Here is a 115,343-nt window from a genome sequence, read left to right on the forward strand (position 1 = left end):
GATTACTCCAAACTTGATTGAGACAAAAAGAAAACGCACAGTTCGGCCAGACGGCTTTACTGTGCGTAATCGTTATCAGTAGTCCTATTAGCAGGTCTGACCAATTAGGCTGACAAAACCTTGCGGCCCTTTTGGCGGCGACGAGCTAAGACCTTACGTCCGTTGCTAGTGCTCATACGCTTACGGAATCCGTGAACACGTTCGCGGTGACGCTTCTTTGGTTGGTATGTACGCTTCATAGTGAATGCACCCCCATTTCTTCTTTTTATTTTAGTAACGTGAAGCTAACTAAAATAGCCTACTCCACAATTCACGTTTAATCATACCATGCGAAAAAATCAATAGCAAGTAATTATCTGGTTTTTAAATCCGGTTTTTATAATTGATTTACACATAAGAAAGAAAACAATATATATACATTCATATATTAGCACACAAAGCGGATAATTAGGTCATTTCCGGAATACATCACAATATAGATAAAAAATAAAATAATTTAAGTAACTGAAAGTTATCCAAAATCTAACGCTCTGTTATGTGGATAAAAACACACGACCTAACAAAGCGTTAGGTGAGTTGTACACACTATCCACAGTTTATCCACAGTTTCCACAGAGTGGGAAAACTTATTTCTTACCCCCCTGTGAATATGTGGATAACTCTTCCAACCCTTTCTGTATCAGGGCTTAGTTATCCACAAGACCCTCTGGATAATCAAAAATTCATAGAGTTATCCACAGTTATCCACAGATACCCCTAATTTTTTACACACACCCCTGTGGAATACTGGATAAAGTTATCCACAGTCTGTGGATATATCAGCGTGTTATCCACAGGTTCGCATATAGTTTGATATTCCCTTTGTTTGCCTGTGGAAAACTCATATCACGCCTGTTAAAATAGTCATTGTGATTATGAGTCCATTGGGAAAATCCCGTGAAAAAAAACAACTCATCAAATATCTATAAAAGGAGGTCGTACACATGGATCCTGCTGAACTTTGGGCTGCCATTAAAGAACAACTGCGTGAAAGCATGTCTGGAGACTTCGGATATCAACAATACGTTGAACGTCTAGAAGTAATCGACATCATGCCAAACGAGTATTCTGCCCAAACACTTCATCTTTCAACAGACCAAGAAAAGGTTGCCGAAGAGTGGAGTAACCCGGAAGGCCACTACTACCGTACGTTCATTCAAGCGGCTATGACTGCAACCGCTCAACTATATGCACAACCCATCTTCATTTCACCAAGTGTTTTGTTGAAAGCACCCTCAGTCGAACCAATTGCTGAACCAATCTCAGATGCACAACCTATCGTATCTGAAGGACCATCAAACTTTATTTCAACGACCTTAGATCCTGATTTCCGTTTTGACACTTTCGTTTCTTCTGTAGAAAACAAAGAAGCGTACTCAGTTGCTCAAGCCGTTGCTGAAAATCCAGGTACACAATGGAATCCATTGCTTATTTATGGTGGAGTTGGACTTGGAAAGACCCATTTGATGCAATCTATTGGAAATGAAGTACTTCGTAAGAATCCAAATGCGAAGGTTAAGTTCATTACGACCGAAGATTTCATTAATGATTTCACTGATGCATTGCGCAAAAGTAAATTAGATGAATTCAAGCACGAATACCGTACGACTAACCTATTAATGGTCGACGACGTGCAATTCTTAGCCGGTAAAGATAAGATCCAAGAAGAATTCTTTAACACTTTCAACGCCATTACACGTGAAAACAACCAAATCGTCTTGACTTCAGATAAGTTGCCTAAAGAAATCCCTGGTTTGGAAATGCGTCTTGTGACTCGTTTCGGGCAAGGATATTCTGCCAACATTACAAAGCCTGACCTACCAACACGTGTAGCGATTCTGCGTAACAAGTCTGAGCAAGAAGGTCTAAACATTCCTAACGATATTATTGATGAAATTGCTGCTGCAGTTGATACAAACGTGCGTGACCTAGAGTCTGTGTTTAATCAAGTGGCTGCTAAGATTCAATTCAGTCCACAACCTGTAACAGTTGATGCAACGCGAAACATCCTTGAACAAATGAGTTTTAAGCGTCAAAAAGTTGTGACTGTTCCGATTATTCAAACGACTGTTGCTAACTACTTCAATTTGACCGTTGATGACTTGACTGGAAGTCGTCGTAACAAGCAAATTGTTACACCACGTCAAATCGCTATGTACCTAGCTCGTGAACTAACTCAAGATTCATTACCACAAATTGGTCGTGCTTTTGGTGGACGTGATCACACAACAGTCATGCATTCAACTGAAAAGATTGAAGGTTCAATAGGAGAAGATGTATTTCTAGAACAACAAGTTCAAGAAATTCGCGAACGCTTAAGCGATAACAGTTAATAGCCTGTGGATAAGTCCAGAAGTTATCTACAAGTTTTCCACAAGGTTATCCACATGAGAAAACCGTTGATACTACTGGTCTCACAGTGGTTTTCCACAGTTTCCACACCCCCTATTACTATTACTATCTTTTTATTACTTAATAAGACTTAATTAATGGGCGACAAACAACACAAAAATGTTGAAGGAGAAATTATGCAATTTACAATTAATCGTGCTGAATTTATTAAGGCGATGAACAACGTTAGTCGAGCTATTTCTTCACGTACTTCAATGCCAATCCTTACAGGGGTTAAGGTTGAAGTTGAAGAAAGTGGTTTGATCCTAACGGGTTCAGATACAGATATCTCAATCGAAATTAAAATCCCAGTAACTGATGACAAAGCTAACCTAGTAAACCTAGAAGCAGGATCATTGGTTTTGCCAGCAACATTCTTTGCGAACATCGTAAAGCGTTTGCCAGGTGAAACATTCACACTTACAAACACAGATGGTCTTCAAGCTAAGATTACGTCTGAAAGTGCAGAATTCGATATTAATGGGCAAGATGCAAATGCATACCCACGTTTGCCAGAAGTAGAAGTACAAAATCAATTGGTCTTGCCAGCTGAAACTTTGACAGAAGTTATCGGACAAACTGTTATTGCGGTATCAAAGCAATTGAGCCAACCAATTTTGACAGGGGTACATTTCATCATTGCTGGTGGAAACCTAACTGCTGTTGCGACTGACCGTCACCGTCTGGCACAACGTACAGTTTCTTTTGGTAGCTCAGATGTTAATGCGGATATCATTATTCCAGGACCATCTTTGGTACAACTACAAGCAATGCTTGATTCTGTTGAATCAGTGGAAGTACGTGTTTCAGAAAACCAAGTTGTTTTCCAACTTGGAGATGACACAATGTTCTACTCACGTTTGCTTGAAGGTAATTACCCAGATGCATCTCGTTTGATTCCAACTGAAAAGCGTACAACTTTGACAATCAACTCACGTGATTTGCTACAAACAATTGAACGTGCAGCTTTGTTGAGTCACGAAGGTCGCTCAAACGTGATCCAATTCTCAGTTAGTGATGACCGTTCTTCAATTTCATCAAACTCACCTGAAGTTGGACGTGTTGAAGAAGAAATTTTCGCCGCTGCGACTGCAGGGGATGAACTAACAATTTCATTCAACCCTGACTACATGCGTGAAGCATTGAAGTCATTTGGGGATGAAGAAATCCAAATCGGATTCAAGACACCATTGGATCCATTTACATTGGTACCAACGAACAACGAAACTAATTTCATTCAATTAATTACGCCTGTTCGTACTTACTAATCTGAAAAGTACAATAAAACGCCGAAAACGACTATTTGAACCATTTAAAGTCATTTTCGGCGTTTTTGTATATTTTAGTATTAAATTTGACTGAGTAGGCTAATATGGCGAATTCGTTTGTGAAAGCCGTAGAAAAAGCGTATAATCATCTTATATATCTAGACATAATTATGACGTAATTACTGACTGAAAAGAGGGCCCAAATTTTGGCACAAGAAGTTCATATCCAAACACCTTACATCACCCTAGGACAATTGCTTAAGCAAGCAAGTGTTATCCAAACTGGTGGACAAGCAAAGTGGTACTTACAAGAAAACGAAGTTTTGGTTAATCAAGAACCTGATGCACGTCGTGGACGTAAGCTATACCCAGGTGACATTGTTGCAATTCCAGATGGTGAACGTTTCGTCATCAATGGGATGGGTGCAGAATAACAATGGAGTTGTTAGCATTAGCACTTCATAATTTTCGCAACTATCAAGATTTGTCGACAACGTTTTCGCCGGGAGTCAATGTGTTCTTGGGACCAAACGCGCAGGGAAAGACAAATTTGTTAGAAGCGATTTATGCGCTAGCGCTAACCCGCTCACATCGAACGACAACTGACAAAGAGTTGATTGGTTGGTCTGGGGATGCAGCTCGAATTAATGGAACTGTTGAACGACGCACCGGTAATGTACCGCTAGAACTGAATTTTACGAATAAGGGTAAGAAGGCAAAGGTGAATCATCTTGATCAACCTAAATTAGCCAATTACATTGGTAATTTGAATGTCATTTTATTTGCACCCGAAGATTTAGAGCTAGTTAAAGGGGCTCCGGCTGTTCGTCGACAATTCATTGATCGTGAATTTAGCCAAATGAGTCCAAAGTATTTATACGTTGCGAACCAATACAAGGCAATCTTGAAACAACGCAATCAGTATTTGAAGCAATTACAATCTGAGAAGCAATCGGATTTACTATATTTGGATGTGTTAACAGAACAATTGGTCAATCAGGCGAGTGAATTAGTTGCCCGTCGTTTGAAATTATTGACGGCATTGAATGCTGCAGCGGCACCAATTCAATCAGACATTACACAGGGCAAAGAACAGTTAGACATTAAATATGTTTCTCAACTGTCACCTGATGAACTAACTGATGAGCAGACAATTAAAACTGCAATGCTTGAACGTTTTGAGAAAATTCGCAAACGTGAATTATTTGAAGGGGTGACTAAACTTGGTCCCCATCGTGATGATTTACAATTCATGGTCAATGATCATGATGTTGCGGTCTTTGGTTCCCAAGGCCAACAACGAACAACGGCCTTAGCCGTTAAGTTGGCTGAAATCGATTTGATGTTCCAAGAAACAGGCGAATATCCAATTCTTTTGTTGGATGATGTCTTATCAGAACTAGATACTGATCGACAAACGCACTTGTTGACCACAATTCAAAACAAAGTGCAGACATTTATTACGACGCCATCACTCAGTGATGTCGCAAAACAATTAATTAAGACACCAAAAATATTCAATGTACGTAATGGTGCATTGGTTGAACAAACTGATGTTTAATTTAGGGATAAGAGAGGGTATGAAGAATGGCTGAAGAAGATACACAGATGCATACAAATGCTTCCGAGTACGATGCGAATCAGATTCAAGTTCTTGAAGGACTTGAAGCGGTCCGTAAGCGTCCTGGAATGTATATCGGAACAACAACAAGTCAAGGACTACACCACTTGGTATGGGAAATCGTCGATAACGGAATTGACGAAGCTTTGGCTGGTTTTGCTGATCACATTACAGTGACAGTTGAAGCAGATAACTCAATTACAGTAACCGACAACGGTCGTGGAATTCCAACTGACGTCCAACAACAAACTGGTAAGCCAGCGCTTGAAACAGTCTTTACTGTTTTGCACGCCGGTGGAAAGTTTGGTGGTGGCGGTTATAAAGTTTCTGGGGGACTTCACGGAGTTGGGGCCTCTGTTGTTAACGCCTTGTCAACAACTTTGGACGTAACAGTTATTCGTGATCAAAAGGCGCACTCAATGGTCTTTGAACAAGGTCGTGTTACACAAGACATGGTTGTGACAGACGCACCAGAATCTGATTTCGAACGTGGAACAATTGTTCACTTCGTACCCGATCCAGATATCTTCCAAGAAACAACTGTTTTCGATATCAAGACACTAACTTCACGTGTGCGTGAATTGGCTTTCTTGAACAAGGGACTACGTATTTCAATTACTGACAACCGTCCAGAAGAATCTGTTACAGAATCTTTCTACTACGAAGGTGGAATTAAGGAATACGTTAAGTACTTGGACGACAACAAGGATGTTTTGTTTGAAGATCCTATCTACGTTGAAGGAATCGAAAAGGGAATCTCAGTTGAAGTATCTTTGCAATACACTGACGATTACCACACAAACATGTTGTCATTTACAAACAACATTCACACTTATGAAGGTGGAACTCACGAAACTGGATTCCGTTCTGCGTTGACTCGTGTGATTAATGACTATGCTCGTCGTACGGGGCAATTGAAGGATAGTGATGAAGCACTATCTGGTGAAGATGTGCGTGAAGGTTTGACAGCCATTGTGTCTGTTAAGCATCCAGATCCTCAATTCGAAGGACAAACAAAGACAAAGCTTGGAAATTCAGATGCACGTACAGCCGTTGACCGTATGTTCTCTGAAACTTTCAACCGCTTCATGATGGAAAACCCAACAGTTGCTAAGCAAATTGTTGAAAAAGGAATCGTCGCAAGCCGTGCCCGTAAGGCTGCCAAGCGTGCGCGTGAAGCAACACGTAAGAAGAGTGGATTAGAAATTTCTAACCTACCTGGTAAGTTGGCCGACAACACATCAAAGAATCCTGAAATTTCAGAATTGTTTATTGTCGAGGGAGACTCAGCCGGTGGATCAGCGAAGCAAGGACGTGAACGTCTAACGCAAGCGATCTTGCCAATTCGTGGAAAGATTTTGAACGTTGAAAAGGCTAGCCTAGAAAAGATTCTTGGTAACGAAGAAATTCGTTCATTGTTTACAGCGATGGGAACAGGATTCGGGGCTGAATTTGACGTTGAAAAGGCAAAGTACCACAAGTTGATTATCATGACCGACGCCGATGTCGACGGAGCGCACATTCGTACGCTTTTGATGACATTGATTTACCGTTACATGCGTCCATTGATTGATAAGGGTTACGTATACATTGCGCAACCACCGCTATACCAAGTGCGCCAAGGCAAGTTTGTACAATACTTGGATTCAGATGATGAATTGAACGAATTGTTGCCAACATTGCCAGCGACACCAAAGCCAGTTATCCAACGTTATAAGGGACTTGGTGAAATGGACGCGGAACAACTATGGGAAACAACTATGGACCCAGAAGCACGTCACTTGTTGCGTGTGCAATTGGATGATGCCGTTGAAGCTGATCGCGTCTTTACGATGTTGATGGGAGACAAGGTTGAACCACGTCGTGAATTTATCGAAGAAAATGCGGAATACGCAGAACTTGATATCTAATTATTCGATAACTTGGGATTAAAGATAAGCAGAGAGGGAGCAAAATGACTGAAAACGAACAAAATATCAGTCGCACAGTTGACGCCAGTATCGGCGAACAAATGAAGTCATCATTTTTGGACTATGCGATGTCAGTTATTGTGGCACGTGCGTTGCCCGATGTCCGTGATGGAATGAAGCCAGTTCACCGTCGTATCATGTACGGTATGAATGAATTGGGTGTTACTCCGGACAAGCCATACAAGAAGTCTGCCCGTATCGTTGGGGACGTAATGGGTAAGTATCACCCCCACGGTGATTCAGCGATTTACGAATCAATGGTTCGTATGGCGCAAGACTTTAGTTACCGTTATATGCTTGTTGATGGACACGGTAACTTCGGTTCTATCGACGGTGACTCAGCCGCCGCTATGCGTTATACCGAAGCTCGTTTGAGCAAGATCGCGACAGAAATGTTGCGTGACATTAACAAGAACACAGTTAACTTTGTTGATAACTATGATGGAACTGACCGTGAACCAGCTGTCTTACCAGCCCGTTTCCCTAACTTGCTAGTTAACGGAGCCAGTGGTATTGCCGTTGGTATGGCAACTAACATTCCACCGCACAACTTGGGTGAAGTAATTTCAGCCATTCATTTGTTGATGGAAAACCCTGATGTTACAACAGCTGAATTGATGGAAGCCGTTCCTGGACCTGATTTCCCAACTGGTGGAATCGTGATGGGAAAGTCTGGAATTCGTAAGGCTTACGAATCTGGTAAGGGAACTGTTACAGTTCGCTCAAAGGTTGAAATTGAAACTGAAAAGTCAGGTAAGGAACGAATCATCGTGACTGAGTTGCCATACATGGTTAACAAGGCTCGCTTGATTGAACGTATTGCTGAATTAGCTCGTGATAAGCGAATCGAAGGAATTACATCAATCAACGATGAATCTGACCGTGAAGGATACCGAATTGCGATTGATATTCGTCGTGACGTATCTGCATCTGTTGTCTTGAACAACTTGTACAAGAACACATTGATGCAAACTAACTTCAGCTTCAACATGTTGGCTGTTCAAGATGGACGTCCAAAGTTGTTGAGCTTGAAGGACATGTTGAAGGCTTACTTGAAGCACCAACAAGAAGTTATTCGTCGTCGTACTGAATTCGAATTGAAGAAGGCTGAAGCTCGTGCGCACATCCTTGAAGGATTGCGTATTGCTTTGGATCACATTGATGCCATCATCAAGATTATCCGTTCTTCAAATACTGCTGAAATTGCGAAGACACAATTGATTAACGACTACGCCTTGTCAGATAAGCAAGCGCAAGCCATTTTGGACATGCGTTTGGTTCGTTTGACAGGGTTGGAACGTGACAAGATTGAAAATGAATACCAAGAATTGATGGCACAAATTGCTGAATTCAAGGACATCTTGGCAAAGCCTGAACGTATCGACGCAATCATCTACACTGAACTTCTTGAAATTCAAGAAAAGCACGGGGATGACCGTCGTACTGAACTACAAATCGGTGACGTGACATCAATCGAAGATGAAGACTTGATTGAAGAAGAAGACGTTATTGTTTCATTGACGCGTGGCGGATACATCAAGCGTATGGCACAAAGCGAATTCCGTGCACAAAACCGTGGAGGTCGTGGAGTTCAAGGAATGGGTGTTAATGATGATGACTTCATTGACCAAATTGCTGGAACATCAACACACGATACTTTGTTGTTCTTTACGAATGCAGGTAAGGTCTACAAGTTGAAGGGATACGAAATTCCTGAATACGGACGTACTGCGAAGGGAATTCCAGTTATTAACTTGCTAGGTATTGAATCTGGTGAAACGATTCAAACAATGATTAGTGTTAATGATGATCCTGAAAACAGTGAAGACTACTTGTTCTTTACAACTCGTGATGGTGTTGTAAAGCGTACAGCCATTAGCGAATTTGGAAACATCCGTGCACACGGACTACGTGCCATTACTTTGCGTGAAGGTGATGAACTTATCAAGGTTATGAAGACTGTCGATAGTGATAACATCTTGATTGCAACACAAGGTGGATACGCCGTGTCATTTAAGATGGACACAATTCGTTCAATGGGACGTACTGCAGCTGGTGTTCGTGGAATCAATTTGCGTGAAGGTGATATGGTTATTGGTGCAGAAGTCCTTGTCGACGATGCCCATGTATTGGTTATCACAGAAAATGGTTACGGTAAGAAGACTGCCGTTAGCGAATACCCAATCAAGGGACGTGGTGGTAAGGGAATCAAGACAGCCCAAATCACTGAAAAGAATGGACCATTGGCCGGTGTTGCTGTTGTTAAGGGAGACGAAGACGTTGTCCTAACAACTAACATGGGTGTGATGATCCGATTCAACGTTTCAACTGTTTCTGAAACTGGTCGTGCAACACAAGGTGTACGTTTGATTCGTTTGGACAATGACGCAACTGTTGCGACATTTACAACGGTTGATCCAGAACCGGAAGTAGAGGCCGAAGAAGTGACAGAAGTAGCTGTTTCTGATGACAACATGACTGAACAAGTTGAAGTACTTGTTGATCGTGCAATGAGTGAAGAAACTGATACAACTGAAGCATAAAAAAGAAACAGCTCAGTGAAAACTGAGCTGTTTTTTCTATGTCTTTAAATTATTCTGGAAATAAAAATGGGCGAACCTAGGGTAAATTTAATCTCATTGACGTATAATAATAGTCACTGTGAGAAAAAACAATTTTTGAAAGAATGAATAGGGTGCTAATATGAAACACTATAGTCGGTTTGACTGGCTGAAAACACGCATCGGATTCGTATTGTTGTTAGTAGCGCTAACCTGGGCTAAGACACAAATGGCAAACATTTTGGATTTCAAACTGTTTGCAGATGCAACGCCTGTGCAATACATAACCTTGCTGTTGAATCCAATTCCCTTCGCGCTATTGTTGATTGGAATTAGTTTATATTTTAAATCGGCCAAACTGTTTTATCCGATTGCATTATTGATGTATATCTCTAACTTGGTCTTGCTCCAAGTCAATATGATTTACTATCGTGAATTCTCAGACTTCATGTCATTTAATGTCATGATGGGATATGACAAAGTTAATCAAGGACTAGGTGCTTCAGGATTTGCCTTGAGTAATACACATGATATTTTCTTATGGTTGGATCTAATTATCCTATTAGGTTTGGTTATTTTCCGAAAGTATCGATTTAATGCTCCAGCTGTTTCTAAGTTGGCCAGTTTCGCGGTCACAACTTTTGCAATTTTCATCGGAATGATTACGTTGATGTTGGGGGAAGCTGAACGTCCACAATTAATTACACGTCAATTTGATAGTAAGTTGATGGTGAAGTACCTAGGTGTTGATGGATACACTATTTTTGATATCGCTCGAGTACGTAATGTTTCAGAACTAAAGAAGACTGCGAAAAAGAGTGATATTGATAAGATTCGTGAATACATGGAAAGCCAATATGCGCCAGCTAATACAAAGTATGCTGGAGTTGCGGAAGGAAAGAACGTCTTTGTGATTCACTTGGAGTCATTCCAACAATTCTCATTGAATCTGGACGTTAATGGACAAGCGGTAACGCCATTCCTAAATAGCATTTATAATTCAAAGGATACAATCGCATTTGATAATTTCTTTAACCAAGTTGGGCAAGGAAAGACATCAGACGCGGAAAACTTGTTGGAAACATCAACTTTTGGTTTGCCGCAAGGGTCTTTGTTTGCGAACCAAGGTAGTGATCAAACATTCCAAGCGATGCCAGCTATTTTGCGTCAAGAAGGGGATTACTCATCTGCAGTATTCCACGGAAACACTGCTGGCTTCTGGAACCGAAACAATGTGTACAAGAACATGGGGTATCAATATTTCTTTGATGCGAGTTACTTTGACACCACTGGTGATAAGGCTGCTGGATATGGACTGAAGGACAAGTTGTTGTTCTATGATTCAGTACCATACCTAGAACGCATGCAACAACCGTTCTACAGTAAGTTCATTACTGTGACAAACCACTTCCCATACACGAGTGATGACGAAGACAAGGATAAGACTTTCCAAACAACCAATAGTGGTTCAAAGATTGTCGACGGTTACTTTGAAACAAACCGTTACTTGGATCAATCAATTGCGGAATTCTATGCATACTTGAAGAAGTCTGGTTTGTACGAAAACTCAATCGTTGTGATGTATGGAGATCACTATGGTATCTCTAATTCAGAAAGCAAGCATCTTGCTGAACTCTTAGGTAAAGATCCAGCTAAGTGGAGCGCATACGATGCCATGCAATTACAACGTGTGCCGTTCATTATTAACATGCCAGGTTACGGTAAGGGATACATTGATCACACCCTTGGTGGTGAAGTCGATGTTGCGCCAACCTTGTTGCACTTGTTAGGGATTAAAGATACTGAAAAGTACATGCAAATGGGGCACGACCTACTAAGTAAGAAGAAATTTGGTGTTGTGGCAATGCGTGATGGTAGTTTCATCACACCAAAGTACACTTATATCAATGAACGCACATATGTAACGGCGACCGGGGAAGAAATTGTTAACCCAACGCCAAGCATTAAGGCTGAAATTGATGCCGCCCAAGAAAAAGCACGTAAGCAATTGAGTGTGTCAGATGAAATTAATCAAAAAGATTTATTACGTTTCTACACACCAGAAGGATTTGAGCCAGTTAAAGCACAAGACTATAACTATTCAAATGGACTTGCCAAGCTAAAACGTTTGGAAAAAGAAAAGGGCAAGGACTCAAAGAGTTTGTTCTCTGAGAAGAAGAATACCTTCACACAAAAGTTGTATGAAACAGATGCACCACAAAAGGACGAACCTCGTTCTGATACAACCCGTTTGAAGCAAACGAATCCTGATGCCGGAGAATCATCTGAGCCAGGTTTTGATATGCCAAACCCATAGCGAAATTAAGCCAGTCGTCAATCTAAGGATTGTCGACTGGTTTTTTTTATAAAATGGTATGATAGATAGACAATGAAAAGGTAATGCAAGGAAGGAACCGATACGATGAGTCAATGGCAAGGTTTTTATAAATTATCGTGGGCAGATAGAGTAAAGTTAACTGCTGCGAATAAAGAATTAGATGACCAACAAGTCGCATTGATTGAAGCAAACTACGATGCAGTTGGATCACAATTAGTTGAGAACTATCTATATAACTTTGGTGTACCAACTGGTCTGCTATTAGATCTACCGGTTAATGGCCAATTAGTTGTGGTGCCAATGACGACTGAAGAGCCTAGTGTGATTGCAGCTGCCAATAACGGAGCTAAGATGATGCGGGCTGGGGACGGTGTTCATACTAAAATGACACAACGCTTAGTTCGTGGCCAAGTCATTTTGACCGACGTAACTGATTTTCAAGCATTGGGTCAATGGATTGCTGAAGAAGAGACTAACCTAATTGATCAAATTAATGCTACGCGCCCATCAATGGTTAAACGAGGTGGTGGGTTAAAGAAACTAGAAGTGCAAGTATTAGATGATTCTACTGCTGAAGTTACTTTATTCGTAGACACACAAGCAGCAATGGGAGCGAATGTTGTTAATTCTCTATCTGAAGCTGTAAGTCGTCTACTGCGCGCACAGGGATACAATGTCTTGATGGGCATTCTATCTAACTATGCAACCGAAAGCATCGTCGAAGCTGAGGTACGTATTCCAGTGGATGCGTTGAAAGCAAAAGATGGAACGGCTGGTGATGTTGTTGCGCAAAAGATTGCCCAAGCGAGTTATATAGAAGAACTAACACCATATCGTGCGGTTACTTCTAATAAAGGTATTATGAATGGGGTAGAAGCAGTTGCGCTTGCTAGTGGGAATGACACTCGAGCAATTAATGCAGCATTACATGCATATGCCAGTCGCAATGGACAATATCGTGGATTGGTTAATTGGACGGTTGAAGGGGATGCATTAGTTGGACGTACTGAAATGCCAATCTTAATTGGTGTTGTTGGGGGATCAATTGGCATTGTGCCAGCCGTTAAACTAAACCATGTATTGATGGGGATGCCAGATGTTGAACAACTATCAAACATTTTGGCTGCAACTGCATTAGCACAAAACCTTGCTGCTTTACGTGCTTTAGTATCAACCGGGATTCAAGCAGGACACATGGCCTTGCAAGGGAAGTCGCTTGCCTTGCAAGTAGGTGCATCACCAGAAGAAGTGCCACAATTAGCTGCGGCATTAGAAGCAGGTGGGAAATTTGATGAATTAACTGCCCGTACTTTGTTATCAGCATTGCGCGAACAGTAAAAAACATATTAAGATAGAGTAATACTGTATATTTACGTAAAGGAAGAAACAAACATGATTTTTTCAGAAGATACACAACGTTTGTTGGAACAAGCAAACGCGATTTACCCAGGATCAATTATTCTACGTGCATCAGGTGAAAAGACTGGTGTGATTAATAACGAACAAGTGCAAACAGAAATGCTTGGATCTCGTATGATGTTGGAAGTTACTGACATGACTTCACCTGATTTTGTGGCAACACATGAATTGTTGCACATGGTTCTTTCATTGAATGGTTTCCCACAAGTATTCTTCCAATTGGAAACAGAAGAGGAAGAATTGACGGAACAAATGATTGTTATGGGAACATACCTATATCAACCAGCCGCCAACATCATTGTTTACCGTGAACAAGCCAATCATGGACTAATGACTGAAGAAGTTGTTGCTGCATACGCAAAGGGCGTTCTTGGACAATTGACTAAGGAAGATGGTTCACGCTCAGAATCAGCTTTGCGTTTCCTAACATTGTTAGATGCCAAGATCTTCATGGCATCTACTGATATGGATACAACAAAGTACACAGATAGCTTTAACGATCTATTCCCAGAAGCGTGGACAGCTGCAGAAACTTTGTTTGCAAAGATGGATATCACAAAGGTTCAAGATCCAGCTTCAGTTCACCATGCGATTATGGATGTCTTCACTGGGTTCGATGAACAGATGAAGGCATGGGACTTACCAGAACTAAATGCACAAGAATTCTGCACAGTGACACCTGTCTTGTCAGAACGTCAAATGCGTTTGAAGGTAAATCAAGTCTTCGAAATTAAGCATGTACCATATGTAAACCGTACAACTAAGTCAGCAGCTTTCGTTGGAATGGGAAAGAAGGACCACCAAAACAGTTTTGTTTTGGCAGTTCCTGTTGATGCATCGCCAGAATTTTTCAAAGAAACCTACAATTTGACGGTTCAAGAGTTGTTTGATCAACTTCAACAACCATTTACTTTGCGAGATTAAGCTTTAAAACAATAGAATAAATACCCCTCGGATATATAACTTACATAGTTTATCGCTGAGGGGTATTTTTATTTAAAAAACATGGCAAAAAGCGTTGACAGTACGCACTCTAGTCTGTAATATAGTAGAAGTTGTCAGGGGCAAACAGATAAGCCAACCCTTAGGGGCGCAAGTCATTTGCTTAATCGCTTCTCAAAAAAGTTTTAAAAAACTTTTGAAAAAGCGTTGACATCCATATCGTTTCGCGATATGATAATTAAGTTGTCTCAGGGAGATGCAAATCACCTAAACGAAACAACGAAGTAGATCATTGAAAACTGAATATCGTTTCGATGTAACAAATGTGTAGGTCGACCAACTATTAGTTGGTCCAAACATTTGCGAAGTCAATTCGCTAGTAAATTCGTTTAACATCGTAAGTCTTGAATATACCGTGTTGTGATGATGGCATTGAGGCCACACCTGTTCCCATACCGAACACAGAAGTTAAGCTCAATAGCGCCAAAAGTAGTTGGGGGATCGCCCCCTGCGAGGATAGGACGTCGCAATGCATTATTCCGAATTAGCTCAGTTGGTAGAGCACACGACTGTTAATCGTGTTGTCGTCGGTTCGAGCCCGACATTCGGAGTCTGATTTGCCGACTTAGCTCAGTTGGTAGAGCAACGGTATCGTAAACCGTAGGTCGAGGGTTCGAATCCCCCAGTCGGCATTATGATGAAAGGTAAGCCTTGTACCTTGTATGAGGTTTTTCTTTTGTGGTAATGCCGCCGGCCATGAAAATTAAATGTGTTTGGACGTTTAGCTCAGCTGGGAGAGCACCTGCCTTACAAGCAGGGGGTCACAGGTTCGATCCCTGTAACGTCCATCGGTTACATCAGTAACCAGGCAATAACATATTGCCGACTTAGCTCAGTTGGTAGAGCATCGCTCTTGTAAAGCGAGGGTCGAAGGTTCGAGTCCTTTAGTCGGCATCATGTAAAATGGTCTTAGTAGTTCATCTACTAAGGCTATTTTTTTGTTTTAAAAAGGAAGAAAGGATGTTGTGAATACGTTTGCGAAAGGCTATTGACAATCACGCCATCATTCGGTAATATAATATCTCGTAAGACATATCGTGTTGTGACGATGGCATTGAGGCCACACCTGTTTCCATACCGAACACAGAAGTTAAGCTCAATAGCGCCAAAAGTAGTTGGGGGATCGCCCCCTGCGAGGATAGGACGTCGCAATGCATTATTCCGAATTAGCTCAGTTGGTAGAGCACACGACTGTTAATCGTGTTGTCGTCGGTTCGAGCCCGACATTCGGAGTCTGAAAAGCACCCACTGTTCTCAGTGAGGTGTTTTTATTTTACTTTCAAAGGAAGTGGCGCATGGTTAAGCAAGGGAAGTTCGCAAGTTCAACACGATCAGTACATGGGAAAACACAACGTTATAAAGCGGTTTCTGGTGCGGCTAAAATCACGCGCGATGATGCACCAGAATTTATGATGGTACGTTATCATTTAACACGTGGTAAAAAACAATCAGATCTTGTAGAAAAAACCATGCTACGGCTTCTAGATGCGTTTGTGCCTATGTTACTTACAAATGATGGAGACATCGATAACACGCTAACAGAGCACATGAAATTAGCCTCTATTCAAGTACCTTGGCAATACTATAAAGTCGTCACAGATGAATGGACGCCATTTATGAAATGGGTTAAAAAAGAGTTCTTGGCGATGCCATTAATAGAACAAGTATTATTAAAAAACGTGGACGTAGACGTACATGCGCTTGTGGGACATCAATTGGCCATTAATTGGTGGTTAATGCAAAGTGGTGGTAATGCACAACGTTTAGCGACGGTTACACCTGACAAAATTACGAGCTTGGCAACAACTTTCTTACCAAATGGACAGATTGATTGGACTGTTGTGGCAACAATCTATTCAACGGTGCAATACACACCAGATACAGCGTTTGATGAGGAAACTGTGACGTGGTTGAACGGCTTGAACGAATTGCATTAAAATTAGGAACGTTTTTAAAAATAAAATGTAAAAAGGGTAGCGCATAAGCGCTACCCTTTTCTTTATTATGTCTTGATTTTGATGAAGGTGTTTAGGTAAGGCTTATTCACGAGTACTGTCAATTGCAGTACGCATTTCGTCCACGATACCTTGTGTATCTTTTTCTAACTTCACCCCTACTAATGTAAATAAACTATCTACAATTGTAATTTGAGCAACAAGAGAAGACATTGATTCACTACGCATGTTAACTTCTTCAGCGGAACTGGCCAAAACTAGATCGGCGAGATTAGCCAAAATTGAATTAGGAAAAGCAGTAATCGCAATCACCTTTACGTCATTGGCTTTTAGTTGGCGTGTAATCTTCAAAGTATCTTTATTACGCCCCGAGTGCGAAATAACAATTGCCACATCACCTTTACGCATACGAACAGATTGCATCAACTGCACGTCGTAATCTGGGTGTTGTTCGACATCTAAGGGTGTACGTAATAGCTTGTGGTAACCGTTTAGTGCGACAATTGAAGAACCACCAATTCCAAATAAACCAACACGACGGGCTGAAATAAGCCAATCAGCGGCTGTATGCCATGCTTGTGGGTCAATCATCTCATAAGTAGAGTCAACAGCATTCTTAGCCCCATTAAACACTTTATGAACGATTTGTTCGGTATTATCTTGCGGAGCGATTTCACCGAAGAAAGTATTTGATGGTTGGCTAGGGACAGCCAGACTTAATGAAAATTCACGGTATGAGCTAAAGCCAATTCGCTTAACAAAACGAGAAACGGTGGCCGTAGATACATCGGCACCATTGGCTAGGCCCTGAACAGTTAACGATTTTTTGTCGGTATTTTCATTTAGAATATAATCAGCGATTTTTTGATCTGCTTTCCCAAGTTGTGCGTGTAATGATTTGATACGCGCGTATGCAGATTGTGCCATACTGACACCTCTTTTCCAATAAAATGTAAAAACTTGCGTCCTTTATGTAAATATTTTACAACATTTCTCTTGCAAAGTGAAAAACTTTTGCACTATAATGTAGGGGTAGATAAATAATAAAAAAGAAAATAGAGGTATTCATAATGAAGTTCGCAATGATCGGTCTTGGAAAGATGGGATTGAACCTAGTTAAGAACGCTGTTGATAACGGCAACGAAGTTGTTGTATTCGACTTGAACAAGGATTTTGTTGCTGAAGCAGCTGCATACTCAGACGCAGTTACTCCATCAGAATCAATCGACGACATGTTGGCAAAGTTGCCATCACCAAAGATCGCTTGGGTAATGGTTCCTGCTGGGGTTCCAACTAACTCAACTATCGATACTTTGATCGAAAAGATGGAAGCCGGAGACATGATCATCGACGGTGGAAACTCAAACTACAAGGACAACTTGGAACAAAACAAGCGCACTACTGCTGCTGGAATCAAGTTCTTCGACGCTGGTACTTCAGGAGGAATGTCTGGAGCACGTAACGGTGGAAACTTCATGATCGGTGGAGATGACGAAGAAGCTTGGAAGGTTCTAGAACCTTTGTTCAAGGGAATCGCTTTGGAAGATGGTTACCTATACACAGGACGTTTGGGATCAGGTCACTACTTGAAGATGGTCCACAACGGAATCGAATACGGAATGATGCAAGCCATCGCCGAAGGATTCGAAATCTTGGAAGCTTCACAATTCGACTACGACTACGAAGCCGTAGCTAAGTTGTGGAACCACGGATCAGTTGTTCGTTCATGGTTGATGGAATTGGCTGAAGAACAATTCGCCAAGGACCCTAAGCTATCAGCTATCTCAGGACGTATGCACTCATCTGGTGAAGGTAAGTGGACTGTTGAAGAATCATTGGACTTGGATGTACCAGCTCCAGTTATCGCATTGTCATTGATGATGCGTTACCGTTCATTGCAAGAAGACACTTTCACTGGTAAGGTTGTCTCAGCTTTGCGTAACGGATTCGGTGGACACGCCATGGACGCTGCTAAGTAAGCAACGTTTTAAAATGAATCAAATTAAACACCTAATGGTTTCGGCCGTTAGGTGTTTTTTATGCTTGTAAAAGATTAGGCGCGTCATTTCAGAGCGAGGGATGTTGTATAATGGAAAGATATAATAAGAAAAATTACTGAGTTTCTGAAATGGACCAATAATTAAAAACGGGGAAGTATAATGACGGATACATTAGTTGTAAATGTAAAAATGAATAATGTCACAGCTAAGTGGCAAGACAAAGAAGTGGCAGTAGAATTACCTGCTAACTTTACGGCTGAACAATTGATGACAAGTGTAAGTGAAGTCATTGTAGATGCATTGGCTGGACAAACACCAGCAGCCATTGAAGTCGTAAATGAAATTGATGGTCTAGTCGTTTTGAACGAAGCATCTGAGAGTGTAACACCAGTTATGTTTGCCGATGACAATGATGCCCACTTTATTGAAGCATTGACAATGAACGGCATTGGTGGTCAATTGGAACGTAAGAATGGGCATGCATTAACAACTGGAACACCGGTTATTCAAGTGTTGCGTTTGAAGAATAACATGGCAGATGTTTACGCGCATGCGGCAATGTACCGTACAGTAACGGCATACTTGCGTTCAATGCTAACAGGACAAAATATTGTGACTGTTGAAGAAGCGAAGCTAACTGGACTATTCGATCAAGAAATAAATAAGTGGGATACGCAAGGTTTGGCATTAACAGATTTAACTGTTATTCAATTACCTGAAATTGGTAATGTAGTTGCGCACGATTTAACAAATAATGTGTTGGTAGAAAAAATGTCAACATTACCTAGCGTAAAAGTGCGCTAGACTAGGCATTCATGTGCTATAATGGCTTTGTTATCGGAGATGCAGTTAACTAGGGAGTGATGACCCGGAGTTGCCAGAAACGGAAGGTTCGATGCCTTGCTGTCCGGTAATGGTGATATTTGGAGGTGAAGGACCAAATATCATCGGAGAAAAGTTTATATTGAGAAGTGATGAGCTCAATATAAGGGGATTTGTTGGTTGTGTGGTAACAACCAACAAGGATTATGGTGAAATTTCAGTAAATCTTGGTGGGTTTACTGAGAGCGAAGATCTGCACTCGTTGAGCGAGACAGATCTTTTTTTATTGTATTTTTTTAAATTTATTATGTACTTACTAAAAGTAAAGGGTTATACTTAAGTAACTTACTTTTAGTAATTAATAAATTTAAAACAACGTACATAAGGAGAATTATCATGAAGGTAGCAATTATTGGTGCAACAGGAATGACAGGTAAGGCCGTATTCGCAGAAGCGAAGGCACAAGGATTTGACGTGACGGGTGTTGTCCGTAACGAAGCAAAGGGACACGAAGTTCTAGGTGCAGATGCACAATTGCTTGTTCGCGATGCTTTCGAACTAACAACTGAAGATTTGACACAATTTGATGTTGTTGTGGATGCATTTGCCAACCACCAAGACACTTACTTGAACTTGGATGCTTTGACACACTTGATTCACTTGCTACGTAACCAAGAAACACGTTTGATGGTTGTCTTGGGTGCTGGTCCATTGTTGGATGAATCTGGTGAATACCACTACGAATTCTTGAAGACTTTGCCAGGAGCCGAAGCTTGGGTTTCAGAACCTAAGTACGGAGTAACAGAACTACAAGTTCTATTGAGCACAGAAAACGTTAACTGGACTGCTATTTCAGCACAAAGTGAATTCGTCGAAGGACCTGCTGGTGAATACAAGCTTGGTAAGGATCACTTGATGATGGCTGAAGACGGTAAGTCACACGTTACATCAGGTAACTTGGCTAAGGCCTTGGTTGCTGAAATTGCTGAACCACAATTCAAGCAAGCCCGCTTCACTGTATCAGATATCTAATCTAGCGAGTCATATAAGAACATGGTATACTAACAACATGTATTGATGACTCGAGTAGGGAAATTGGTGGACAGATAGAGACGTAGTGGTTGGCTGTAAACTACGCAAATCCAATGACCGAAGTACACCATCACAAAAAGTACACGCGACTCGGCGTTATGAGGTTAAGTGGCCAACATGTTGGCAATTTAGGTGGTACCGCGTTTATAACAAGCGTCCTAATCGATTACTCGATTTGGGGCGCTTTTTTATTATCGAAAAGCAGAGGAGACAATCATGGCAGAAAATATTCTACAAGAATTAGCATGGCGTGGCGCAATTAACCAACAAACTGATGAACAAGGTTTGTTGGAACAAATGGAAAAGGAACAAATTGGGGTTTACGTTGGGATTGACCCAACTGGATCATCAATGCACATTGGGCACTTGATTCCATTCATGATGCTTAAGCGATTCCAAAAGGCTGGACAACGCCCAGTTATCGTTGTTGGTGGTGCAACTGGTTCAATCGGTGACCCATCAGGTAAGAAGTCAGAACGTGCCATGATTACTGAAGAAGACGTTTTGTACAACGTTGAAAAGATTCGTGCACAAATGGAAAAGTTGTTTGGAGCGGATGGATTTACAATCGTAAACAACCGTGACTGGCTAGGAAACTTGTCATTAATTGACTTCTTGCGTGATTACGGTAAGTTGTTCTCAATCAACACAATGTTGGCTAAGGATGTTGTGGCATCACGTTTGGAAACAGGAATTTCATTTACTGAATTCACTTACCAAATCTTACAATCAATTGACTTCCACGAATTGTGGACACGTGAAAACGTACGTCTACAATTGGGAGGATCTGACCAATGGGGAAACATCACTGGTGGAATTGATTTGATTCACAAGCTAGAAGGATCAGATGCACCAGCCTTTGGATTGACTGTACCATTGTTGTTGAAGTCTGACGGAACTAAGTTCGGTAAGTCAGAAGGTGGCGCAATCTGGCTAGACCCAGAAAAGACAACACCATACGAATTCTACCAATTCTGGTTGAACACAGCCGATGCTGACGTTGAAAAGATGTTGAAGTTCTTTACTTTCTTGTCACAAGACGAAATTGCTGCTTTGATGGCTGAAATGGCAGAAAATGCTGCTGGTCGTGCAGCGCAACGTCGTTTGGCGGAAGAAGTAACAGCTTTTGTTCACGGTGAAGAAGCTGTGAAGACAGCTGAATTGATGACAAACGTTTTGTTTGGTAAGGCAGATGTTGCTAGTTTGTCACGTGACGAAGTCGCTGCATTGGCTGATAATGTGCCTAGCTTTGAAATCGCTGCAGAAGCAATCAATGTTGTTGACTTGGTTGTGGCTGCGGGGATGGAAGCCTCAAAGACACGTGCCCGTGAAGCAGTTACTAACGGTGCTATCCGTGTGAACGGGGAACAAATCATGGACATTGAAGCTATTATTGATCCATCTGCTAACTACGAAGGAGACTTCGTGATTGTTAAGCGTGGTAAGAAGAAGTGGGCAGTTGCACGCGTTAAGTAATTAACGGCTTAGCTGCTTATTAATAATTGAATAACCATGTTAATTATTTTTTGTAAATGGATATAGCTTTCGAATAAGAACTTTGCTATACTTGAAAAAAATTAATAACGCCTGTGAGTATAATAGTTGGAGAATGGCCAACGAGTATCTACCTCTGTCCCTAGACGGAGACTACTCCCTTAAACAAAAAACACCCATTCTTTTTGCATTGGGTGTTTTTTTGTTCTCTTAATTAGCTAGCAATCAGGTGCATTCAACAGGAGGATAAACAACACATGGAAACGACACAGCCAAACCCAATCAAATCCGCGATTCTAGGACTACAACACGTCCTAGCGATGTATTCCGGAGGTATTTTAGTTCCGTTATTGATTGGAACAGCTTTACAATTTAACGCGCAACAAATGACTGTGTTAATTTCTGCGGACATCTTTATGACTGGAATTGGGACACTTCTACAATTGAAGCGTACAGCATTTACAGGGATTGGATTGCCCGTTGTGTTGGGGTCAGCCATTCAATCGGTAACGCCCCTGATTAACATTGGAAGTACATTAGGAATTGGTGCGATGTACGGAGCAGCAATGGGAGCCGGAATCTTCATCATGTTGATTTCAAGCTTGTTTGCCAAGCTACGTAATTACTTCCCACCAGTTGTTACTGGTTCTTTGATTACGGTTATTGGATTTTCATTGATTCCAATTGCTATCATGAACCTAGGTGGCGGGGATGTTAATTCAGCCGACTTTGGTAGTTTATCTAACTTACTAGTGGGGTTTGTAACGATGGTAATTATCGTTGGGCTAACACTATTTGCTAAGAACTTTACTAAGGCGATTGCTGTTTTGCTAGGAATTATTGGTGGAACGATTTTTGCTTCATTCATGGGGGATGTTTCATTAGCTTCTGTTGGACAAGCAGCATGGTTCCAAGTGCCAACACCATTCGTCTTTGGGACACCTACATTCCATTGGTCAGCCATCGTAACAATGAGTGTCGTAGCACTTACTTCATTGATTGAATCAACTGGTGTGTACTTCGCCTTGTCTGATCTAACAGGACAAAAAGTAACTGAAAAAGATTTAACACGTGGATACCGTTCTGAAGGGTTGGCCGTTACCATTTCAGCTATTTTCGGGGCTTTCCCATACTCAACGTTCTCTCAAAACGTTGGGGTTGTACGTTTGTCAGGTTTGAAATCTAAGCGTCCAATTTACTACGCTGCGGGAATTTTGTTGCTAATTGGTTTGCTACCAAAGATTGGTGCCCTAGCAACAATCATCCCAAGTTCAGTTTTGGGTGGCGCAATGTTCATCTTATTTGGTACGATTGGTATTCAAGGGATTACAATTTTGAGTAAAGTTGATTTTTCAAGTGATCGTAATTTGATTATTGCGTCAGTCGCAATTAGTGCTGGAATTGGTGTGGCAATGTACCCACAAATTTTCCAACAGTTACCAGATATGGTACGCTTAATTATCCAAAATGCTGTGGTTGTTACATCAATCCTAGCGGTATTCTTGAATATTGTTTTGCCAAATCGTGAAAAGGAGCTTGTATAATGCAACTATTAGAAGAAAAAATTCGTCAAGATGGACGTGTCATTGGAACCGAGGTTTTGAAGGTTGATAACTTCTTGAACCACCAAGTTGATCCAGCACTTATGGCAGCAATGGGACGCGAATTTGCCCAATTATTCGCTGATAAGGGAATTACTAAGGTGATGACAGTAGAGTCTTCTGGAATTGCACCAGCGGTCTTTACTGCCCTAGAACTTGATGTGCCAATGGTATTTGCTCGTAAGAAGAAGTCACTAACATTGACAGATGACAACTATACAGCAGATGTTTACTCATTTACTAAGCAAGAAACCAACCACATTATCGTGGATAAGCGCTTCATTTCATCAAATGATAAGGTGCTTTTGATTGATGATTTCTTGGCTAATGGACAAGCTGTACAAGGGATGATGGAAATTCTAGATGCCGCTGAAGCGGAACTTGTTGGTGTTGGAATTGTTATCGAAAAGACATTCCAAAAGGGTCGCGAATTGTTGGATGAAAAGAATGTTCACGTTGAATCTTTGGCACGTATTGCTGCGTTCGAAGATGGACAAGTTATCTTTGCAGACTAATTAGTTATGCGAATTAACTTGAAATAATAGACAGAAAAACCACTTATGGCAGATAAAATCTACCGTAAGTGGTTTTCTTTTGTTTGAGGCGATATTTTGCAACTAAATATAAGTCGGTTAAATTAGTATGTTTGTGCATATAATTAGATATGGAAAAATATAAAGTTGGTGATTTAGTGGCCTTGCCTAATCGTATTAAACATTTAGGTATTGCGAAAGTAATTATGTGGATTGGAAAGCAAGGGGGACGTATCATGATGAAGTTTAAAGTCGGTAGTCAAGTAGAATTGCCTGAAGAAAAATATCCCAACGTACAAGGGATTGTAATCTTTTTAGACGAAAAGAATGATAAGTATCTTGTTCGTTTTAACGGCACACAACAATTGTATTTTACAGAAAATGAATTACGTTCATGGGATCAATAACCGTATGAGATAGTGTGGTGCATTGAAACAAAAAAATACCCGCTCAGTCATTTATAATGACTAAGCGGGTATTTATGTGAAGGTGGTGACGGGAGTCGAACCCGCGATCACGGTTTTGCAGACCACTGCCTTACCACTTGGCTACACCACCACAACAAGAGTCTATTATATAAGAAAATGGCGATATATGCAATGGATTTAGCATGATCAGACTTTTAGCACAGAATAATTTTTTTAAACTTTATCCGTAAAAAGGCTTGCAATGTCTGAATATGCTAGGTATAATAATTTTTGTTGTTAAATATGAATTTAGCAAAAAACATGTATGGACGTTTAGCTCAGCTGGGAGAGCACCTGCCTTACAAGCAGGGGGTCACAGGTTCGATCCCTGTAACGTCCACTTTGGTCGCATGGTCTAGGTGGTTAGGACGCCTGCCTGTCACGCAGGAGATCACGGGTTCGAGTCCCGTTGTGACCGTAGTAATACATGGCGCGATAGCTCAGTTGGTAGAGCATACGATTGAAGCTCGTAGTGTCGACGGTTCGATTCCGCCTCGCGCCATTTGCAATCTAACGATTGCCTTTAGGGGTATAGTTTAACGGTAGAACGACGGTCTCCAAAACCGTTGGTGTGGGTTCGATTCCCTCTACCCCTGCTTGTATTATTATGGCGGTTGTGGTGAAGTTGGTTAACACACTGGTTTGTGGTTCCAGCATGCGCGGGTTCGAGTCCCGTCAATCGCCCTTTGAAACATTGTTTCATCATTGATTATTATTGGTATTTGCCGTTGTGGCGGAACTGGTAGACGCGCTGGACTCAAAATCCAGTTCCCGCAAGGGAGTGTGGGTTCGATTCCCACCGACGGCATTCCTAGATTGAAAAATCTGGATCGCACGTACCAAATAATCAAATTGCCGTTGTGGCGGAACTGGTAGACGCGCTGGACTCAAAATCCAGTTCCCGCAAGGGAGTGTGGGTTCGATTCCCACCGACGGCATTCCGTAAACACCTAGTTGATATTCTCAACTAGGTGTTTTTTTATGTTTTAAAATAGATCCGCCGTTATAATTTGTGTTTTGAAGGTAATATCAGTATCAAACATGTTGGTGTACAATGTAGTGGTATAAGTTACTTTAAAAATCTGGGAGGGATATTTATGACAACGGCAGGACATGAAACAGAGTTGTTTGCGCTATTGGCCAATCAATTAACATCAGCGCTGAAAAGTATGGACGCTTCGGCGATCATTGAACGAGAGAAATATGTTTTTGAGCCAGGACATGAACGAGTACGTATCGATTTGTTTACGTATGCTGCTGGTAAAACTCATATTTATGCAGGAAAGAAAGATACCGCAACACTAAAAGATGTGTATCGGTTGATGATGTATTGGGATGGATTGATCCGTGATGAGGGAAATGTGGATGTTGGGTATTTAGTTGCGGCAAGACATCCAGAAGTGGTTAAAGAATTAATTGACCAAAAAAATGCATTAAGAGATGAACATAATAATCCGATTTACAATTTTGAACTAAAAACTTGGCAAGAATTAGGTATCCCATATCCGGGATAAAAAAAAGCAATCATCTATGATGATTGCTTTTTCTATTGATTAACGTGAACGGAACTTAGACAAGATCCAGTCGATCAAGCTAAGAACTAGGTAGATTAATCCACCTAGCAGGATTCCATCACTGATTGAGTGTGTCAATGGCATTCCTAGAACAATCAAGAAGGCTGAAGCAGCAATCTTGAAGTTGCTCCAATCGATGTCCTTCAAGTGCCCAAGCATCAATACCCCAACAACGATCAATGCACTAGCAGTGATGTGTGGTGTGATAACTGATAGCAATGGTGAGAAGAACAATGAAAGTCCGAATAGACCAGCTACAACAACTGAAGTCAATCCAGTACGTCCACCAGCGGATACACCGGCCGTTGATTCAACGAAGGCAGTTGCTGGAGAAGTACCAAAGATTGATGATGATAGGTTACCCAATGAGCTAGCAAACAATGACTTGTTTGTATCGCGGTCTGACTTCATGGCTCCTTGAACCCCTAGGATAGTTCCTGTTGTGTCAAAGAATGGTACCAAGAAGAAAGTAATCACGATTGGCAAGATGTGCCAGTTCATGACGTCAGGCAAGTGTGTAATCGCTTGTCCGAACGTAGGGGCCATGCTAGGGACAGATGATACCAATGTTTCAGGTTGGTGGATAAGACCTGTTAGAAGTCCAATAAGCGCTGTAACAAGCATTCCAATGAAGATGGCGCCTGGTACACGGTAGTAGAATAGCGCAAAGCTAATCAAGATACCAGTGATTGTCAAAAGTGACAATGGTGCTGTTAGATCACCAAGAGTCGTGAATGTCGCAGGATCTGCAACAATCAAGCCACTTCCAGTCAATCCGATAGTTGCGATCAATAGTCCGATACCGGCGCTAATCGCAGCCTTTAGGTCTGCAGGGAAGATGTTGATGATCCAGTCACGAACGGGTGTCAAAACAACGATCGTGTATAGGATACCAGCTAGTAACATGGCACTCAAAGCTTCTTGCCAGCTGTATCCTTGTTGGATAACAACTGAGAAGACGAATGCTGAGTTAATTCCCATACCTGTAGAAATCGCGATTGGCATGTTGGCAATCAAAGCCATCATTAATGTACCAAAGATCGTTACTAAGGCAGTTGCTGTAAAGACAGCCCCTTTATCCATACCTGCTTGAGACAACATTTCAGGTTGTACAAACAAAATATAAGACATAGAAATAAATGTTGTGAAACCAGCTGTGATTTCCTTACGGACTGATGTTCCGTGTTGTGCTAATTTAAAAAACTGCATATAAACTCCTAATCTATGTGTAACAGTGTAAGTTATAAAATTACCACTGTTTGGCTGTTGAGACAAGTTATCAATGAAGTAGAACAGGTGAGTTTGTTAATGATGGAAACAATTAAAGCCCTAACTGGTTTAGTTTGGTGCATGCTATACTAAACATACAAAAGATTTAGCTCGTAAAGAGCTCGGAGGACACAACGATATGCAGTTTGCGAAAAGAGTAGTTTTGGTAATTATTGGGTTGAGTTTGTTAGCGTTGGGGGCTGCTTTGTTGAGTGCCTCAGGTGTTGGAGTTGATCCGTACACAGCGATGAACTTTGGGATTGGACAAGTAACAGGCATTGGGCTAGGAAACGCCCAATTATTGGTTAATGTTATTTTGATTATCTTTGTGCTGTTCAATCGTCGCAGTGTAATTGGACTGGGAACGCTAATTAACATTGTGTTTGTTGGCTATGCGGTGCAATTCTTTAGTGGATTCTTGAACAATGGTCCGATTAATTTACAAGCAAACTACTTCATGATGGCCGTAGGATTAGTTGTCGGTGTGTTGCTATACGCTTTGGGAATTACGATGTACGTCGATGCTGGTTTGGGACAATCACCATATGAAGCGGTTGCGCCAATTGTTTCTGATATGCTAGATAAGTCATATACATCAGTTCGTACCGTACAAGATGTCTTGGTGTTATTGCTTGCGATGGTCTGTGCAGGGTTTACGTTCGTTGGAATAGGAACAATCTTGTGTGCCTTTGGGACGGGAATTTTGATTACATTTTGGCGCAAAGTGTTGCCAAGTATCTAAAAAATGAAGCAACGAAAAAGACCGCCTGATGGTGGCCTTTTTTTATGGATTGAAAAATATTAAAAAAGTTACGAAATGCTAAAAAACACTAACGAATACATGCTAGTTCCATGGTTTTTTAAAGTTTCTTCCCATATAATGGAATGAAAGAGTAGTTTATATTAGGGAGATATAGATATATGAGAAAACGCCGTCGAAAACTTATTAATGCGACTTGGTTTCGCACACTAGTCATTCTAATGGCACTAGAATTAATTGCCATTGCAATTAACTTCTTTTATGCACCGATTAATGTTGCTGCGGGAGGTGCCACTGGTGTGTCAATCTTGTTGAATGCCGCATTTGGCGTGGATCGTGCGTTGACGGTGTTAGTAATTAACGTATCAATGATTGTTTTAGCCGCTTTTTTCTTAGAAAAGCGAGTTGTTAAAAATATTGCCTTTGGTAGTTTGGCTTTACCAGTATTGTTGAAATATACGCCAAGCTTTCAATTGGTCGAAGATAGCTTGATGGCTGTGATTATTGGGGGAGCAGTATTTGCTACTGGAGTGGCAATTTTGTATCGTCTAGATGCTTCAGCAGGTGGTACAACGGTGCCGCCGATGATATTGAAGAAATACTTCAATATCAACACAGCGTATTCGTTGCTAACGATTGATATGATTATTACTTTGTTTAACTTGTTTGTTGCTGGAACAAATGCGTTCTTCTTGGCTGGTTTCTCGTTGGTAATTACGTCAATGGTTATGCGCCGAATCGAAACAGGGTTGAATTTGAAACAACAAGTAACAATCATGAGTAACGAATATGGTCATGAAATTCGAGAAGCTTTGTTAAATGAAGAACAAAGTTTAACGATTTTTGATGTTCGTGGTGGATATACAGATAATAATCGCGAAATGTTGATGGTCTTAGTTGATAGTCAAGATTATGGACATTTAATCCGTATTATTCGTGACATAGATGAAGAAGCGTTTGTTGTCACAACGAATGTGACCGAAGCGCAAGGTGGCACAATGCGACTAGGTGCATAAGACAGAAAATAATGGTGGTACGGAAATGTTTAAGTCAAAACAATATTGTCAGAGTTGTGGATTTATTTTAACCCGAGAAAATGCAGGGACTAATGCAGATTTATCACATAGTCATCTATATTGTCAGGTGTGTTTTCAACGTGGGCGTTATACGCAACCGTACATTACGTATCGCGATATGGTAAAGAAGTGTTATAGCAGATTGAATGTGAAAGATATGCCCTGGTGGAAACGCTATGGATATCTTGTAGGATATCCAATGTTTTTACGTACATTAGCAAGATGGCGTAGTAGAGTAGTATCTTAATACATTAAAATACAATGAGAATTTTGGACCGTCATCAGAAATGATGACGGTTTTGTGTATTTTATGCATGGAAAGTATGCACAAAAAATTAGCAAAGCAGTAGTTTCGGAATATCTTAAAGTGGACTTAAGTAATATGAAAAGTGTTTGAATTCCATTTTTTTATAAAAAAATAAACAAATAAACATACTTGTGTATATAAAATATGTGTTGGTATTCGTGTTAAAACGTTACAATATGCGATTTTTTTGCAAAAATGATTAAAAATAAACGCTAAAAGTTGTTGATTTATATAATCATAGACGGTATTATAATAAATGTTGAAAGGGCAGCCTTTCGACATCCCATATAGTAACATACACTACTCATATTATCGCAGTCTTCCCAACTGCGAACCTACTCCGATTCCCTGTCTTTCCCAGGCAGTGGAGTTAAGATCGATAGGCTTTCCCAGCCTGTCTTGATCCGAAAAAACCCTGGACTCCCAACCAGGTTTTTTTTGTTGCCTTTTTTACATAGATATAGGAAGAATGGGCCTGAAAATGTAAATACTTAACCCTGTTACTTATTTAAGGTTAGTTTTATGTTGTTTTATTTTTTGTTTAAGTTGTGGGCGTTATTATTATTTATGTCGAAAGGGTAACCGATCGACAACCCAAGCAAAAACATATACTCATAATTGTCATCTGATGAAGATGACAGCTCCTATTCCTAAATTGGAAATTCGAAAGAATCTCCGCTAATAGCACCTATATATATGCCCCTAACATATATGTAGGTCCGAAACGACCACGAAACCTCATTCGTGGTCGTTTTTCTTTTAACAAAAAGAGAAAAAATAGATTTGGAGAATAAAATAAATAGTGTTAATATAATCACCTGTAATAAAACACATAGATTTATGGAGATATTATGAAAGATAAAGCAGTACATATGGAAAAGTGGATCGTGGCGGTATTGGCATTGTTACTTGTAGGGGGTGCATGCCTATGTATTACTCGTCACTACACTCACTATAGTTTTGGGCAACAATCGTCAGCGAATGACAAAGCACAACACAGTGTTGTTTATTAGCTTTAAGCCTTGATTCTACGGGTTAAACCAGTTAGAATAATGACTTAAAGAAAAAATCGAATAATCAGACAAACCTATCAAGAGTTCAGGGAGGGAGTAGACCCGATGATCTGGCGCCAGCTTACCCCTATTAGGGCGATGTGGTAATTTCTAACAGATAGGCACATATCGAACCCCGACATGTTGCCTAGTATCAGGTATGTCGGGGTTATTTATTTCCCAGAGGAGAGATATATTATGATTGAAAAGCGTTTATTTACTTCAGAATCAGTTTCAGAAGGACACCCAGATAAGGTTTCAGACCAAATCTCAGATGCCATCTTGGACGCCGTGTTGGCACAAGACCCACAAGCACGTACAGCGATTGAAACATCAGTGACAACTGGTTACGTTAACGTCTTTGGAGAAATCTCAACAAGTGCCTACGTAAACATCAACCAAATCGTACGTGACACTTTGACACGTATTGGTTACGATGATCCAGATGCTGGTTTCTTGGCAGACGACGTTCACGTTGGAATTACAATTGATGAACAATCACCTGACATCGCACAAGGAGTTGATTCAGCCATTGAACAACGTGAAGATGGTGGTAAGGATCCGCTTGATGAAATTGGAGCCGGTGACCAAGGGTTGATGTTTGGTTACGCTACTAACGAAACTGAAGAATTCTTGCCAGTTTCTGTTGTATTGTCACACGAATTGGTTAAGAAGCAAGCTGAACTACGTCGTTCAGGTGCTTTGAACTACCTATTGCCAGACGCAAAGGCACAAGTAACGGTTGAATTGGACGATAACGACCAACCAACACGTATTGACGCAGTTGTTCTTTCAACACAACACCGCGAAAACGTTACATTAGAACAATTGCGTGCAGATGTTCGTGAACAAATCATCGACCCAATCTTGCCTGCAGAACTTGTAGATGACGAAACACGTTACTACATCAACCCAACTGGTCGTTTCGTTATCGGTGGACCAAAGGGTGACTCAGGAATGACTGGTCGTAAGATCATCGTTGACACCTACGGTGGATACGCACGTCACGGTGGTGGTGCCTTCTCAGGTAAGGACGCAACTAAGGTTGACCGTTCAGCTGCCTACGCAGCACGTTACATCGCTAAGAACATCGTTGCCGCTGAATTGGCGGATAAGGTTGAATTGCAAGTTGCCTACGCTATCGGTGTGGCTGCGCCTGTTTCAATCAACGTGAACACATTCGGCACTGGTAAGGTTTCAGATGCTGAATTGGTGACTGCAGTACGTGAATTGTTTGAACTACGTCCTGCTGGAATCATCGCTGACCTTGACCTACGTCAACCACGTTACCAAGCAACTGCTGCATACGGACACTTCGGTCGTCCTGAACTAGACTTGCCATGGGAACGCCTAGACAAGGTTGAAGACCTAAAGGCATACTTTAACAAGTAATCAATGAAGAGCACTCATAGAAATATGGGTGCTTTTTTATTTGCATTGAAATATTTAAACGCTACAATAAATATGTAAATATATTTAGGGAGTGTGAGATATATGAAGAAGTGGGAAGAGTTAACAAGTGATGAATTGAATCTATTGGAAGTGCTGTATTGGGTAGCAATGTTTCCGGAAACAGCTGACAAAATGCCTGAAGACAAGGAAAAACCTGATGGGAAAGCTATTTGTGTTAATGCGTTATATCGTAATATAGAATTTAAGAAACGGATGAAGGAAGTCAATACACACATTTGGGAAGAAGTTGGGGAAGGCTTTGAACCTAAGTGGCCGTATGAGGCTGATCGTATGAAGTGGGATAATGAAACTAAGATTAATCCATTAAGGTCTATTTTGAATCATTTAAGTGCAGATGGTTTCTTAGAGGTGAATGAACGTATGGGTGATGCTGATATTGTTAGTAAGATCTCAATTACTGATGATGACACCCCTTATAATTTCAAAGCATTGGCTCCAGAAGGCCAATCACTTGTGTTTATTCAAATTTGTCGCGCTGGATTAGTTGTAGCAGAACAATGGATTGCACATCGAAAAAAATTGGCAGCTCAACAAGAAGAAATTGCAGCACAAAAGGCAGAAACTGAAGCATCAAAGCGTCTAGAACGTATCATTGGTGTTATGGGGGGATTAGCAATTGTTGTAGCAATGCTTGAGTGGAATTGGACAGAAGCGAATCTGACTATGACGGTTGCTCGTTCTATTATGATTGTGATGTTAGTGGGACTGGCAGTATGGCAATGGGACGCAATTCGTGCATTGTTTGGGCTTGATAAGAGTAAGAGATCAGTCAAAGCGGAATAATGATTGTGTGATAAAAAGATAATTTTATAAACAGAATTTGGACGATATTATTCGATGACGTAGTACACATTCGGCAACCATGTTATTAAAAGGCGTTTTGTGGCATAATTGATAAATAACTAATCGAGATTGAGATGGCGAAATATGAGACCTAAAGTAAATATCCCTGTAAAGATGGGAGAGCACCATACTGGTGTTGTACAAGAAGTACAATATAATGGACAAGCCATTGTGATGGTCGATGAATATCCAATTCACCTAGACAATGCTTATCCAAATGAAACTGTGACCTTTGAAATTACACAAGTTAATCGTAAGTTTGCGCGTGCGGTTTTGGTAGAAGTCGTGGAAGCGTCTGAAGATCGTGTTGATTCAGGTCGCGATGATCTATTGATGACTGGAATTGCACCATACCTTAACTTGTCATATCCTGCGCAACTAAAGTTGAAGCAAGAACAAGTGACTAAGATTTTTGAACGCGCAAATGTACCAGCGACCGTTGCGCCAACAATTGGGATGGAAGATCCAACTCATTACCGTAATAAGACTGTGGTGCCTATGCAATATAAAGATGGTCACCTAGAAACAGGATTTATTAAGCGTGGAACACCAGACGAAATTGTGCCGTTGGAAGATTACTTCGTGAATGATCCAGTGATTGATGAAGTGATTGGATTAGTGCGTGATGTTTTGGATAAGCATCAAGTATCAATCTACTCTGATTTAACAGAACAAGGTGAAATGCGTTATATCATGGTTCGTCGTGGATACTACACCCACGAAACAATGGTTGTGTTGGTTACGCAAACGGCAACGTTAAAAGATGAAGCCGAAATTGCCGAAGAAATTGCGGCCGTGGTACCAGGAATTAAGAGTATTGTCTTGAACCATAACCCACGTTCATTGCATTTGATGACATCAGGTGACAATCGTACCCTTTGGGGTGCCGACGCGATTCATGATGAATTGCTAGGAATTGATTTTGAAATTGGACCAAACTCTTTCTACCAAGTTAATCCACAAACAACTGAAGTATTGTATGCCTTGGCTGCCGAAAAAGCTGAACTAACAGAAAATGACACCATCATTGATGCTTATTCAGGAATTGGAACGATCGGGCTTTCTGTAGCGGACCAAGTGAAGGAAGTTATTGGTGTTGAATGGGTGGCGCGTGCCGTAGAAGATGCGGAAAAGAACGTTGCCAATAACCAGATAACAAATGCGCGTTTTGTGACGGGGGATGCGCCTGCACAAATGAAGGCGTGGCATGCAGAAGGTGTTCGACCTGAAGTTGTTTTCGTAGACCCAACTCGTCCAGGATTAACTCCTGAATTGATGGATGCGGTTGTTGATATGCGTCCAACACGTTTTGTGTATATCTCATGTAACCCAGAAACAATGGCGCGAGATGCACGTTACATGCTAGATAAGGGATTTGAACTACATGGTGATATTCAACCACTTGATCAATTCCCGCAAACAGCTCACGTTGAAGCCGTGGCAGTATTCGTTCCTGGAGAAGAAACTAATGAAGATTAAAAAGAGTACAGCGTATATGTTGGTATTGTTGTTTTTGTTTGTTGTTGCATTGCAAAACATTCAGAACAACAACCCTTGGATTGCCGTTCCAGTAATGGTTGCGATTATGGTGATTGTTATTGTTTGGTCTATTGAACGTTTTAAAATGACACACCGTAAATAAGCGAAATAAATAGATAACTTATATGGGTTATCTGTTTTTTTATGCTTAAAATCCGTCAAGATAATTAAGTCGTAAAAAAGCTAGTCAGACATTGTGTCTAACTAGCTTTTTAATTTATTTACGTTGTAGCAACAATGCAGATTCACCAATTAGCAAATCAGTAAATTGTTCTACTTCGTAAGTATTAGTTGGTAATTTCTTGGCGTATTCAGAAATATCAGCGATACTCTCTACTTGATCAGCCAATAATAAGATAATGCCGTTTTCCTTTAGGTTCAACAACAACATTTTTACAGTCGTTAGTAGCGCTGTTTGATCGTCTTCGGCAGTGATTTGGAAAACTGCTGCACCGATTGGTGTTGTTGGGTCTAGGTAGTTGGGAATATCTGTGTAAGGCTTGCTAATCAAGTCAACACGTTCGTGTAACCCACTTAGGAAAAGAGATGTGGCAACGTCGTCAATGTCAGCCTTAGTTTCAGAAAATGATAGTACTTTTCCGGCTTCGCCGACACGACTAGCTAAAAAGCGAGTGATATCACCGTGTTTAATTGTGGCATCGATGGTTAAATCACCGATTTGAATCGCTTCATCGAGCGTGATTTGAGCTAATTTTTGAACAGAACGCATGTCGTTTCCTCCGGATAAGATATTGGTCTTAGTGTACCACAAAACTAGTACATACATTAATTGCGGAACATTGAAAGCAACGCTGATTTTTGGTAAAGTTAAGTAATTAAAGCGAGGTTAGTGAAAATGGCATATCAACATCAAAAAATTGAAAAAAAGTGGCAACACTATTGGGACGAGAACCAAACGTTCAAGACTTCTAGCGCCCACGATAAAGAAAAGTACTTTGCAATGGATATGTTCCCATTCCCATCAGGGCAAGGGCTACACGTTGGACATCCAGAAGGATACACAGCGACTGATATTGTGTCACGTATGAAGCGTATGCAAGGATTCAACGTTTTGCACCCAATGGGATTTGATGCCTTTGGTTTGCCAACTGAAGAATACGCGATTAAGACAGGTACAGATCCAAAGACAGTTACACGTGAAAACGTGAAGAACTTCCGTCGTCAAATGAAGGCCCTAGGGTTGTCATACGACTGGTCACGTGAAGTGAATACAACTGATCCACATTACTATAAGTGGACACAATGGATCTTCGAACAATTGTACAAGATGGACTTGGCATACGAAGATGAAATCATGGTTAACTGGGCCCCTGACTACAATGGTGGAACAGTTGTGGCCAATGAAGAAATCATCGATGGTAAGACTGAACGTGGTGGCTTCCCAGTTTACCGTGTTCCAATGCGCCAATGGGCATTGAAGATTACGGCTTACGCAGATCGTTTGATTGATGATTTGGATGGCCTAGACTGGCCAGACGCCATCAAGGAACAACAACGTAACTGGATCGGACGTTCAATCGGAGCAGCCGTTAACTTTAACGTTGTTGGCAACGATGCAAAGGTTGAAGTCTTTACAACTCGTGCAGACACATTGCACGGCGCAACTTACCTAGTGTTGTCACCAGAACATGATTTGGTAGAACAAATCGTTACTGATGACCAAAAGGAAGCAGTTGCAGCATTCAAGGAAACTTTGGCAACAAAGTCTGACTTGGAACGTACTGACTTGAACAAGGATAAGTCTGGTGTCTTCACTGGTGCTTACGCCGTTAATCCTGTTAACGGTGAAGAACTACCAATTTGGGTAGGGGACTATGTGTTGGCTTCATACGGAACGGGTGCTGTTATGGCTGTTCCGGCACATGACCAACGTGACTTTGAATTCGCAACTAAGTACGGATTGCCAATGGTACAAGTTATCGAAGGTGGCGACATTACAGAAGCTGCTTACACTGGTGACGGTGTACACATCAACTCAGGTGACTGGGATGGTATGGATAAGGCAACTGCTATTGATGCCGCAATCACTTGGTTGACTGAAAACGGCGCTGGTGAAAAGCGTGTGAACTACCGTTTGCGTGACTGGATCTTCTCTCGTCAACGTTACTGGGGTGAACCAATTCCAGTTATTCATTGGGAAGATGGTGAAACAACACTAGTTCCTGAAGACGAATTGCCACTACGATTGCCAGAAATTGATAACATCATGCCATCAGGTACTGGTGAATCTCCATTGGTTAACGTAGACGAATGGGTTAATGTCGTGGATGAAAATGGACGTAAGGGAAAGCGTGAAACGAACACAATGCCACAATGGGCTGGTTCATCATGGTACTACCTACGTTACATGGATCCACACAATCAAGATGAATTGGTTTCTAAGGAAGCTATTGACTACTGGCAATCAGTAGACTTGTACATTGGTGGTGCAGAACACGCCGTACTACACTTGTTGTACGCTCGTTTCTGGCACAAGGTATTGTACGACCTAGGAGTTGTACCTACTAAGGAACCATTCCAATCATTGGCTAACCAAGGTATGATTCTTGGAGAAAACCACGAAAAGATGTCTAAGTCTAAGGGTAATGTTGTTAACCCTGATGATGTCGTTGAAGAATATGGTGCCGACACACTTCGTATGTACGAAATGTTCATGGGACCTTTGGACCAATCAATTGCTTGGTCTGAAGAAGGTTTGGCTGGATCTCGTCGTTGGTTGGACCGTGTATGGCGCTTGTTTATCGATGAAGAAGACAAGCTACGTGACCGTGTAACAACTGCGGATGACGAAAAGCTAAAGAAGGTCTACAACGAAACTGTTAAGAAGGTAACAGACGATTACGAAAACCTACGTTTCAACACGGCGATCTCACAAATGATGATCTTCGTAAACGAAGCTTACAAGGTTGATATGATTCCTGTTGCTTACATGGAAGGCTTCTTGCAATTGCTAAACCCAATTGCACCGCATTTGGCAGAAGAACTATGGTCATACCTTCACCCTGAAGAAACAATGACTTACAGTGCTTGGCCAACATACGATGAAGCGGCATTGGTTGAATCAGAAATCAAGTTGGTTGTGCAAGTGAACGGTAAGGTTCGTGCCAACATCATGATTCCTGCGGACGCTGATCGTGAACAAATGCAAGCATTGGCTCTTGCGGATGAAACAATCCAAAAGTGGTTGGATGGCGCAGAACCTAAGAAGGTGATCGCTGTTCCTGGAAAGCTTGTAAATATTGTTGTGTAAATAAAACAAATGAAGACACCTTAGGGTGTCTTTTTTGTATATCAAATAAAATACCAAAAGATATTTTTTAAATTGACGTGTTTTCATTTATAAAAATTACGGGTGAATAGTGATTTTTTTAAGGTGAAATCAGGTATAATTACTAATTGAGTGACTGGTTTCAGTCACGATTATGGCGTTATAGTTCAACGGGATAGAACAAGAGCCTCCTAAGCTTTAGATCACAGTTCGAGTCTGTGTAACGTCATCAGAATTGGGAGAGGATAATAACCGATGATTGATGAGAATGACCACAAAGTGTCTGCTGAAGACACAGAAACCAAACAACTAAATACTTTGCCGGTTCGACCAGTTGAACAAAAAGAAATTGATGTTCATGAAGTATCAGACCCATTTGCCAAGGATGCGCCAAACCCAGAAGATTTGATTTTTACAGATCCTGAAGGTCCAACTTATGTGGCTGGTAATCAATTCGTTGACCAAGCCCCACGTTTGGGAGCAACAACCCTAATTGACTTGTCACAAGTGCAACAAGAATTAGACAATCTTGATTCAGATGGGGATGAGGAAGAAATCTCAGACTTTGATGAAGCCAACGCCGCTTCACGTATGTTGCGTGGGTCAATGTGGATGACCATTGGAAGTCTAGCGTCACGATTCCTTGGAGCGATTTATATCATTCCTTGGGTAGCGATGATTGGTAACGTCTACTTTAACCAAGCAAATTCATTGTACGCGCAAGGTTACCAAATCTATGGTGTGGCTTTGATGGTTGCAACGGCTGGGTTACCAAACGTTGTTGCCCGTCTTGTGGCGGAATACAGTGCCAAGAAAGAATTTGGGACTGTTAAACAGGTCCTAAAGCAATCTTTGTTGCTTGGTGGAGCAATGGGAGCGGCAGCTGCCTTGTTCCTATATCTATTCGCAGGACTATTAGCTCAAGGTGATCCAAACGTTGTGTTGGTTATCCGTTCGCTAACCGCAGCAGTCCTAGTGATTCCAATCCTAGCCATGCTACGTGGATTCCTACAAGGATATGAGATGATGGCGCCATCTGCTATTTCACAGTTTGTGGAACAAGTGGTCCGTGTTATCTACATGTTAGGAATGACTTATTGGATTATGGTTGCGACGAATGGTAGTTGGGTAGATGCAACTGTGCAATCAACCTTTGCGGCCTTCTGGGGAGCGTTAGCTGGTATTGCGGTACTTATCTTCAGTATGATTCGTCGTCGTGACTTCTTTAACCGACAAGCAGAACAATCAATTCAAGTAGAAGATGTTGATACTCGTCAATTAATGATTCGTATGGCTCGCCAATCTGTCCCAGTTATCTTGGGTGGATCAGCAATTGCCTTGGTACAATTGATTGACCAATACACATTCTTCAATATCATGAAGACCTTTACTTCATTTGGTGCAACAGCAGTACAAGATATGTATGCGCAATTTGCTTTTAATTCTAACAAGTTGGTGATGCTAACGATTTCACTAGCCGTTGGACTAGCTGAAACAGCCTTGCCATTGTTGGCGCGTGCTCGTGAAACGCGTGATTTCGATATCATTAGTGATCGTATTACGTACGCTATGAAGCTTTTGAGCTTTGTGATGGTACCGGCAGCGTTGGGGATGGCAGTTATCGCCCAACCATTGTACCTATTGTTCTACAACACAAATGACGTCCACAATGGAACACTAGTGTTGCAATACGCAAGTATCACATCAATCGTGCTAGGATTGTACATGGTTGTTTTGGCTATGTACCAAGGACTTGGTCGTTTACGTGAAACAGTGCAATTGTTGGGTGTTATTATCGTTGCTAAGCTGATTCTACAAGTACCACTAACATTGGCGTTTGCTGGAATGGGACCATTGATGTCTACAGCAATTGCATTCTCAGCGGGAATCTTCCTAGCACTACGTCGCTTGAGCCGTGACTACGGTATTGATTGGGATCCATTCAATAAGTCATTGGTTATCATCTTGATGTGGAGCTTAATCATGTTCTCAGTGACTCTACCATTTAGCATGATGCTAAGTAGCGTTCTTGGAACAGGTAAGTTGGTTCAATTGTTTATTATCTTGATTGTTGGTGGACTTGGTGGGGCAATTTATGGAATTGCTGCACTAAAGACACCATTAGCTGTTGATGTTCTTGGACCTCGAGCTGAAAAGCTAGCCAAGAAGTTGCCGTTTTAAATAAAATAAAGAAAAAGTTATCCACAAAAAACTGTGGATAACTTGTGGAAAACCATAGATTTATGTGGATAACTCGACATAACACGTGGAAAACTACGCTGATTGCCTAAATATAGCGATTTGATTTGACCTTAAGTTAAATAATAGCTATAATAATATGGTTATCGATAACACTAGATGGAGGAATTTAACTATGGCTATGAAGTCACCATATAACTCATGGGCAAGCCGCCGTCCAGTTGGAAACGACACTAAGAAGAAGCAACGTGTTGCTGAAGTTGTCAACATCCAACAATGGGCTAAGGGTACTGCCGAGTTGAAGTCAAAGTAATTTGATTTTTAAATCGTGATAAAAAGACCAACGTAGATATACGTTGGTCTTTTTTTGTCGTCTTTTTTAGTTAATCTTATTCAACAAGTTATTGAATGTCTCAGTATCTAAAGCAGTTGTGAGAAAACGACTCATCGGTGTAATGTCATGACGCGCATTAAATTTCAGAGGACGAGTCTCCACAATTACGACTGTTTGTTGATTTTCAGTTAGAAATAACTGACCAGGGGCACTGAATTTACCTTTCGTATGTTTCCCGATACGCCAACTATGTACGGAAATGGGCTCTTTGGGAGCGAAACCACCATTATTTGTGGGCGTTAAAACAATCCCAATGAGTTCCAAGGTTGGATACTTACTAGCCATAATCAAACCACCTTTCTATTGTTATTCATTATAGCAAAAAGTGATTATACTATTTGTTTTTCACCAAAAGAACGCAGTGAATAGGTACGATATTTATTTTTCAAAACAAGCGATATTTCGGTTAAACACGAACTATACGAAAAACAAAACGTACAATCATTCAGCTATATGAAAAAAAGTGGTAAAAAAAGCCCTTTTTTAATTTTAATGTTTGCGTTATGCAAGAAAGGTGTGCTATTCTAGGTGACGTTGAATGTTGCTGTAATCAAATGTGAAACGTTTTACAGTAATACACGTTATCAATGTTCAGAATGAACACATTAAGGGGTTGGAGTTATGTCAGAAGGTGTCAAACTAAAGCGTTCAATGGGTCTGTGGTCAGGATTATCTTTGGTCATCGGAACTGTTATTGGATCAGGTGTATTTTTTAAGCAAGCGAGTGTTCTTGAACAAGCAGGAAGCACAACTGCTGGATTAGCAGCATGGATCGTCGGAGGTATCATTACTTTGGCGGCTGGATTGACTATTTCAGAAGTTGCTGCTCGTTTGCCAAAGACTGGTGGATTGTACAGCTACATCGAATCACTATATGGTTCAGCAGCTGGATTCTTAACTGGTTGGATGCAAGTTATCGTGTATGCACCGGCTGTTATTGCTTCAATTGGTGGATATGCTGCCTTCCTGACAGCGAACTTCTTGGGATTGCCTACAGAAGCAGCTCGTTGGATCACGATTTCATACATCATGTTGGTGGTGTTGATTAACGTTTTGGAAAACCGCGTTACGGCTGCTTTCCAAGTAATCACGACATCAATTAAGATGATTCCGATTGTGCTATTGATTGGATACGGATTGTTCTTTGGACAAGTTGATGCGTTGGGTCAAACTGTGACACAACTAACATCTACAGCTAAGGGTGGATTCGGAATGGCCGTTTTGGCAACTTTGTTTGCTTATGATGGTTGGATCTTGCTATCTAACTTGGCAGGAGAACTAAAGAACCCACGTCGTGACATGCCGCGTTCAATCGTTTACGGTGTGTCAATCATCGTATTGGCTTACGTTGGTGTTACTTACGCTGTTTACCGTGCGTTGCCAGCAGAACAAATCATTGCTTTGCAAAACAACTCAACATTCGTAATGGCTACACAAGCTTTTGGTGAATTTGGTGGACGTGCTTTGAGTATCACAATCATCATCTCAATGTGGGGAACATTGAATGGTAAGATGATTGCTTTCCCTCGTATGGCATACGCAATGTCAAAGGACGGATTGTTCCCTAAGTACTTGTCACGTTTGAACGCGAAGACACAAGAACCAATTGCGGCAATTCTTTCAGTTGCGGCAATAGCTATGTCAATTGCCTTGTTCACTAACTCAGCTGACCGTCTATCTGACATTGCTATCTTCACTATCTGGATTTTCTACACAGCGGCATTCTTTGGAATCTTTATTCTACGTCGTCAAAGCAAGAAGAACCCAGATACACAAGAAGCCCCATTGTTTAAGACACCTTTGTACCCAATCACACCATTGGTTGCGATTGGTGGAGCGATGTTCGTATTGATCTCAACCCTTCAATCCGACTTCCAAAGCGTTATGATTTCAATGGTTATGGTTGGACTTGGTTTGCCAGTCTACCACTACTACCGTAAGAAGAATAACGTACAATAATTTATAATTAAAAAAGACCTCAAAAATTATTTTGAGGTCTTTTTTCTAAGTTAGAGATAAAGCACATAAGCGGTCATTGAGCCGAAAGAGTAATCAAAAAAGTAAGGATATTTAGAAATGAATGTATTGAAAAAGATTTTTGGCGTTGTTATGCCATTGGTAGTTGGCTGCGGAATTGCGTTGCTACTTAACGCATTTGTATTAACGATTGTGACGGTAGATGGGGAATCAATGGAACCCAATCTTCATGATCGAGATAAAGTTGTAGCCCTGAAGTTCAAAGATGTTACGCGCAATGCCGTCATTCTATTTGAAGCAAACGGTGTTGATCCAAAAGCTCAAGGGCAGAAACAAAAGCTGTATGTAAAACGTGTAATCGGGGTGCCAGGTGATGAGATTACTTACACTAACGAAGGTGACTTGTTTGTAAATGGTGTGAAAGATCCACAAAACTATTTAACTGAACCACAAAAAATTAATGGCACACTAGATATGTTGCAAGGAGACCTAGCCAGCCAAGGATTTACGTTAGCGAGTTTGTCACAACAACAAAATTGGCTAGCACCAACAACGGTTAATAAAGTGCCCGCAGATTCATATTTTGTGATGGGAGATAACCGCGCGATTTCAAATGATAGTCGTGCTTGGGGATTCGTACCCAAGGATAAGATCAAAGGCGTTGTATACGCACCCTTCTGGATTGAAAATGATGGGCTAATCAATTAGATGGAGCAATTTTGACATGTATTTTTTACTGTGCTATGCTAGCAAGCATGTCAAAGAAGGAGAGCACTTTTTATGTTTAAAATGACTGCCACACAGAAGGATATTGTAATGCGCCGAGAGGCACTTGCAAAATAATCAGATCAAAATGCAATTGGCCTCTCATAAGTTTGCATAGACTTTTGGAGGAATAATAAATTGACTACATCTACTTTAAAAAATATTGGATTTACAGCAGAAAATCAGGTTGATCTTGATGCGAAACAGATTATTGGGCGTGTTTCATCACAGGCACAGAACTTGTACCGAGTTTTGACAGAAAATGGTGAAACGTATGCCAAAGTCTCTGGGAAATTTGCATATCAGGTGACACAACTAAGTGAATATCCGGCCGTAGGCGACTTCGTCGTGTTAGATGCAATGACTGATAACACTGACCAAGCCGTTATTCATAAAGTTCTGCCACGTAAAAGTCGCTTAGCACGTGAAAGTGCCGGGGATTCGTCAGAAGAACAATTGATTGCGACGAATATTGATAAGATTTTCATCTGTATGTCTTTGAATGAAGACTATAATTTACGACGATTAGAACGCTATCTAGCAATTGCTTGGAACAGTGGTTCAATGCCGTATATCATCTTAACCAAGACCGACCTGTGTGCCGACTTAGATGATAAGTTAGCTGAAATAGCAGAAGTTGCGATTGGTGTTTCCGTTATTTGTACAACCAATGCAGCTGAAAATGGCTATGCAGAGATTGAAAAACATCTTGAATCAGGTAAAACGTCAGTCTTTGTTGGATCATCCGGTGTTGGGAAGTCGACATTAATCAATCATTTTAAGACTGGTGGTGAAATTACCACAGATCGATTACGCAATGATGATAAAGGCCGACATACAACAACTCAACGTGACTTGTATGTCTTACCACATTATCGCGGTATGGTTATTGATACACCGGGGATGCGTGAACTTGGTATTGGTGCAGCAGATATCTCTCAGGTATTCGAAGATATTGATGACTTGGCTAACATGTGTAAATTTAATGATTGTACCCACACGTCTGAGCCTAAATGTGCCGTAAAAAAGGCGATTAAAAATGGAACGTTATCAGAGAAACGATTAGATAGTTATCAAAAGCTACAATTAGAATCTGAATACGATGGCATGAATGCCAAAATGATTGAACAAACCAAGCTTAATCGCATGCTAGGTGGGAAGAAGTCTGTTCAGAAAATGTTGAAGGAACATAAATACTAAATGATTAGTGTGTGATGTTTCGAAAAACAGAAAAGCCGTAAACACAGTTTTAATACTATGTTTACGGCTTTTTTATTTACTTAATTTTGGATATACCTGTAGTGATTACGCTCAATTGGGCTTACGTTTTTAGTATGAAAGCAAGTTATCTAATAACATGCGATATTCATCCGAAACAAACATTGCATAGTACAGTAACGCATCTACATCATCATCAGTGATGGAGAAGTCGAATAATTCTTTCACGTCCCCATAAACATTATCCATGAATGTATCTGAATCGACGTCTTTTTGTTTTTCAAGATATGCTAGGAAGGCTGCCTGACTGTTTTCAACTTCTTCAGGCTCGACCAGAACTTTAATGAATTCAGTTAAATCATCCTCCGCAAACAATAACAGTTCTGAAAACGGCTCTGAATATTCTTCGTTCATTGATGCAATCATTAAGATACGTTTCGTTTGTTCATGTGTGATTTCAGGACTAACTATTGATAGAAAATCGCCATAGACATGAGGGACACGGATGGGGTCCTTGGCGGCAATTTTCTCAGCAAGGTAATCCGTAATCGTGTTGAGTGCTTGTTCAATGTCCTTGGTGGGTAAGAACGTGGCTAGTTCTTCTTCTAATGTTGGAGGTGCCATTTGCGTTTCAATTAGAGGTTCGATTAATGTTGCGTATTCATCCGAAATGAACGTAGCGAGATATAACATCACATCAATTTGATCGGATGAAATGGCATCGTTAAATAGTGTTGGTGTGAAGGCATAGATTTCAGATAGGAGCGAGTCAGTATCTAAATCTCTGTGTGTTTCGATGAAGGTTAAGAACTGGTCTTGAATATCTGCGGCATCATCATTAGGTGCGATGTCTGTTAAAAAGTCGCGTAAATCATCAGGCGATGTTAGATTTAGCAAACGAGCAAAAATATCATCGTAGCCATCTTCGACTAAAACCGATAGAATGTGTTGGCTATCAACTTCGTTTAAAGGCATGGCTAGAATTTCTGAAAATTTTTCTTGGATGTGCGTAAAGCGTAAGGCTGTGTCAGTCTCATTCAGGTAATCAAGGTGTCCCTTTAACTTGGTAATGGCATCTGGAATGTTTTCAACGGGGATGAATTCTGCCAGTGTTTGGGTAAGTGATTGACTCATATTAAAGACCTCTATTCATTAAAATGTGAACTTCTATACTCATTATACTGAATATGACGGGTTTATGATGCACTTGGTACTTTACATTGAAAGCAACTTTAGTATTGAAACAAAAGGGCATCATTTTTTGTACGTCAATCCAATTAATTTTATGACTAAAGTATGCGGTGAATACCCAAGGAAACTTTCGTATTTTGTTATACTAGTAAGTGGAATAATTGATACGGAAAACAGCTACATAATTATATGGGATAGAGTGTCATGAGTTGTCTTAAGAAAGGGCTAGGGTGGCAAAATGTTAAATTTGAAGTTCGGCACAGCTAGTGCTGATCATGAATATGCCTTGTTAGAGGACATGAAACAGTTACTGGAAGCTGATCCAGAAGCGCAATTATTTTATATTGTGCCTAACCACATCAAGTTTGAAAGTGAAATTAATGTCTTAACACGACTATCCAAAATGATGGGGCATGAAGGCCGTGCAATTGCAGTACCACGAGTACAAGTATTTTCATTGAGCCGTCTGGCCTGGTATTACATGCAAGATGATGCGTTGTATCAAAATGCGAATGTCTCAAAAGACGGTTTAGCTATGTTAGTGCAACGACTTTTACGTGACGCTAAAGATGAATTGGCACTGTATGGCAACATGTTGTCGAAGCCAGGATTTATCAGTCAATTTACAGACCAATTATTAGAAATTAAACAAGCCAACTTATCTTGGGATGAAGTGACCGCATTAAGTGAAGATGATCAGACACCTGAAACTTTGCAACGTAAGATGCATGATTTGAGCTTAATTGGGGAACGCTTAGAAGATTATCTACAAAAACAAGGACGCTATTTGAATTCAGACCTACTTCAAGCACTGAAGTTATTTTTGCGTACCGATAAAGTCGATCTATCAAAGCATCATTTCTTTATTAACCGTTATTCACAAATGACCAATGGAGAAGCCGGGGTCGTTGAGTCGTTGATTACGGAAGCAGCTAACGTTACTTTAGCTTTGCCATCAGATGCAGGATCAGCAAGCTTACGTGAAGCGCAAACAGATGAAAATGACTTGTTCTTTAAACCGAAGGTATTAGGGCGTCGCTTCCAATATGTGGCGCAAGATGCAGGGATTGAAACCAATGTTGTTGGGATTGATGCGCAACGTCAAATGAGTACAACTATGCATAGTGTAGAAGACTTCTGGATTCACTATGAACAAACAGGAGTACCGACTGAAGCTGGTATTGTGCAAAATGATGAACTACTGGTGTGGCAATCAAATACGGCCTACCAAGAAATTGAACAAATGGCGCGTCAAATTCGTCAAGAAGTCGCCACTGGCGACGCACGTTATCGTGACTATCTATTGATGGCTCGTGATTTGAACCCATACACGAACATGATTCCTGCGATTTTTAAGCGTATGGGTATTCCATACTTTATGGATGCGGATAAGCAAATGAACACGCATCCATTGGTTGCGTTTATTAAGCAACTATTGGGCTTGGAACGTCTAACGACACGGACAATCATGCAATTGTTGAAGAATGAATTGTTAGTACCAAGTGAGATTGAAATTACAGAATATCGTGAAGCATTAGCAATTACTGAAAACTATGTGTTAGCTAAGAACATTCAAGGATGGCAATGGACATCAGATGACGCATGGCAATATGACTGGAAAGCAGCCTCGGTTGATAATGAATCAGCTCAAGCAAAATTATCTTTCCGTAATCACCAATTGGCTTTGATTCATGAGCAAGTGAGCCAAGTCATCGTACCGTTCTTAGAAACAATGAAGAATGCGCAAAACACAGAGATGATGGTGCGTCACCTGTACCGTTTCTTAACCGAAAATGGGGTGAGTGATCGATTGTTAGGCTGGCGTGATGAAGCGATTGAACAAGGAGACTTGTTCCGTGGACAACAACCAGAACAAGTTTGGCAAACGTTGATGAACCTATTAGATGACTTTGTGGATATCTTTGGAAATGAAAAGATGTCGATCTCTGACTTACGTGAAACGTTAGTCGCCGGATTTGATAGTGCTACTTATACAGGTATTCCAGCTACGATGGACCAAGTGCGTATTACTGAAAGTGGAATCGTGCAAGGACAAAACTATAAGACAGCCATTATCTTTGGCGCCACTGCGCAACAATTGCCCGCAACAACACGCACGAAGGCAATTTTGAATGATGGTGATCGTGAAACATTACTACCGCTATTACCAGAATCCGCAAAATTACGTGATACCGCAGATAAACAGATGGCTGAAGAATCACTTTTGATGTATAACGCGATGATGAGTACAACTAATCGTCTAATTTGGTCATATCCAACTAGTGATGGTGATAGTGGATTAAGTGCTTCTAGCTACATAGTGCGTCTGCAAGCACACTATAAGAACCTTGCAGTAAAGGCATTTGCGGCCTTACCAGATCCAACGAGTGATGATGTGGCCCAATTCGTGGGCTCACCCGCAACAACATTGGCGCATGTGATTCGTATGGCACAAATGGCGCAATTGAATAAATTACCAGTAAGTGCGGCCTGGCAAAGTGTGCAACAACAAGTCTCTCAACTAGAACCGAAGATGACAATGAATTTGATGAAGAGTCTGTCATACCATAACCAGGTTTCAGCGCTATCTATGAATTTGGTGGACGCCATCTTTGGTCGTGATTTAAAGTTATCAGTCTCACGTCTACAAACGTATGCACGCAACCCATATGAATTCTTCTTATCATATGGACTGAAGCTGAAAGAACGCCAAGTCTTGCAACTGACACCCGCGGATAAGGGAACTTTCATTCACGCAGGTTTTGAGCACTTCTTTATGACATTGATTCAGCAGAATCAGGTGTTAGGCGAATTATCAGACGCTGAAATTAAAACGCGTGTTGCAGACTCAATGCATACAATCTTGAATGGGGATGATGCATCGCTAGAAATCTTTAAGAGTTCTGCGCAAATGACTTATTTGACGGAACAAATGATTAATCAAGTGGCGAATACGATTTTGAAGATGAAGCGTGGTCAACCAACAAACCATCGTGTACAAACAATTGGTGTTGAAACAACCTTTGGTTTGGGTGAAGATGGATTACCACCCGTTAAGTACACACTAGATAATGGTAATTTGACGCTACGTGGAAAGATTGACCGTATGGATATTATGAAGTCGGGTGATCAAGAATTCGTGACCGTGGTGGACTACAAATCAAGTGCACGTGACTTTAAGTTGAACAAGGTTATCGCAGGGCTTGAATTACAATTGATGACGTACTGGGCGGCACTGTCGCAAAATAGTGAGACACCAGTTGGTGGGGCACTATATTGGAATGCACAAGCACCTTGGATTAAAGCGACTGATTTATCAACGACTGACAATTGGGCTGAATTGGTGACTGCTAGTGAATCAGTTCAAACCACCAATGCCAAGTATGCTGGAGTATTAACGAAGGATGACGCCTATCTTGAAACGCTAGAACCACAAGAAGGGCAACCTAGTCTATATGGTTTCTCACGCACCAAAACGGGTGCCATTAGTAAGACTGGAAACAATACCTATGATGAAGATGAATTAGATATTTTGACGACGTTCAATGATTATCAAATTCGTCGTATTGGAAATGAAATTCTGACGGGAAACTTCGCCTTAACACCGTTTAAAGAAGGTAATGAATCAACCGGACTAACGAATAGTCCATACAAGCCAGTTATGATGTTTGATGCGGCGATTGGAAATCAATATAACGATATTAGTGCATTCCCAACGAAACGCGCTGATGCATTGCAATTCATGCAAGAAGAGATGGAGGAAGAAGAATGAATTTTACACCGACTCAATCAGCAGCGATTGAAACCAAAGGGAAGAATATTCTAGTTTCAGCCTCAGCCGGGTCTGGAAAGACGCGTGTTCTTGTTGAACGTGTGTTGCAACGCTTGTTAGCAGGCGAAAACATCAATGAATTCTTGATTGTTACCTTTACGGAAGCTGCTGCAGCCGAAATGAAGGAACGTTTGGAAAAGGAAATTCGTACAGCATTACAAGATGCACAAGACGACCAACGGCAACATTTATTGAAGCAATTGCGTTTGTTGAATGTTGCCAATATCTCAACGTTGCACGCGTTTGCTTTACGTTTGATTGAACAATATCACTACACCATTGATTTGGATCCACAATTCCGTTTGTTAGATGATGCAGAACGTACTTTGTTGATGCACAATGTGTATCAAAATTTGTTAGATGATGCGTATGAAAATGACGACGATGGTTCATTCAAAGCGTTGGTAACGCAATTTAAGTCTGCCAGCCAAGATGATGGGCCATTACGAAATGCCGTGTTTACGTTGTTTAACTTTGCGATGGCACGACCAGATACGTCTGAATGGTTAGGTGCGTTAGCAGACGCTTACCAACACGATAAGCCGTTTACCCAAACTGATTTCTACCAAACAGAAGTATTGCCACTCTTGAAGCAAGAGTTAACTGGATTAGCGACTGAAGCAGAACGGGCATTACGCCAAGCGCCAGATACTGGTGAAAGTGAAGCGGCGTTAAACCGTAAAGCTAACTTTGAAAATGATGCAGACTTCTTTGTAAGTGCCAATCAAATGCTGGCTAACCCAGATTTGTCATGGGATGACTTACGTCGCTTTATTCTCAATTCAGAACAACCAACTAAATGGGGTGCTGCCCGTCATGCGAAGGCTAAGGCAAGTCGTTTTGATAAGAAGGATCCTGTTGAGGTTGAGCTGCAAAATGAATGGAATGCGGTTAAAGTCGGCCGTGATTATCGTCTTGATCAACTAAGTAAATTACGTGCTAAGTACTTTGTGCTGGACGAGGCAGGACAAAAGGTCGCCTTGGCAGGGGCAGAAAAGACGCTGCGCGCCTTAGTCGACTTTACAGAAACTTTCCGTGCAGCCTTCTTGGATGAGAAATTGGCTCAAAAGACGGTTGATTTCAATGATTTGGAGCATTTTGCGCTCCAAATCGTGCAACAAGAAGCAGTGGCCACTGAATTACAAGGTCGTTATCGCGAAGTGATGGTCGATGAATACCAAGACACTAACCAACTGCAAGAAGCAATTCTAGGGCGCATTGCTGGGGATGATAATACTTTCCAAGTGGGAGACATTAAGCAATCAATCTATAAATTCCGACAAGCTGATCCATCATTATTTGGAAGTAAATTACATGACTATCCAATTGATGAACAAAGTGATGTCATTACATTGCAAGAAAACTTTCGTTCACATCCAAATGTGACGAAGTTTATTAATTATATTTTTGCGCAAGTAATGAGCGAGAACTTAGGGGATGTGGAGTACACAGGTAGCGCGGAATTGGTCGCTGGGGCAGATTACTATCCAGAGGAAGTAAGCAAGCATGCAGAATTATTGGTTTACTTAAGTGATGAAGGTGAAGGCGAAAATAAGTACTCAAGTACAATTGGTCAAATACGTCTAATGGCTTCTAAAATCAAGGAATTGATGACTGATCCAGCTACGCTAATCTTTGATCGTGAAGAAAAAGAATTACGTCGCCCAACTTATTCAGATATCACCATCTTGGTACCAACGAAGTTGCAAAACTTAGATGTCATTGATGTCTTCAATAAGCTAGATATTCCATTGGCCGTTGATGGGACCGAGAACTTCTTCCAAACAACAGAAATTTCAGTCATGTTGAGTTTATTGCGTGTGATTGATAATCCACATCAAGATATTCCGTTGGCAGCGGTATTGCGTTCACCAATGTACGACTTGAATGAAAATGATTTAGCCTTGATTCGTCTCCAAGACCGTCAAGGTGATTTCTATCAAGCGTTGGTTAAGTTCCACGAAAGTGAGATTGCTGATTTAGCGCAAGCGGATATGCCGGAAAAGGATATGGCGAATGCGAAAGCAACAGTTGCTCGCTTTATGGCGCACTTAGCCGAATTTAAAGTTTTGGCAACGCAAAATCAATTAGTTGATTTAGTTTGGCGTATATTTGATACAACTGGTTGGTTAGACTACATGGGTGGGTTGTCATCGGGGCCACAACGCCAAGCAAACTTGCATGCATTATATGAACGTGCAGCTAGCTTCCAACAATCTAACTTTGTTGGTTTGTATCAATTCGTCAGCTATATTACAGAGTTGCAAGAAAAAGAACGTGATCTAGGTGTCGCAGATGCGAATGTCACTGATAACAGTATTCGATTGATGACAATTCATCGTTCTAAGGGATTGGAATTCCCAATCGTCTTCTTGTTGAACAGTACACGTGATATGGTTTCAACGAATGAAGTTAAGGGTGATGTTTTAGTTGATGCATACGCTGGAGCAGGTGTGAATTATATTGATACTGAACATCAATTGGAATTACCAACGATTCAACGTGAAGTCGTTAAGACCGCGCGTCAAAAAGGCGCCTTTGCCGAACAATTACGTGTTCTGTATGTTGCCTTAACCCGTGCTGAACAAGAAGTGTTCTTGGTTGGTTCATATGACACGGCGAAACAAATGTTAGATAAATGGCAGTTAAGCCAACATGGTCAAGATTGGATGTTACCAGAATGGGTTCGTCTACAAGGAAAGTCATACATGGACTTAGCGGGTATGGCATTGCTTCGTCATCCAGACGTTGAGGCGCGAACACAAGTAACTGATGGCGAAGTGGACTTATTAGACATTAAGCCGCTAACTCCGAAGGGTGAGTTGGTAAAATCAGATGATGAGTCAGCCGAAAAATTCGAAGCCAACAAGATGCAATTCAAGATTGAAGCCAAGACTTTCCTTGAACTACAAGAAGTTGAAAAGGAACAATACGCACCAACGTTACAGGCAGAAGCAACGACTGAGTCGCCAGTAATGACGAGTGTAGATGTGACGAATTGGCGTCCGATTTTGGACTATGATTATAAGTTTGATTCTGCGACCCATGCAACGGCATATCAATCTGTGTCTGAAATTAAGCGTTTGTTCGAAGATCCTGATTTATCAGAAGGACGTGTTCTAGCTGATAAACGTTTGGATCCAGAAGAGCAAACAGGTTTGCGATTTGTGGATGCTGAACTCTCAAAGCCAAAGTTTATGCAAGAAGTTACGATACAACCAAGCGCGGCGGCAATTGGAACGGCAACTCACTTAGTCTTACAACGCTTGGATTTGTCACAAGGTGTACCGAATGAAGCCAGTGTCCAACGTCTGTTGGATAGTCTTGTCGCAACGGGATTGTTAGAAAAAGCCATTGCGCAAGAAGTGCGAGTTACGGATGTCGTGAAGTTCTTTACTGATTCTGAACTAGGGAAAATGATGCTTGCAAATCAAGCAACGTTACAACGTGAAGTGCCATTTTCACTTTTGCTAGATGGAAATATGTTATACAAGAATTTTGATGGCGATGATCGTGTATTAGTCCACGGAATTATTGACGGATACTTTAAGGTCGGTGACGAAGTTTGGATGTTTGACTACAAAACTGATCGCATTAATGGGCAAGAAGAAGGCGCTTTGTTGAAGAAACGTTATGCTGGCCAATTAAATATCTATGCTCAAGCATTGATTGCGATGGGGATGCCACAGCCAAAGGTGTTTATCTACGCATTGTCTGCCGGACAAGCAATTGAATTAGATTAACGAGAAAAATATTTATGAAGAAACAGCTCTATATAAGGAGCTGTTTTTTTTATTGTGTTAAATTGTGAGTTTTTTCACTTGAATGCGTTTATTATATTTGTTATGATTTAATTGTGAAAAAGTTAACAAGTTAATTGGAGGAGAAAATCATGAAGGCAGCTGTAGTACGACAAACGTTAGATGGATATGTTGATGTAATCGATAATTGGCAACCACGTCAATTGGCGTTTGGGGAAGCGTTAATTGATATGGAATATTGTGGACTTTGTCATACAGATTTGCATGTTGCCAATGGTGATTTTGGAAATCCAAACGAATTTAATCCACGCGAATTTAATCGAGTTGTCGGGCATGAAGGTGTTGGGATTGTTTCTAAGCTTGGAGAAGGAGCGTCTGACTACTTGAAGTTAGGTGATCGTGTCTCAGTTGCTTGGTTCTATGATGCTTGTGGAAACTGTGAATTCTGTAATACAGGAAATGAAACATTCTGTCGTAAAGTTCGCAACTCTGGTTACTCAATTGATGGTGGAATGGCACAACAGGCAGTTGTTAATGCGAAGTATGCAGTGAAGGTGCCAGATGGTTTGGATCCAATGGAAGCCTCTTCAATCACTTGTGCTGGTGTGACAATGTATAAGGCTTTGAAGGTTGGAGAAACGAAGCCAGGACAATGGGTCTCAGTTGTTGGAGCAGGTGGCTTGGGGAACCTTGCGGTGCAATATGCACACAATGTATTTGGTGCACGAGTTGTTGCAGTTGATGGTAATCCAGAGAAGTTAGAAGCAGCGCACCAAAATGGGGCCGAAATTTTGATTAACCGTAAGACAGAAGATGTACCAGCGGTGATTCAAGCTAAAACGGGTGGTGTTCACAATGCCCAAGTGACTGCCGTTAATGCGCAAGCGTTTAATCAAGCGGTAGAATCACTACGCCCAATGGGGAAGTTAGTTGCGGTTGCTTTGCCACAAGGTGACATGGATCTAAATATCGTTAAAACAGTATTGGATGGTATCTCAGTAACCGGTTCACTTGTTGGAACGCGTACTGATTTAGCCGAAGCATTCGAATTTGGTGCACAAAAGAAGGTTAAGCCAATTGTGCAACGTGCCGATATTCGTGATATCAATGATGTCATTGATGAAATGCATAATAACAACATTACAGGCCGTATGGTCTTTGATTTTACTAGTCTATAAACATGAGAAAGGCGCAATAGTATTAACTATTGCGCCTTTTGTGATTATTCAGTTTCAATCCAATATTGATGCTTTTGTGAGTAAAAGAAAATGCCTGGAAACCTAAGTTTCCAGGCATTCTTAATTTTGTTTTGACCTTAGATTATCCTTCGAAGATCCAAGATGCGTTATCCTTAGCCAACAATTCGTCAGCTGCGGCAGGTCCCATTGAACCTGAAACGTAGTTAGGGAAGTCTGCACGTGAGTTATCCCAAGCGTTTTGTACGGCGTCAACGAACTTCCATGCAACGGCAACACCGTTCCAGTCAGCGAAGTTTGATCCGTTTCCGTCCATTGCATCGTGAATCATACGTTCGTATGGTTCAGGAGTAATGGCCTTGTCTTCAGCAGATACTTGCCATTCTAGCTTAACTGGACGTAGTTCGAAGTTTTCAGAAACCTTCTTGGCGTTCATTGTGAATTCAACCTTACCAACTGGGTCGATAAGAATTGAAAGCACTGGGTTTACCAAGTTGTCACCAGCCATTCCGAAGATGTTGGCATCCTTCTTGAAGACAACGTCAACACGAGTTTGCTTAGCAGCAAGACGCTTTCCTGAACGGATGAAGAAAGGCACACCTTCCCAACGATCCATATCGAATTGCAACTTACCTGCAACGTATGTGTTGTTTTGTGAATCAGCAGGAACATCTGGTTCATCCAAGTAGCGACGTTGGCTACCATCAGCAGATTCACCATATTGTCCACGGACGAAGTTTTCAGCAACTTCTTCAGCTGAGTAAATCTTCAATGAATCGAATGCCGCGTTCTTAGCAGCACGGATTTCCTTGTCAGTGAAGTTTTCAGGCTTTTCCATGGCCAACCAACCAATGATTTGCATAGTGTGGTTTTGGATCATGTCGCGCAAAGCACCAGAAGTATCGTAGTAACCGGCACGTTCTTCAACACCCAACACTTCTGAAAGTGTTACTTGGATGTTGTCGATGTAATCCTTGTTCCAGGCGTTATCGATTAGGTTGTTACCAAAACGGATAGGTGCGATGTTTTGGACCATTTCCTTACCAAGGTAGTGGTCGATACGGTAGATTTGATCATCATCAAAGGCAGCTTCCAATTCAGCTTGTAGTTCTTCAGCTGTATCGTAAGAAACACCGAATGGCTTTTCAATCATCAAACGGTTAAATTCACCGTTTTCAGTCAATAGACCTTCTGACTTCAAGTACTTAGCAATAGTACCGAAGAAACGAGGGGCAACTGACATGTAGAAAATACGGTTACCCTTCAAGCTGTACTTGGCATCCAATTCATTGTTCAAGTCCAACATAGGCTTGTATGATGCTGGATCAGTGATGTCTTGGTTGACGTAGTAGAAGTGTGAGATAAATGCTTCAGCATTATCTTGATCTTCTACGAAACTAGCGATTGATTCACGAACCATTTGGCGGAATTCGTCGTTCGTTAGGTCTTGACGTGCAGCACCAACTACTGCGAAATGCTCTTGAAGGAAGCCCTTCTTGTAGAGGTTGTAGACTGAAGTGTAAAGCTTACGCTTTGCAAGGTCTCCAGTTCCACCGAAAAATGTCAATAATGTTGTGATTTCTTCAGGCACGATAACGACTCCTTTTTAGCAAAAAAATTAATGTTTCCCATAACCAACTCGTCCCATACTAAATGGGGCATTTACATAGCCTATTATAAACTTTTTTTGATGTAAACGCTATCTTAATCTTGTTGGCTTGCAGTGATAATTCAGTGTGAATGAGTGACTAGTCTTCTTGTGTAAATGCCTGCGTACTTTGGATGGCGGCATGCCAGCCGTTTAATAAATGTGTACGCTTTTCTTCAGGCATATTTGCAGTGAATTGACGTCCTTTTTCCAGGTAATGAGTCATATCTGCAATATCTGACCAAAAACCAATTGTACGGCCGGCCAAAAAGGCTGCACCTAAGGCTGTTGCATCTTCATCCATGGCACGATCGATACGGATGTCAGCAATATCAGATTGGAATTGCATCAAGTATGGATTACGGGATACAGAACCGTCTGTTAGTAAAGCTTTCGGCTGGATGTTGGCTTCTAGGCACATGGTGTTTAAGATGTCTGCAGTACTGTAGGCGATTGATTGTAGTGTTGCTTTAATGAAGTCATTCTTGGTAGTACCTAATGTTAGGCCAAGGGCAGACCCTTGTGCATGAGGATTCCAATAAGGTGCACCCAAACCATTAAATGCGGGCACGACATATACTTCATCTTGATTTATTGATTTTTCTGCTGCACGCCAAGCATCAACCTGATTGTCGATCAAGCCCAATTGGTCATTTAACCATTGCACTGCAGTTCCTGCAGAGAAAATAGAACCTTCGAGTGCGTGGACGGGATGATCGTTGACATGATATGCAATGGTAGATACTAGACCATGTTTAGAATGGATGATTTCATCACCGGTATTCATCATCAAAAAGGCCCCGGCTCCATAAGTAGCTTTCACATCACCGGCACTTAGTCCTAGTTGACCAACAAGCGATGCATTTTGGTCTCCGATTAAGCTAGCAATCGGTACTTTTGTACCAAAGAATTGAACAGGGCTAGTTTCCCCAACAATTTCGCTACTTTGATGAATTTCAGGTAATAGGCTACGAGGGATGTTAAATAATTCCAAGAGTTCATCATCCCAAGTGAGCGTCTCTAAATTCATCAACATGGTACGAGAGGCGTTGGTTGTGTCTGTAACATGTACAGTTCCACCTGTTAGTTGCCAAGTTAGCCAAGTGTCAACAGTACCAAATGCTAATTCACCAGCTTCCGCAGCTTCCTGTGCGCCATCAACATGATCTAAAATCCAACGAATTTTCGTTGCCGAGAAGTATGGACTTAATGGTAATCCGGTGCGTGTTTGAATTAATTCACTCAAACCAGCTTTAATATATTTTTTAGTGATGTCTTTTGTTTGGACAGAAGCCCAAGAAATGGCATTGTAAATAGGCTGACCGGTTTGCCGGTTCCAAATCAATGTTGTTTCACGTTGGCTCGCGATTCCAATCGCTTTAATTTCAGTTGCGCGTACGCCTGAATCGATTAGCGCATCTGCGATAGTGGTTTGAACAGATCCCCAAATTTCTAGAGGGTTTTGTTCTTGCCATCCAGCGTGGGGGACGATGGGTGTTAATGACGTAGATGATGTCGCAACACGACGCGCATTGTGATTAAAGAGAGCGGCACGTGTACCAGTAGTCCCTTGATCGATAGTTAAAATTAATTCTGGGCGTTCAATAGCCATAAATACACCTCCATCCCAAATAGCAGTTTACTTTTTTAAGTAATAAGAATAATTATACCAAATGAAAGGGTTTTCACATAATGTTAATTAACCTTTGCGCGTTTTAATTATTTAAGAATACTAAAATGAATTATTTTGGGTGTATTTTTCGTGTTTTGCTTATAATTTACGTCATATATTGAACGAATGTGCTATAATTAGACCACTTATTAGAAAAATAACCGAACGTTCGAGGAATTGTATTATGAAAACTAGTCGTAGTGGTCGTCTGATTGATATGACCTATTACCTATTAGAACGACCTCGCACACTTGTATCGTTGTCATACTTTGCTGACCGATATGATAGTGCTAAGTCATCTATCTCTGAAGATTTAACAATCTTGAAGAAAACATTTGAAGAACGAGGAATTGGTCTGCTAGAAACCATTTCTGGTGCAGCTGGTGGAGCGCGCTTCACACCATACATGCTACGCGAAGAAGCAGATGAATTTATCCTATCAATGACAAATGCCATTGATGACGATACGCGTGTTCTACCTGGTGGTTATGTTTATCTGTCAGACTTGTTGGGTGATCCACGTATGCTAAATCACATTGGGCGCTTGATTGCGACACAATACCTACGTGAACCAATTGATGCCGTGATGACTGCCGCAACTAAGGGTGTGCCAGTCGCGCAAGCGGTAGCTAATGAGCTGAATGTACCTTTTGTTATCGTGCGTGATGACACTAAGGTAACAGAAGGACCAACGATGTCAGTGAACTATGTAACTGGACAATCACAACGTCTTGAAAAGTTGGAATTATCTCGTCGTTCATTGCCAATGGGATCTCGCGTCTTGATTGTGGATGACTTTATGAAGGCTGGTGGAACTATTCGTGGAATGGCCTCACTAGTTAAGGAATTCGAAGGTCAAGTAGTGGGAACTGCTGTTGTGGCTGAAGGATACGCAGAAAGTCGTGTCATTGATAAGTACACATCATTAGTGCGCGTTGATGCGAACCAAGAAAATGGCGGTGTTACAGTTGCACCTGGGAACTATGCAACTGAAATCTATATTGGCAACGAACCTATGGGGTTGCACAATATTTAATAATGCTTAGGTATTAGGATTAGGAGAGGGAGAGAATATTATTATGGAACGTTATGTGATTGTTTTGGCTGCAGGTAAGGGAACTCGTATGAAGTCTGACCTACCTAAGGTATTGCACGAAGTTGGTGGTAAGCCAATGGTTGAATTGGTTTTGGAAACAAGTGAACGTGCTGGGGTATCCGATATCGTTACAGTTGTTGGACATGGCGCAGAACGTGTTGAAGAAGTGATTGGTGATCGTAGTGCGATTGCTTTGCAAGCAGAACAATTGGGAACTGGTCACGCTATCTTGATGGCAGAACCACAATTGGGTGACAAGCAAGGGATGACTTTGATTGCCTCTGGAGACGCGCCGTTGTTTACTTTGGAAACATTCGAAGCGTTGTTCGCTAGTCATGCTGCGTCTGGTAATGCCGTAACAGTTTTGACTGCTGAGGCCCCAAACCCTACTGGGTACGGACGTATTATTCGTGATGAAGACGGAAATGTTTTGCGTATCGTTGAACAAAAGGATGCTAATGCAGCTGAACAAGCTGTACACGAAGTAAACACGGGTGTTTACGTGTTTGATAATGAATTGTTGTTCTCAAGTTTGCATGAAGTGACAAACGACAATGCGCAAGGTGAATACTATTTGCCGGATACTTTAGAAATTTTGCGTAAGCAAGGACACACTGTTGGTGCGTTCCAAATGGATGACTTTGACGAATCAATGGGTGTAAATGACCGTGTTGCTTTGGCACAAGCTAACCGTGTGCTACGCAAGCGTATCAACACAATGCACATGCGTAATGGTGTCACTTTGATTGATCCTGAAAACACATACATCGAAGGAGATGTGGTGATTGGGCGCGACACGATTATCGAACCTAATGTTATCTTGCAAGGAAAGACAGTTATTGGGGACAATGTTATCTTGACTGCGGGAACAAAGATTGTTGATTCTACTATTGAATCAGAAGCACGTATTGACTCATCATACATTGAATCATCAATTGTGAAGTCACGTGCTACTGTTGGTCCGTATGCCCACTTGCGTCCAAAGGCTGTTATTGAAAATGAAGCCCATGTTGGAAACTTCGTTGAAGTGAAGAATGCGACACTAGGTGTTGCCGCAAAGGCCGGTCATTTGACGTACATTGGTGATGCAACGGTTGGTCAAGACGTTAACATTGGAGCTGGAACAATTTTTGTTAACTATGATGGTTTGAACAAGGCACATGCGACGATTGGAGATCGCGCCTTTATTGGGTCAAACACAAAGATTGTTGCACCAGTTGTCATTGGAGATGAAGCTGTGACGGCAGCTGGATCAACAATCACAGATGATGTGCCTGCGCATGCAATGGGAATTGCACGTACACGTCAAACAACAAAGGAAGATTATTGGAAGCGTACACCTTTGTTTGAAAAATTTGGTCAAACTGAACAATAATTGCAAAATGTTCAAGCGTTTAATTACGCTTGGACGTTTTTTGTTTCAAGTTAGAAAATCAATTGAAGAAAAGGGTAAAAGGGGTTAAAATAAAAAGTGACAAAGAACGTATATACACATAATTAATGGAGGCAGATATGGCGACCTATGGCGACGCTCATTTGAAAATTTTTTCATTAGGCAGTAATCGGCCGTTAGCTGAGAAGATTGCGGAATCAGTTGGCGTGGAGTTATCTGAAATTAACTTGGCTCGTTTTAGTGATAACGAAATTCAAGTTAATATCGATGAATCCGTACGAGGGGACAATGTTTACATCATTCAACCCACATCAGCCCCTGTTAACGACAATTTGATGGAATTGATGATTACCATCGACGCTTTGCGCCGTGCAAGTGCAAAGTCAATTAACGTGGTAATGCCTTACTACGGATATGCACGTCAAGACCGTAAGGCACGTTCACGTGAACCAATCACAGCCAAGCTTGTAGCTAACATGCTACAAATGGCTGGAGCAACACGTGTGCTTGCTCTTGATCTACACGCTGCACAAATTCAAGGATTCTTTGATATTCCTGTAGACCACATGCTAGCATCACCATTGTTGGCTGACTACTTGGTGACATCAGGAATCGCTGATAACAACACTGTTGTTGTTTCACCTGACCACGGTGGTGTAACGCGTGCGCGTGCACTGGCTGAATTGATTGGTTCTGAAGAGCCAATCGCAATCATTGACAAGCGTCGTCCTAAGGCGAATGTTGCTAAGATTATGAACATCATTGGTGATGTTAAGGGCAAGCGTGCCATCATGATCGATGACATGATTGACACTGGTGGAACAATTTCACAAGGTGCACAAAAGTTGATTGATGAAGGTGCTTCAGAAGTTTACGTTGTAGCAACACACGCCATCTTCTCAGGTAATGCACCTAAGATTCTTGAAGAATCAGCATTTGAAAAGGTTATCGTAACTGATTCAATCTTCCTGCCAAAGGAACGTCACTTTGGTAAGTTGGTACAAGTAAGTACTGCAGGTTTGATTGGTGAAGCGATTAAGCGTATCAACGAAAACCGTGCGGTATCACCATTATTCAAGACGCGTTTCCATGATGAAAATGCAGATTTGATGGGTGACAAGTAATAGTCTTTGAAAACCTGGAATTAGGCGACTGATTTCAGGTTTTTTTGTACCGAATTTTGAACAAAAATAAGGAGTATACATATATGTTTAAAGATACTGACTTTAATGTCTTTGATGATCCAACGCTAGATGGTCGTATGGATGGGATTCGTAATGTCATTGATCCAACCTTTGAAGAATTTGCTGAAAAAGCATTGCCGATTTTAGCTATAGATGGTCAAGACTGGTATGCACATGTTGCTAAGCATGCTATGCGCAAAACAAATCCCGTCGATAATACCTGGGTAGCGTTTGCGCCCAATAAGCGCGGATACAAGATGATGCCGCACTTTGAAATGGGGATGTGGGCGGATCATGTGTATCTATATCTAGCCGTTGAAGAAAATATGAAGCCTAAGCAAACCGAAGAAATCGTTCCTAAATTGCGCAATGTTGCTGGCTTAGTAGAAAAGTTGCCGAGTGAATTCTTGATTAGCCAACAACATATGATTAATGCAAATGTGCCGTTGAATCAATACGAAGCAACGGTAGATCGTTTTGCGAAAGTTAAGTCAGCCGAAGTTTTGGTGGGTGTTCGTATGAATCGTGGTGATTCACGTTTTGGTACTGAGCAAATGGAAAAAGACCTATTAAAGGCATTGGAAGCGCTGTTGCCAATTTACGAAGCTTTAAAGTAGGAAAACCCGTCGCTCATTTCCTAAATACAACTTGCTTATTAGACAAATAATGTGTAAACTAAACTTCTGTGAGTATCGGTGAATTGTCACTGTGCTCCTTGCTGGCTCAGACGAGTCAGCCATAGACCAAAAGGAGGATTACTATAATGGCATACGAATTAACGTACATCATTCGCCCTGACATGGACGCAGACGCTAAGAAGGCGTTGGTTGAGCGTTTTGACAAGATTTTGGCGGATAACGGAGCAACTGTGGCTGAGTCTAAGGACTGGTCATCACGTCGCTTTGCATACGAAATTGATGGTTACCGTGAGGGAACTTACCACATCGTCAACTTCACTGCTGAAGACTCAGCAGCTCTTAACGAATTTGATCGTTTGGCAAAGATCTCAGAAGACATCTTGCGTCACATGATCGTTAAGCGCGACCTTGCTGAAGCTTAATTTTAATTAAGCAATTAATGCTTTTGAACAAATAAAGAAAGGAACCTTTCCGATGATTAATCGTGTTGTATTGGTTGGACGTTTGACACGTGATGTTGAACTACGTTATACAACTTCAGGTGCAGCAGTTGGTACATTCTCATTGGCGGTTAACCGTCAATTCACGAATGCCAATGGTGAACGTGAAGCAGATTTTATTAACTGTGTTATCTGGCGTAAGTCAGCAGAAAACTTTGCGAACTTTACTTCAAAGGGGTCACAAGTTGCTGTTGAAGGACGACTACAAACACGTAATTACGAGAACCAACAAGGACAACGTGTCTACGTGACTGAAGTTGTTGTTGATAACTTCTCATTGTTGGAGAGTCGTGCTGAAAGCGAGCAACGCCGTGCTTCTACTGGAAACACAGCGCCTGCTGGTAATCAAAACAATAATTTTGGTGGTCAACAAAACGCTAACGCACAATCTAACCCATTCGGTGCACCTGCATCAAATGGTGGGAATGTGTTTAATGCGTCAAGTTCATCAAATGATCCTTTCGGTGGTGGTCAAGAAATTGATATTTCTGACGACGACCTACCGTTCTAAGCGAACTTGTCTAACGACAATAGTCTATATATAGGAGGAATCAATCATGGCACAACAACAACGTCGTAGCGGTGGACCTCGCCGTCGCCGTAAGGTTGACTTTATTGCAGCCAACCACATCGAATACGTGGACTACAAGAACACTGAATTGTTGGAACGTTTCATTTCTGACAATGGTAAGATCTTGCCACGCCGTGTAACTGGTACATCAGCTAAGAACCAACGTAAGGTGACTGCTGCTGTTAAGCGCGCACGTATTATGGGTCTTTTGCCTTTCGTTGCAGAAAACTAACATAAATTAAAACACCAATCCTTCGGGGTTGGTGTTTTTTTGTGCCTAAAAGGCTATGTGTTGCTGTTTGAGGCGTTTTATAGAGAAAGTACAGGTATATTAAAATGGTTTGAATGCCGCTGTAACAGCGTTCTGTGAGATAGTTGTGTAGTGTTGAGGTTAGGGTGATAAGGCGCTATGTGCAGTGGCTTCTTCGGATGTTGGTTGGTGGGTGTAAGGAATATCTACTATAGTAAGTGGCGGAGATAATGATTTTATATTTGATAAAATTAAAAGGTGTGGCGCGTGAGTTAAAGGGTGTGGATTACAATTGAAAGAAAGGGAAGTGGAAAAGTGTTTTAAAACACAAAAAAACCACCAACCGAAGTTGATGGTTTAAAGAGTGGACAAGCTGGGGCTCGAACCCAGGACCCACGGATTAAGAGTCCGTTGCTCTACCAGCTGAGCTACTTGTCCAAAACGTTTTGTTGTTTTAACAACATATATTAATATATCACCTTCAAAGCCTGTTGTAAAGCTTTTTATCAAGGTTTTTAAAAAATAATTTTTGAAGTGAATCGCGATTATTTTTTAATGGACAAGCTGGGGCTCGAACCCAGGACCCACGGATTAAGAGTCCGTTGCTCTACCAGCTGAGCTACTTGTCCAAAACGTCTTGTTGTTTTAACAACAGATATTAATATACAATCTTTTTGGCACGTTGACAACCCTTTTTTCAAAAAAAGTTTGAAATTTGTTAAATTGGCTCAAAACGGGGCTTAATGATATAATTATCAACAAATACACCGACCGTGTGGGAGGATTTAAACATGACAAAAATTTTAGTGGTTGATGATGAGAAACCAATCTCAGATATTATTAAATTCAATTTGAGTAAAGAAGGCTATGACGTTGTAGTAGCTATGGACGGGAAAGAAGCGTTGGAAGTTTTTGAAGCTGAAACGCCAGATCTGATTTTGTTGGATCAAATGTTGCCTGAAATTGAAGGGACAGAAGTGTTACGTCAGATTCGTACAACTTCTCAAGTGCCTATCATTATGGTTACAGCTAAGGATTCTGAAATTGATAAGGTTTTGGGATTGGAAATGGGAGCAGACGATTACGTAACAAAGCCATTTTCAAACCGTGAACTTTTGGCACGTGTGAAAGCGAACTTGCGTCGTCAAGCTCCTGCAGTTGCAGCGACGGATGACGTAGAAGCAGGTGATATTAAGATTGGATCACTAATTATTCATCCGGATGCCTACATGGTTGCTAAGGATGGGGAAGACATCGAATTGACTCATCGTGAATTTGAATTGTTACACCATTTGGCTAAGCACATTGGGCAAGTGATGACACGTGATGATTTACTACAAACGGTTTGGGGCTTTGATTACTTTGGTGATGTACGTACAGTGGACGTTACAGTGCGTCGTATTCGTGAAAAAATTGAAGAAGCACCAAGTCATCCACAAATTTTGATGACTCGACGTGGAGTTGGATACTACTTGAAGGTAGCTGAAGACGCCTAATCGTGCGAAGTATAACGAGCGCTTTGCAATCAGGCAAGCGCTCGTTTTTAGATACAGGGGTTGATATATGAAGCGGAAATGGAAAGGTTTTAATTGGCATCGGATTTTTTCATCCATTTATGTCAAAATTGCGGTAGTTTTCACGTTAACGCTCTTGGTAACGTTAGAAGTTATTGGGACTTTTTTTGTTAAGCAATTAGAAAATCAAAATTTGGAACAATTGCGTACGCAAATTGCTTTGAAACCCTATGTAACAGATTCTTTAACAGAAGACTTGTCGGAAGAAAATTATGAAGCGATGCAACGTATGTTGACGTCTATTAATAATCCGGCGATTACGGAAATTTTAGTTGTGGATGAACATGGTATTATTCGGGCGACTAATAATGTGAATAGTCAAGATCGTGTTGGAAAGAAATCTACGCAGGCAGATGTTAAAGCAGCCTTGTCTGGAACTGATTACCGACGTACGCCGATTGAATTACGTGGGGACGAACGTTTCCAATTGACGATTCGCCCCTTGATTCATGCGGCAAATGGACAAAATAAAACGGTTGGTGTGGTGGTTGTTCGTGCCAATTTAAAGAACGTCTACGATAATTTGAATAATATTTCGATGATTTTCCTTTCAGCCTCTGTTTTGGCGATTGTGTTAGGTTTTGTGATGGCGATTATTATTTCTCGTAGTTTGGCACGGCCGATTACTGAAATTAATGATCGAACGATTCGGATTGCTAAAGGAGATTATTCTGGAACAATCGAAGTTCGTACAAATGACGAAATTGGTCAATTAGCGCAAAATGTTAATACGTTGGCTTCTCGTATCGAAGAAACAACGAATTCAATTGATTTTGAACGTCGTCGTTTGGATTCTGTTTTGGAATACATGACGGATGGTGTTTTGGCAACTGATCGCCGTGGAAACATCAATATGATTAACTCAATGGCTGCGCGTATGTTGGGGATTGAAGACGGAAGCGATGCAATTGGAAAGTCAATTCTGAAGTTGTTGGGTATTCAAGATGAATACACCCTACGTGATTTACTAGATCAGCAACAGGAGTTGATGTTAGACCTCAGTGACACGTCTCAGACGCTGTATTTGAAGGCTTATTTCAGTTTGATTCAACGTTCTTCTGGATTTATTTCAGGGCTTGTAATCGTGTTACATGACGTTACAGAGCAATATAAGATTGAAAATGAACGACGCCAATTCGTGTCTAACGTATCACATGAATTACGTACGCCATTAACATCAGTTAAGTCCTACGTTGATGCGCTGCAAGAAGGGGCAATTGAAGATAAAGAATTGTCTCGCAATTTCTTGAGCGTAGTTGAAGATGAAACAGCACGTATGATCCGTATGATTAATGATTTGCTTGAATTATCACGTATGGATTCATCAACGTTGAAAATTGATCAAGAGTACGTCAATATCGGGGAATTGTTTAACTATATCTTAGACCGTTTTGACATGATTATTGCGAATGATGAACAACCAGAAAAACGTTACTCAATTGCACGAGACATCTCTGCGGTACCAATTTGGGTTGAATTAGATCCATCTAAATTCACGCAGGTGGTTGATAATGTGATGAATAATGCGATTAAGTATTCGCCAGATGGTGGTGTCATTACTGCTGAAATGGTGGATCATGGCAATCGTGTTGTTTTGGGGATTAACGACCAAGGGCTAGGAATTCCAGCTGCGGACTTGAAGCATGTCTTTGATCGTTTCTTCCGTGTTGATAAGGCGCGTTCTCGTGCACAAGGTGGAAGTGGTTTGGGATTAGCGATTTCCAAGGAAATTATTGAGCGTTTTGGTGGTCGTATTTGGGTCGAATCTGTGGAAGGAAAAGGCTCAACTTTCTATATTTCATTGCCTTATGAAGCATATGATTTAGGTGAGGATGATTGGGATGAATAGGCGTAAATGGCGTGGTTTATTAAAACAATATCTATTAATTGTGCTGTTGGCTTTGTTGGTCATGATTAGTCTGATGTTGTCGTTTGGTATTTGGGGCACGATGGGGGAACGTTCAGTTTATCTAACCTCATCAGACACTAATGAATCAGAGAAACGCTTGGTATCTGAAAAAGACGTCGAAGCGGTGTATGATTTTGATGCAGTGGTGGTGAACCAAGATAAGAAACACAAGCGCATCATGAATTCTCGTGGAATTAATCGTGAAATTCTATCGGCGTTAGGCGATTGGCAAGTAGAAAATGTTAGCGCTGAAAAAATGAAAAATAACGAGTATCTTAAGTTGCTAAACGAAAATGATACTGTTTTGTTGGGTTACCCGGATCAAGTTATTGGTAGTTTGGTAGAAGCTCGTTTAAACATTAGTGTTGGATTGACAGATGATGATCGTATTGACTGGATTCAATTGCCTATGAATGGAAAAGGTGAAATACGATTCTTTGATGACCGTACACAAGATGTCTATCGAGCCAAAGTTGATCAATCTGGGACGGCTTTAGCAGACATGCAGTGGCCATCTGATCAGACTGAGGTGGAGTTTGAGTGGCGTAAAGAGCGTGTGCGCATTAATTATTTGAAGAATGTTAAATTGAAGACGAAAAGTTATTTATTAGATGAAGCCGAGAAGTCTAATGTTGTTTCTGCTGCTTTCAAATCAACGGAGGGAACACCGTTTATCGTTGAAAACGATAATGGCGACATTGAATATACTGATGGTGATACGCGTCGCTTGGTTTTGGATTCTAATTCAGGGAATGTTTCGTTGACAGAATATGATAATACCCATATTCCTAAGTTAATGAGTAACAATATGTCCCATGCATATGAAACGCTGGTTGCGATTAAACAGGTACCAGAAAATATGTATTATTTTGAAGAATTAGACGAGGGAATGAAGCTCTCATACCGTCTATACGTCAATGGATTCCCGATGTTTAAGTCACAAAATTTTGATTTTGGGACAGCGTCCGTTGCTTATGAACCAAATCGTCAAACAATTGAATACTCGTTGTACAGCTTGCAAGTACCATTGCCTGATAAGGATGAAAAAACAATTTCCTTAGGCAATACGAAGTCAGTTATGAAAGCCTTGCGTAATGCAGGAGTTGACACGGCGGAAGTTCAAGGGACTAGTTTAGGATACCGCTGGTTAGAATACGACCAGGAACGATATATTACTTTGCAACCTGGTTGGTTTGTCCAAATCAATAATGAATGGCTGCCGTTATCAGCGTACACGGGTGGTATGTAAACGAAAGACAAGAGAGGTGGGAAACAGATGAATATTCGAAAAATGTTGTGGACCTTTTTCTACTTGTTTTTAGTTGTGGATGGTATTTTACTTTACCAATGGTTTAGCGTGAGTGATATGTCAGCTGACCCAGCATCGGCAAAAAATATTCAACAAGAAATTCGGATGGATGGTATCAAATTTGGGTCATTGGATGCACATGTTCCTTCTGGAGCCTATTATTCTGGGAATGACGGTGGACGTTATTTGGCAAAACAACGCAAGCGTATTTCAAATGATTGGCAGGTCAGTGTAAAAGGACAAAAATTACGTGCAGTACCTAAGAAGCCAGTTGATTTAGGAACGAGTCGTGCTACCGCGCGTAAAAAACTTGAATCAATTTTGGCGGATGATAAGCAAATAATTGCGGGGAATGAATATGTTTTTGATCCTGAATTGAGTCAAAGCGATGACGACTCAGGATTGCACGTGATTGTTTTTGCACAAAAATTAGATCACGAAACGTTTGTTTCGACGCGTGGTCAAATTCAATTTACTTTTGACGATTACTATAATTTGAAAAGTTATACGCAAACCTATGTGACCAATGTGCAGCGACTGAGTGATGTCCCAGCAGTTCTATCACAACGTAGTGCGTTTTTGAATGCTTATCAATTTAACGAGATTGCAAATAATTCTGTTTTGAATTGGAGTAAATTGGGGTATGCGACGTTAATTGACGTTCGGGGTGAAACAATTTATATTCCTATTTGGGTGTTTTCATTAACAAATGCGGCAGGAGAAACAAATCAGGTACAGATTAATGCATTGAATGGTTCTTTGATGAAAGATTGATTGAGAGAAGAGGGTGGACATAGTGAGTGATTTTAAAGCCTCAATGTTGGCATCAAGTAGCACAGGAAATGTCACGTATATTGAGACACCTGGTAGAAAAGTGCTGCTAGATGCTGGTTTATCTGGTAAAAAAATTGAAGGCTTAATGCAAGAAGTGGATCGTTCATTGAAGGATGTTGATTCTATTTTTGTGAGTCATGAACATTCTGATCATATTGCAGGGGTTGGTGTGCTATCACGAAAATATGGCATGGATATTTATGCGAACGAAAAAACTTGGGCAGCAATGGCACCTAAGATTGGTAAAATTGCACCAGAGCACATCAAGTTCTTTGAGCCAGGGCAAGTGTTAGACTTAGGTGATTTGGATGTGGAAAGTTATTCTGTCTCGCATGATGCTGCGGACCCACAATTTTATGCTTTTCATCACGAAAATAAAACATTTGCGGCGTTGACGGATACGGGTTATGCGAATGATCAAATGTTATCAGCGTTACAGAATGCGGATGCGTTGTTGTTCGAGGCAAACCATGATTATGAGATGTTACGCATGGGTGGTTATGCGTGGTCATTGAAGCAACGTATCTTAAGTGATAAGGGGCATTTGTCGAATGAAGATGGCGCAATTGCGCTATCACAAGTTATTGGTAGACAAACAAAGAATGTTTTCTTAGGGCATTTAAGCCAAGAAAATAATCAGCAAGAATTAGCTTATTTAACGGTCAAAGATATTTTAGAATCGCGTGATTTTGCTGTAAATCATGATTTTTTAATGCATAATACTGAACCGTTACAAGCTTCTCGTCTAATGGACATTTAATTGTCGCATCAGATTGCGAATTTTTTAAGTTAATTTTAAAAAATGTGTGTTTTTAGGTTGTTCCTATAAAATAGCTGTGCTACAATAGTTCTTGGGAACGGGAAGTTTTATCAATATGAGTATTCCTTACGAAATTAAGTAAGGGCTAAAAATGTAGAGCATCAAGTAATTGATGCTTTTTATTTTGCAATTAACAGAGACCTGTCACATTTTGTGGCGGGTCTTTTTCTGTATTAAGGCAAATTAAAGGGTGTCGACCTACCATGGTCACATAGAAATGAAGGGGAGTGGGAGAATATGAAAAAAACAATGAGTACAGTGGTTGTTGCTGTCTTGGCTGGTTTAGTTGGTGGTGGGAGTGCTGTTGGGATTGCGACGTACTATGGTATGGGCACGACATCACCAAAAGTAACGCAACCAAATACGAAGGTGGCGGATTCTGCAGTTAAGGATGACTCACAAGCAACTAAGGCGTTTAAAAACGTCTCAGGAGCTGTTGTGTCGGTTATTAACTTGCAGGGTGGACGTTCGGGGGATGAGTTGTTAGAAACAGCGTCTGAAGGGTCAGGTGTTATTTATAAGAGTAAAGGTAAAGATGCCTATGTTGTGACCAATAATCACGTGGTAGATGGATCACGAAAGATTCAAATCTTGATGCAAGATGGGACTAAAGAATCTGCAACGTTAGTTGGGACTGATGTTGAAACTGATTTGGCAGTCTTAAAGATTTCTAATTCAAGTGTCACTAAGGTAGCTGAATTTGCTAATTCAGATCAACTGCAACCAGGTGAAACAGCTTTGGCGATTGGGTCACCTCTAGGTTCTGAATATGCAACCTCTGTCACAGAAGGAATTATTTCAGCGCCTAAGCGTGAAATTGAGAGTCATACACCGGATGGACAACGGTTAGGAAAGGCAACTGTTATTCAAACTGATGCGGCCATTAACCCAGGTAATTCTGGCGGAGCTTTGGTTAATTTGGCGGGGCAAGTTGTTGGCATTAATTCAATGAAGTTGGCACAATCTCAATCAGGAACTGCAGTAGAAGGGATGGGGTTTGCTATTCCGGCCAATACGGTGGTGCAGATTATTGAAGCGCTTGAAAAGGATGGTAAAGTAACACGTCCTAGTCTAGGTATATCTCTGTTTGATATCAGTAACATTGCGGCTGAAGATCAACAAGACATTTTGCAATTACCAAAGAAGGTTAAGTCGGGTGTTGTGATTATGAAGACCGAACGTAATGGTTCTGCTGCGCGTGCCGGATTGAAGAAGTTTGACGTTATTACAAAGTTGAATGATGTTGATGTAGCAGACGCAAGTGACTTGCGAAATGCATTGTACCAATTCAATGTAGGTGACACGATTACGGTGACTTATTATCGTGATGGTAAGGAACAAACTTTGCAAATGAAACTACAGTCAAATTAGTTAATATGTGTAAATAAGTTTTAAAAAATAAGATGGTTGAATAAACTGATAAACGGTATACTTGAAGTGTCAACGATAGTTGAACACCCATTACTCCCCGAAGTAATGAATAAGACATGTTGGTCCCCACCGCATGTCCATGTGGGTTCACCCCGAATAGAACCTACTGGCATCGTTTGATCACAACCCCCTTGTGGTTGAGCATAAAGAAAAGCCTAGTCCAATGGACTAGGCTTTTTTCGTGTCTAAAATGTTGAAGAATAAGTTGGAAAGAGGTTAAATGCGTGAAAAAGCTAAGGTGAAGTCATAAGTACCTAAAGTCTCTTCGCCTGTTTTTAATGCATACGCCAAATGTGCAGTGCCGGCCTCAATATCCATGGTTAGTTCAGATGTATGAATGTCAAATAATAGGTTACCTGCGGCGGTGCGATAATGTGTGGTTGTAGGTTGTGTCAAATCGAATGTTAGACGAGCATCAGCTGCGCCAGAACGGCGAATTTGGATCGTATTATCATGTGCCAGCTTAATTGTGACATTGGTTTGCCAGGTTGTGTCGTCCACAACTGTTTCTTCCACATAACGGATATAGCTAGCAGTTGGCATTTCGGTGATTGTTCCGTTTACCAGAGTTTCGATAGTTTCCTGTTGGTTTTCTTGTTGGATTTTGCTGATAGCTTTAATCGCAATTGGTAATTCTTGTGGCATAGTTGCCTCCTTGGAATGAATAATAAAGTACATTATACGCTGGTTAAATCGGAATAGTAAGGGATGACATCTATGTATAAAGCCCGCAAATTCGCTGTAAATGGTGGTATAATAGGGTTCTAACTATTTATTTGGACTTAAATACAGTGTAAATGAGTAAAGATTACATAACAAACGACAAGCGGAGGTGAGTGAAATGGGTATGAATAAAGAAACAGTCTTTCGAGATCCTGTATTAAACTCAGTTGTCGTCAAAGATCAAGTTATTTTGGATTTAATTGGCACGACTGAATTTCAACGATTGCGACGTATTAAACAATTAGGAAGTGCCAATGCGGTCTTTCACGGCGCAGAACATTCACGTTTTTCACATTCACTAGGTGTTTACGAAATTGCTCGTCGTTTTGAAGAACAATTAACAGCGCTGCACGCTACTAAAACGCCTGGTGATGGTCTGTGGGATCCCTCAGAACGCATTGTACTATTAGCAGCTGCATTATTGCATGATTTAGGGCATGGACCTTACTCACATACCTTTGAACATATCTTTGGGACAAATCATGAAGATTACACACGTATGATTATTACTGAAGAAGGAACAGAAATTAATGCTGTTTTGCGCGAGTATGATCAAGATTTGCCAGCTAAGGTAGCTGCGGTTATTAATAAAACGTATCCAAATAAACAAGTTGTGCAATTGATTTCTAGTCAGATTGATGCTGACCGCATGGATTATCTTTTGCGCGATGCATATTATACTGGTGCCACGTATGGTGAATTTGATTTAAGTCGAATTACACGTATGATGCGCCCATATCAAAATGGCATTGCTTTTGAAGAAAAAGGGTTATACGCGATTGAAGATTATGTTGTGTCGCGGTACCAAATGTATGTGCAGGTCTACTTCCATCCAGTTGCGCGAGCTTTGGAGACGATTTTGACAAAACTGTTAGAGCGTGCCAAGTTCTTGTTTGAACAAGACGTGAACGAAACACGTATTGATAAAGATTTCATTTCGCTCGAACTCCAAACGGTATTTGAACAACGAGAAGGTATTCCCGTATCCGAATATTTGAAGTTAGATGACAGTGTCATGTTGGCAGATATTAATCGTTGGCGTTTCCATTCAGATCCGGTCCTGGCTGATCTAGCGAAGCGTTTCTTAGATCGTAAACCACTCAAGTCTATTGAAGTGACAGATGAAACGCGTGACTTATTGCCAGCGTTGCGTGATTTGATTGAAACGGCGGGCTTCTCCGTAAAGTACTATACGGCTGAGAATGATAGTTTTGATCAACCTTACAGTGATCACCAGCTACAGGGGTCAAGTCAGCGTACGCAAATCGAATTGATGGCACAAGATGGTTCGCGAACTGATTTGTCAGATCGTAGCGCTGTGGTGGCGGCTTTGATGGGGCGTGCGTTTGGAGACACACGTTTCTTCTTCCCTAAAGAAATGATGAAAACAGATATGACGGATGACTTGATGGCAGCGGTTTACGCTGAATTTCAAAGTTATATCCATAATGGTCGCCTAGTTGCGTTAGATAGTGTTGATGTGAAAGAATGATTGTATACAAAATAATATGAGGTGTTGGGATGATTAAACTAGTAACGATTGATATTGATGATACATTGGTAAACTCTGCCAAAGAAATTACACCACGTGTTAAAGCGGCAGTCCAAGCAGCTACGGCAGCAGGGGTGAAGATTGTTTTGACAACAGGACGTCCAATTACTGGTGTACAAGCTTACTTGGATGAATTGGGATTGAACAATCGTGATGATCAATTCGTGGCAACGTACAATGGGGCTATGGTGCAAACAACTTCAGGTAAGACAATTGGTGGAAATCCATTGGACCACGCTTCATACGTTAAGTTGGCTAACTGGGCAGTTGAAAACAACTACTACATTCAAGTTGAAAGTTCAGCAGAAGCATTTACGCCAAGTCGTAAGGTTAATCCAGCTGCTAGTGGTGAAAACTACATGGTTAAGATGCCATTGAACATTGTAGACGTTGCAGATATGGATCCGGAACTAGCTTACGTGAAGTTCATGTTCATTGAGCCAGCGGATCGTCTACAACAAGTACGTGAAGATTTGGCCAAGACAAACTTTGCAGACGAATTTACATTCGTACAATCAAGTACAGAATTCCTTGAAGTGTTGAATCAATCAGCCAACAAGGGAAATGCATTGCGTGCTTTGGCGCAACACTTGGATATTGATATGGCTGATACAATGGCAATTGGTGACCAAGCAAATGACCTAACAATGATCGAAGCTGCAGGGCTTGGTGTTGCAATGGGTAACGCTGTGCCAGCTATCAAGGATGCTGCTCAAGCAGAAACAACAACACAAAATGAAGATGGTGTAGGTGTTGCGCTAGAAAAGTTTGTGTTAGCTTAAGAAAGAATGCTTGACTAATTCTGTCTTGAGTGTTGCTCAAAAGTGAGAGATATTGTATTATTAGACATTGAGTAAAACTGCGAAAGGACGTGCTTGATTTGGCGATTACACAATTTGAAGGTCAAAACACAGCAGAGCTATCTATGATTGAAGTGGCACGGGCAATTTTGTCTGACCGTCACGAGACTATGGCGTTCTCTGATTTGTTAAATGAAGTTCAATCATTTACGGGAAAGACGGATGACGAAATCCGCGCCCGTTTGGCACAATTCTATACTGATTTAAATATTGACGGGTCATTTATCTCATTGGGAGATAATGTTTGGGGGCTACGTTCATGGTATCCAATCGATTCTATTGACGAAGCTGTCCACTTGGACCTTGAAGAAGAAGAAGCAACTGCAAAGCCTAAGAAGAAGCGTAAGAAGATTAACGCCTTCTTGGCTGACGTTGCGGATGATGACGATGTGATCGACTACAATGATGACGATCCTGAAGATGATGACTTTGGTGCGGTTGAAACGTCAAAGGATGACGCAGACGATGCAGATGCAGCGGATGATGATTCAGATGACGATTCAGACGACGACTTTGATGAAGTTGCTGGCGGAATCGGTGAAGAAATTGGTGGAATTGCACCAGTTGATGACGATTACGGTTCAGGTGACATCGAAAAGTAGGTCATGAAAAAACTATAGTTGACAAACCGGTAACTTGTCTGTATTATTAAGTTCCGGGCTCTAGTATTAGATTACTGGACATTTCAATTGTAGAAAAACAGCTCCCAAGGCATTTATGCATTGGGAGCTTTTATTTATTAGAAAAAAGACGGAGGCAAGATTTATGGCAACTAAGTATATTTTCGTTACAGGTGGGGTTGTTTCATCACTAGGTAAAGGAATTGTCGCAGCATCATTAGGACGTTTGTTGAAGAACCGTGGTTTGAAGATTGCTGTTCAAAAGTTTGATCCATACATCAACATCGATCCAGGGACAATGTCACCATACCAACACGGTGAAACTTTCGTTACTTACGATGGTTTGGAAACTGACTTGGACTTAGGTCACTACGAACGTTTTATTGACATCGCGGTTAACCGTTACTCAAACTTTACTGCTGGACGTATTTACTCAGAAGTATTGGAAAAGGAACGTCGTGGAGATTACGAAGGAGCAACTGTTCAAGTGATTCCTCACATCACTAACATGTTGAAGGAAAAGATGATGATGGCCGGTACTACTACTGATGCTGACATCGTGATTACTGAAGTTGGTGGAACGGTTGGAGATATTGAATCATTGCCATTCGTTGAAGCTTTGCGTCAAATGAAGCGTGAAGTAGGGGAAGAAAATGTCTTCTACATCCACACATCATTGATTCCATTCTTGCGCGCCGCAGGAGAAGCCAAGACTAAGCCTACACAACACTCAGTTGCTGAATTGCGTTCACTAGGTATCCAACCAGACATGTTGGTTGTTCGTACTGAAAACCCAATTTCACAAGACATGCGTGACAAGTTGGCTTTGTTTACAGACGTTGCTCCAGAAGCTGTTATCGAATCATTGGACGTTGATATTCTTTACCAAGTTGTTTTGAACATGCAAGAACAAGGTATGGATGACGTTGTATTGAAGGGATTGCACTTGGATGCACCTGCTGCAGATATGACTGACTGGACAAACATGGTCGATGGTATCCGTAACTTGTCAAACAAGGTGAAGGTTGCGTTGGTTGGTAAGTACGCTGACTTGCAAGATGCATACATTTCAGTTAACGAAGCTTTGCGTGCTGGTGGATACGCTATCGATACTGCTGTTGAAATCAATGCGATTAACTCAGAATTGATCAACGAAGATAACGTTGAAGAATACCTAGCAGATGCTGACGCAGTTATGGTCCCTGGTGGATTTGGAACTCGTGGGACTGAAGGTAAGCTTGCGGCAATCAAGTACGCTCGTGTGAACAATGTGCCATTCCTTGGTGTATGTTTGGGTATGCAATTGGCAACAGTTGAATTTGCTCGTAACGTTCTAGGATACGAAGGGGCTAACTCAATTGAATTGGATCCTGAAACAAACCACCCAATCATCGCTTTGATGAACGATCAAAAGACAGTGACAAACATTGGTGGAACACTACGTTTGGGATTGTACTCAGAAATGATCAAGGAAGGGACTAAGGCGTTCGAACTTTACGGAGAACAAGAAGTTCAACACCGTCATCGTCACCGTTATGAATTTAACATTAACTTCAAGGATGTCTTTGAAGAAGCTGGAATGGTATTCTCAGCAACTTCACCTGATGGAACTTTGATGGAAATGATTGAATTACCAGAAAATGATTTCTTCATGGCTGCGCAAGCGCACCCTGAATTCCAATCACGTCCAAACCATGCGGAACCTTTGTACGCTGGCTTGATCAAGGCTGCTTTGGAACAAAAGATGGCTAAGAACTAAAGATTTATGGGAGTTGGTAGAGAAATCTACCAACTTTTTTTTGTGTATTTATTAAGTATTCAATTTTCTCTTAAACTTTATGTGAAAATAGGTTACACTAGTAGAAGTGTCTAGAGAAATTTAATTACACAATGAATAAGTTTCTCAAAGATGTTCTCACGTCTTTTCGTTTGAATACGTAGGCACACGCAATAATAGACAAAATAACACATGAAAGCCTAAACGGCGCGGACGGATGGTCTGCATTTAAGAGGATACACAAATGAAGAAGTTAGTTATTCGTGGCGGACGCCCGCTAAGTGGTGAAGTAACAATTGGAGGAGCAAAGAATTCAACAGTTGCGTTGATTCCTGCCTCAATCCTTTCGGAAGATCCAGTACGTTTTGACAATGTCCCTGATATCTTGGACGTACAAAACCTACAATTGATCATGGAGTCAATGAACGTTAAGTCTGATTTCACAGACGGTGTTTTGACTGTGGATCCAACACAAATCGTTGAAGCTGAATTGCCATCAACAGCAATCAAGAGCTTGCGTGCTTCATACTACTTCATGGGATCATTGTTGGGACGTTTTGGACGTGCTACTGTGACTTTCCCAGGTGGAGATAACATTGGCCCTCGCCCAATTGACCAACACATCAAGGGATTTGAAGCTTTGGGTGCAACAGTTACTGAAGAAAACGATACTGTACACATCGTTGCTGAAAATGGGCTAAAGGGTGCTCGCATCTTCTTGGACATGGTTTCAGTTGGCGCAACAATGAACATTATCTTGGCTGCGGTACATGCTCAAGGAACGACAATTTTGGAAAACGCCGCTAAGGAACCTGAAATTATTGACTTGGCTATGTTCTTGAACAACATGGGTGCTGATGTTCGTGGTGCTGGTACTGATGTGATCCGTATTACAGGTGTTGAACACTTGGGTTCACAATCAACACATACAATCATCCCAGACCGTATTGAAGCTGGAACTTATCTATCAATGGCTGCCGCACAAGGTGAAGGTGTCTTGGTTAAGAACATTATTCCAGAACACATGGAAGCATTTATTTCAAAGATGCTAGAAATGGGAATTGAACTTGATGTTCGTGATGACAGCATTTACGTGCCAGCATCAAAGAATTTGAAGCCAATCACAATCAAGACAGCGCCTTACCCAAGTTTTGCGACTGACTTGCAACAACCAATCACACCATTGTTGAGCCGCGCTGAAGGCGAAAGTAAGATTGTGGAAACAATCTACCCAGCCCGCACACGTCATATTCCTGAATTGAACAACATGGGGATGGTTATCGAATCAACAGAACCTGGTTTGATTACAATTGGACACACTGAAAACATGGAAGGATCAGTTGTTAAGGCTGCTGAAATTCGTGCAGGAATTGCTTTGGTAATTGCTGGATTGATGTCTGACGGTGAAACAGTTGTTGAAGATGCTGAACACGTGCTACGTGGTTACGAACGCATCATCGAAAAGTTAACTAACTTGAATGCAGATATTAAGATTGTTGAAGATTAATCTGCTTTTCAATAATAATTAAAAAAATTCTACCCAGAGCCCTAAGGTTCTGGGTTTTATTTTTCTTTGCGAAGTATTGATACTTGCAAAAACATATATATAAAGGTACACTAGTCAAGTTACAAAAAAATCGCTAAAGCAACTAAGCGCGTCACGGCACCGGATTGTGCTCAGCTTAGTTTGTTTATAAAAACTGTAGGACAATACACCCGGTATTGTCATCGGAGGAAAAATTTTGAAGTTTTCAGAGTTGGGTCTAACAAAGGACCTATTAACAGCCATTGAAAAGCAAGGCTATGAAGAAGCAACACCTATCCAAGAAAAGACTATTCCATTGACTTTGGATGGAAAAGACGTCATTGGTCAAGCCCAAACAGGTACTGGTAAGACAGCGGCCTTTGGTCTTCCAATCTTGGAAATGACTGATACGACAGATTCTAAGGTCCAAGCCTTGGTAGTATCACCTACACGTGAATTGGCAATCCAAACACAAGAAGAATTGTTCAAGTTGGGTCGCGAAAAGCGTGTTCGTGTACAAGCCGTCTTTGGTGGAGCTGACATCCGTCGTCAAATCAATGGTTTGCAACATGGTGCACACATTGTTGTGGGAACACCAGGTCGTTTGATCGACCACATCCGTCGTGGAACAATCGATTTGTCTGAAGTTAAGACATTGGTATTGGACGAAGCTGACGAAATGTTGAACATGGGATTCTTGGATGATATTGAAGCAATCTTGAAGGCAGTTCCTGACAAGCGTCAAACATTGCTATTCTCAGCAACTATGCCACCAGCTATCAAGCGTATCGGTGTGCAATTCATGAAGGATCCAGTTCACATTCAAATCGAAGCTAAGGAATTGACAACTGACTTGGTTGAACAATTCTACGTTCGCGTTAAGGAAAGTGAAAAGTTTGATGCTTTGACTCGTATCTTGGATGTTCAACAACCTAAGTTGGCAATCATGTTCGGTCGTACAAAGCGTCGTGTTGACGAATTGACTCGTGGTCTAGAACTACGTGGTTACAAGGCTGCCGGAATCCACGGTGACTTGACGCAACAAAAGCGTTCACAAGTGTTGAAGCAATTCAAGAACCACGAACTACGTATCTTGGTTGCAACTGACGTTGCTGCCCGTGGTTTGGACGTTTCTGGTGTTGACTTCGTTTACAACTTCGATATTCCACAAGAAGCAGAATCATACGTTCACCGTATTGGACGTACTGGTCGTGCCGGAGCCGAAGGTACTTCAGTAACATTCATCACTAGTGCTGAAATGGACTACTTGAAGGAAATCGAAAAGTTGACTAAGAAGCGTATGACACCTTTGAAGCCAGCTACTCTTGAAGAAGCAATTGCTGGACGTCTAGGTGCAGCTACTGATCGTGTTGATAAGTTGGTTAAGCGTGCTAACGTAAGCTTGGCAGAAGACCAAATCAACGCATTGACTGAAAAGTACGATGCACAAACTTTGGCGGCAGCCCTATTGGGTGCTGTTGCTGACATCTCAGACATGGAAGCCCCAGTGACTCTATCACACGAACGTCCATTGCCACGTAAGCGTGGTGGTAACGGTGGTGGTCGCGGTGGTTACCGTGGTGGAAACCGTGGTGGCGGACGTCGCGAAGGTGGAAACCGTGAAGGTGGTCGTGGTGGTTACCGTGGTGGCCGTCGTGAAGGCGGAAACCGTGAAGGTGGTCGTGGTGGATCATCACGTCGCGAAGGTGGAAACCGTAATGGTGGATCATCACGTCGTGAAGGTGGAAACGGTGGACAACGTCGTTCACGTGATTTCGTAATCCGTAACAACGATTAATATAAAATTGAGAAAACTTGGGCATTTTGGTGCCTGGGTTTTTTTGTTTGTCTTGAGAATTTCAGGGTAAATAATGCCACAGATAAACGGCGGTATAGTATAATCGACATAGAGGGAAAATGTCATGATTTTAGGACACGGAGTAGATGTTCAGTCAATTGAAGCTGTGACGGCAGTGGTGGCACGTCGAGAACGATTCGCTGCTACGATTTTAACGCCGGCTGAGATGGCACTCTATGAACAAAAAAAAGGTAAACATCAAAATGAGTTTTTAACGGGACGTTTTTCTGTTAAGGAAGCGTTTAGTAAAGCGGTTGGAACTGGTATGAGCCAAGGACTAGGTTGGCATGATTTAGAAATTGTCACTGGTCCGGCCGGTGAACCAGTGTTTACACAATATCCGAATAAATCAAAGATGCGTGTGCATGTTTCAATTTCACATAGTGCAGACACGGTCTTTTCCTCAGTAATCTTGGAGCAAGCAAATGAAAATTAATGAAATGATGGATGCGCCAATTGCTGTGCATCGCCCGACTTGGCTAGAGATATCTGAATCGGCATTAATCCACAATATCAAATATGTACGAGAATTAACTGGTGCAAAGCGTTTCTGTGCAGTTGTTAAAGCAAATGCTTATGGACATGGGTTGGCACAAGTTGTACCCGCAGCCTTGAAAGCAGGAGCGGATTGTTTGGCAGTTGCAACGATGGATGAGGGTATTTGGTTACGTAAAGCCGGAGTTGTTGAACCTATTTTTGTGCTGGGGATTACTGAAGCAAGGGATGCAGAATTACTTGCTGAAAACAAATTGATTCCAGCGGTGTCAACGTTAGACTGGCTACTACAAGCGAATGAAGTGCTAGGTGCGGATGTTAAACTTGAAGTCGCGTTGGTAGTTGATACAGGAATGGGACGAATTGGTTTTACTGATAATGATTTGTTATTGGATGCAACAGAGTGGGTGAATGCCTCTGACAAGATGCGCATCCAATCAGTTTGGACACACTTTGCAACTGCAGATGAAACAAGTGATACATACTTCCAACAACAATTAGCAACTTGGCATGAACGCGTGGATCGGTTGCCGCTGGCAGATGATGTATGGCATCACTTAGCGAATTCAGCAACGTCGTTGTGGCATGAACAACCAAGTGAAGACATGATCCGTGTGGGAGCGGCAATTTACGGGTTTGATGCATCACAAGGCGCATTGCCAAACCGTGATTTAAAGCCAGTTATGAGTCTCAAGTCAAAGTTAGTACATGTCAAACATGTTCCGGCTGGAACGTCTATCTCATATGGTGCAACGTACACAACTGATGTAGACGAATGGATTGGTACTTTGCCAATTGGCTATGCAGATGGTTATCGTCGTGCCTTGCAAGGTGGTTATGTACTATTGCCAGATGGACGTCATGCAGAAGTTGTTGGCCGTATCGCAATGGACCAAATGATGATTAAATTACCTGAATCGTTACCCGTGGGGACGGAGGTTACGCTATTAGGGCAAGTAGCAGGCCAGACGATTCGCTTGGAAGATTTAGCAACGGAATTGAACACAATTCCATATGAAATCGCAACAAGCATGGCGCAACGTTTGGAACGTCGTGTCGTTAAATAATATTGAGTAGAGTCAATCAGAAGTATCAGGAGTTAGTGGGATGGGAAAGCAAGTAGAAGTAAAACGTGGAGATGTATTCTTCATTAATCTAGATCCGGTCGTTGGATCTGAACAAGGTGGACAACGTCCAGCCGTGATTATTCAAAATAATGTCGGTAACCGTTATTCACCAACTGTGATTGTTGCACCAGTCACAGCACGTATTTCAAAACCAAAAATGCCAACACACGTGGCATTGCCAGCAGAAACGAAATTAACAGGAATTAATCGTAACTCTGTTATTTTGTGTGAACAAATTCGTACAATTGACAAGCAACGTCTGCAAGATAAGATTGGGATGTTACCGGGGAAAATTGTTAATGAATTGAACAAGGCAATTGCGGTAAGTGTGAGCTTATAAACAATAAAAGGTATTGGGGAACCGATACCTTTTTTACATACCTTCGAAAGGAGCTAACAATGGAAGAACAAGAATGGCAGTTTGAACGACAACGCTTAGAGGTTGTTAACGAAGAGCTTGCGACACAATTAATTGATAGTGAATTAGAATATGAAAAAGCACATGCTGAAACGAGTGCCGTTGAACGTAACTATGGTGCTAATACTTCTATCAATACGATGGAAGAAGACGACACGATGGAAACGAACGCTGAAATTCAACAGCAACGTAATATCGTGGCGCGAGTTACTGAAACAGAAAATATTATGCAAAAAAAGTTGATGACTTTGAAGACGTTGACTGGAAGTCCGTACTTTGGCCGTGTTAACTTGGTCGAAGATGGGTACAAAGAAAAGTTATACATTGGATTAGCATCACTACAAGGAGAAGATGGAGACTTTTTAATTAACGATTGGCGTGCGCCGATTAGTGGAGTTTACTACAATGGTGTGCTTGGTAAGGTCACGTACCCAACACCAATGGGTGAACAAGAAGCGTTTTTAGAAAAGAAACGCCAATTTACGATTGAAGATGGCGAAATCATCAATATGTTCGATACAGATGTCACGATTGGTGACGAGATGTTGCAATATACATTAGGACAACAAAATGATGACACAATGCATAATATTGTGGCGACGATTCAACAAGAACAAAATCGCATTATTCGTGATACAGAAAGTAATTTGTTGGTCGTGCAAGGTGTGGCTGGCTCAGGTAAAACATCTGCAATTTTGCAACGTATTGCCTTTTTGTTATTTCATGCTCGTGAAGAATTGAATTCCGATCAAATCGTCTTGTTCTCACCAAATCGTTTATTCTCAAGTTATATCGCGGACGTTTTGCCATCATTGGGAGAACGTAATATGCGCCAAGTGACTTTGCATGAATTCTTGAGTGCACGTTTGCAAGGGTTGCAAGTCCAGACTCTGTTTGAACGTTATGAACATGCAGATGAAAAAGTGCAAGAAAAGCGTCAGGCAATGACTGAAGCAATTGAAGCGCCTGAATTGTATGATGCATTAGTTGATTACTTGGATAAGTTAGCACCAGAAAAAGTGCACTTTAGTGATATTTACTTTGAAGATGAAGTTTGGTTCAGTGCAGAAGAGTTCCAAACAATCTTTGCGTCATTCCCAGCTGCTTATTCATTCGTCGAGCGTATGAAGATGACGCAAGAAGCATTCCTTGAAACTTTAACAGCGCAATATGCGGAATTGATTCATGAAGATTGGGTGGAGTTAGGATTAGATGGGCTAACAGATCATGAGTATCAGGCCTTTCGCTTAGATGAAAATGGTGATGTGCCGGACGATGAAGATAGTCATGGTATTCACGAAGAAGTTGCGCAACGTTATGTGACTGAGCGCTTACGTCCAGTCGACGACGCTGTTTATAATTTTGCGTTTGTGGATGTTTACGCGCAATATGCGGAATTCCTAACAGCGCTTGGTGAACAAGGCTATCGAGATATTCCGGATTCATGGTGGTCAGTTAAGGCGGATCGATATAGTCAACAATTAGAATTGCACAAGATTGATTATGAGGATGCAATTCCGGTTTTGTACTTACGTGATTTGATGACTGGAGCTGGAACGAATCAATACATGCAATACATTTTCGTGGATGAGATGCAAGACTACACGCAATTGCAAATGTTGTATCTAAAGCACGCATTCCCACGTGCGAAATTCACGTTGTTAGGCGATGCCGAACAAGCGTTATTCCGTGCGGTAGAAACACCAAAAGAATTGTTAGCTAAATATGAACATATTTTTGGTAACCAACGGGTCAGTTTTATTCAGTTGAATAAGTCTTACCGATCAACAACTGAAATTATGGACTTTGCGAAAGCGTTATTACCAGATGGAGATGAGATTGTAAGTTTTGAGCGTCATGGTTTGAAGCCTACGCTACAAGAAACATCAAGCGATGAAATGCCAAAGGTGTTGCAAGAAACACTAGCAGATATCCAAACACGCCAACAAACGGTTGCGATTGTAACCAAGACACAAAAAGACGCGCATATTGTTGGCGAATATCTACGTCGCTTTGAAATTGGGCATCAGGTCATTGAGAATGAAGATCGCACACGTGATGAACACATTCTTGTTTTGCCAATTTACTTGGCTAAGGGATTGGAATTTGATGCTGTGATTGGTTATGACGTATCAGCAGAAAACTATCCTGATGATGAATCAGTTGGTTTGTTGTACACATTGGCCTCACGTGCCATGCACGAGTTGCATTTAATTGCCCAAGGGACACCAACTCCATTGCTAGAAACAGTCATGTCTTTTGTGACTAAAGTGAAATAAGCGTTGAGATTAGTTGTGAAAACTCTTACAATAATAGAGACTAGTAACACATAACAAGGCATGAAAAGGATGATATCATGACAGAAAAAAAGGTACTACTAACGGGAGACCGTCCAACAGGTAAGCTACACTTGGGCCACTATGTTGGTTCATTGAAGAACCGTGTTGCCATGCAAGATGCTGGTGAATACAACCCATTCATTATGATTGCCGATAAGCAAGCATTCACAGATAATGCACGTGACCCTGAAAAGGTGCACAACTCTGTTTTAGAAGTTGCACTAGACTATTTGGCAGTTGGAATTGATCCAACTAAGTCTACTATCTTCATTCAAACAGCGGTGCCTGCTTTGTCAGAATTGACAGAATACTTCTTGAACTTGGTAACAATTGCGCGTTTGCAACGAAACCCAACTGTGAAGGCAGAAATCCAACAAAAGGGATTCGGAAGCTCAATCCCAGCTGGATTCTTCACATACCCAGTTTCTCAAGCAGCAGACATCGCTTTGTTTAAGGGTCAAGTTGTTCCTGTAGGGGATGACCAAGAACCAATGATTGAACAAACACGTGAAATCATCCGTACATTCAATAACTACTACGGAGACATTTTGGTGGAACCTGAAGGTGTATTCCCCCCTAAGGGACACGGTCGTATTCCAGGACTTGATGGGAACGCCAAGATGTCAAAGTCATTGGGTAACGCGATTTACCTATCAGATGATGAAGATACTTTGTGGGCAAAGGTTAAGTCAATGTACACAGACCCAACACATATTCGTGTTGAAGATCCTGGGCACGTTGAAGGGAACATGGTCTTTGAATACCTTGATATCTTTGATGAAGACAAGGAAACAGTTGCTGATTTGAAGGCACAATACCAAGCGGGTGGTTTGGGAGACATGAAGATCAAGAAGTACTTGTTTGAGGTGTTGAATAAGCAACTTACACCAATTCGCGAACGTCGTATGGAATTGGCTAAGGATCCAGAAGCTGTGATGCAAATCTTGGCTGAAGGGTCAGAAAAAGCACGTGCCGCTGCAGAAGTAACAATGCAAGAAGTACGTACTGCAATGGGAATTAACTACTGGAATTAAAGTAAGGATAAATGACATGGGAAGTTATTTAGCAATAGTAGATTTGGGTTCCAATTCAACGCGAATGGTTGTTGAAGAACTGCAAGCTAACGGTGAGTATCGCGAACTAAAGCGTCGCAAGATTGATACACGCTTAGCTGAGGGGATGCAAGAGAATGCGGGTGCCTTAACTAAAGAGGCGATGAACCGTGTCTTAGATGCCTTACGTGAATTTCAAGAAGTCTATCAACAATATCCAGATGTCCAAGTTCGAGGTATTGCAACCGCTGCAGTGCGTGAAGCAACTAATCAGGCAGAGTTCTTAGACTTTGTTAAGTCAGCCATTGGATTAGATATTCAAGTTTTGAGTGGTGATAAAGAAGCCTACTATGATTACTTAGGTGTAACGACGTCCCTACCAGACATCCATAATGCATGGTTGTTAGATACGGGTGGTGCCAGTGTTGAGTTGGTCGAAATTATTGATCAAAATGATGCACATAGCACAAGTTTACCGTTTGGGGCCGTTAATTTATCTGAACGATTTAATCTGGATCAAGAAGTCACAGATTTATCTGCCGTTGAATTAGCGATGCAATCAGTGCAACGCCAATACTTTGAATTGGGCTGGCTTACGAATGAAGTTAATCGTCCAGTAGTTTTGCTGGGTGGTGCAAATCGGGTGTTAGCTCGTATGGATCGTCAACGTAAAGGGTTACCAAATACCAGTGATTTCCATGGTTATCGAATGCAAGCCTCTGATATTGTAGAAATCTTCAAAGAAATGGTGTTGATTCCACGTTCAGAACGACAAGTCCTCCTTAATAAGGATGCCAATCGAGCAGATATTATGTTGGGTGGGCTAGTGCCGTTAGTTGTGTTGTTGAATCAGACGAATGCAACTGAAGTGTTATTTTCATCTTCGGGTGTTCGAGAAGGGTTGCTTCAAGAATATCGTAAACAAGATAAACATATTCATTAATGAAAAGCTGTAACGAGAAATCGTTATGGCTTTTTTGTTATGTGGGTATTTGAGTGAACTAATGTTGGTCATTAGGCTTGCAAATATTGTTAGTCGGTATAACGTTTTACCTTTAAAAATGTACACGCAATTAAAATATATAAGAGATTTCAATCTGTATCTTTGAAACGTTTTACAAGTCTAGATGATGAGGAAAAATATGTAAAAATATATTATAGGGGCTAAACTAAATAAGGGCGCGCATTTGTGAATACAAATGCGCTTTTTTTTGTAAATCAAAAAAAGGGATGCTGGTGTGGTGAAGAAATGTAAGTTAATTTAGAACATGTTCTTCTTTATATCAGACGGAAGACATCAAAAAGTGTAATAAATTAATGTATAAACAATTTGAAAGTTAAACAGAAAGCGAGGGGATTACAATGGTTAAAAAAGCAGTGCAAATGATGACGTTTATGATGATGGTTGTTTTTGGAATGTTTATCGGTGGTCATGTAGAAGCGAATGTTGTAGATGCAACACCATTCGTTGATACCATCACAACAACTAATAAGGAATTCTACCCTCGCGAAACTGGAGATATTGCAATTAACTTTAGTGAAAAGAATGGGCATCGTTTCCATCCAGGGGATGAACTAGTATTTCGTATTCCTAAAGAACTAAAAGGGTTCTCACAAAAGATGTGGTTAGAAGACTTTGCACAAGTTCGAGTTGAGAATGGGCGTGTATCTGTAAAGTTTACAGGTAAGGTTCAGGGCCGTACTAAGATTACAGGGCAAGTTAAGTTTGGTGTTAAGGGATCAGAAGAGGTCCCTCGTGGAAGCAAGCAAACAATCCCATTGCATTTGGGTACAGGAGTTGCTAACTACCCACAAGTCGTCGTAAACGGTTATCAAGCTGATACAGGTGTTGTACAAGAAGCATCTGATTTCGCCTACAAGGGTGGAAATGTAAATGATAATGATGTGCGCTTAATTGATTGGTATGTGGTTGTTAACCCAAACAATGCCAAGATGAGTGACGACGTAACTGTACGTGACTCATTGGGGTTTGGTCATGAAATTGTGCCAGGATCAATTAAGTTAGGTAATGAAACGATTAATGCAAGTCACGGAACATTAAAAGCTGACAAGCACTCATTCACATTGACTTTGAAGAAAGACTACGTGAATGGTCGTGGGGTAGGTGTTTACTACCAAACACGTTTGACTGCTGGTGGAGAAAAGAACAAGACGCTAACAAATGCGTTTACAACAGATTATCAAATTGCTGGACGACCAAAGAATAGTATCTCTGGAACGGCTAAAGTAACAAATGTCTTGATGTCTGGTTCAATTAATGGTGAATTCGAACAATTGCATGCAGAAGAATTGGAAGAAGTTAACCAAGACGAATCACAACGTGTCACACCAATTGAAGATGTTGTTTCTGATAAGGCAACTGAATCAGTTCAAGAAAACAAGGCAACTAACAAAGCGACAAAGAACCAAGTTGAAGTACACGTTGAAACACGTGTTGAAGATATCTTGGATGAATCAAGCGAATTGGGAACAATCGAAGAGATTGTGACTGACAAAGCAGAAGAATCAGAAGTAGAAGATAACATGACTGGTGTAGTGGAAACACAACAACCAGAAATGCATGTGAATGTCGTTGAAGAAGACAACACAGATGAAGCTGAAGAACTAGGAACAGTGGAAGAAATCATCACTGACAAGGCTGAAGTGACAGAAGTGGAAGACAACATGACTGGTGTAGTAGAAACGCAACAACCAGAAGTACACGTGAATGTCGTTGAAGAAGACAACACAGACGAAGCTGAAGAACTAGGAACAGTGGAAGAAATCATCACTGACAAGGCTGAAGTGACAGAAGTGGAAGACAACATGACTGGTGTAGTAGAAACACAACAACCAGAAATGCATGTGAATGTCGTTGAAGAAGACAACACAGATGAAGCTGAAGAACTAGGAACAGTGGAAGAAATCATTACTGACAAGGCTGAAGTGACAGAAGTAGAAGACAACATGACTGGTGTAGTGGAAACGCAACAACCAGAAGTACACGTGAATGTCGTTGAAGAAGACAACACAGATGAAGCTGAAGAACTAGGAACAGTGGAAGAAATCATTGCTGACAAGGCTGAAGTGACAGAAGTAGAAGACAACATGACTGGTGTAGTGGAAACGCAACAACCAGAAGTGCACGTCAACGTCGTTGAAGAAGACAACACAGATGAAGCTGAAGAACTAGGAACAGTGGAAGAAATCATCACTGACAAGGCTGAAGTGACAGAAGTAGAAGACAACATGACTGATGTAGTGGAAACGCAACAACCAGAAGTACACGTGAATGTCGTTGAAGAAGACAACACAGACGAAGCTGAAGAACTAGGAACAGTAGAAGAAATCATCACTGACAAGGCTGAAGTAACAGAAGTAGAAGACCACATGACTGGTGTAGTAGAAACGCAACAACCAGAAGTGCATGTGAAAGTCGTTGAAGAAGACGTTGTTGATGAATCAAACGAATTGGAAACAATTGAAGAAATTGTAACTGATAAAGCTGAAAAAAACGTAGAAGGATCAAATGGATCAAATCCAACAGGAAATGTTGCACAAAAGATTCCGGAAACACATACTGAACTAGAAGTTCAAGAAGAAGTTCAAGAAGAAGTTCAAGAAGAAGTTCAAGAAGAAGTTCAAGAAGAAGTTCAAGAAGAAGTTCAAGAAGAAGTTCAAGAAGAAGTTCAAGAAGAAGTTCAAGAAGAAGTTTTGCCTGAAATCCGTAGCATGCCGGTTTTGCCTATGTATAAAGAGGCAGAACCTGTTGAAGAGACGACATTGATTGAAACGGCTGACACAACAAAAATTTCAAATCAAGATGACGTAGAAGTAAAGCGAAATGCAAAAGACGTTGTTATGAATGTTTCAACTGAAGAGTTACCAAAAACTGGATCATCAAATAACAAGTTAGTTGCCATTTTAGGTGTCATTTTGATGGTATTAGCTGCATTCATGATTCGCCCGCGTTCAGGTAAATAAGCTGATAAATTGATATCGCGGATTAGGCAAAACAACATAGTAGTAAATTACACATAAGAGATTATGTGACACATATTTAAAGACCTTGGTGAGCTTATCTCATCAAGGTCTTTTTGCTCATGTAATGATGGGAAAGGATTGAGTGTACGCTTTGTGGGTCGAGGGGAGTCTTTGTTTGGAAGTGGGTGTTGAAAAATAATGTTTGTGCAACTTTGATCACAAAATATAGTTATTTAAAAAACAAATGCTATAATAGTATCTAATTAAAAGATGGAGGCGAATGTTATGACAACAGAACAAGGTAAGTGGTTATCAAATTCTTTGAAGTATGAAGATGCTTTACTAACAGATTTGAAGGAAATGTTGGCAATTAAGTCAGTTCGTGATGATGCGGCTGCAACTGAATTGGCACCATTGGGACCTGGTCCAGCTGAAGCATTGGAAAAGTTCATTGCATTTTCAAAGCGTGATGGGTTCCGTACAGGAATGTACAAGAACCTGGTTGCATATGCAGAATTGGGACCTGAAGATGCAGAAGAATCAGTAGCGGTTATTGGTCACTTGGACGTTATGCCGGCTGGAGATGGCTGGACAAAGGAACCGTTTGAACCAACTATTGAAGATGGACGTCTATACGCTCGTGGAGCAGCGGATGATAAGGGACCAACTTTCACAGCCTACTACGCAATGAAGATGCTTAAAGATATGGAAGTGCCTTTGAAGCGTAAGATTGTTTTCGTCGTTGGGATTGACGAAGAATCAGACTGGACTGGAATGGACGAATTCTTTGAAGAATACGGTCAACCAACAATGGGATTCTCACCTGACGCGGAATTCCCAATTATCAATGGTGAAAAGGGAAACGTTTCTGTTGTAACTCGCTTTAGCGGTGAAAACGGAGATGATGATCAATTGATTTCATTCACTGCCGGAGAACGTCCTAACATGGTACCCGGAACTGCGGTTGCCGTTGTGAAGACTGCTCATGCAGCAGAAATGGTTTCAGCAATGGAAGCTTACTTGGCAGCGGAAACACGTGTAAAGGGTGAAGCGGCGATTGATGGTGATCAAGTAACGTTCAAGTTCTTTGGACGTCAAGTTCACGGAGCTAAGCCTGAAACAGGATTGAACGCGGGGACTTTCTTGGCTAACTTCTTGAAGGACCAATCATTTGGTGCAGACGCAGCTGGCTTCTTGGCATTGCTAGGAGATAAGCTACATGATGACACATTGGCTACTAAGATTGGGGCAGCAACACATGATGAATTGATGGGAGATCTATCAATGAACGTGGGTATTCAACGTTTTGCAGCTAATGAAGATGGCTTTATCGATGCCAACTTCCGTTACCCACAAAATATCACTGCTGAACAAATCGAAGCTGATTTGAAAGATGCATTGCCAGCTAAGTTTGCGGCAAGTGTAAGTATTGAAGGTCACGGAATGATTCCTCATTACGTACCAGGTGACGATCCACTAGTTGAAACACTACTACGTGTTTACCGTGAACAAACAGGTTTGCCAGCCGGCGAACTGGTTATCGGTGGTGGAACATTCGGACGTTTGTTGAAGCGAGGAGTCGCATTTGGTGCAATGTTTGAAGGTGTACCAGATACTATGCACCAAGCTGACGAATTCTACCCAGTAGCAGATTTGACACGTTCAATGTCAATCTTTGCACAATCAATGAATGATTTAGCTAATTACTAAAAATCATTATTTATCCCAAAACAGGGATAAATAAATGCTTAAAAGACCACGGAATCCCAAGGGTTTGTGGTCTTTTTTTATGAGCTTTTTAAGGCGTAAACTGCTACAATTAGTTTAAATAATCAAAAAAATCAGGGGGAACCGGCATGTGGAAAAAGGTGGGGACAATCGCATTAGTGGCTGTGTTGATTAGTAGTTTTGTCGGAATGAATTCAGTGTCAGCGATGACAACGGGAGAACAACAACACGCACTAAAGCAACCATATGTTGTATATGGAGCAGCAGCGCAACAAAAACATCAAATTGCCCAAACGTTAGGGGTAACATCTAACTACACACAATTAACAACGAAAGGTGTTGATGGAGCGTATTTAGGCTTACAAGGTGTGGCGGACAGCGTTATGATCAGTTCAGTTGCGCTAGCGCCCGGGAATGAAGGTGCAGGAAATTTAGTTAACATTGAATCTTTTGAAGGTAAGAATAATATCACGCAAGTGACAGCACAACAATACGCTATGGCTGCAACAATGGCGGGTGTAAAAGATGTTGTTATTACTGTTACTGCTAACTCACCTGTATCTGGTGAAGCCGCATTAGCGGGGGTATATAAAGCACTGGAAGCAGATGGTGTAGCATTGGATAATGATAATACTACAGCTGCAAACAATGTCTTATCATCAACATCTGAAGCGATTGCGGAAAATGCGGGTGATAAAAAATATGCTGGTAAGTTGACATCTGCTGTTACTGAAACAACTGGGGAAGTAGCCAAAGAGAAACAAGATGGAAAGAATGTCACAATCAATGTCATTATTGATAAATTGATTATTAATTTGGATAAACAAGGCATTAAAGATCAAACAAATGATATGCACATTACGGCAATTGCAAACTCAATCCAACTAGTGAATAACGCGCCTATATCTGAATCTGCTGATTTTGTTAAAACAACTAGTCAGTTAGCCGATACATTGTCAAAATCAGCTGGTGATTTAATGGCAAAGGCAAAAGATTTTGCAAACTCACAAGATGCAAAAGAAGTCGCTAACTGGTTTACAATTCATATCTGGGAGCCAATTAAGAATTTCTTTAGTGGATTGTTTGGCGGTAATGAGTAATTGAAAAAATGTGATATCCTATTGGTGACAATAGGATATTTTTATTAGTCAGTGGATAACTGATTTGGAAAGAAGAGGAATACGCGTGCAACGTCGAGTCTTTGTAGTAACAGGGAATACAGGAACTGGGAAAACGACTGTAACTAAGTACCTAAATGAATTTTATGAAATGCCTAAAGTTATCACACATACAACGCGCCCGCCACGTGAAGGGGAAGAAGATGGTGTGGACTACTATTTTGAATCAAATGATTCATTTGATAAAAATCATTATTTAGAGTCAGTAAGTTATAGTGGTTACCGTTACGGTTCGTCTATCGAAGGGTTAGAACGTGCCTGGGAAAAGAATCAATTGATCACCATTGTATTAGATCCATTAGGTGCAGTAACTTATTTGCAAGATTTACCTGAAGGTGAAGTGGTATTGATTTATTTAGACGTGACAGAGCGTTCTGATTTATTGCAGCGGTTAGAGAAGCGTGGTGATGATGTGTCCGTCATTGCACAACGCTTAAATAGCGATGAGTACCAACGTGATTTGATGATGTTACCAGCTTTGAAAGAAAAGGCGCATGTCGTCATGAATGATGATTGGGAATTGGCTAAACAAGCTGTGGATAAAATTGTACAAGAAACTATTCGTTTGTAACGAAGAAGTACAGAAAAGAGGTGTCACATGAAAAAAAGAACTCCCTCGTTTATAACGCCAGTGGCATTATTGTCATTGATTATCGCGCTAAGCGCTGGAAATGCGGTCGTAAACGTATCAACAAATACACATAATGGTGCACCTAAAGAAGAATCTAAGGTGGAATCTAGTTCATCTAGTGTGGTGTCAAGCTCAAGCGAAATTAGTTCAAGTAGTGAAACGTCTACTTCAATAAGTTCTGAAAAAACGTCTACTTCTGAATCTAACTCGCAAGAAACATCAAGTAGTACTAGCAATCGTGAAGAAAGTACAGAATCTAGTGAAGCTAGTTCATCAGTGAAAGAGCCTACAGAATCAAGTTCCTCAGAGACAAAATCTAACGTAAATAAGGCGGTGAATTAATTATGTTTTCACTATTAGATTTATTTAACAGTTACTTCAGTGTCTTTAATGTCAACTCGCGGTTAAAGGGACGTATTTATACGATTATCGATTTCTTTGGTGTCAGCTATTTGATGTACTTAACATGGTCATATTTAAAAAATCATGCATATGCCCAAGGGGGATTAATTGGGTTGGCAACTGTAGTGATTCTATATATCGCACTAATTAACTTCGTCTATTATTTTACAAACAAATCGGTTAAGTGGGATATTTCACCGCTGTTTGCAAAGTATGTGGCTAATCCAGATGCAGCGACTGGGAACAATGTCCAATATGTGCCTGCTAGTGGACTATATCATTCTGAAGATGTATTACCTGCCTTTGTAGTGTCAAAAAACGAAGATCAGGAACGTTTACGTCAATTAGTGTCTCAAATGCGAAATCGCGGATTGATTGAAGATGTCTTTGAAGATCTTTCGGATAAAGAGTAAATTCAAGTTTTGAAAAAAGGACAAAAATTCGTATATGCGAACGATCGGATAGATTTACCGTATTATCGTTTGCAAAAAAACGGAAATCACTTAGTGGTCATGGGTGGTATGAATGAAATGCAAGCGCAACAAATTGGTATTGTAGAACAAGTTGGATTGCAACCAATTGCAGCTGCAATGAAGCAATACGACTTTTATATCGCAACAGCAGGTATAACTGGTGGTATAGCGCATGAAATGGGGCGAAATGGGCTTTCTGTCGTACATTTGCCTTACCAATTAAAAGTAGAATTAGCTTACAAAACAAAGGAAGTCTAACTGTATAGTTAGGCTTTTTTTATTAGAAGTGCATGTAAACTTATATTACATACTGATTGACAATGTTCGGTTTTTTGACTACCATTGGGTAAAGTTCGCTGGAAACCTAACAGAACAAACAGTGATGTTTAATTAATTAAAAAAGCTAACAAATGTTAGCGAGGAGGCCTACATGTCAATGATCGAGTTTAAAAATGTCGAGAAGTATTATGGAAAGTTCCATGCTTTGAAAGATATTAATTTGGAAATCGATAAGGGAGAAACTGTCGTGTTGCTTGGCCCTTCAGGATCTGGGAAATCAACATTAATTCGAACAATCAATGGGTTGGAAACAATTCAAGAAGGTCAATTGATCGTTAACGATCGAGACTTGGCCGATGAGCATACAGATTTAAATATGATTCGTAAAGATGTGGGGATGGTATTCCAACACTTTAATCTATATGCGAATAAGACAATTATTGAAAATATTATGCTTGGCCCTCGTTTGGTATTAAAGCGTGATGAACAAGAAAATCGTGAACTAGCCATGAAACTACTAGAACGTGTCGGTTTGGCAGACCAAGCAGATAAGTTCCCGTCAGCTCTATCTGGTGGACAACAACAACGTGTTGCGATTGCGCGTTCATTAGCAATGAAGCCAAAGGCGATTTTGTTTGACGAACCAACATCAGCGCTTGACCCAGAAATGGTTAACGGTGTTTTGAAGATTATGCGTGAAATCGCAGAAGATTCATCAATGACAATGGTTGTTGTGACGCACGAAATGGGATTTGCGAAGCAAGTAGCTGACCGTGTTATCTTCATGGCTGATGGTGAAATTCTAGAAGATGCACCAACGGCACAATTCTTCGAACATCCCAACGAACCACGTGCGCGTCACTTCTTGTCACAAATTGTGCATTAGGAGGTTGAGTATGCAAAGTACAACAAAAAAAGTGCTCGCTTGGGGTGCAGTAGCATTACTTGCATTGGGAGCCTGGGCAGCGATCGATAAAATGAGTGAAAATCAAGCACGTGCCTCTCAAAAGAACTTGGCCTATGATCGGGTGATGAAGTCAAACGTCATGAACTGGGGAATTAAGGGAGATACTAAGTTAGTTGGGGCAATGAACATTGAATCTAGGCAATACGAAGGATTCGAAATTGATTTAGCTAAGGAATTGACGAAGCGTGTCAACCCAAAGGCAGAAGCTGAATTAACACAAGTGACTTCTGGAACACGTGTACCAATGCTTTTGAATGGAAACATTGATACAATCATCGCCACGATGACAATTACGGATGATCGTAAGAAGGTTGTTGATTTTTCTGACCATTATTTTGCAGCAGGACAATCAATTATGGTACCGGATAACAGCAAGATTAAGTCTGTTAAGGATTTGAACTACAAGGGTGCTAAGATTTTGGCTGTTACAGGAACAAACTCAGCTGAAAACATCAAGAAGTTTGCGCCTAAGGCACAAGTTGTTGGTTTGCCTGATTATTCAACGGCTATGAGTGCACTAGAATCAGGGCAAGGACAAGCTTTGACTAGTGATAACACAATTTTGTTTGGGTTAGGTGCGGATAAGCCTAATCTAAAGATCGTTGGTGGAACATTCACAACCGAAGAATATGGTATGGCGTTTTCAAAGAACGAACCTAAGCTAGAAGCCGCAACTAACAAGGCATTAGCAGACATGCGTGCTGATGGTAGCTACGACAAGCTAGCGCAAAAGTGGTTTGGAACAGTGCGCGGTCTAGATTGGAAGGAGGTAACCAAGTAATGTGGACACTATTTACAGAAAACTCGGATGCCTTTTTGACTGGATTTGGTTGGACAATCTTAGCAAGTTTAATTGCCTTGGTTGGAGCGACTATCTTAGGAACAGTCTTTGCTTTACTACAAGTGATGCCAAATCGTTTTGCCAACAAATTAGCAAATATTTACGTTGAAATCGTACGTAATATTCCGCTACTAGTTATCACAATGTTCTTCTATGTAGTGGTTGCCCGTATGTGGCACTTGGATGGATTTGTATCTGGAACATTGGGACTAACATTGTATAGCTCAGCGTTTATTGCAGAAACAGTTCGTGCCGGAATTCTGGCTGTGCCTACGGGTCAATTAGAAGGTGCGCGTTCAAACGGCCTAAACTGGTATCAAAGTATGTGGTATGTTGTCTTGCCGCAAGCTTTTAAGTTGGTCATTCCACCGCTAGGAAACCAATTCATTAGTTTGATCAAGAATTCTTCAGTTCTAGCATTCGTTGCTGGAATGGATTTGATGTACCAAGCCAATGCGATCTCACAAACAACGTTTGATACATTTGGACCATACATCATTGTTGCGATTTTCTATCTAATCTTGACGATGCCATTGAGTTACTACATGCGTCATCTAGAACGTAAATTAGTCGGTGGGGGTGAATAATATGCAAGATTTTCTACAAGCATTTTCATGGATTAACATACGTTTCCTTTTGATGGGACTTTGGATTACGATTCAAGTGTCTGTGATTTCGATTGCGTTTAGTTTTATTATTGGCTCATTGTTAGGAATTGTCCGTTATTTGAATATCCGTATTGTGTCACCAATCGTCGGGTTTATTATCGATATTATTCGTAATTTACCACTATTGTTGATTATTTTCTTTACGTACTTTGCTTTGCCAAAAATTGGTATTCATTTTAATGTTATGAGTTCAACAATCATTGCGTTGACTGTCTTTGAATCAGCTATGATTGCTGAAATCGTACGTTCAGGAATAGTCGCGGTACCAAAGGGTCAACTGGAGGGTGCACGTTCAAATGGTTTGAACATGCGTCAAACATTGCTTCACATTTTGTTGCCACAAGCGTACAAGAAGATGATTCCACCAATGGTTTCGCAATTTGTTTCGTTGATTAAGGATACATCTTTGGCGACGATCATTATGTTGCCGGAAGTGACTTACCGTGCGCAAACAATCTATGCGCAAAACCCAAATCAAATTGTGCCAATGTTCTTGATGTTGGCTGTGATGTACTTCTTGTTGAACTACACAATTTCACAATTTGGTCGTTACATGGACCGTCGTATGAAAGCTTAATTAAAAAAATGAAAGACCTTTACCAAAATGGTGAAGGTCTTTTTTTATGTATTTTGTTTGATTTTTCAAAAGTTTGATAGGTAAAACGATATACCAAAACCGAATGTTATATAACTTTACAATATTTATCGTTCGGAACAAGAATGTGCGTATTATAGTGGAAAGCATTAAAGATTCATGAATAAAAAGTAAGAGTTTCGTGATATCTATTTGGGTTAAGTGAGGGAAACTATATGAATTCTAAAATGAAGAAGACAACGTATATGGTCGTGACAGCGTTAGCTGCTGTAGGGATTGGTATTGCTATTGCCAATGGTGTTAAAAACGATCGTGATAAAAAAGATAATGAGATGATTCGTTGGGTAGAAAAGTCGCCCTTAACAACGCTCGATCCATCGAAGGTATCTGCGAACCAAGATTTTACTGGTGTAACAGCCGTAAGTGACGGTTTGTATCGCCAAGACAAAGATGGTAAGCCGGCTTTGGCGCTTGCTGAATCTGTGAAGACTAATAAGGACGCCACAATTTATACCTTTAAATTGCGACCAGATTTGAAGTGGTCAAATGGAACTGATTTGACAGCCCATGATTTTGTCTATGGATGGCAACGTACGAATGATCCTAAGACAACGGCCGAATATGCATATCTGTTCGAAGGCATTAAGAATGCTGACAAGATTCAAACTGGTAAAGAAACAGATTTGACTAAGTTGGGTGTCAAAGCGTTGGATGATCGTACGCTTGAAGTGACATTGAACCAACCAATGCCAGCGTTAAAGAATTTGTTGACGATGCCACCGTTCTTCCCGCAAAGCCAAAAGTTTGTGGAGGCCTCAGGCAAGCGTTACGGATCTGAAGCAAAGTATGTTTTGTCTTCAGGACCATTCACCGTAGAAAAGTGGTCAGGATCAAGTGATGATTATTACTTAGAAAAGAACAAATTCTACTATGACAGTGAAGCAGTGAAGACGAATGAGATTCGCGTCCGTTCAGTGCAATCTGGAACAGGCTACAACCTATTCCTATCAAATGCGACTGATTATGCGGAACTATCCGCCTTGCAAGCGCAAGCTTCAAAGCATGACCGTTCATACATTAACAATGCGGGTGGGTCAACGGCATACCTACAAATGAATCGTGCTAAGGTGAAGGCGTTGAATAATACCGATATTCGTCGTGCTTTGTCATACTCAATCGATCGTGATACATTCACGAACAAGGTTTTAGGTGGCACAGCTATTCCAGCGGAAACACTAACACCAAAGGGGTTGGTGGTTGATCCAAACACAAATAAGGATTTCGCTGAAAGTGCCAAAGTGAACCATGCGATTACGTACGATCCTAAGCTAGCAAAAGAGTTGTTTGCCAAGGGGATGCGAGCTGAAGGCTTAACAGAATTAACGTTAGAATTAGTGACTGATGATACGGATGCAGCGAAGGATTCTGCGCAATATCTACAATCACAATTCCAACAATTAGACGGTTTGACGCTAAATATTAAAATCGTACCGTTTAAGCAACGTATTGCATTAACTGAAACGCGCGACTTTGATTTGGTTATCACGATTTGGGGAGCTGATTATTCAGACCCATCAACTTTCTTGGATTTGTTCCAAACAGGTGGAACATTTAATGCCGGGGTATGGTCAAACAAGGAATACGATAATTTGATTGAAAAGGCGAATACTACAGATGTACGTAGTGCTAAGACACGTTATCATGACTATGCTTTAGCTGAACAAGTCCTAAGTAAGGAAATGGCAGTTATTCCAATGTACCACCGTTCAACACCTGCGCTAGAGCGTACAGATGTTAAGAATATGGCATACCATCCAGCCGGGGCAACCTTTGATTGGAAGTGGATTGAACGTAAGTAACACCATGTGTGTTGCTAATAGAACAAATAAGAAAGGTTTCTGCGATGTTTAAATATATTCTAAAAAGAGTAGGGATTATCCTGCTGACGCTCTTTATTGTTATTTCAGCAACATTCTTCTTAATGAAGTTGATGCCAGGATCACCACTGGCTAACGCTGAACGACTAGCACCAGAACAAAAAGCAATCATCGAAGCGCAGTATGGACTAAATAACCCAATTTGGGTGCAATATTGGGATTACCTAACGAATGCCTTCCGCTTGAACTTTGGTGATTCGTTCCAATTCCAAAATCAACCTGTTATGAAACTGATTGGTGAACGTATCGGACCCTCAATTCAATTAGGACTTGAGGCGCTAGTCTTTGGTGTAATTGCTGGGATTGGCTTGGGAGCTTCCGCTGCAATGCACGCAAATACTAAGCGTGATACATTCCTATCCGTTATTGCGGTGTTAGGTGTGTCAATTCCATCATTCGTCTTTGCGACATTGGCGCAATACTTTATCGGTTTGCAACTTGGTTGGTTGCCAATTGCTGGTTGGGATGGCTTTATTTACACAATCCTACCAGCTGTTGTCTTGGGAATGGCACCATTGGCGATTACAGCTCGATTCATTCGTACAGAAATGGTGAACGTGATGAATTCAGATTATATCGAATTGGCTCGTGCCAAAGGATTGTCACGTAATGAAGTGGTGTATAAGCACGCACTACGTAATTCATTGATTCCATTGGTAACATTGATTGGCCCAATGGCAGTTAATTTGATGACTGGATCAATTGTGGTGGAACAAATTTTCGCTATTCCAGGAATTGGGGGACAATTTGTGTCATCAATTTTGACTAATGACTATCCTGTGATTATGGGAACAACAATTGTCTACTCAATGATGTTGATGGTGGTCTTGTTGATTACTGACATCTTGTATGGATTAATTGACCCACGTATCCGTTTGAACAAATAAAGGAGGCAACTATGGCTGAACAATATACAGAATTAAATGCAGCTGATTTCAAGCTGCTTCCACAAAAATCAACGGCGGATCTTGATGCGCTACAAACGAAAGATGTGAGTTTCCGTAAAGATGCTTGGCGTCGGTTGAAGAAGAACAAAGGTGCATTCATTTCATTATGGGTGTTGATCGTGATTTTCTTTGCGGCATTCGCATCTGTACCCTATGCGACACCTGAAGCAATTGCTAAACAAGATGTGATGCAACAAAACTTACCACCCAAGTTACCAGGAAATATTCCAGGTGTTGACGGTAAAGTTAAAGAAGGTGGCGAAATCGTCGATAAGTATGAAATGGCGGGTGTACCTGCGGACACATACTACCTATTTGGAACGGATCAATTTGGGCGTGATTTGTTTAAGCGTGTCTTGTATGGTACACGTATTTCACTAGAAGTTGCCTTAATCGCGGCCTTAATTGACTTATTTATTGGGGTGACGTACGGCATTATCTCAGGTTGGAATGGTGGTCGTTTAGACACGGTCATGCAGCGTATTGTGGAAGTACTATCTTCAATTCCAAACTTGGTTATCTTCGTATTGTTGATTCTAGTCATGCAACCAGGGATGTTCTCAATTGCCCTGGGAATTGGGTTAACGTCTTGGATTGGAATGTCTCGTTTAGTCAGAGCGCATGTTTTGACGATTAAGGAACAAGATTATATTTCAGCAGCACGTACACTTGGATCATCACCATGGCGTATTGGTATGAAGCACTTGATTCCGAACTTGTCTTCTACAATCATTGTGCAATTGATGTTCACAATTCCGTCAGCGATTTTCTTTGAAGCACTACTATCATTTATTGGATTAGGAATACCAATTCCAATGGCATCATTGGGAACACTTTTGAACGATGGAACGAAAGCATTCTTGTTCTATCCATACCAACTAGTTGTACCCGCAGTTATCTTATCAATGATTATGATTGCGTTTAATCTGTTAGGGGACGGCTTACGTGATGCCTTTGACCCACGAACACGACGTTAGGAGGACACCGTATGTCAGAACGTATTTTAGAAGTTGAAGGACTGAAAATTAATTTCCATACCGACAATGGTGAAGTCCAAGCGATTCGTGATATTTCATTTGCGCTAAACAAGGGTGAAACCTTAGCGATTGTTGGAGAATCAGGATCCGGTAAATCAGTTACGACACGTGCGATTATGGGGTTGTTGGCTAATAATTCAGAAGTTGTGAAGGGAAACATTACTTTTGATGGACGTGAAATCATCCATATGCCTGAAAAGGAATTGCAGAAGTTGCGTGGCTCAGAAATTGCCATGGTTTTCCAAGATCCAATGACATCTTTGGATCCAACGATGAAGATTGGTTTGCAAATTGCTGAACCATTGATTAAGCACAAAGGATTGTCTCGTAAGGAAGCTTTGGCGCAAGCATTGCAAATGATGAAAGATGTGGGAATTCCGAATGCTGAAGAACACATCAATGACTATCCACACCAATTCTCTGGTGGGATGCGTCAACGTATTGTGATTGCGATTGCCTTAATTAATCGACCTGACATTCTTATTGCGGATGAACCAACTACCGCTTTGGACGTTACGATTCAAGCGCAAATTTTGGACTTGATGAAGGAAATTCAAGCAGAAACAGAATCTTCAATTATCTTTATCACGCATGATTTGGGTGTTGTGGCAGGGATGGCTGATCGTGTGGCTGTTATGTACGCGGGTAAGATTGTTGAAATCGGGACGATTGATGAAGTCTTTAATTTCCCGCAACATCCTTACACTTGGGGCTTGTTGAATTCAATGCCAACTGTGGATACACAAAGTGGTCAACTACAAGCGATTCCGGGAACACCACCAGACTTGGTACATCCACCACATGGGGATGCCTTTGCTGCACGTAATAAGTATGCTTTGGCTGTTGATAAGCAGGAACAACCACCGTATTTCCAATTAACACCAACACATTTTGCAGCCACATGGTTATTGGACGAACGTGCACCAGAAGTCGAATTGCCTGCTGAAATTAAGAAGCGTTGGACGAGTTACATTGAACAAAACCCAAATGCAATGGCCCAACGCCAAGCAGCTCAGCCGGTACGCTCAGATGCAATCTTAGCAGAATAGGAGGAACGCAATGACTGATAAGAAGAAATTAATTGAAGTTAAAAATCTAGACATTACGTTCAACGCCGGTCGTAAGAATGAAACCAAAGCCGTTAAGAATGTTTCCTTTGATATTTACGAAGGTGAGACATTTGGACTGGTTGGTGAATCTGGTTCTGGGAAGACGACGATTGGTCGTGCCATTATGAAATTGCAACCCATTTCAAATGGACAAATTTTGTCTAATGGGCAAGATATCGAAAAGATTAAAAAGAAGGCTGACCGTCGTGCTTTTCATAAGCATGCCCAGATGATTTTCCAAGACCCACAAGCATCATTAGATATGCGTATGAAGGTTAAAGATATCGTCGCTGAAGGTGTAGATGCTAATAACATGGCCCGTAGTCCAGAAGAACGAGATGCGATTGTTGCGCAACAATTAGAGACGGTTGGTCTAAACAAAGACCACGCTAATCGTTACCCACATGAATTCTCAGGTGGACAACGTCAACGTATTGGGATTGCCCGTGCATTGGCAATGGAACCAGAATTTGTGATTGCTGACGAACCAATTTCTGCTTTGGACGTGTCAATTCAAGCGCAAGTCGTTAACTTGATGCAGGATTTGCAAAAGAAGCAAAACCTAACGTATCTGTTTATTGCCCACGATCTATCAATGGTTAAGTACATCTCAGACCGTATTGGTGTCCTACATTGGGGCCAAATGCTAGAAATTGGACCTGCGGATGAAATCTATGACCACCCATTGCACGATTACACACGTTCGTTGCTGAGTGCGATTCCTGTGCCAGATCCAGCTGTGGAAAAGGCACGCGTACCTGTCGCTTATGACCCAACGCGTGAGACAGACGGGCAAGTACGTGAACTGGTTGAAATTACACCAGGTCATTTTGTCGCAGCAACACCAGATGAAGTCCCAATGTATGAAGAACGAGCACGTGCAGCGGGATTGTTGTAAGCGAGAAGTTAATAGACAAACGAATAAACAAAAAAGCACTGCCTATGGGCAGTGCTTTTTGTATTTAATATTAGCATGGGCTTAGAATTTTAAAGTGATTGCTTTTGTTATATGTATACTGTGGATGTTTTTTATGTTTGGAACGATGTTGTTGTGGGTTACATTTTATTGAATTTCACTAATGTGACTGTATTTTTCTTAGAGGGAATAGTACTTGAAGACAGGCATGACAACTGTAGACGAAACACTGCTTTTTTGTGTCCACCTTTTATTTCATGTTATAATACTCGTTAATACAAAACACGATAGTAAGGAGTCAGATTCTAGTGAAAACAGAAGAGAAAAAAACAGAATTGCCGATCGTGTTTCAGAACAAGAGATTAACATTGACGGCAATCTTAATTTCCATAATGGGATTGATGGGAATTATCATGGCTTTCATGATTAACTGGATTGTGGGAGTGCTTGGTGTGCTAATGGTTGTGGGAGCCTTAGCAATTATTTTTAATACACTGAAAAATATCAGTGAAGATACAAGTGATTACATCAACAACCTATCATATCGCGTGAATCGTGGAGAGCAAGAAGCAACATTACAAATGCCAGTTGGTATTTTGCTGTATAACGATAAAGGTTATATCAATTGGATTAACCCCTGTCTGCAAGCTTGGATTGGGGATGAATATCTAGTTGGTGAGAAAATCGATAAGGTATCACCTGCGCTATCGAAAAACATTGAGGCATGGGCCGACAATGATGCTGAAAGTGATGACATGGCGTTGAGTTGGTTGGGCAAGCAATTTAAAATGCGTGTGCAAACAGATTTACAAGCTGTTTATATTTTTGACGTCTCTGAAAATGCAGAATTAGAAAAGACATTAGCTGACCAACAATTGGTTGTTGGATTAGTATCGGTCGACAATTATGATGAAGTAAGTGAACGTTTGAATGATTCAGATGCATCAGGTCTTCGTACATTCTTAACACGTTCATTAACAACTTGGATGGCAGCGCATGACATTTATACGCGTCGTATTACGGCGGATCGTTATATGTTGATTGGTTACCAAAAAGGTTTAAAAGAAGCGGCGAAGGATAAGTTCAGTATTCTAGACAATATTCGTGAAGCAACTTCGGCACAAAACATGCCCGTTACATTGAGTATGGGATTATCACATGGTGATACAGCAATTGATAAGTTAGCGACTGAAGCGCAAGCTAATTTGGATTTGGCGCTTGGTCGTGGTGGTGATCAAGTCGTTATCAAGTCTAATGATTCGGATGCCCAATTCTTTGGTGGAACAACTAATCCGATGGCGAAGCGTACACGTGTTCGAGCGCGTGTGATCTCACAAGCCTTAGGCGATTTGATTAGTCATGCTGATCAAGTATTCATTATGGGGCACGTTCGACCAGACATGGACTCATTTGGAGCTGCTTTGGGTGTGCGCCGTCTAGCCACAATGCATAATCGTCCAGCTTGGGTAGTTTATGATGATAACGAAGATGCACACACTGACATTAAGTTGTTGCTGAAGGAAATTCATAACGAAGAAGGCGAAGAACAAGTGCTGATGTCAGCATCAGATGCTTTGTCACAACTAACGCCGCATAGTTTGTTAATTATGGTGGACCACTCAAAGCCATCTATTACTGAAAATAATGCTGTTTATGGTGCCTTGGCTGATAACTTAGTGATTATTGACCATCATCGTCGTGGCGAAGAATTCCCTGAAAAACCACAATTGGTTTACGTAGAATCTTACGCATCATCAACGGCTGAATTGGTCACTGAACTATTTGAATACCAACCGAATAATGTTCGAGGATTGAGCCGAATTGAAGCCACATCATTATTGGCGGGAATTCAAATTGATACGAAGTCATTTACAGTAAGTACTGGAACGCGTACATTTGACGCAGCTAGTTATTTGCGTTCTGTTGGAGCTGATGGACAATTGATTCAAAAGTTTATGAAGGAATCATTGGACTCATATCGTGATCGTTCGCATTTGATTGATCGTGTTGCTTTGCGTGATGAAGCTGCGATTGTCGTTGGTGAGGATGACGTTAAGTATGATTCCGTTGTAGCCGCACAAACGGCCGACGAATTGATGCAATTGATTGGAGTTCACGCGTCATACGTTTTGACTCGTCGTGACGATCAAACCGTTGCCGTATCAGCGCGTTCTGACAGCACAGTAAACGTACAAGTTGTAATGGAAAAGTTAGGTGGCGGTGGTCATCTAAATAATGCAGCAACACAAATTAAAAATCAGACAATTGAAGAAGTATATGAACAATTGATCGCTGTACTAGATGGTGAAGATGAACCAGATAGTGACGTTGAATAAAAGGAGATAAAGCAATGAAGGTTATTTTTTTGGAAGATGTTAAGGGTCGTGGTAAGAAGGGCGAAGTTAAGGATGTTCCTGATGGATACGCCAACAACTTCTTGATCAAGAACAAGAAGGCTGAACCCGCAACCAAGCAAAACGTTTCTGCAAGCCAAGGTAAGAAGAAGGCGCATGATCGTGAATTGGCTGAAGAAAAGGCTGAAGCAGAAGCATTGAAGGCCCGTTTGGAAGCTGACGATGTCGTTGTTGAAATCAAGGCTAAGGCTGGAACTGACGGTCGTTTGTTCGGGGCAATCTCATCAAAGCAAGTTGTTGAAGAAGCCAACAAGCAATTGGGTATCAAGCTAGATAAGCGTAAGATGGACATGAAGGAACCAATTAAGGCTTTGGGATACCGTACAATTAGCATCAAGCTACACAAGGATGTTGATGCTGACTTGCGTGTCCACGTAGCTGAAAATTAATTGATATCTGATAAACAGCGCGTGAAGGAGAGAGCATGATGGCTGAATTTTCAAATCCCACTGTGAATGGGGCACCGCATGATTTAAACGCGGAACAAGCCGTATTGGGCTCAATTTTGATATCGACCGATCCAACTGATTTGATCGCGCAAGTATCAACAACATTGGCGCCAGAAGATTTCTTTCAAACAAGTAATCGTTTAATCTATTCAGCAATGTTGACCTTGGATGCCAATCAATTAACGGTGGATGTTATTTCCATCAATAATGAATTGGACCGTGTTGGTCAACAAGAAAACGCTGGAGGTATGGCATACTTAACGGAATTGGCCACAGTTGTGCCAATTGCATCTAATGCGCCATACTACGCTAAGGTTGTTAAAGAGAAGTCTATTCGTCGTAATTTGATTGACACTTTGCAAGATGGAACGCAAGGATCTTATGAAGGTGTTGAAAGTGTTGAAGACTTGGTTGCGGACATTAGTACGCGACTTGATATGTTGGGAACTGGTAATGCAACGGCTGACTTTAAAGATATTGCTGATGTTGCAAGTCGATCATTTGAACAAATTACCCAGAATTCTGAGAATGATGATCCAATTACAGGATTAGCTTCAGGCTATCCAGCGTTGGATAATTTAACGACAGGATTCCATGGTGGTGAAATGATCATCGTCGCTGCACGTCCAGCCGTTGGTAAGACTGCGTTCGTCTTGAATATTGCGCAAAAGGTTGCTGTTGCACAACCAGATTTGCCAGTCGTTGTGTTCTCACTGGAAATGCCAGATACATCATTGGTCAACCGTATGTTGGCTGCTGAAGGAAACATTAATTCACAAAACATGCGTACTGGACAATTAGCCGATGACGAATGGACTAATTTGACAGTAGCGATGGGAACACTATCAAATACGAAGATTTTTATTGACGATACTGCTGGAATTAAAGTGACGGAAATCCGTTCAAAACTTCGTCGTTTGCAGAAAAAGGAAGGCCAACTTGGTTTGGTCATTATCGATTATCTACAATTGATTGAAGGAACTGGTTCGGAAGGTCGACAACAAGAAGTGTCTGCCATCTCTCGTGCTATTAAGAAGATGGCCATGGAAATGGATGTGCCTATCATTGCCTTGTCACAGCTTTCGCGTAGTGTGGAACAACGTCAAGACAAGCGTCCCATGCTATCTGACATCCGTGAATCGGGATCAATTGAGCAAGACGCCGACATCGTTGCGTTTTTGTATCGTGAAGATTATTATGAAAGTGCCAACGATGACGATGACAACCCATCTGATCCGCGTGATGAAGAACAAGCGGACGTTGGTGAAATTGAAGTTATCTTAGAAAAGAACCGTTCTGGTGCACGTGGAACGGCGCGCTTGTTGTTCGTCAAGTCGTACAATAAGTTTTCAAATATTGAATACCGTGCAGATGAAATGGGCAATAGTTTTGGATAAAGGGGTCAGTTGATGGGGAAACACATCAACTGATTCTTTAGTTAGGAGGATATGCATGCAAAAACAAGGTATGAACATTAAATGGCTGTTAATTGCCAGTTTTATTAATAACTTTGCGTTTGGATTTATTTGGCCAGTCGCAACAGTTTATTTACATAACGAATTGAAGCAAAGCTTGGTTATTGTTGGATGGGTTATGCTAGCCAATGCAGTTGGGCAAGCGATTGGATCACTAGTTAGTGGGCACTTGTTTGACCGCTTCCATCCATATCGTTTAATCCAAGGTGGAGTAATCGCAATGATTGCGCTACAAGTCTTCTTCATGTTCCAACACGGTTGGCCATGGTATGCACTTAACTTGACTTTGGCGGGATTCCTGGGTGGTTGGAACATGGCGTTGATTAACGCCTACGGAACTCGTGTTATCAATCACGATGGACGTTTCGTTTTTAACATGTTGTACTTTACAAACAACTTTGGAATGGTGTTTGCCACGGCGATGGTCGGTGTGATTTTCCCCTTGGGAATTACGTGGCTGTTCCTACTGGCATTGATTTTGTACGTCATTTTGTTGTTTGTGATTAAGAAGAAGTTCAATATGCCGTTTGAAAAACAAGCAGTGCAAGAAGGTGAAACGCAAGAGAAGATATCAAAGTGGAATCTACGTTTGATTTACACTGCTGTGTTTGGCTTGGTTGTCTTGTGGATTGCCTACTCACAATGGCTAGGAAATCTATCCGTCTACATGACGAATGATTTGAATTTACCGTTGTGGCAATATTCATTGTTGTGGACGATTAATGGGGTCTTGATTGTTGTTGTGCAACTATTGATGAATCTGTTTAATGTCTCAGCTAGTCGGACAGCTATGTGGTTACAAATCTTTGGTGGTTTAATTATGTTTGGCTTGGCCTTCTTAATTTTGCCATTCGTACAAACATTCAACGGATTTGCGATTGCGATGATTATTACAACTCTTGGAGAAGTAACGGCTTTCCCAATGATTCCGGCATTGATTAACGAATTAACACCGGTTTCATTGAAGGGACGTTACCAAGGTGTGGCCGCAGCCGCGCCATCAATTGGGCGTGCCATTGGACCATTGCTTGGTGGATTAGTGATTGAAAAACAAGGTTACCAACTATTGTTCTTTGGTGGTTCTGGCTTAGTCTTTGTGGCATTCTTAATCTTATTAGCAACAATGATGGTTGGATATCCAAAAGTAACGAATTACGGTACAAGTAACGAATAGAGGCAAAAGCATGACATTAGGACATTTCCGGTTTGGTATGCGAACGTTAAAAACGGGTCTATCCGTGATGATTATTGTGATTTTCTTTTTAGTTTTTCATCGTGGAAATCCAATGATTGCTTGTTTAGCAGCCGTATTTTCTTTACGCCAAGACTTTGAATCAACGATGAATTTTGGTGTATCACGCGTTATTGCAAGCATAATCGGTGGTATCTGTTCATTGATTTACTTTGGGATTTGGAATACATCAAACCAAGCTGATTGGGCACAGATTGTGTTTATTCCGTTATTATTGATGGTCGTCATTATTATCAATGATGGCATTGGTAATACAACAGGGATTATCGGTGCATCCGCGGCCTTTTTAATGATTGCCTTCACCTTACCAGTAGATGGGGATATGATGTATGCTGTTGATCGTGTGATTGATACATTTTTAGGATTGGGTGCTGCTATTTTAATGAACGTTGGTGTGCATCCAAATGCATCACCTGAAACGCATGCGCAATTGAGTGATGTCGTCCGTGATGCTGAAGCTGAGTTAAAGTCAGATGTTAAAGCGTTTGATAATAAAAATAAATAAACAAAAAAACGATTAATTCTCAGTTAAACAAGGAGAGAATTAATCGTTTTTTGTTGGTATAAATTTAAAGTGAATTACTTATTACGGAACCAGTTGTTCATAAACCAGCCGCGGTAGAAGCCTTCCATACTAATGATTTGTGATAATGAGCAGCAAATCAAGACAATACGTAACCATAGCTTAGGCACCGTGAAAAACGGAATGGCCATGAAAGCAGCGGAGAAGATATAAATCATGATACGCTTATTTTGTGATAATTTACGATGATATACGCCTTCAACGACGTATTCTTGATAATGTTTGTTGGCATGTAACCAAGCTAGTAGTCGTGGTGAAGAGCGTGTCCAAAAGAACGCCGCTGCGACATAAAAACCAGTTGTTGGGATTCCGGGGATCCAAATGGCAATTGTTCCAATGGTAAATGCAATACACCCCAATAAAATATATAGATAACGCATGACAGCCTCTCCTTATGTGTAGTTCATAACGTATATCATAACGATAAACGAAATGTATGTAAAGTTATTCACAAAAAAGAAACGTTGAACCAGATACCGACCATGTTGATCATTGTTTGATGTAATGCACGTATTTTGAGATAATTTTGAAATTAAGGAAGCGCTTTACCTACTTGTTGTTTCGCTTATTCCTGACAATTGATATAATGGGCATAAGTAGATATTTAATAGGAAAGGGATAGCAGGATGGAAGTGTTGGAACGAGCATATGCTAAATTGAATATTAGTTTAGATACACCGTTTATTCATCAAGATGGTCAACATGAATGGGATATGTTGATGGTGTCAATTGATTTGGCTGATACAGTCATGATCAAGACAACTGATGCGCATCAAGAAATACGTGTAGAGTCAACGAGCGGCCTGTTACCTTTGAATGAAAAAAACTTAGCGTATCAAGCAGCAATGTTAATGCGTGACTATGCGAATGCCACAACAGGTGTTGAAATTCATATTGATAAGAAGATTCCTGTCGCAGCTGGAATGGGTGGTGGATCTTCAGATGCCGCCGCTGTTTTGCGTGGCTTGAATAAGATTTGGGAATTGGGACTGTCAAATGCTGAATTAGCTAAAATTGGGTTACAAGTTGATGCGGATGTACCTTATTGTGTATATAGCCGACCAGCGTTAGTGGCTGGACGTGGTGAAATTGTCACACCGTTGGAGACGAAGTTCCCATCGCTTTGGTGTGTAGTATCAAAGCCAAACATTAGTGTTTCAACACCCAAGATTTTAAAGATGATTAATTATCAAGCTTTAGAACATGGTGATATGACCGCGTTAATGGACAGTGTCTCTGCGGGGAAACTAACAGGTATTTATGCGGCCATGTTCAATGTATTGGAACCAATTACAACAGCTAAATATCCTGAAATTAAGACATTGAAGGATAAGATGATGAAGTTTGGGGCGCCAGTTGTACAAATGTCTGGAACTGGCCCAACTGTCTTTGCGTTAACAGATAAAGAATCAAAAGCAAAACGAATCTACAATGGCGTACGTGGTTTCGTACAAGAAACATATATCGCGCACATTGTGCAATAGAAAATGGAGAAATAAGATGGCAGAAGAAACTCGTAAAATTGATAACACAGCATTGCTGGCAGCATTAGAAGCATTGCGCGAAGACCAAAATGAACAAACTGATGCAGCGTACACAAAGGCTTTGCTAGAAGCTGAATTTATCGTACCTGTTAACTACAAGGCTGTACCTAAGCAAAATGAAAATGGTGAATTAGAATTGCCAGAAGGGTCAGAAATTGCCTTGGTGACATTGATGTCAAGTGAAGATGGTGAAGAAGTGTTCCCAATCTTTACTGATTTAGAAGCCTTTAACGCGCAACCAGAAGTTGAAGGAAAGCAAACAGTTCACCCATGGGGAATGATGATCTCAGATTACTTCCCAATGTTGTTGAATGGGCAAAACCCACAAATTGCTGGATTGGCACTTAACCCATTTAGTGATGGAATGCCGATTTCTCGTGAGAACATTGAATACTTGGCAGCGATGAGTGAAGCGTTACAAGGTGGTGAAGGTGGGCAAGTCGAAGTTAAGAGTGCTAACGACATGTTGTCAAATGAATTCCGCTATGAATTGATTGGATTTGGAGACGATCATCCAGAAGCGATTAACAAGATGACTTTGCTATGGCTTGAAGCAGATGGGGATGGTCAATACTTGTTGGTGGTTGATGGTGATGATGAAGCGGCCGTTTCAATGTTGTACCCAGAATTGGAAGCAGTCTTTGAAGAATTCGCCGGTGAAGAAGGACCATTCTTTAGCTTGATGATGGAAAAGAATTTTGATGCTGATTTGTCAGAATTCCCAGAATTGTACACGCGAAACGCCTAAACAAGAAGAGGTGAAGATATGCGTGATGTAACAATTGTTGGTGCTGGACCAGTTGGGTTATTTACAGCCTTTTATGCAGGGTTGCGTGAATTGGATGTGGTATTACTTGATAGTCTTGAAATGGTTGGTGGCCAAGTTGTCAGCCTATATCCGCATAAGCAGATTTTGGACGTTGCTGGCTTTCCTGCGGTAACTGGTTTGACGTTAATTGAACAATTAACAACACAAATGCAACAGTTGCCGGTCGATGTCCAATTGAATACAACGGTGTTGGATATTGTGCCACAAGATGAAGGATTTTTAGTTGTTACAAACCAACGTGAATTTATGACGAAACAAGTCATCATGGCAACCGGTGGTGGTGCATTTGAGCCACGCACACTACCAGTGGAAGTACCTGAGTCCAAAGCTATTCACTACTATGTTAGTGATCCAACTATTTTTTCAGGACGTAATGTGTTAATTGCTGGTGGTGGGGATGCGGCCTTAGACACAGCGTTAGCGTTGGAAAATATTGCGAGTGAAGTAGCAATTACACATCGCCGCGAGCATTTTCGTGCGTTAGAACACACGATTACCCAATTAGGGAACTCAAGTGTTGTGCAAGAAACGCCATTTAACATTAGTGCTGTGACAGAGTTGGGAAATGGCCAACTACAAGTTAGTTTAGAAGAGTTCCGCGGTGAGCAAAAAAAGATACTTGTCGTGGATGACTTGATTATTAATTATGGTTTTCAATCTGATCATCGTGAGTTAACCGAATGGTCAATTCATCCAGAGCAAGACCGACAACAATTTGTTGTAGATAGTAAAATGATGACAACAGTTCCGGGTATCTATGCGGTGGGCGATATCGCTGGATATGAAGGGTCAGCCGATTTGATTGCTAGCGGATTTGGTGAAGGGCCGATTGCGATTAATGCAATTATGAAGCAATTGAAACCAGAACAGGCAGTGCCACTACATTCTTCTAACTTACGTTTAGAAAATGGACACGTCTCAAAATAACGAAAATAAAGTTTGTGACTGGTTGAACAGTCTACAATCTGTTATAATGTAAGAATAAAATTTATATAAAAGAGGTAGCGATTAATGGCTAAGTTAGTTATGATCCGTCACGGACAAAGTGAATGGAACGCAAAGAACCTATTTAACGGTTGGGTTGACACAAAGTTGAGCCCAGTTGGAATCGAACAAGCAAAGACTGCAGGTAAGATGTTGGCAGAAGCTGGGATTGATTTTGACCAAGCTTACACATCAGTTTTGACACGTGCGATTGAAACTTTGGATTTGACATTGTTCGAAGCAGGACAAATGTTCATCCCTGAAGAAAAGTCATGGCGTTTGAACGAACGTAACTACGGTGCATTGCAAGGGTTGAACAAGGCTGATGCCGCTGAAAAGTTCGGTGCAGACCAAGTTTTGCAATGGCGTCGTTCATACGATGTTTTGCCTCCACTTCTAGAATCAGCTGAAGAAACTGTTGAAGTACAAGGTGAAACATACGCTTCATACGACCGTCGTTACGCTGAAGTACCTGCTGAAGAATTGCCATTGGGTGAAAACTTGAAGGTTACTTTGGAACGTGTAATGCCATTCTGGAATGAAAAGATTTCTGCCGACTTGAAGGCCGGTAAGAACGTTGTGATCGCAGCCCACGGAAACTCACTTCGTGCATTGGCTAAGCACATCGAACAAATTTCAGACGAAGACATTCTAGGTCTTGAAATTGCAAACGCGCAACCAATCATTTACGATTTCGATGCAGATTTGAACGTTCTTTCAAAGGACATCTTGTCAGCTGACTAATTTTTAAAAAGCATACCCTTTTAGGGTGTGCTTTTTTGTTTATCTAAGGGTTCAATGGTAAAATAGAGAAATCGTTTAAGGGTTTATATGAATCACTAGAATAGAGAAATAGGCATGAATGGTGGTATTACATGTTAGATGAAGATGTAAAAGTAAATGGTGAATTTTTGACCAAGCGTTATGGAATGGCGCCTACACGCACGGATAAAGTGAAAGCATTGTTTACAGGGAAAAAATATCCTGATTTTTGGGCATTACGTGGTATTGACTTTCAAGCAATGGCGGGGGAAAGTGTCGCTGTTATTGGGACTAACGGTTCTGGAAAGTCTACGCTAATGAATATCATTTCAGGGTCTGTACCAGCAACAACGGGTGATTTTTCCGTGAATGGGATGGTATCACTGATTGCTGTTAAAACTGGATTAAAAGGAGATTTATCTGGACGTGTAAATATTCGCTTAAAAGGTTTGATGATGGGAATGTCAGAAGCGGAAATTGCAGAAAAAATGGACGCAATTATTGAGTTTTCAGAACTGAGTGTCTTTATTGATCAACCAGTTAAGACATATTCAAGTGGGATGCGTTCAAAACTAGGATTCTCTATTTCGGTCCATTCAAATCCAGATGTTTTAATTGTGGATGAAGCATTGTCAGTTGGGGATGCAACATTTACCCGTAAGTCATTAGACAAAATGAAAGAATTTCAACAACAAGGGAAAACCATTTTCTTTGTTAGTCATTCTTTAGATCAAGTTAGCGAAATGGCTGATAAAGTATTATGGATCGAGCGTGGTAATGTAAAAGAATTTGGACCAACGGATGAAGTGTTGGCTAAATATGGTGCATTTGTTCAGCGTAATAAACAAATGTCCGAAGCAGTTCGTAAAGTGACGCAAACGGCTGCACGTAATGAGCAAATTAACTTTACACTCGATAATTTAACCACCAAAGAGATCTTAAAAAGGGATCCTCAAACTGATGAAGAAATGGCGGATATCGTTGCCAAGACGCAAGTCATAAATGAACAACGTGGTATGACCAAATTAAATTGGGGTGTTTTGGGTGTGATTATAATGTTATTGGTGGTATTAGGTGTGATGTTAATTTTGCAATTATCACCGCAAGATGTGATAGCTGATCCAATGCGCTTAGTCACAGACTGGATGAACATCAGTGCATTGAAGTAACGTGAATGTACCGTTCGAGTAAGGAGAAGATAAGTGCAAAACGTCAAACAATTTATAAAAGAAATCTTCGCGAATCGGGTGGTTAGTCAACGATTAGCTCGATTTAATGTGGATAATAAGTGGGCTAACAGCTATTTAGGATCGGTGTGGGATTATATTGAGCCTATGCTATTTATTGCCATTTATTTTTTGGTTTTTGGAATGGGTGTTTATCAAGGAGACGTTGATGGGCAACCTTATTTGTTATGGTTGCTGACAGCGATTGTTCCCTGGTTTTATATCCAAGAAGTATATAATCGTGGGTTATCAAGTATTAAAGGACAAGTCAGTACGTTATCTAAAACGAGCTTTCCCTTAAGTATTGCCATTACAATTCCGATGTTAGAAGGACTTCGCCGCTATATTGTGATGACGATCTTGTTTATCGGGATCATGCTTATGTGCGGTTATATGCCTGTTCTTTATTGGTTGCAGGTGTTTTATGCAATATTTGCCATGGTGATGATGTTACTTGCGTTTAATTTAATTAATTCAACGTTAGCACTGTTAATTCCGGATTATAAATCAGCAATGAGTGCATTGTTTCGAATTATCTTTTATTCATCTGGTGTTGTTGTGAATTTAAACTCACCATCAATGCCGTATATTGTGACAGCGCTTTTAAAGCTGTCACCATTTAATTATGTTGTTAATATTTTCCGTGATACGCTCTTGTATCAACGCTGGT

General features: G+C 41.0%; 96 protein-coding genes, 16 tRNA genes, 2 rRNA genes, 1 pseudogene and 1 riboswitch (1 of these 116 running past the window's edge). Of the genes and pseudogenes, 102 read left to right on the plus strand and 13 right to left on the minus strand.

Features of this window, described 5'->3' with window-relative positions; all coding sequences use genetic code 11:
* Positions 1 to 104: 104 nt before the first annotated feature.
* The gene (gene rpmH, locus KHQ31_RS00005; protein ID WP_002828338.1) at positions 105 to 239 is read right to left on the minus strand and encodes a 50S ribosomal protein L34; all 135 of its coding nucleotides are present in this window, start codon (positions 237 to 239) and stop codon (positions 105 to 107) included.
* Between the two features lie 744 nt (positions 240 to 983).
* Here rpmH and dnaA point away from each other — a divergent pair.
* From dnaA to KHQ31_RS00090, 17 genes are all read left to right on the plus strand, one after another.
* Positions 984 to 2,372 (plus strand): chromosomal replication initiator protein DnaA, encoded by a 1,389-nt coding sequence (gene dnaA, locus KHQ31_RS00010; protein ID WP_213409018.1) that lies wholly within the window; start codon positions 984 to 986, stop codon positions 2,370 to 2,372.
* 195 nt (positions 2,373 to 2,567) lie between these two features.
* Positions 2,568 to 3,698, plus strand: coding sequence for a DNA polymerase III subunit beta (gene dnaN / locus KHQ31_RS00015; protein ID WP_213409019.1), 1,131 nt, complete (start codon positions 2,568 to 2,570; stop codon positions 3,696 to 3,698).
* A 206-nt stretch (positions 3,699 to 3,904) separates the two neighbouring features.
* Positions 3,905 to 4,132: a S4 domain-containing protein YaaA gene (gene yaaA, locus KHQ31_RS00020; RefSeq protein WP_213409020.1), complete on the plus strand. Its 228-nt coding sequence runs from the start codon at positions 3,905 to 3,907 to the stop codon at positions 4,130 to 4,132.
* A 2-nt stretch (positions 4,133 to 4,134) separates the two neighbouring features.
* The gene (gene recF / locus KHQ31_RS00025) at positions 4,135 to 5,259 is read left to right on the plus strand and encodes a DNA replication/repair protein RecF (protein WP_213409021.1); all 1,125 of its coding nucleotides are present in this window, start codon (positions 4,135 to 4,137) and stop codon (positions 5,257 to 5,259) included.
* 26 nt (positions 5,260 to 5,285) lie between these two features.
* Positions 5,286 to 7,229 carry a DNA topoisomerase (ATP-hydrolyzing) subunit B gene (gene gyrB, locus KHQ31_RS00030; RefSeq protein ID WP_213409022.1) on the plus strand — a complete coding sequence of 648 codons (1,944 nt, stop codon included), beginning with the start codon at positions 5,286 to 5,288 and terminating at the stop codon, positions 7,227 to 7,229.
* 44 nt (positions 7,230 to 7,273) lie between these two features.
* The gene (gene gyrA / locus KHQ31_RS00035; protein WP_213409023.1) at positions 7,274 to 9,832 is read left to right on the plus strand and encodes a DNA gyrase subunit A; all 2,559 of its coding nucleotides are present in this window, start codon (positions 7,274 to 7,276) and stop codon (positions 9,830 to 9,832) included.
* A gap of 160 nt (positions 9,833 to 9,992) precedes the next feature.
* Entirely contained in the window at positions 9,993 to 12,167 is a 2,175-nt protein-coding gene (locus tag KHQ31_RS00040) for an LTA synthase family protein (RefSeq protein WP_213409024.1), read from the plus strand.
* Between the two features lie 105 nt (positions 12,168 to 12,272).
* Positions 12,273 to 13,526 (plus strand): hydroxymethylglutaryl-CoA reductase, degradative, encoded by a 1,254-nt coding sequence (locus tag KHQ31_RS00045; RefSeq protein ID WP_213409025.1) that lies wholly within the window; start codon positions 12,273 to 12,275, stop codon positions 13,524 to 13,526.
* Positions 13,527 to 13,580: 54 nt separating this feature from the next.
* Complete coding sequence (locus KHQ31_RS00050) at positions 13,581 to 14,531, plus strand: IpaB/EvcA family protein (protein ID WP_213409026.1); 951 nt, start codon at positions 13,581 to 13,583, stop codon at positions 14,529 to 14,531.
* A gap of 434 nt (positions 14,532 to 14,965) precedes the next feature.
* Positions 14,966 to 15,082: ribosomal RNA gene (gene rrf / locus KHQ31_RS00055) — 5S ribosomal RNA — on the plus strand.
* A 5-nt stretch (positions 15,083 to 15,087) separates the two neighbouring features.
* Positions 15,088 to 15,160: transfer RNA gene (locus tag KHQ31_RS00060), tRNA-Asn, on the plus strand.
* An 8-nt stretch (positions 15,161 to 15,168) separates the two neighbouring features.
* Positions 15,169 to 15,241: transfer RNA gene (locus tag KHQ31_RS00065), tRNA-Thr, on the plus strand.
* A gap of 83 nt (positions 15,242 to 15,324) precedes the next feature.
* A tRNA-Val gene (locus KHQ31_RS00070) sits at positions 15,325 to 15,397 on the plus strand.
* A 33-nt stretch (positions 15,398 to 15,430) separates the two neighbouring features.
* Positions 15,431 to 15,503: transfer RNA gene (locus KHQ31_RS00075), tRNA-Thr, on the plus strand.
* A gap of 144 nt (positions 15,504 to 15,647) precedes the next feature.
* Positions 15,648 to 15,764, plus strand: a 5S ribosomal RNA gene (gene rrf / locus KHQ31_RS00080).
* 5 nt (positions 15,765 to 15,769) lie between these two features.
* A tRNA-Asn gene (locus KHQ31_RS00085) sits at positions 15,770 to 15,842 on the plus strand.
* 62 nt (positions 15,843 to 15,904) lie between these two features.
* The gene (locus KHQ31_RS00090; protein ID WP_213409027.1) at positions 15,905 to 16,546 is read left to right on the plus strand and encodes a hypothetical protein; all 642 of its coding nucleotides are present in this window, start codon (positions 15,905 to 15,907) and stop codon (positions 16,544 to 16,546) included.
* Positions 16,547 to 16,648: 102 nt separating this feature from the next.
* On the opposite strand, the gene KHQ31_RS00095 is transcribed toward KHQ31_RS00090, so the two are convergent.
* Positions 16,649 to 17,491 (minus strand): MurR/RpiR family transcriptional regulator, encoded by an 843-nt coding sequence (locus KHQ31_RS00095; RefSeq protein ID WP_213409028.1) that lies wholly within the window; start codon positions 17,489 to 17,491, stop codon positions 16,649 to 16,651.
* A 143-nt stretch (positions 17,492 to 17,634) separates the two neighbouring features.
* On the opposite strand from KHQ31_RS00095, the gene gnd reads away from it, so the two are divergent.
* The 8 genes from gnd to KHQ31_RS00135 all read left to right on the plus strand — a co-directional run bounded on the left by gnd (position 17,635) and on the right by KHQ31_RS00135 (position 24,513).
* Positions 17,635 to 18,543: a phosphogluconate dehydrogenase (NAD(+)-dependent, decarboxylating) gene (gene gnd, locus KHQ31_RS00100; protein WP_213409029.1), complete on the plus strand. Its 909-nt coding sequence runs from the start codon at positions 17,635 to 17,637 to the stop codon at positions 18,541 to 18,543.
* A 180-nt stretch (positions 18,544 to 18,723) separates the two neighbouring features.
* On the plus strand, positions 18,724 to 19,368 hold the full coding sequence (locus KHQ31_RS00105) for an FGGY family carbohydrate kinase (protein WP_213409030.1): 645 nt from the start codon (positions 18,724 to 18,726) through the stop codon (positions 19,366 to 19,368).
* Between the two features lie 70 nt (positions 19,369 to 19,438).
* Positions 19,439 to 19,726 (plus strand): hypothetical protein, encoded by a 288-nt coding sequence (locus KHQ31_RS00110; RefSeq protein ID WP_213409031.1) that lies wholly within the window; start codon positions 19,439 to 19,441, stop codon positions 19,724 to 19,726.
* 56 nt (positions 19,727 to 19,782) lie between these two features.
* The gene (locus tag KHQ31_RS00115; protein WP_213409032.1) at positions 19,783 to 20,418 is read left to right on the plus strand and encodes an NAD(P)H-binding protein; all 636 of its coding nucleotides are present in this window, start codon (positions 19,783 to 19,785) and stop codon (positions 20,416 to 20,418) included.
* A 276-nt stretch (positions 20,419 to 20,694) separates the two neighbouring features.
* Positions 20,695 to 21,954, plus strand: a complete 1,260-nt coding sequence (tyrS, locus tag KHQ31_RS00120; RefSeq protein ID WP_213409033.1) for a tyrosine--tRNA ligase — start codon at positions 20,695 to 20,697, stop codon at positions 21,952 to 21,954.
* Positions 21,955 to 22,049: 95 nt separating this feature from the next.
* Positions 22,050 to 22,148: riboswitch (purine riboswitch) on the plus strand.
* Between the two features lie 81 nt (positions 22,149 to 22,229).
* Complete coding sequence (locus tag KHQ31_RS00125; protein WP_213409034.1) at positions 22,230 to 23,516, plus strand: nucleobase:cation symporter-2 family protein; 1,287 nt, start codon at positions 22,230 to 22,232, stop codon at positions 23,514 to 23,516.
* A complete protein-coding gene (locus KHQ31_RS00130; RefSeq protein WP_213409035.1) occupies positions 23,516 to 24,088 on the plus strand; it encodes a xanthine phosphoribosyltransferase in 573 nt (190 codons plus the stop codon). Before KHQ31_RS00125 ends, KHQ31_RS00130 begins: the two co-directional genes overlap by 1 nt.
* A gap of 149 nt (positions 24,089 to 24,237) precedes the next feature.
* On the plus strand, positions 24,238 to 24,513 hold the full coding sequence (locus KHQ31_RS00135) for a hypothetical protein (protein ID WP_213409735.1): 276 nt from the start codon (positions 24,238 to 24,240) through the stop codon (positions 24,511 to 24,513).
* A gap of 80 nt (positions 24,514 to 24,593) precedes the next feature.
* Here the strand turns inward: KHQ31_RS00135 and KHQ31_RS00140 are convergent.
* Positions 24,594 to 24,664 (minus strand) — tRNA-Cys (locus KHQ31_RS00140).
* 176 nt (positions 24,665 to 24,840) lie between these two features.
* On the opposite strand from KHQ31_RS00140, the gene KHQ31_RS00145 reads away from it, so the two are divergent.
* The 8 genes from KHQ31_RS00145 to KHQ31_RS00180 all read left to right on the plus strand — a co-directional run bounded on the left by KHQ31_RS00145 (position 24,841) and on the right by KHQ31_RS00180 (position 26,087).
* A tRNA-Val gene (locus tag KHQ31_RS00145) sits at positions 24,841 to 24,913 on the plus strand.
* A 4-nt stretch (positions 24,914 to 24,917) separates the two neighbouring features.
* A tRNA-Asp gene (locus KHQ31_RS00150) sits at positions 24,918 to 24,991 on the plus strand.
* Between the two features lie 11 nt (positions 24,992 to 25,002).
* Positions 25,003 to 25,075: transfer RNA gene (locus tag KHQ31_RS00155), tRNA-Phe, on the plus strand.
* 23 nt (positions 25,076 to 25,098) lie between these two features.
* A tRNA-Trp gene (locus KHQ31_RS00160) sits at positions 25,099 to 25,169 on the plus strand.
* A gap of 14 nt (positions 25,170 to 25,183) precedes the next feature.
* Positions 25,184 to 25,257 (plus strand) — tRNA-His (locus KHQ31_RS00165).
* Positions 25,258 to 25,297: 40 nt separating this feature from the next.
* A tRNA-Leu gene (locus tag KHQ31_RS00170) sits at positions 25,298 to 25,381 on the plus strand.
* 46 nt (positions 25,382 to 25,427) lie between these two features.
* Positions 25,428 to 25,511, plus strand: a tRNA-Leu gene (locus KHQ31_RS00175).
* A 159-nt stretch (positions 25,512 to 25,670) separates the two neighbouring features.
* A complete protein-coding gene (locus KHQ31_RS00180; RefSeq protein ID WP_213409036.1) occupies positions 25,671 to 26,087 on the plus strand; it encodes a hypothetical protein in 417 nt (138 codons plus the stop codon).
* Between the two features lie 39 nt (positions 26,088 to 26,126).
* Here KHQ31_RS00180 and KHQ31_RS00185 read toward each other — a convergent pair whose 3' ends face one another.
* Positions 26,127 to 27,356 (minus strand): NCS2 family permease, encoded by a 1,230-nt coding sequence (locus KHQ31_RS00185; protein ID WP_213409037.1) that lies wholly within the window; start codon positions 27,354 to 27,356, stop codon positions 26,127 to 26,129.
* A 199-nt stretch (positions 27,357 to 27,555) separates the two neighbouring features.
* Here KHQ31_RS00185 and KHQ31_RS00190 point away from each other — a divergent pair, with 199 nt between their 5' ends.
* The 7 genes from KHQ31_RS00190 to KHQ31_RS00220 all read left to right on the plus strand — a co-directional run bounded on the left by KHQ31_RS00190 (position 27,556) and on the right by KHQ31_RS00220 (position 34,569).
* Positions 27,556 to 28,158 (plus strand): YczE/YyaS/YitT family protein, encoded by a 603-nt coding sequence (locus KHQ31_RS00190; RefSeq protein ID WP_213409038.1) that lies wholly within the window; start codon positions 27,556 to 27,558, stop codon positions 28,156 to 28,158.
* 179 nt (positions 28,159 to 28,337) lie between these two features.
* Positions 28,338 to 29,192 carry a YitT family protein gene (locus KHQ31_RS00195; protein WP_213409039.1) on the plus strand — a complete coding sequence of 285 codons (855 nt, stop codon included), beginning with the start codon at positions 28,338 to 28,340 and terminating at the stop codon, positions 29,190 to 29,192.
* Positions 29,193 to 29,217: 25 nt separating this feature from the next.
* Positions 29,218 to 29,499 carry a zinc ribbon domain-containing protein gene (locus tag KHQ31_RS07920; RefSeq protein WP_213409040.1) on the plus strand — a complete coding sequence of 94 codons (282 nt, stop codon included), beginning with the start codon at positions 29,218 to 29,220 and terminating at the stop codon, positions 29,497 to 29,499.
* Positions 29,500 to 30,809: 1,310 nt separating this feature from the next.
* On the plus strand, positions 30,810 to 32,003 hold the full coding sequence (gene metK, locus KHQ31_RS00205; RefSeq protein WP_213409041.1) for a methionine adenosyltransferase: 1,194 nt from the start codon (positions 30,810 to 30,812) through the stop codon (positions 32,001 to 32,003).
* Between the two features lie 102 nt (positions 32,004 to 32,105).
* Positions 32,106 to 32,867, plus strand: coding sequence for a hypothetical protein (locus tag KHQ31_RS00210; protein WP_213409042.1), 762 nt, complete (start codon positions 32,106 to 32,108; stop codon positions 32,865 to 32,867).
* Between the two features lie 144 nt (positions 32,868 to 33,011).
* A complete protein-coding gene (rlmD, locus tag KHQ31_RS00215) occupies positions 33,012 to 34,406 on the plus strand; it encodes a 23S rRNA (uracil(1939)-C(5))-methyltransferase RlmD (protein ID WP_213409043.1) in 1,395 nt (464 codons plus the stop codon).
* A complete protein-coding gene (locus tag KHQ31_RS00220) occupies positions 34,396 to 34,569 on the plus strand; it encodes a hypothetical protein (protein ID WP_213409044.1) in 174 nt (57 codons plus the stop codon). Before rlmD ends, KHQ31_RS00220 begins: the two co-directional genes overlap by 11 nt.
* Positions 34,570 to 34,683: 114 nt before the next feature.
* Here KHQ31_RS00220 and KHQ31_RS00225 read toward each other — a convergent pair whose 3' ends face one another.
* Positions 34,684 to 35,196 carry an rRNA methyltransferase gene (locus KHQ31_RS00225; protein WP_213409045.1) on the minus strand — a complete coding sequence of 171 codons (513 nt, stop codon included), beginning with the start codon at positions 35,194 to 35,196 and terminating at the stop codon, positions 34,684 to 34,686.
* Between the two features lie 126 nt (positions 35,197 to 35,322).
* Here KHQ31_RS00225 and leuS point away from each other — a divergent pair, with 126 nt between their 5' ends.
* The 4 genes from leuS (at position 35,323) to KHQ31_RS00245 (ending at position 40,267) form a co-directional block, all read left to right on the plus strand.
* Entirely contained in the window at positions 35,323 to 37,737 is a 2,415-nt protein-coding gene (leuS, locus tag KHQ31_RS00230) for a leucine--tRNA ligase (protein ID WP_213409046.1), read from the plus strand.
* 174 nt (positions 37,738 to 37,911) lie between these two features.
* A tRNA-Arg gene (locus tag KHQ31_RS00235) sits at positions 37,912 to 37,984 on the plus strand.
* 26 nt (positions 37,985 to 38,010) lie between these two features.
* Positions 38,011 to 39,936 carry a putative polysaccharide biosynthesis protein gene (locus KHQ31_RS00240; protein ID WP_213409047.1) on the plus strand — a complete coding sequence of 642 codons (1,926 nt, stop codon included), beginning with the start codon at positions 38,011 to 38,013 and terminating at the stop codon, positions 39,934 to 39,936.
* 193 nt (positions 39,937 to 40,129) lie between these two features.
* Entirely contained in the window at positions 40,130 to 40,267 is a 138-nt protein-coding gene (locus tag KHQ31_RS00245; RefSeq protein WP_213409048.1) for a hypothetical protein, read from the plus strand.
* 66 nt (positions 40,268 to 40,333) lie between these two features.
* Here KHQ31_RS00245 and KHQ31_RS00250 read toward each other — a convergent pair whose 3' ends face one another.
* Positions 40,334 to 40,633, minus strand: a complete 300-nt coding sequence (locus tag KHQ31_RS00250; RefSeq protein WP_213409049.1) for a DUF7671 family protein — start codon at positions 40,631 to 40,633, stop codon at positions 40,334 to 40,336.
* A 336-nt stretch (positions 40,634 to 40,969) separates the two neighbouring features.
* Between KHQ31_RS00250 and KHQ31_RS00255 the strand changes: the two genes are divergently transcribed.
* The 3 genes from KHQ31_RS00255 (at position 40,970) to rsgA (ending at position 44,290) form a co-directional block, all read left to right on the plus strand.
* Positions 40,970 to 42,307, plus strand: a complete 1,338-nt coding sequence (locus KHQ31_RS00255) for an APC family permease (RefSeq protein WP_213409050.1) — start codon at positions 40,970 to 40,972, stop codon at positions 42,305 to 42,307.
* A 117-nt stretch (positions 42,308 to 42,424) separates the two neighbouring features.
* Positions 42,425 to 43,033, plus strand: a complete 609-nt coding sequence (lepB, locus tag KHQ31_RS00260; RefSeq protein ID WP_213409051.1) for a signal peptidase I — start codon at positions 42,425 to 42,427, stop codon at positions 43,031 to 43,033.
* Positions 43,034 to 43,228: 195 nt separating this feature from the next.
* Positions 43,229 to 44,290, plus strand: coding sequence for a ribosome small subunit-dependent GTPase A (rsgA, locus tag KHQ31_RS00265; RefSeq protein WP_213409052.1), 1,062 nt, complete (start codon positions 43,229 to 43,231; stop codon positions 44,288 to 44,290).
* 129 nt (positions 44,291 to 44,419) lie between these two features.
* Here the strand turns inward: rsgA and KHQ31_RS00270 are convergent, their stop codons facing one another.
* Positions 44,420 to 45,442 (minus strand): hypothetical protein, encoded by a 1,023-nt coding sequence (locus tag KHQ31_RS00270; RefSeq protein WP_213409053.1) that lies wholly within the window; start codon positions 45,440 to 45,442, stop codon positions 44,420 to 44,422.
* 295 nt (positions 45,443 to 45,737) lie between these two features.
* Here KHQ31_RS00270 and KHQ31_RS00275 point away from each other — a divergent pair, with 295 nt between their 5' ends.
* The 3 genes from KHQ31_RS00275 to adhP all read left to right on the plus strand — a co-directional run bounded on the left by KHQ31_RS00275 (position 45,738) and on the right by adhP (position 54,270).
* A complete protein-coding gene (locus KHQ31_RS00275; protein ID WP_213409054.1) occupies positions 45,738 to 49,271 on the plus strand; it encodes a PD-(D/E)XK nuclease family protein in 3,534 nt (1,177 codons plus the stop codon).
* A complete protein-coding gene (gene addA / locus KHQ31_RS00280; RefSeq protein WP_213409055.1) occupies positions 49,268 to 53,074 on the plus strand; it encodes a helicase-exonuclease AddAB subunit AddA in 3,807 nt (1,268 codons plus the stop codon). Before KHQ31_RS00275 ends, addA begins: the two co-directional genes overlap by 4 nt.
* A 149-nt stretch (positions 53,075 to 53,223) precedes the next feature.
* Positions 53,224 to 54,270, plus strand: a complete 1,047-nt coding sequence (gene adhP, locus KHQ31_RS00285; protein WP_213409056.1) for an alcohol dehydrogenase AdhP — start codon at positions 53,224 to 53,226, stop codon at positions 54,268 to 54,270.
* A gap of 142 nt (positions 54,271 to 54,412) precedes the next feature.
* Here adhP and zwf read toward each other — a convergent pair whose 3' ends face one another.
* The gene (gene zwf, locus KHQ31_RS00290; RefSeq protein WP_213409057.1) at positions 54,413 to 55,879 is read right to left on the minus strand and encodes a glucose-6-phosphate dehydrogenase; all 1,467 of its coding nucleotides are present in this window, start codon (positions 55,877 to 55,879) and stop codon (positions 54,413 to 54,415) included.
* Positions 55,880 to 56,036: 157 nt separating this feature from the next.
* Positions 56,037 to 57,548 (minus strand): glycerol kinase GlpK, encoded by a 1,512-nt coding sequence (gene glpK / locus KHQ31_RS00295; protein ID WP_213409058.1) that lies wholly within the window; start codon positions 57,546 to 57,548, stop codon positions 56,037 to 56,039.
* Between the two features lie 244 nt (positions 57,549 to 57,792).
* On the opposite strand from glpK, the gene purR reads away from it, so the two are divergent.
* From purR to rpsR, 7 genes are all read left to right on the plus strand, one after another.
* Complete coding sequence (gene purR / locus KHQ31_RS00300) at positions 57,793 to 58,644, plus strand: pur operon repressor (protein ID WP_213409059.1); 852 nt, start codon at positions 57,793 to 57,795, stop codon at positions 58,642 to 58,644.
* A gap of 40 nt (positions 58,645 to 58,684) precedes the next feature.
* Complete coding sequence (gene glmU, locus KHQ31_RS00305) at positions 58,685 to 60,079, plus strand: bifunctional UDP-N-acetylglucosamine diphosphorylase/glucosamine-1-phosphate N-acetyltransferase GlmU (protein WP_213409677.1); 1,395 nt, start codon at positions 58,685 to 58,687, stop codon at positions 60,077 to 60,079.
* 137 nt (positions 60,080 to 60,216) lie between these two features.
* Positions 60,217 to 61,221, plus strand: a complete 1,005-nt coding sequence (locus KHQ31_RS00310) for a ribose-phosphate diphosphokinase (RefSeq protein WP_213409060.1) — start codon at positions 60,217 to 60,219, stop codon at positions 61,219 to 61,221.
* An 83-nt stretch (positions 61,222 to 61,304) separates the two neighbouring features.
* Entirely contained in the window at positions 61,305 to 61,898 is a 594-nt protein-coding gene (locus KHQ31_RS00315) for a DUF1054 family protein (RefSeq protein WP_213409061.1), read from the plus strand.
* 146 nt (positions 61,899 to 62,044) lie between these two features.
* Positions 62,045 to 62,341, plus strand: coding sequence for a 30S ribosomal protein S6 (rpsF, locus tag KHQ31_RS00320; RefSeq protein WP_009495699.1), 297 nt, complete (start codon positions 62,045 to 62,047; stop codon positions 62,339 to 62,341).
* A 52-nt stretch (positions 62,342 to 62,393) separates the two neighbouring features.
* On the plus strand, positions 62,394 to 62,930 hold the full coding sequence (gene ssb / locus KHQ31_RS00325; protein WP_213409062.1) for a single-stranded DNA-binding protein: 537 nt from the start codon (positions 62,394 to 62,396) through the stop codon (positions 62,928 to 62,930).
* A gap of 46 nt (positions 62,931 to 62,976) precedes the next feature.
* Positions 62,977 to 63,222 (plus strand): 30S ribosomal protein S18, encoded by a 246-nt coding sequence (gene rpsR / locus KHQ31_RS00330; RefSeq protein WP_009495697.1) that lies wholly within the window; start codon positions 62,977 to 62,979, stop codon positions 63,220 to 63,222.
* Between the two features lie 383 nt (positions 63,223 to 63,605).
* Here the strand turns inward: rpsR and KHQ31_RS00335 are convergent.
* Both KHQ31_RS00335 and KHQ31_RS00340 read right to left on the minus strand, forming a co-directional pair.
* A tRNA-Lys gene (locus KHQ31_RS00335) sits at positions 63,606 to 63,678 on the minus strand.
* Positions 63,679 to 63,796: 118 nt separating this feature from the next.
* Positions 63,797 to 63,869: transfer RNA gene (locus tag KHQ31_RS00340), tRNA-Lys, on the minus strand.
* A 162-nt stretch (positions 63,870 to 64,031) separates the two neighbouring features.
* Here KHQ31_RS00340 and yycF point away from each other — a divergent pair.
* The 6 genes from yycF (at position 64,032) to KHQ31_RS00370 (ending at position 71,057) form a co-directional block, all read left to right on the plus strand.
* Positions 64,032 to 64,736: a response regulator YycF gene (yycF, locus tag KHQ31_RS00345; protein WP_213409063.1), complete on the plus strand. Its 705-nt coding sequence runs from the start codon at positions 64,032 to 64,034 to the stop codon at positions 64,734 to 64,736.
* A 67-nt stretch (positions 64,737 to 64,803) separates the two neighbouring features.
* A complete protein-coding gene (walK, locus tag KHQ31_RS00350; protein ID WP_213409064.1) occupies positions 64,804 to 66,663 on the plus strand; it encodes a cell wall metabolism sensor histidine kinase WalK in 1,860 nt (619 codons plus the stop codon).
* Positions 66,656 to 67,972 carry a two-component system activity regulator YycH gene (gene yycH, locus KHQ31_RS00355; RefSeq protein WP_213409065.1) on the plus strand — a complete coding sequence of 439 codons (1,317 nt, stop codon included), beginning with the start codon at positions 66,656 to 66,658 and terminating at the stop codon, positions 67,970 to 67,972. The genes walK and yycH overlap by 8 nt, the downstream gene beginning before the upstream one ends.
* A 27-nt stretch (positions 67,973 to 67,999) precedes the next feature.
* Complete coding sequence (gene yycI / locus KHQ31_RS00360) at positions 68,000 to 68,806, plus strand: two-component system regulatory protein YycI (protein ID WP_213409066.1); 807 nt, start codon at positions 68,000 to 68,002, stop codon at positions 68,804 to 68,806.
* 43 nt (positions 68,807 to 68,849) lie between these two features.
* A complete protein-coding gene (locus KHQ31_RS00365) occupies positions 68,850 to 69,626 on the plus strand; it encodes an MBL fold metallo-hydrolase (RefSeq protein WP_213409678.1) in 777 nt (258 codons plus the stop codon).
* A gap of 297 nt (positions 69,627 to 69,923) precedes the next feature.
* Entirely contained in the window at positions 69,924 to 71,057 is a 1,134-nt protein-coding gene (locus KHQ31_RS00370) for a S1C family serine protease (protein ID WP_213409067.1), read from the plus strand.
* Between the two features lie 276 nt (positions 71,058 to 71,333).
* Here KHQ31_RS00370 and KHQ31_RS00375 read toward each other — a convergent pair whose 3' ends face one another.
* Positions 71,334 to 71,762, minus strand: coding sequence for a DUF1934 domain-containing protein (locus tag KHQ31_RS00375; protein WP_213409068.1), 429 nt, complete (start codon positions 71,760 to 71,762; stop codon positions 71,334 to 71,336).
* A 196-nt stretch (positions 71,763 to 71,958) separates the two neighbouring features.
* Here KHQ31_RS00375 and KHQ31_RS00380 point away from each other — a divergent pair, with 196 nt between their 5' ends.
* The 33 genes and pseudogenes from KHQ31_RS00380 (at position 71,959) to KHQ31_RS00540 (ending at position 109,250) form a co-directional block, all read left to right on the plus strand.
* Positions 71,959 to 73,332 (plus strand): HD domain-containing protein, encoded by a 1,374-nt coding sequence (locus KHQ31_RS00380; protein WP_213409069.1) that lies wholly within the window; start codon positions 71,959 to 71,961, stop codon positions 73,330 to 73,332.
* A gap of 29 nt (positions 73,333 to 73,361) precedes the next feature.
* Positions 73,362 to 74,174, plus strand: coding sequence for a Cof-type HAD-IIB family hydrolase (locus KHQ31_RS00385; protein WP_213409070.1), 813 nt, complete (start codon positions 73,362 to 73,364; stop codon positions 74,172 to 74,174).
* Positions 74,175 to 74,272: 98 nt separating this feature from the next.
* Positions 74,273 to 74,854 (plus strand): DNA-directed RNA polymerase subunit delta, encoded by a 582-nt coding sequence (rpoE, locus tag KHQ31_RS00390; protein WP_322743213.1) that lies wholly within the window; start codon positions 74,273 to 74,275, stop codon positions 74,852 to 74,854.
* Positions 74,855 to 75,017: 163 nt separating this feature from the next.
* The gene (locus KHQ31_RS00395) at positions 75,018 to 76,631 is read left to right on the plus strand and encodes a CTP synthase (protein WP_213409071.1); all 1,614 of its coding nucleotides are present in this window, start codon (positions 75,018 to 75,020) and stop codon (positions 76,629 to 76,631) included.
* Between the two features lie 262 nt (positions 76,632 to 76,893).
* Positions 76,894 to 78,156 carry a UDP-N-acetylglucosamine 1-carboxyvinyltransferase gene (locus tag KHQ31_RS00400; protein WP_213409072.1) on the plus strand — a complete coding sequence of 421 codons (1,263 nt, stop codon included), beginning with the start codon at positions 76,894 to 76,896 and terminating at the stop codon, positions 78,154 to 78,156.
* Between the two features lie 235 nt (positions 78,157 to 78,391).
* Complete coding sequence (locus KHQ31_RS00405; protein ID WP_319606730.1) at positions 78,392 to 79,972, plus strand: DEAD/DEAH box helicase; 1,581 nt, start codon at positions 78,392 to 78,394, stop codon at positions 79,970 to 79,972.
* 124 nt (positions 79,973 to 80,096) lie between these two features.
* Positions 80,097 to 80,468 (plus strand): holo-ACP synthase, encoded by a 372-nt coding sequence (acpS, locus tag KHQ31_RS07850; protein ID WP_264336107.1) that lies wholly within the window; start codon positions 80,097 to 80,099, stop codon positions 80,466 to 80,468.
* Positions 80,458 to 81,594 carry an alanine racemase gene (gene alr / locus KHQ31_RS00410; RefSeq protein WP_264336106.1) on the plus strand — a complete coding sequence of 379 codons (1,137 nt, stop codon included), beginning with the start codon at positions 80,458 to 80,460 and terminating at the stop codon, positions 81,592 to 81,594. The genes acpS and alr overlap by 11 nt, the downstream gene beginning before the upstream one ends.
* Positions 81,595 to 81,634: 40 nt before the next feature.
* Positions 81,635 to 81,994, plus strand: coding sequence for a type II toxin-antitoxin system PemK/MazF family toxin (locus KHQ31_RS00415; RefSeq protein ID WP_213409073.1), 360 nt, complete (start codon positions 81,635 to 81,637; stop codon positions 81,992 to 81,994).
* A gap of 59 nt (positions 81,995 to 82,053) precedes the next feature.
* Positions 82,054 to 84,351, plus strand: coding sequence for an RNA polymerase recycling motor HelD (helD, locus tag KHQ31_RS00420; RefSeq protein WP_213409074.1), 2,298 nt, complete (start codon positions 82,054 to 82,056; stop codon positions 84,349 to 84,351).
* Positions 84,352 to 84,428: 77 nt separating this feature from the next.
* On the plus strand, positions 84,429 to 85,445 hold the full coding sequence (gene trpS / locus KHQ31_RS00425; protein ID WP_213409075.1) for a tryptophan--tRNA ligase: 1,017 nt from the start codon (positions 84,429 to 84,431) through the stop codon (positions 85,443 to 85,445).
* A 16-nt stretch (positions 85,446 to 85,461) separates the two neighbouring features.
* Positions 85,462 to 86,406, plus strand: coding sequence for a Ppx/GppA phosphatase family protein (locus KHQ31_RS00430; RefSeq protein ID WP_213409076.1), 945 nt, complete (start codon positions 85,462 to 85,464; stop codon positions 86,404 to 86,406).
* 419 nt (positions 86,407 to 86,825) lie between these two features.
* On the plus strand, positions 86,826 to 89,447 hold the full coding sequence (locus tag KHQ31_RS00435) for an LPXTG cell wall anchor domain-containing protein (protein ID WP_213409077.1): 2,622 nt from the start codon (positions 86,826 to 86,828) through the stop codon (positions 89,445 to 89,447).
* Between the two features lie 285 nt (positions 89,448 to 89,732).
* Positions 89,733 to 91,157 (plus strand): dipeptidase PepV, encoded by a 1,425-nt coding sequence (gene pepV / locus KHQ31_RS00440; RefSeq protein WP_213409078.1) that lies wholly within the window; start codon positions 89,733 to 89,735, stop codon positions 91,155 to 91,157.
* Between the two features lie 146 nt (positions 91,158 to 91,303).
* Positions 91,304 to 92,275, plus strand: a complete 972-nt coding sequence (locus KHQ31_RS00445) for a DUF1002 domain-containing protein (RefSeq protein WP_213409079.1) — start codon at positions 91,304 to 91,306, stop codon at positions 92,273 to 92,275.
* 85 nt (positions 92,276 to 92,360) lie between these two features.
* Positions 92,361 to 92,924, plus strand: coding sequence for a guanylate kinase (locus KHQ31_RS00450; RefSeq protein ID WP_213409080.1), 564 nt, complete (start codon positions 92,361 to 92,363; stop codon positions 92,922 to 92,924).
* 27 nt (positions 92,925 to 92,951) lie between these two features.
* Entirely contained in the window at positions 92,952 to 93,326 is a 375-nt protein-coding gene (locus tag KHQ31_RS00455) for a hypothetical protein (protein ID WP_213409081.1), read from the plus strand.
* A gap of 2 nt (positions 93,327 to 93,328) precedes the next feature.
* Positions 93,329 to 94,117 (plus strand): annotated as a pseudogene (locus tag KHQ31_RS07910) (DUF6681 family protein).
* A 172-nt stretch (positions 94,118 to 94,289) separates the two neighbouring features.
* Entirely contained in the window at positions 94,290 to 95,024 is a 735-nt protein-coding gene (locus tag KHQ31_RS00470; protein WP_319606729.1) for an amino acid ABC transporter ATP-binding protein, read from the plus strand.
* A gap of 10 nt (positions 95,025 to 95,034) precedes the next feature.
* The gene (locus tag KHQ31_RS00475) at positions 95,035 to 95,886 is read left to right on the plus strand and encodes a transporter substrate-binding domain-containing protein (protein ID WP_213409084.1); all 852 of its coding nucleotides are present in this window, start codon (positions 95,035 to 95,037) and stop codon (positions 95,884 to 95,886) included.
* The gene (locus tag KHQ31_RS00480; protein WP_213409085.1) at positions 95,886 to 96,533 is read left to right on the plus strand and encodes an amino acid ABC transporter permease; all 648 of its coding nucleotides are present in this window, start codon (positions 95,886 to 95,888) and stop codon (positions 96,531 to 96,533) included. Before KHQ31_RS00475 ends, KHQ31_RS00480 begins: the two co-directional genes overlap by 1 nt.
* 1 nt (position 96,534) lies before the next feature.
* A complete protein-coding gene (locus tag KHQ31_RS00485; protein WP_213409086.1) occupies positions 96,535 to 97,191 on the plus strand; it encodes an amino acid ABC transporter permease in 657 nt (218 codons plus the stop codon).
* A gap of 233 nt (positions 97,192 to 97,424) precedes the next feature.
* The gene (locus KHQ31_RS00490; RefSeq protein ID WP_213409087.1) at positions 97,425 to 99,068 is read left to right on the plus strand and encodes a peptide ABC transporter substrate-binding protein; all 1,644 of its coding nucleotides are present in this window, start codon (positions 97,425 to 97,427) and stop codon (positions 99,066 to 99,068) included.
* A gap of 44 nt (positions 99,069 to 99,112) precedes the next feature.
* Positions 99,113 to 100,033 carry an ABC transporter permease gene (locus tag KHQ31_RS00495; RefSeq protein ID WP_213409088.1) on the plus strand — a complete coding sequence of 307 codons (921 nt, stop codon included), beginning with the start codon at positions 99,113 to 99,115 and terminating at the stop codon, positions 100,031 to 100,033.
* 11 nt (positions 100,034 to 100,044) lie between these two features.
* Positions 100,045 to 101,070 (plus strand): ABC transporter permease, encoded by a 1,026-nt coding sequence (locus KHQ31_RS00500; protein ID WP_213409089.1) that lies wholly within the window; start codon positions 100,045 to 100,047, stop codon positions 101,068 to 101,070.
* Between the two features lie 11 nt (positions 101,071 to 101,081).
* Complete coding sequence (locus KHQ31_RS00505; protein ID WP_213409090.1) at positions 101,082 to 102,179, plus strand: ABC transporter ATP-binding protein; 1,098 nt, start codon at positions 101,082 to 101,084, stop codon at positions 102,177 to 102,179.
* Between the two features lie 10 nt (positions 102,180 to 102,189).
* Positions 102,190 to 103,137: an ABC transporter ATP-binding protein gene (locus KHQ31_RS00510; protein WP_213409091.1), complete on the plus strand. Its 948-nt coding sequence runs from the start codon at positions 102,190 to 102,192 to the stop codon at positions 103,135 to 103,137.
* 226 nt (positions 103,138 to 103,363) lie between these two features.
* Entirely contained in the window at positions 103,364 to 103,585 is a 222-nt protein-coding gene (locus KHQ31_RS00515; RefSeq protein ID WP_213409736.1) for a hypothetical protein, read from the plus strand.
* Positions 103,548 to 105,491 carry a DHH family phosphoesterase gene (locus KHQ31_RS00520; protein WP_213409682.1) on the plus strand — a complete coding sequence of 648 codons (1,944 nt, stop codon included), beginning with the start codon at positions 103,548 to 103,550 and terminating at the stop codon, positions 105,489 to 105,491. The genes KHQ31_RS00515 and KHQ31_RS00520 overlap by 38 nt, the downstream gene beginning before the upstream one ends.
* 14 nt (positions 105,492 to 105,505) lie before the next feature.
* Entirely contained in the window at positions 105,506 to 105,958 is a 453-nt protein-coding gene (gene rplI, locus KHQ31_RS00525) for a 50S ribosomal protein L9 (RefSeq protein WP_213409092.1), read from the plus strand.
* Between the two features lie 38 nt (positions 105,959 to 105,996).
* On the plus strand, positions 105,997 to 107,415 hold the full coding sequence (gene dnaB / locus KHQ31_RS00530; RefSeq protein WP_213409683.1) for a replicative DNA helicase: 1,419 nt from the start codon (positions 105,997 to 105,999) through the stop codon (positions 107,413 to 107,415).
* Between the two features lie 55 nt (positions 107,416 to 107,470).
* A complete protein-coding gene (locus tag KHQ31_RS00535) occupies positions 107,471 to 108,667 on the plus strand; it encodes an MDR family MFS transporter (RefSeq protein WP_213409093.1) in 1,197 nt (398 codons plus the stop codon).
* Positions 108,668 to 108,677: 10 nt separating this feature from the next.
* Positions 108,678 to 109,250, plus strand: coding sequence for an FUSC family protein (locus KHQ31_RS00540; protein WP_213409094.1), 573 nt, complete (start codon positions 108,678 to 108,680; stop codon positions 109,248 to 109,250).
* Positions 109,251 to 109,324: 74 nt separating this feature from the next.
* On the opposite strand, the gene KHQ31_RS00545 is transcribed toward KHQ31_RS00540, so the two are convergent.
* Complete coding sequence (locus KHQ31_RS00545; RefSeq protein ID WP_213409095.1) at positions 109,325 to 109,708, minus strand: YbaN family protein; 384 nt, start codon at positions 109,706 to 109,708, stop codon at positions 109,325 to 109,327.
* Positions 109,709 to 109,954: 246 nt separating this feature from the next.
* Here KHQ31_RS00545 and ispE point away from each other — a divergent pair, with 246 nt between their 5' ends.
* The 6 genes from ispE to KHQ31_RS00575 all read left to right on the plus strand — a co-directional run.
* The gene (gene ispE / locus KHQ31_RS00550) at positions 109,955 to 110,812 is read left to right on the plus strand and encodes a 4-(cytidine 5'-diphospho)-2-C-methyl-D-erythritol kinase (RefSeq protein WP_213409096.1); all 858 of its coding nucleotides are present in this window, start codon (positions 109,955 to 109,957) and stop codon (positions 110,810 to 110,812) included.
* Between the two features lie 16 nt (positions 110,813 to 110,828).
* Entirely contained in the window at positions 110,829 to 111,620 is a 792-nt protein-coding gene (locus KHQ31_RS00555; RefSeq protein WP_213409097.1) for an SseB family protein, read from the plus strand.
* 18 nt (positions 111,621 to 111,638) lie between these two features.
* Positions 111,639 to 112,628: an NAD(P)/FAD-dependent oxidoreductase gene (locus KHQ31_RS00560; protein WP_213409098.1), complete on the plus strand. Its 990-nt coding sequence runs from the start codon at positions 111,639 to 111,641 to the stop codon at positions 112,626 to 112,628.
* An 84-nt stretch (positions 112,629 to 112,712) separates the two neighbouring features.
* Positions 112,713 to 113,429 carry a 2,3-diphosphoglycerate-dependent phosphoglycerate mutase gene (gpmA, locus tag KHQ31_RS00565; RefSeq protein ID WP_213409099.1) on the plus strand — a complete coding sequence of 239 codons (717 nt, stop codon included), beginning with the start codon at positions 112,713 to 112,715 and terminating at the stop codon, positions 113,427 to 113,429.
* Between the two features lie 131 nt (positions 113,430 to 113,560).
* Positions 113,561 to 114,616: an ABC transporter ATP-binding protein gene (locus KHQ31_RS00570; protein ID WP_213409100.1), complete on the plus strand. Its 1,056-nt coding sequence runs from the start codon at positions 113,561 to 113,563 to the stop codon at positions 114,614 to 114,616.
* A gap of 33 nt (positions 114,617 to 114,649) precedes the next feature.
* Positions 114,650 to 115,343 carry the 5' portion of an ABC transporter permease gene (locus tag KHQ31_RS00575; protein WP_213409101.1) on the plus strand. Its footprint extends 113 nt past the window's final position, so 694 of the gene's 807 nt are visible here — the first part of the coding sequence; it begins with the start codon at positions 114,650 to 114,652; its stop codon lies beyond the right edge, outside the window.

The organism is Weissella ceti (assembly GCF_018394055.1).
In the GTDB taxonomy this organism is placed as follows: Bacteria; Bacillota; Bacilli; order Lactobacillales; family Lactobacillaceae; genus Weissella; species Weissella ceti.

What these genes read in the sequence shown, in the direction of transcription:
- helD (WP_213409074.1), top strand. Translation starts at nt 82,054, where the DNA reads ATGGAAGAACAAGAATGGCAGTTTGAACGACAACGCTTAGAGGTTGTT.
- gyrB (WP_213409022.1), top strand. Translation starts at nt 5,286, where the DNA reads ATGGCTGAAGAAGATACACAGATGCATACAAATGCTTCCGAGTACGAT.
- dnaA (WP_213409018.1), top strand. Translation starts at nt 984, where the DNA reads ATGGATCCTGCTGAACTTTGGGCTGCCATTAAAGAACAACTGCGTGAA.
- KHQ31_RS00470 (WP_319606729.1), top strand. Translation starts at nt 94,290, where the DNA reads ATGTCAATGATCGAGTTTAAAAATGTCGAGAAGTATTATGGAAAGTTC.
- KHQ31_RS00535 (WP_213409093.1), top strand. Translation starts at nt 107,471, where the DNA reads ATGCAAAAACAAGGTATGAACATTAAATGGCTGTTAATTGCCAGTTTT.
- KHQ31_RS00415 (WP_213409073.1), top strand. Translation starts at nt 81,635, where the DNA reads ATGGGAAAGCAAGTAGAAGTAAAACGTGGAGATGTATTCTTCATTAAT.
- KHQ31_RS00510 (WP_213409091.1), top strand. Translation starts at nt 102,190, where the DNA reads ATGACTGATAAGAAGAAATTAATTGAAGTTAAAAATCTAGACATTACG.
- KHQ31_RS00220 (WP_213409044.1), top strand. Translation starts at nt 34,396, where the DNA reads ATGAAGATTAAAAAGAGTACAGCGTATATGTTGGTATTGTTGTTTTTG.
- KHQ31_RS00105 (WP_213409030.1), top strand. Translation starts at nt 18,724, where the DNA reads ATGACGGATACATTAGTTGTAAATGTAAAAATGAATAATGTCACAGCT.
- ispE (WP_213409096.1), top strand. Translation starts at nt 109,955, where the DNA reads ATGGAAGTGTTGGAACGAGCATATGCTAAATTGAATATTAGTTTAGAT.
- KHQ31_RS00545 (WP_213409095.1), bottom strand. Translation starts at nt 109,708, where the DNA reads ATGCGTTATCTATATATTTTATTGGGGTGTATTGCATTTACCATTGGA.
- addA (WP_213409055.1), top strand. Translation starts at nt 49,268, where the DNA reads ATGAATTTTACACCGACTCAATCAGCAGCGATTGAAACCAAAGGGAAG.
- yycI (WP_213409066.1), top strand. Translation starts at nt 68,000, where the DNA reads ATGAATATTCGAAAAATGTTGTGGACCTTTTTCTACTTGTTTTTAGTT.
- rpsR (WP_009495697.1), top strand. Translation starts at nt 62,977, where the DNA reads ATGGCACAACAACAACGTCGTAGCGGTGGACCTCGCCGTCGCCGTAAG.
- rpsF (WP_009495699.1), top strand. Translation starts at nt 62,045, where the DNA reads ATGGCATACGAATTAACGTACATCATTCGCCCTGACATGGACGCAGAC.
- KHQ31_RS00570 (WP_213409100.1), top strand. Translation starts at nt 113,561, where the DNA reads ATGTTAGATGAAGATGTAAAAGTAAATGGTGAATTTTTGACCAAGCGT.
- KHQ31_RS07920 (WP_213409040.1), top strand. Translation starts at nt 29,218, where the DNA reads ATGTTTAAGTCAAAACAATATTGTCAGAGTTGTGGATTTATTTTAACC.
- gyrA (WP_213409023.1), top strand. Translation starts at nt 7,274, where the DNA reads ATGACTGAAAACGAACAAAATATCAGTCGCACAGTTGACGCCAGTATC.
- KHQ31_RS00275 (WP_213409054.1), top strand. Translation starts at nt 45,738, where the DNA reads ATGTTAAATTTGAAGTTCGGCACAGCTAGTGCTGATCATGAATATGCC.
- KHQ31_RS00250 (WP_213409049.1), bottom strand. Translation starts at nt 40,633, where the DNA reads ATGGCTAGTAAGTATCCAACCTTGGAACTCATTGGGATTGTTTTAACG.
- KHQ31_RS00400 (WP_213409072.1), top strand. Translation starts at nt 76,894, where the DNA reads ATGAAGAAGTTAGTTATTCGTGGCGGACGCCCGCTAAGTGGTGAAGTA.
- KHQ31_RS00480 (WP_213409085.1), top strand. Translation starts at nt 95,886, where the DNA reads ATGTGGACACTATTTACAGAAAACTCGGATGCCTTTTTGACTGGATTT.
- KHQ31_RS00560 (WP_213409098.1), top strand. Translation starts at nt 111,639, where the DNA reads ATGCGTGATGTAACAATTGTTGGTGCTGGACCAGTTGGGTTATTTACA.
- KHQ31_RS00045 (WP_213409025.1), top strand. Translation starts at nt 12,273, where the DNA reads ATGAGTCAATGGCAAGGTTTTTATAAATTATCGTGGGCAGATAGAGTA.
- KHQ31_RS00475 (WP_213409084.1), top strand. Translation starts at nt 95,035, where the DNA reads ATGCAAAGTACAACAAAAAAAGTGCTCGCTTGGGGTGCAGTAGCATTA.
- KHQ31_RS00485 (WP_213409086.1), top strand. Translation starts at nt 96,535, where the DNA reads ATGCAAGATTTTCTACAAGCATTTTCATGGATTAACATACGTTTCCTT.
- yycF (WP_213409063.1), top strand. Translation starts at nt 64,032, where the DNA reads ATGACAAAAATTTTAGTGGTTGATGATGAGAAACCAATCTCAGATATT.
- rpmH (WP_002828338.1), bottom strand. Translation starts at nt 239, where the DNA reads ATGAAGCGTACATACCAACCAAAGAAGCGTCACCGCGAACGTGTTCAC.
- ssb (WP_213409062.1), top strand. Translation starts at nt 62,394, where the DNA reads ATGATTAATCGTGTTGTATTGGTTGGACGTTTGACACGTGATGTTGAA.
- KHQ31_RS00555 (WP_213409097.1), top strand. Translation starts at nt 110,829, where the DNA reads ATGGCAGAAGAAACTCGTAAAATTGATAACACAGCATTGCTGGCAGCA.
- KHQ31_RS00270 (WP_213409053.1), bottom strand. Translation starts at nt 45,442, where the DNA reads ATGAGTCAATCACTTACCCAAACACTGGCAGAATTCATCCCCGTTGAA.
- pepV (WP_213409078.1), top strand. Translation starts at nt 89,733, where the DNA reads ATGACAACAGAACAAGGTAAGTGGTTATCAAATTCTTTGAAGTATGAA.
- glpK (WP_213409058.1), bottom strand. Translation starts at nt 57,548, where the DNA reads ATGGCTATTGAACGCCCAGAATTAATTTTAACTATCGATCAAGGGACT.
- KHQ31_RS00315 (WP_213409061.1), top strand. Translation starts at nt 61,305, where the DNA reads ATGTTTAAAGATACTGACTTTAATGTCTTTGATGATCCAACGCTAGAT.
- KHQ31_RS00380 (WP_213409069.1), top strand. Translation starts at nt 71,959, where the DNA reads ATGGGTATGAATAAAGAAACAGTCTTTCGAGATCCTGTATTAAACTCA.
- metK (WP_213409041.1), top strand. Translation starts at nt 30,810, where the DNA reads ATGATTGAAAAGCGTTTATTTACTTCAGAATCAGTTTCAGAAGGACAC.
- KHQ31_RS00385 (WP_213409070.1), top strand. Translation starts at nt 73,362, where the DNA reads ATGATTAAACTAGTAACGATTGATATTGATGATACATTGGTAAACTCT.
- dnaN (WP_213409019.1), top strand. Translation starts at nt 2,568, where the DNA reads ATGCAATTTACAATTAATCGTGCTGAATTTATTAAGGCGATGAACAAC.
- KHQ31_RS00180 (WP_213409036.1), top strand. Translation starts at nt 25,671, where the DNA reads ATGACAACGGCAGGACATGAAACAGAGTTGTTTGCGCTATTGGCCAAT.
- KHQ31_RS00185 (WP_213409037.1), bottom strand. Translation starts at nt 27,356, where the DNA reads ATGCAGTTTTTTAAATTAGCACAACACGGAACATCAGTCCGTAAGGAA.
- tyrS (WP_213409033.1), top strand. Translation starts at nt 20,695, where the DNA reads ATGGCAGAAAATATTCTACAAGAATTAGCATGGCGTGGCGCAATTAAC.
- gnd (WP_213409029.1), top strand. Translation starts at nt 17,635, where the DNA reads ATGAAGTTCGCAATGATCGGTCTTGGAAAGATGGGATTGAACCTAGTT.
- KHQ31_RS00375 (WP_213409068.1), bottom strand. Translation starts at nt 71,762, where the DNA reads ATGCCACAAGAATTACCAATTGCGATTAAAGCTATCAGCAAAATCCAA.
- gpmA (WP_213409099.1), top strand. Translation starts at nt 112,713, where the DNA reads ATGGCTAAGTTAGTTATGATCCGTCACGGACAAAGTGAATGGAACGCA.
- KHQ31_RS00210 (WP_213409042.1), top strand. Translation starts at nt 32,106, where the DNA reads ATGAAGAAGTGGGAAGAGTTAACAAGTGATGAATTGAATCTATTGGAA.
- purR (WP_213409059.1), top strand. Translation starts at nt 57,793, where the DNA reads ATGAAAACTAGTCGTAGTGGTCGTCTGATTGATATGACCTATTACCTA.
- alr (WP_264336106.1), top strand. Translation starts at nt 80,458, where the DNA reads ATGAAAATTAATGAAATGATGGATGCGCCAATTGCTGTGCATCGCCCG.
- acpS (WP_264336107.1), top strand. Translation starts at nt 80,097, where the DNA reads ATGATTTTAGGACACGGAGTAGATGTTCAGTCAATTGAAGCTGTGACG.
- KHQ31_RS00445 (WP_213409079.1), top strand. Translation starts at nt 91,304, where the DNA reads ATGTGGAAAAAGGTGGGGACAATCGCATTAGTGGCTGTGTTGATTAGT.
- KHQ31_RS00225 (WP_213409045.1), bottom strand. Translation starts at nt 35,196, where the DNA reads ATGCGTTCTGTTCAAAAATTAGCTCAAATCACGCTCGATGAAGCGATT.
- recF (WP_213409021.1), top strand. Translation starts at nt 4,135, where the DNA reads ATGGAGTTGTTAGCATTAGCACTTCATAATTTTCGCAACTATCAAGAT.
- walK (WP_213409064.1), top strand. Translation starts at nt 64,804, where the DNA reads ATGAAGCGGAAATGGAAAGGTTTTAATTGGCATCGGATTTTTTCATCC.
- rlmD (WP_213409043.1), top strand. Translation starts at nt 33,012, where the DNA reads ATGAGACCTAAAGTAAATATCCCTGTAAAGATGGGAGAGCACCATACT.
- KHQ31_RS00540 (WP_213409094.1), top strand. Translation starts at nt 108,678, where the DNA reads ATGACATTAGGACATTTCCGGTTTGGTATGCGAACGTTAAAAACGGGT.
- KHQ31_RS00455 (WP_213409081.1), top strand. Translation starts at nt 92,952, where the DNA reads ATGAAAAAAAGAACTCCCTCGTTTATAACGCCAGTGGCATTATTGTCA.
- KHQ31_RS00115 (WP_213409032.1), top strand. Translation starts at nt 19,783, where the DNA reads ATGAAGGTAGCAATTATTGGTGCAACAGGAATGACAGGTAAGGCCGTA.
- KHQ31_RS00500 (WP_213409089.1), top strand. Translation starts at nt 100,045, where the DNA reads ATGGCTGAACAATATACAGAATTAAATGCAGCTGATTTCAAGCTGCTT.
- KHQ31_RS00130 (WP_213409035.1), top strand. Translation starts at nt 23,516, where the DNA reads ATGCAACTATTAGAAGAAAAAATTCGTCAAGATGGACGTGTCATTGGA.
- KHQ31_RS00370 (WP_213409067.1), top strand. Translation starts at nt 69,924, where the DNA reads ATGAAAAAAACAATGAGTACAGTGGTTGTTGCTGTCTTGGCTGGTTTA.
- KHQ31_RS00040 (WP_213409024.1), top strand. Translation starts at nt 9,993, where the DNA reads ATGAAACACTATAGTCGGTTTGACTGGCTGAAAACACGCATCGGATTC.
- adhP (WP_213409056.1), top strand. Translation starts at nt 53,224, where the DNA reads ATGAAGGCAGCTGTAGTACGACAAACGTTAGATGGATATGTTGATGTA.
- lepB (WP_213409051.1), top strand. Translation starts at nt 42,425, where the DNA reads ATGAATGTATTGAAAAAGATTTTTGGCGTTGTTATGCCATTGGTAGTT.
- KHQ31_RS00050 (WP_213409026.1), top strand. Translation starts at nt 13,581, where the DNA reads ATGATTTTTTCAGAAGATACACAACGTTTGTTGGAACAAGCAAACGCG.
- KHQ31_RS00245 (WP_213409048.1), top strand. Translation starts at nt 40,130, where the DNA reads ATGGCTATGAAGTCACCATATAACTCATGGGCAAGCCGCCGTCCAGTT.
- KHQ31_RS00135 (WP_213409735.1), top strand. Translation starts at nt 24,238, where the DNA reads ATGGAAAAATATAAAGTTGGTGATTTAGTGGCCTTGCCTAATCGTATT.
- dnaB (WP_213409683.1), top strand. Translation starts at nt 105,997, where the DNA reads ATGGCTGAATTTTCAAATCCCACTGTGAATGGGGCACCGCATGATTTA.
- KHQ31_RS00520 (WP_213409682.1), top strand. Translation starts at nt 103,548, where the DNA reads ATGGGATTGATGGGAATTATCATGGCTTTCATGATTAACTGGATTGTG.
- KHQ31_RS00195 (WP_213409039.1), top strand. Translation starts at nt 28,338, where the DNA reads ATGAGAAAACGCCGTCGAAAACTTATTAATGCGACTTGGTTTCGCACA.
- KHQ31_RS00495 (WP_213409088.1), top strand. Translation starts at nt 99,113, where the DNA reads ATGTTTAAATATATTCTAAAAAGAGTAGGGATTATCCTGCTGACGCTC.
- KHQ31_RS00365 (WP_213409678.1), top strand. Translation starts at nt 68,850, where the DNA reads ATGTTGGCATCAAGTAGCACAGGAAATGTCACGTATATTGAGACACCT.
- KHQ31_RS00310 (WP_213409060.1), top strand. Translation starts at nt 60,217, where the DNA reads ATGGCGACCTATGGCGACGCTCATTTGAAAATTTTTTCATTAGGCAGT.
- KHQ31_RS00240 (WP_213409047.1), top strand. Translation starts at nt 38,011, where the DNA reads ATGATTGATGAGAATGACCACAAAGTGTCTGCTGAAGACACAGAAACC.
- KHQ31_RS00090 (WP_213409027.1), top strand. Translation starts at nt 15,905, where the DNA reads ATGGTTAAGCAAGGGAAGTTCGCAAGTTCAACACGATCAGTACATGGG.
- KHQ31_RS00190 (WP_213409038.1), top strand. Translation starts at nt 27,556, where the DNA reads ATGCAGTTTGCGAAAAGAGTAGTTTTGGTAATTATTGGGTTGAGTTTG.
- KHQ31_RS00505 (WP_213409090.1), top strand. Translation starts at nt 101,082, where the DNA reads ATGTCAGAACGTATTTTAGAAGTTGAAGGACTGAAAATTAATTTCCAT.
- yycH (WP_213409065.1), top strand. Translation starts at nt 66,656, where the DNA reads ATGAATAGGCGTAAATGGCGTGGTTTATTAAAACAATATCTATTAATT.
- KHQ31_RS00095 (WP_213409028.1), bottom strand. Translation starts at nt 17,491, where the DNA reads ATGGCACAATCTGCATACGCGCGTATCAAATCATTACACGCACAACTT.
- KHQ31_RS00435 (WP_213409077.1), top strand. Translation starts at nt 86,826, where the DNA reads ATGGTTAAAAAAGCAGTGCAAATGATGACGTTTATGATGATGGTTGTT.
- KHQ31_RS00125 (WP_213409034.1), top strand. Translation starts at nt 22,230, where the DNA reads ATGGAAACGACACAGCCAAACCCAATCAAATCCGCGATTCTAGGACTA.
- KHQ31_RS00515 (WP_213409736.1), top strand. Translation starts at nt 103,364, where the DNA reads ATGACAACTGTAGACGAAACACTGCTTTTTTGTGTCCACCTTTTATTT.
- KHQ31_RS00490 (WP_213409087.1), top strand. Translation starts at nt 97,425, where the DNA reads ATGAATTCTAAAATGAAGAAGACAACGTATATGGTCGTGACAGCGTTA.
- leuS (WP_213409046.1), top strand. Translation starts at nt 35,323, where the DNA reads ATGGCATATCAACATCAAAAAATTGAAAAAAAGTGGCAACACTATTGG.
- rplI (WP_213409092.1), top strand. Translation starts at nt 105,506, where the DNA reads ATGAAGGTTATTTTTTTGGAAGATGTTAAGGGTCGTGGTAAGAAGGGC.
- KHQ31_RS00430 (WP_213409076.1), top strand. Translation starts at nt 85,462, where the DNA reads ATGGGAAGTTATTTAGCAATAGTAGATTTGGGTTCCAATTCAACGCGA.
- trpS (WP_213409075.1), top strand. Translation starts at nt 84,429, where the DNA reads ATGACAGAAAAAAAGGTACTACTAACGGGAGACCGTCCAACAGGTAAG.
- KHQ31_RS00255 (WP_213409050.1), top strand. Translation starts at nt 40,970, where the DNA reads ATGTCAGAAGGTGTCAAACTAAAGCGTTCAATGGGTCTGTGGTCAGGA.
- KHQ31_RS00395 (WP_213409071.1), top strand. Translation starts at nt 75,018, where the DNA reads ATGGCAACTAAGTATATTTTCGTTACAGGTGGGGTTGTTTCATCACTA.